The organism is Hylemonella sp. GW821-FHT12C09 (assembly GCF_058807395.1).
In genome coordinates this window covers 192,672-302,404 of record NZ_JBXAQQ010000004.1, presented here as the reverse complement: position 1 = coordinate 302,404, position 109,733 = coordinate 192,672, and the positions used below count along the sequence as shown (strand labels likewise).

Annotated in this window: 114 protein-coding genes and 1 riboswitch (2 of these 115 cut by a window edge); of the genes, 47 read left to right on the top strand and 67 right to left on the bottom strand. The window is 66.5% G+C overall.

The window, feature by feature from the left end; genetic code table 11:
- A protein-coding gene (locus AC1RRP_RS09405; RefSeq protein WP_493035452.1) for an Lrp/AsnC family transcriptional regulator crosses the window boundary here: on the top strand, positions 1-410 show its 3' portion. The gene continues 79 nt to the left of window position 1, outside the view; only the last 410 of its 489 coding nucleotides appear in the window; its start codon lies beyond the left edge, outside the window; its stop codon occupies positions 408-410.
- Positions 411-438: 28 nt separating this feature from the next.
- Here AC1RRP_RS09405 and AC1RRP_RS09400 read toward each other — a convergent pair whose 3' ends face one another.
- Both AC1RRP_RS09400 and glmU read right to left on the bottom strand, forming a co-directional pair.
- Positions 439-1,191: a sensor histidine kinase gene (locus AC1RRP_RS09400; RefSeq protein WP_493035450.1), complete on the bottom strand. Its 753-nt coding sequence runs from the start codon at positions 1,189-1,191 to the stop codon at positions 439-441.
- A gap of 10 nt (positions 1,192-1,201) precedes the next feature.
- Positions 1,202-2,611: a bifunctional UDP-N-acetylglucosamine diphosphorylase/glucosamine-1-phosphate N-acetyltransferase GlmU gene (gene glmU / locus AC1RRP_RS09395; RefSeq protein ID WP_493035448.1), complete on the bottom strand. Its 1,410-nt coding sequence runs from the start codon at positions 2,609-2,611 to the stop codon at positions 1,202-1,204.
- Between glmU and AC1RRP_RS09390 the strand changes: the two genes are divergently transcribed.
- On the top strand, positions 2,610-3,488 hold the full coding sequence (locus tag AC1RRP_RS09390; protein WP_493035446.1) for a DUF6279 family lipoprotein: 879 nt from the start codon (positions 2,610-2,612) through the stop codon (positions 3,486-3,488). The two genes, glmU and AC1RRP_RS09390, sit on opposite strands and share 2 nt — an antisense overlap.
- Positions 3,489-3,553: 65 nt before the next feature.
- Positions 3,554-4,153, top strand: a complete 600-nt coding sequence (locus AC1RRP_RS09385; protein ID WP_493035443.1) for a DUF3617 family protein — start codon at positions 3,554-3,556, stop codon at positions 4,151-4,153.
- 153 nt (positions 4,154-4,306) lie between these two features.
- Here the strand turns inward: AC1RRP_RS09385 and AC1RRP_RS09380 are convergent, their stop codons facing one another.
- Positions 4,307-5,296, bottom strand: coding sequence for an MBL fold metallo-hydrolase (locus AC1RRP_RS09380; protein ID WP_493035441.1), 990 nt, complete (start codon positions 5,294-5,296; stop codon positions 4,307-4,309).
- Positions 5,297-5,370: 74 nt separating this feature from the next.
- Positions 5,371-5,982 (bottom strand): 5-formyltetrahydrofolate cyclo-ligase, encoded by a 612-nt coding sequence (locus AC1RRP_RS09375; RefSeq protein ID WP_493035439.1) that lies wholly within the window; start codon positions 5,980-5,982, stop codon positions 5,371-5,373.
- 9 nt (positions 5,983-5,991) lie between these two features.
- Here AC1RRP_RS09375 and AC1RRP_RS09370 point away from each other — a divergent pair, with 9 nt between their 5' ends.
- The 5 genes from AC1RRP_RS09370 (at position 5,992) to AC1RRP_RS09350 (ending at position 11,512) form a co-directional block, all read left to right on the top strand.
- Complete coding sequence (locus AC1RRP_RS09370; RefSeq protein ID WP_493035437.1) at positions 5,992-7,992, top strand: lytic transglycosylase domain-containing protein; 2,001 nt, start codon at positions 5,992-5,994, stop codon at positions 7,990-7,992.
- 58 nt (positions 7,993-8,050) lie between these two features.
- Positions 8,051-9,007 carry a complex I NDUFA9 subunit family protein gene (locus AC1RRP_RS09365; RefSeq protein WP_493035433.1) on the top strand — a complete coding sequence of 319 codons (957 nt, stop codon included), beginning with the start codon at positions 8,051-8,053 and terminating at the stop codon, positions 9,005-9,007.
- A gap of 33 nt (positions 9,008-9,040) precedes the next feature.
- A complete protein-coding gene (locus tag AC1RRP_RS09360) occupies positions 9,041-9,724 on the top strand; it encodes a glutathione S-transferase family protein (protein WP_493035431.1) in 684 nt (227 codons plus the stop codon).
- Positions 9,725-9,747: 23 nt separating this feature from the next.
- On the top strand, positions 9,748-11,037 hold the full coding sequence (locus AC1RRP_RS09355) for a multifunctional CCA addition/repair protein (protein ID WP_493035429.1): 1,290 nt from the start codon (positions 9,748-9,750) through the stop codon (positions 11,035-11,037).
- Positions 11,038-11,104: 67 nt separating this feature from the next.
- Positions 11,105-11,512 carry a hypothetical protein gene (locus AC1RRP_RS09350; protein ID WP_493035427.1) on the top strand — a complete coding sequence of 136 codons (408 nt, stop codon included), beginning with the start codon at positions 11,105-11,107 and terminating at the stop codon, positions 11,510-11,512.
- 9 nt (positions 11,513-11,521) lie between these two features.
- Here AC1RRP_RS09350 and trxC read toward each other — a convergent pair whose 3' ends face one another.
- The 3 genes from trxC to AC1RRP_RS09335 are packed head-to-tail and all read right to left on the bottom strand — an operon-like array spanning position 11,522 to position 13,320.
- Positions 11,522-11,962, bottom strand: a complete 441-nt coding sequence (gene trxC, locus AC1RRP_RS09345; RefSeq protein WP_493035425.1) for a thioredoxin TrxC — start codon at positions 11,960-11,962, stop codon at positions 11,522-11,524.
- A gap of 57 nt (positions 11,963-12,019) precedes the next feature.
- A complete protein-coding gene (locus AC1RRP_RS09340; protein WP_493035423.1) occupies positions 12,020-12,214 on the bottom strand; it encodes a DUF2905 domain-containing protein in 195 nt (64 codons plus the stop codon).
- A gap of 14 nt (positions 12,215-12,228) precedes the next feature.
- Entirely contained in the window at positions 12,229-13,320 is a 1,092-nt protein-coding gene (locus AC1RRP_RS09335) for a class I SAM-dependent methyltransferase (protein WP_493035421.1), read from the bottom strand.
- A 20-nt stretch (positions 13,321-13,340) separates the two neighbouring features.
- Here AC1RRP_RS09335 and AC1RRP_RS09330 point away from each other — a divergent pair, with 20 nt between their 5' ends.
- The 14 genes from AC1RRP_RS09330 (at position 13,341) to AC1RRP_RS09265 (ending at position 25,465) form a co-directional block, all read left to right on the top strand.
- Positions 13,341-14,102, top strand: coding sequence for an SDR family oxidoreductase (locus tag AC1RRP_RS09330; RefSeq protein ID WP_493035419.1), 762 nt, complete (start codon positions 13,341-13,343; stop codon positions 14,100-14,102).
- Positions 14,102-14,467: a dihydroneopterin aldolase gene (locus AC1RRP_RS09325; RefSeq protein ID WP_493035417.1), complete on the top strand. Its 366-nt coding sequence runs from the start codon at positions 14,102-14,104 to the stop codon at positions 14,465-14,467. Before AC1RRP_RS09330 ends, AC1RRP_RS09325 begins: the two co-directional genes overlap by 1 nt.
- A 63-nt stretch (positions 14,468-14,530) precedes the next feature.
- Positions 14,531-15,457, top strand: a complete 927-nt coding sequence (gene ttcA / locus AC1RRP_RS09320; protein WP_493035415.1) for a tRNA 2-thiocytidine(32) synthetase TtcA — start codon at positions 14,531-14,533, stop codon at positions 15,455-15,457.
- A 4-nt stretch (positions 15,458-15,461) separates the two neighbouring features.
- Positions 15,462-16,070 (top strand): DUF4136 domain-containing protein, encoded by a 609-nt coding sequence (locus AC1RRP_RS09315; protein ID WP_493035413.1) that lies wholly within the window; start codon positions 15,462-15,464, stop codon positions 16,068-16,070.
- 21 nt (positions 16,071-16,091) lie between these two features.
- Complete coding sequence (locus AC1RRP_RS09310) at positions 16,092-16,499, top strand: very short patch repair endonuclease (protein ID WP_493035411.1); 408 nt, start codon at positions 16,092-16,094, stop codon at positions 16,497-16,499.
- Positions 16,500-16,502: 3 nt separating this feature from the next.
- The gene (locus AC1RRP_RS09305) at positions 16,503-17,744 is read left to right on the top strand and encodes a DNA cytosine methyltransferase (RefSeq protein ID WP_493035409.1); all 1,242 of its coding nucleotides are present in this window, start codon (positions 16,503-16,505) and stop codon (positions 17,742-17,744) included.
- A complete protein-coding gene (locus tag AC1RRP_RS09300) occupies positions 17,741-18,433 on the top strand; it encodes an Eco29kI family restriction endonuclease (RefSeq protein WP_493035408.1) in 693 nt (230 codons plus the stop codon). Before AC1RRP_RS09305 ends, AC1RRP_RS09300 begins: the two co-directional genes overlap by 4 nt.
- A gap of 16 nt (positions 18,434-18,449) precedes the next feature.
- Positions 18,450-19,094 carry a histidine phosphatase family protein gene (locus tag AC1RRP_RS09295; RefSeq protein ID WP_493035406.1) on the top strand — a complete coding sequence of 215 codons (645 nt, stop codon included), beginning with the start codon at positions 18,450-18,452 and terminating at the stop codon, positions 19,092-19,094.
- Positions 19,078-20,238, top strand: a complete 1,161-nt coding sequence (locus tag AC1RRP_RS09290; RefSeq protein ID WP_493035404.1) for a DSD1 family PLP-dependent enzyme — start codon at positions 19,078-19,080, stop codon at positions 20,236-20,238. Before AC1RRP_RS09295 ends, AC1RRP_RS09290 begins: the two co-directional genes overlap by 17 nt.
- Before the next feature lie 21 nt (positions 20,239-20,259).
- Entirely contained in the window at positions 20,260-21,732 is a 1,473-nt protein-coding gene (locus AC1RRP_RS09285; RefSeq protein WP_493035402.1) for a sensor histidine kinase, read from the top strand.
- Positions 21,729-22,352: a response regulator transcription factor gene (locus AC1RRP_RS09280; RefSeq protein ID WP_493035400.1), complete on the top strand. Its 624-nt coding sequence runs from the start codon at positions 21,729-21,731 to the stop codon at positions 22,350-22,352. Before AC1RRP_RS09285 ends, AC1RRP_RS09280 begins: the two co-directional genes overlap by 4 nt.
- A gap of 116 nt (positions 22,353-22,468) precedes the next feature.
- Positions 22,469-22,960 carry a GlcG/HbpS family heme-binding protein gene (locus tag AC1RRP_RS09275; RefSeq protein WP_493035398.1) on the top strand — a complete coding sequence of 164 codons (492 nt, stop codon included), beginning with the start codon at positions 22,469-22,471 and terminating at the stop codon, positions 22,958-22,960.
- Positions 22,961-22,988: 28 nt separating this feature from the next.
- Positions 22,989-23,702, top strand: a complete 714-nt coding sequence (locus AC1RRP_RS09270; protein WP_493035396.1) for an ankyrin repeat domain-containing protein — start codon at positions 22,989-22,991, stop codon at positions 23,700-23,702.
- 59 nt (positions 23,703-23,761) lie between these two features.
- Entirely contained in the window at positions 23,762-25,465 is a 1,704-nt protein-coding gene (locus AC1RRP_RS09265) for a lysoplasmalogenase family protein (protein WP_493035394.1), read from the top strand.
- On the opposite strand, the gene AC1RRP_RS09260 is transcribed toward AC1RRP_RS09265, so the two are convergent.
- From AC1RRP_RS09260 to ruvB, 5 genes are read right to left on the bottom strand one after another with little or no spacing between them, the layout of a single operon-like run.
- Positions 25,452-26,282: a MipA/OmpV family protein gene (locus AC1RRP_RS09260; protein ID WP_493035392.1), complete on the bottom strand. Its 831-nt coding sequence runs from the start codon at positions 26,280-26,282 to the stop codon at positions 25,452-25,454. The genes AC1RRP_RS09265 and AC1RRP_RS09260 overlap by 14 nt on opposite strands.
- Before the next feature lie 32 nt (positions 26,283-26,314).
- The gene (locus AC1RRP_RS09255) at positions 26,315-27,028 is read right to left on the bottom strand and encodes an ABC transporter ATP-binding protein (RefSeq protein ID WP_493035390.1); all 714 of its coding nucleotides are present in this window, start codon (positions 27,026-27,028) and stop codon (positions 26,315-26,317) included.
- Positions 27,029-27,030: 2 nt separating this feature from the next.
- Positions 27,031-28,266, bottom strand: coding sequence for an ABC transporter permease (locus AC1RRP_RS09250; RefSeq protein ID WP_493035388.1), 1,236 nt, complete (start codon positions 28,264-28,266; stop codon positions 27,031-27,033).
- Between the two features lie 12 nt (positions 28,267-28,278).
- Complete coding sequence (locus AC1RRP_RS09245; RefSeq protein ID WP_493035385.1) at positions 28,279-29,445, bottom strand: efflux RND transporter periplasmic adaptor subunit; 1,167 nt, start codon at positions 29,443-29,445, stop codon at positions 28,279-28,281.
- A gap of 2 nt (positions 29,446-29,447) precedes the next feature.
- Positions 29,448-30,506, bottom strand: coding sequence for a Holliday junction branch migration DNA helicase RuvB (ruvB, locus tag AC1RRP_RS09240; RefSeq protein ID WP_493035382.1), 1,059 nt, complete (start codon positions 30,504-30,506; stop codon positions 29,448-29,450).
- Positions 30,507-30,643: 137 nt separating this feature from the next.
- Between ruvB and AC1RRP_RS09235 the strand changes: the two genes are divergently transcribed.
- A complete protein-coding gene (locus tag AC1RRP_RS09235; protein ID WP_493035381.1) occupies positions 30,644-31,741 on the top strand; it encodes a carbonic anhydrase in 1,098 nt (365 codons plus the stop codon).
- 2 nt (positions 31,742-31,743) lie between these two features.
- Here the strand turns inward: AC1RRP_RS09235 and ruvA are convergent, their stop codons facing one another.
- Positions 31,744-32,319 (bottom strand): Holliday junction branch migration protein RuvA, encoded by a 576-nt coding sequence (gene ruvA, locus AC1RRP_RS09230; protein WP_493035379.1) that lies wholly within the window; start codon positions 32,317-32,319, stop codon positions 31,744-31,746.
- Positions 32,320-32,371: 52 nt separating this feature from the next.
- Between ruvA and AC1RRP_RS09225 the strand changes: the two genes are divergently transcribed.
- Together AC1RRP_RS09225 and ybeY are read left to right on the top strand one after the other, a co-directional pair.
- Entirely contained in the window at positions 32,372-33,313 is a 942-nt protein-coding gene (locus AC1RRP_RS09225) for a PhoH family protein (RefSeq protein ID WP_493035377.1), read from the top strand.
- Positions 33,310-33,801 (top strand): rRNA maturation RNase YbeY, encoded by a 492-nt coding sequence (ybeY, locus tag AC1RRP_RS09220; protein ID WP_493035375.1) that lies wholly within the window; start codon positions 33,310-33,312, stop codon positions 33,799-33,801. The genes AC1RRP_RS09225 and ybeY overlap by 4 nt, the downstream gene beginning before the upstream one ends.
- Before the next feature lie 19 nt (positions 33,802-33,820).
- On the opposite strand, the gene AC1RRP_RS09215 is transcribed toward ybeY, so the two are convergent.
- The 12 genes from AC1RRP_RS09215 to AC1RRP_RS09160 form a co-directional block, all read right to left on the bottom strand.
- Positions 33,821-34,393: an HNH endonuclease gene (locus AC1RRP_RS09215; protein ID WP_493035373.1), complete on the bottom strand. Its 573-nt coding sequence runs from the start codon at positions 34,391-34,393 to the stop codon at positions 33,821-33,823.
- Positions 34,394-34,514: 121 nt separating this feature from the next.
- A complete protein-coding gene (locus AC1RRP_RS09210; protein ID WP_493035371.1) occupies positions 34,515-34,850 on the bottom strand; it encodes a helix-turn-helix domain-containing protein in 336 nt (111 codons plus the stop codon).
- The gene (locus AC1RRP_RS09205) at positions 34,831-35,205 is read right to left on the bottom strand and encodes a type II toxin-antitoxin system RelE/ParE family toxin (protein ID WP_493035369.1); all 375 of its coding nucleotides are present in this window, start codon (positions 35,203-35,205) and stop codon (positions 34,831-34,833) included. The genes AC1RRP_RS09210 and AC1RRP_RS09205 overlap by 20 nt, the downstream gene beginning before the upstream one ends.
- A gap of 46 nt (positions 35,206-35,251) precedes the next feature.
- Positions 35,252-35,692 (bottom strand): D-aminoacyl-tRNA deacylase, encoded by a 441-nt coding sequence (gene dtd / locus AC1RRP_RS09200; RefSeq protein ID WP_493035367.1) that lies wholly within the window; start codon positions 35,690-35,692, stop codon positions 35,252-35,254.
- A gap of 33 nt (positions 35,693-35,725) precedes the next feature.
- Positions 35,726-36,709: a sulfurtransferase gene (locus tag AC1RRP_RS09195; RefSeq protein WP_493035365.1), complete on the bottom strand. Its 984-nt coding sequence runs from the start codon at positions 36,707-36,709 to the stop codon at positions 35,726-35,728.
- A gap of 12 nt (positions 36,710-36,721) precedes the next feature.
- Positions 36,722-37,381, bottom strand: a complete 660-nt coding sequence (locus tag AC1RRP_RS09190; RefSeq protein WP_493035363.1) for a DUF6969 family protein — start codon at positions 37,379-37,381, stop codon at positions 36,722-36,724.
- A gap of 11 nt (positions 37,382-37,392) precedes the next feature.
- Positions 37,393-37,704, bottom strand: coding sequence for a hypothetical protein (locus AC1RRP_RS09185; protein WP_493035361.1), 312 nt, complete (start codon positions 37,702-37,704; stop codon positions 37,393-37,395).
- A gap of 25 nt (positions 37,705-37,729) precedes the next feature.
- Positions 37,730-38,290 carry a YeeE/YedE thiosulfate transporter family protein gene (locus tag AC1RRP_RS09180; protein WP_493035359.1) on the bottom strand — a complete coding sequence of 187 codons (561 nt, stop codon included), beginning with the start codon at positions 38,288-38,290 and terminating at the stop codon, positions 37,730-37,732.
- The gene (locus AC1RRP_RS09175) at positions 38,287-38,823 is read right to left on the bottom strand and encodes a YeeE/YedE thiosulfate transporter family protein (RefSeq protein WP_493035357.1); all 537 of its coding nucleotides are present in this window, start codon (positions 38,821-38,823) and stop codon (positions 38,287-38,289) included. The genes AC1RRP_RS09180 and AC1RRP_RS09175 overlap by 4 nt, the downstream gene beginning before the upstream one ends.
- A 119-nt stretch (positions 38,824-38,942) precedes the next feature.
- Entirely contained in the window at positions 38,943-40,076 is a 1,134-nt protein-coding gene (locus AC1RRP_RS09170; protein ID WP_493035355.1) for a methyl-accepting chemotaxis protein, read from the bottom strand.
- A 109-nt stretch (positions 40,077-40,185) separates the two neighbouring features.
- A complete protein-coding gene (locus AC1RRP_RS09165) occupies positions 40,186-40,656 on the bottom strand; it encodes a thioredoxin fold domain-containing protein (protein ID WP_493035353.1) in 471 nt (156 codons plus the stop codon).
- Positions 40,653-41,621, bottom strand: coding sequence for an MBL fold metallo-hydrolase (locus AC1RRP_RS09160; protein ID WP_493035351.1), 969 nt, complete (start codon positions 41,619-41,621; stop codon positions 40,653-40,655). The genes AC1RRP_RS09165 and AC1RRP_RS09160 overlap by 4 nt, the downstream gene beginning before the upstream one ends.
- 116 nt (positions 41,622-41,737) lie before the next feature.
- Here AC1RRP_RS09160 and AC1RRP_RS09155 point away from each other — a divergent pair, with 116 nt between their 5' ends.
- The 4 genes from AC1RRP_RS09155 (at position 41,738) to AC1RRP_RS09140 (ending at position 45,100) form a co-directional block, all read left to right on the top strand.
- A complete protein-coding gene (locus AC1RRP_RS09155) occupies positions 41,738-42,844 on the top strand; it encodes a YeeE/YedE family protein (protein ID WP_493035349.1) in 1,107 nt (368 codons plus the stop codon).
- A 108-nt stretch (positions 42,845-42,952) separates the two neighbouring features.
- The gene (locus AC1RRP_RS09150; RefSeq protein WP_493035347.1) at positions 42,953-43,279 is read left to right on the top strand and encodes a c-type cytochrome; all 327 of its coding nucleotides are present in this window, start codon (positions 42,953-42,955) and stop codon (positions 43,277-43,279) included.
- Between the two features lie 16 nt (positions 43,280-43,295).
- Positions 43,296-44,579 carry an NAD(P)/FAD-dependent oxidoreductase gene (locus AC1RRP_RS09145; protein ID WP_493035345.1) on the top strand — a complete coding sequence of 428 codons (1,284 nt, stop codon included), beginning with the start codon at positions 43,296-43,298 and terminating at the stop codon, positions 44,577-44,579.
- 83 nt (positions 44,580-44,662) lie between these two features.
- Positions 44,663-45,100: a DsrE family protein gene (locus AC1RRP_RS09140; protein ID WP_493035343.1), complete on the top strand. Its 438-nt coding sequence runs from the start codon at positions 44,663-44,665 to the stop codon at positions 45,098-45,100.
- 39 nt (positions 45,101-45,139) lie between these two features.
- Here AC1RRP_RS09140 and AC1RRP_RS09135 read toward each other — a convergent pair whose 3' ends face one another.
- On the bottom strand, positions 45,140-45,523 hold the full coding sequence (locus tag AC1RRP_RS09135; protein WP_493035341.1) for an ArsR/SmtB family transcription factor: 384 nt from the start codon (positions 45,521-45,523) through the stop codon (positions 45,140-45,142).
- 72 nt (positions 45,524-45,595) lie between these two features.
- Entirely contained in the window at positions 45,596-47,227 is a 1,632-nt protein-coding gene (locus AC1RRP_RS09130; protein ID WP_493035339.1) for an ABC transporter permease, read from the bottom strand.
- 63 nt (positions 47,228-47,290) lie between these two features.
- On the opposite strand from AC1RRP_RS09130, the gene AC1RRP_RS09125 reads away from it, so the two are divergent.
- Positions 47,291-48,427, top strand: a complete 1,137-nt coding sequence (locus AC1RRP_RS09125; RefSeq protein WP_493035337.1) for an ABC transporter ATP-binding protein — start codon at positions 47,291-47,293, stop codon at positions 48,425-48,427.
- 4 nt (positions 48,428-48,431) lie between these two features.
- Here the strand turns inward: AC1RRP_RS09125 and AC1RRP_RS09120 are convergent, their stop codons facing one another.
- The 6 genes from AC1RRP_RS09120 to AC1RRP_RS09095 are packed head-to-tail and all read right to left on the bottom strand — an operon-like array spanning position 48,432 to position 52,987.
- The gene (locus tag AC1RRP_RS09120) at positions 48,432-49,211 is read right to left on the bottom strand and encodes a lysophospholipid acyltransferase family protein (protein ID WP_493035335.1); all 780 of its coding nucleotides are present in this window, start codon (positions 49,209-49,211) and stop codon (positions 48,432-48,434) included.
- On the bottom strand, positions 49,183-50,478 hold the full coding sequence (locus AC1RRP_RS09115) for a dihydroorotase (protein ID WP_493035333.1): 1,296 nt from the start codon (positions 50,476-50,478) through the stop codon (positions 49,183-49,185). The genes AC1RRP_RS09120 and AC1RRP_RS09115 overlap by 29 nt, the downstream gene beginning before the upstream one ends.
- A gap of 1 nt (position 50,479) precedes the next feature.
- The gene (locus tag AC1RRP_RS09110) at positions 50,480-51,442 is read right to left on the bottom strand and encodes an aspartate carbamoyltransferase catalytic subunit (RefSeq protein ID WP_493035331.1); all 963 of its coding nucleotides are present in this window, start codon (positions 51,440-51,442) and stop codon (positions 50,480-50,482) included.
- Between the two features lie 29 nt (positions 51,443-51,471).
- The gene (gene pyrR / locus AC1RRP_RS09105; RefSeq protein WP_493035329.1) at positions 51,472-51,969 is read right to left on the bottom strand and encodes a bifunctional pyr operon transcriptional regulator/uracil phosphoribosyltransferase PyrR; all 498 of its coding nucleotides are present in this window, start codon (positions 51,967-51,969) and stop codon (positions 51,472-51,474) included.
- Positions 51,966-52,391 (bottom strand): Holliday junction resolvase RuvX, encoded by a 426-nt coding sequence (ruvX, locus tag AC1RRP_RS09100; RefSeq protein ID WP_493035327.1) that lies wholly within the window; start codon positions 52,389-52,391, stop codon positions 51,966-51,968. Before ruvX ends, pyrR begins: the two co-directional genes overlap by 4 nt.
- Complete coding sequence (locus AC1RRP_RS09095) at positions 52,388-52,987, bottom strand: YqgE/AlgH family protein (protein ID WP_493035325.1); 600 nt, start codon at positions 52,985-52,987, stop codon at positions 52,388-52,390. Before AC1RRP_RS09095 ends, ruvX begins: the two co-directional genes overlap by 4 nt.
- 19 nt (positions 52,988-53,006) lie before the next feature.
- On the opposite strand from AC1RRP_RS09095, the gene AC1RRP_RS09090 reads away from it, so the two are divergent.
- A complete protein-coding gene (locus AC1RRP_RS09090) occupies positions 53,007-54,488 on the top strand; it encodes a cryptochrome/photolyase family protein (RefSeq protein WP_493035323.1) in 1,482 nt (493 codons plus the stop codon).
- Between the two features lie 34 nt (positions 54,489-54,522).
- Here AC1RRP_RS09090 and AC1RRP_RS09085 read toward each other — a convergent pair whose 3' ends face one another.
- The 6 genes from AC1RRP_RS09085 to AC1RRP_RS09060 all read right to left on the bottom strand — a co-directional run bounded on the left by AC1RRP_RS09085 (position 54,523) and on the right by AC1RRP_RS09060 (position 64,323).
- Entirely contained in the window at positions 54,523-60,480 is a 5,958-nt protein-coding gene (locus tag AC1RRP_RS09085; RefSeq protein WP_493035321.1) for a hybrid sensor histidine kinase/response regulator, read from the bottom strand.
- Positions 60,481-60,513: 33 nt separating this feature from the next.
- Positions 60,514-62,772, bottom strand: coding sequence for a methyl-accepting chemotaxis protein (locus AC1RRP_RS09080; protein ID WP_493035320.1), 2,259 nt, complete (start codon positions 62,770-62,772; stop codon positions 60,514-60,516).
- Between the two features lie 33 nt (positions 62,773-62,805).
- Positions 62,806-63,333 (bottom strand): chemotaxis protein CheW, encoded by a 528-nt coding sequence (locus AC1RRP_RS09075; RefSeq protein WP_057674733.1) that lies wholly within the window; start codon positions 63,331-63,333, stop codon positions 62,806-62,808.
- 10 nt (positions 63,334-63,343) lie between these two features.
- Entirely contained in the window at positions 63,344-63,709 is a 366-nt protein-coding gene (locus AC1RRP_RS09070) for a response regulator (RefSeq protein ID WP_057674732.1), read from the bottom strand.
- Entirely contained in the window at positions 63,709-64,107 is a 399-nt protein-coding gene (locus AC1RRP_RS09065) for a response regulator (protein ID WP_057674731.1), read from the bottom strand. Before AC1RRP_RS09065 ends, AC1RRP_RS09070 begins: the two co-directional genes overlap by 1 nt.
- A gap of 63 nt (positions 64,108-64,170) precedes the next feature.
- On the bottom strand, positions 64,171-64,323 hold the full coding sequence (locus AC1RRP_RS09060; protein ID WP_047193774.1) for a rubredoxin: 153 nt from the start codon (positions 64,321-64,323) through the stop codon (positions 64,171-64,173).
- Positions 64,324-64,458: 135 nt separating this feature from the next.
- Between AC1RRP_RS09060 and thiD the strand changes: the two genes are divergently transcribed.
- Together thiD and hemL are read left to right on the top strand one after the other, a co-directional pair.
- Positions 64,459-65,379: a bifunctional hydroxymethylpyrimidine kinase/phosphomethylpyrimidine kinase gene (thiD, locus tag AC1RRP_RS09055; protein WP_493035317.1), complete on the top strand. Its 921-nt coding sequence runs from the start codon at positions 64,459-64,461 to the stop codon at positions 65,377-65,379.
- Positions 65,363-66,673 carry a glutamate-1-semialdehyde 2,1-aminomutase gene (hemL, locus tag AC1RRP_RS09050; protein WP_493035314.1) on the top strand — a complete coding sequence of 437 codons (1,311 nt, stop codon included), beginning with the start codon at positions 65,363-65,365 and terminating at the stop codon, positions 66,671-66,673. The genes thiD and hemL overlap by 17 nt, the downstream gene beginning before the upstream one ends.
- A 62-nt stretch (positions 66,674-66,735) precedes the next feature.
- Here the strand turns inward: hemL and purH are convergent, their stop codons facing one another.
- Genes purH through dusB form a run of 3 tightly spaced genes read right to left on the bottom strand, consistent with a single transcriptional unit; the run spans position 66,736 to position 69,660 of the window.
- Positions 66,736-68,331 carry a bifunctional phosphoribosylaminoimidazolecarboxamide formyltransferase/IMP cyclohydrolase gene (purH, locus tag AC1RRP_RS09045; protein WP_493035312.1) on the bottom strand — a complete coding sequence of 532 codons (1,596 nt, stop codon included), beginning with the start codon at positions 68,329-68,331 and terminating at the stop codon, positions 66,736-66,738.
- Between the two features lie 43 nt (positions 68,332-68,374).
- Positions 68,375-68,611, bottom strand: a complete 237-nt coding sequence (locus AC1RRP_RS09040; RefSeq protein WP_493035310.1) for a Fis family transcriptional regulator — start codon at positions 68,609-68,611, stop codon at positions 68,375-68,377.
- A complete protein-coding gene (gene dusB, locus AC1RRP_RS09035) occupies positions 68,608-69,660 on the bottom strand; it encodes a tRNA dihydrouridine synthase DusB (RefSeq protein ID WP_493035530.1) in 1,053 nt (350 codons plus the stop codon). The genes AC1RRP_RS09040 and dusB overlap by 4 nt, the downstream gene beginning before the upstream one ends.
- Before the next feature lie 143 nt (positions 69,661-69,803).
- On the opposite strand from dusB, the gene AC1RRP_RS09030 reads away from it, so the two are divergent.
- A complete protein-coding gene (locus tag AC1RRP_RS09030) occupies positions 69,804-70,286 on the top strand; it encodes a YqaA family protein (RefSeq protein WP_493035308.1) in 483 nt (160 codons plus the stop codon).
- Here AC1RRP_RS09030 and AC1RRP_RS09025 read toward each other — a convergent pair.
- From AC1RRP_RS09025 to AC1RRP_RS09015, 3 genes are all read right to left on the bottom strand, one after another.
- Positions 70,276-71,769, bottom strand: a complete 1,494-nt coding sequence (locus tag AC1RRP_RS09025; RefSeq protein ID WP_493035306.1) for a tripartite tricarboxylate transporter permease — start codon at positions 71,767-71,769, stop codon at positions 70,276-70,278. The genes AC1RRP_RS09030 and AC1RRP_RS09025 overlap by 11 nt on opposite strands.
- Before the next feature lie 27 nt (positions 71,770-71,796).
- The gene (locus AC1RRP_RS09020) at positions 71,797-72,261 is read right to left on the bottom strand and encodes a tripartite tricarboxylate transporter TctB family protein (protein ID WP_493035304.1); all 465 of its coding nucleotides are present in this window, start codon (positions 72,259-72,261) and stop codon (positions 71,797-71,799) included.
- Positions 72,262-72,322: 61 nt separating this feature from the next.
- Complete coding sequence (locus tag AC1RRP_RS09015) at positions 72,323-73,297, bottom strand: Bug family tripartite tricarboxylate transporter substrate binding protein (protein ID WP_493035302.1); 975 nt, start codon at positions 73,295-73,297, stop codon at positions 72,323-72,325.
- 141 nt (positions 73,298-73,438) lie between these two features.
- Here AC1RRP_RS09015 and AC1RRP_RS09010 point away from each other — a divergent pair, with 141 nt between their 5' ends.
- On the top strand, positions 73,439-74,161 hold the full coding sequence (locus AC1RRP_RS09010) for a response regulator transcription factor (RefSeq protein WP_493035300.1): 723 nt from the start codon (positions 73,439-73,441) through the stop codon (positions 74,159-74,161).
- A 1-nt stretch (position 74,162) separates the two neighbouring features.
- Positions 74,163-75,539, top strand: a complete 1,377-nt coding sequence (locus AC1RRP_RS09005; RefSeq protein WP_493035298.1) for a sensor histidine kinase — start codon at positions 74,163-74,165, stop codon at positions 75,537-75,539.
- 9 nt (positions 75,540-75,548) lie between these two features.
- Here the strand turns inward: AC1RRP_RS09005 and ychF are convergent, their stop codons facing one another.
- The 3 genes from ychF to AC1RRP_RS08990 form a co-directional block, all read right to left on the bottom strand.
- Positions 75,549-76,640 (bottom strand): redox-regulated ATPase YchF, encoded by a 1,092-nt coding sequence (ychF, locus tag AC1RRP_RS09000; RefSeq protein ID WP_493035296.1) that lies wholly within the window; start codon positions 76,638-76,640, stop codon positions 75,549-75,551.
- Positions 76,641-76,874: 234 nt separating this feature from the next.
- Positions 76,875-78,902, bottom strand: a complete 2,028-nt coding sequence (locus tag AC1RRP_RS08995) for a 4-oxalomesaconate tautomerase (protein ID WP_493035294.1) — start codon at positions 78,900-78,902, stop codon at positions 76,875-76,877.
- Positions 78,903-78,931: 29 nt separating this feature from the next.
- The gene (locus AC1RRP_RS08990) at positions 78,932-79,855 is read right to left on the bottom strand and encodes a tripartite tricarboxylate transporter substrate binding protein (protein ID WP_493035292.1); all 924 of its coding nucleotides are present in this window, start codon (positions 79,853-79,855) and stop codon (positions 78,932-78,934) included.
- Positions 79,856-80,010: 155 nt separating this feature from the next.
- Between AC1RRP_RS08990 and AC1RRP_RS08985 the strand changes: the two genes are divergently transcribed.
- A complete protein-coding gene (locus tag AC1RRP_RS08985; protein WP_493035290.1) occupies positions 80,011-80,946 on the top strand; it encodes a LysR family transcriptional regulator in 936 nt (311 codons plus the stop codon).
- On the opposite strand, the gene AC1RRP_RS08980 is transcribed toward AC1RRP_RS08985, so the two are convergent.
- Positions 80,931-81,845, bottom strand: a complete 915-nt coding sequence (locus AC1RRP_RS08980; RefSeq protein ID WP_493035288.1) for an MOSC domain-containing protein — start codon at positions 81,843-81,845, stop codon at positions 80,931-80,933. The genes AC1RRP_RS08985 and AC1RRP_RS08980 overlap by 16 nt on opposite strands.
- A 63-nt stretch (positions 81,846-81,908) precedes the next feature.
- On the opposite strand from AC1RRP_RS08980, the gene AC1RRP_RS08975 reads away from it, so the two are divergent.
- The 3 genes from AC1RRP_RS08975 to AC1RRP_RS08965 are packed head-to-tail and all read left to right on the top strand — an operon-like array spanning position 81,909 to position 85,576.
- Positions 81,909-83,030, top strand: coding sequence for an FAD-dependent monooxygenase (locus AC1RRP_RS08975; RefSeq protein WP_493035285.1), 1,122 nt, complete (start codon positions 81,909-81,911; stop codon positions 83,028-83,030).
- A gap of 14 nt (positions 83,031-83,044) precedes the next feature.
- The gene (locus AC1RRP_RS08970) at positions 83,045-83,758 is read left to right on the top strand and encodes a DsbC family protein (protein ID WP_493035528.1); all 714 of its coding nucleotides are present in this window, start codon (positions 83,045-83,047) and stop codon (positions 83,756-83,758) included.
- 30 nt (positions 83,759-83,788) lie between these two features.
- Complete coding sequence (locus AC1RRP_RS08965; protein ID WP_493035526.1) at positions 83,789-85,576, top strand: M61 family metallopeptidase; 1,788 nt, start codon at positions 83,789-83,791, stop codon at positions 85,574-85,576.
- Positions 85,577-85,583: 7 nt separating this feature from the next.
- On the opposite strand, the gene AC1RRP_RS08960 is transcribed toward AC1RRP_RS08965, so the two are convergent.
- Together AC1RRP_RS08960 and tyrS are read right to left on the bottom strand one after the other, a co-directional pair.
- The gene (locus tag AC1RRP_RS08960) at positions 85,584-86,063 is read right to left on the bottom strand and encodes a hypothetical protein (protein WP_493035283.1); all 480 of its coding nucleotides are present in this window, start codon (positions 86,061-86,063) and stop codon (positions 85,584-85,586) included.
- Between the two features lie 131 nt (positions 86,064-86,194).
- Positions 86,195-87,445: a tyrosine--tRNA ligase gene (gene tyrS, locus AC1RRP_RS08955; protein WP_493035281.1), complete on the bottom strand. Its 1,251-nt coding sequence runs from the start codon at positions 87,443-87,445 to the stop codon at positions 86,195-86,197.
- A gap of 120 nt (positions 87,446-87,565) precedes the next feature.
- On the opposite strand from tyrS, the gene AC1RRP_RS08950 reads away from it, so the two are divergent.
- Entirely contained in the window at positions 87,566-88,966 is a 1,401-nt protein-coding gene (locus AC1RRP_RS08950; RefSeq protein ID WP_493035279.1) for a peptidoglycan DD-metalloendopeptidase family protein, read from the top strand.
- A gap of 7 nt (positions 88,967-88,973) precedes the next feature.
- Entirely contained in the window at positions 88,974-90,080 is a 1,107-nt protein-coding gene (locus AC1RRP_RS08945; protein ID WP_493035277.1) for an anhydro-N-acetylmuramic acid kinase, read from the top strand.
- 14 nt (positions 90,081-90,094) lie between these two features.
- Here the strand turns inward: AC1RRP_RS08945 and erpA are convergent, their stop codons facing one another.
- The 7 genes from erpA to AC1RRP_RS08910 form a co-directional block, all read right to left on the bottom strand.
- Complete coding sequence (gene erpA, locus AC1RRP_RS08940; RefSeq protein WP_057674712.1) at positions 90,095-90,460, bottom strand: iron-sulfur cluster insertion protein ErpA; 366 nt, start codon at positions 90,458-90,460, stop codon at positions 90,095-90,097.
- 63 nt (positions 90,461-90,523) lie between these two features.
- On the bottom strand, positions 90,524-90,919 hold the full coding sequence (locus AC1RRP_RS08935; RefSeq protein WP_493035275.1) for a bactofilin family protein: 396 nt from the start codon (positions 90,917-90,919) through the stop codon (positions 90,524-90,526).
- 24 nt (positions 90,920-90,943) lie between these two features.
- On the bottom strand, positions 90,944-91,672 hold the full coding sequence (locus AC1RRP_RS08930) for a DUF6776 family protein (protein ID WP_493035273.1): 729 nt from the start codon (positions 91,670-91,672) through the stop codon (positions 90,944-90,946).
- 104 nt (positions 91,673-91,776) lie between these two features.
- Complete coding sequence (rpsI, locus tag AC1RRP_RS08925; protein ID WP_493035271.1) at positions 91,777-92,169, bottom strand: 30S ribosomal protein S9; 393 nt, start codon at positions 92,167-92,169, stop codon at positions 91,777-91,779.
- An 11-nt stretch (positions 92,170-92,180) separates the two neighbouring features.
- Complete coding sequence (rplM, locus tag AC1RRP_RS08920) at positions 92,181-92,612, bottom strand: 50S ribosomal protein L13 (protein WP_493035269.1); 432 nt, start codon at positions 92,610-92,612, stop codon at positions 92,181-92,183.
- 165 nt (positions 92,613-92,777) lie between these two features.
- Complete coding sequence (locus AC1RRP_RS08915; RefSeq protein WP_493035267.1) at positions 92,778-94,346, bottom strand: serine/threonine protein kinase; 1,569 nt, start codon at positions 94,344-94,346, stop codon at positions 92,778-92,780.
- Positions 94,347-94,432: 86 nt separating this feature from the next.
- Positions 94,433-96,139 (bottom strand): serine/threonine protein kinase, encoded by a 1,707-nt coding sequence (locus AC1RRP_RS08910; protein WP_493035265.1) that lies wholly within the window; start codon positions 96,137-96,139, stop codon positions 94,433-94,435.
- Positions 96,140-96,208: 69 nt separating this feature from the next.
- On the opposite strand from AC1RRP_RS08910, the gene AC1RRP_RS08905 reads away from it, so the two are divergent.
- Positions 96,209-97,102 (top strand): 23S rRNA (adenine(2030)-N(6))-methyltransferase RlmJ, encoded by an 894-nt coding sequence (locus tag AC1RRP_RS08905; RefSeq protein WP_493035263.1) that lies wholly within the window; start codon positions 96,209-96,211, stop codon positions 97,100-97,102.
- 19 nt (positions 97,103-97,121) lie between these two features.
- Positions 97,122-98,021, top strand: coding sequence for a DMT family transporter (locus AC1RRP_RS08900; RefSeq protein ID WP_493035261.1), 900 nt, complete (start codon positions 97,122-97,124; stop codon positions 98,019-98,021).
- 3 nt (positions 98,022-98,024) lie between these two features.
- Here the strand turns inward: AC1RRP_RS08900 and metF are convergent, their stop codons facing one another.
- The 5 genes from metF to AC1RRP_RS08875 all read right to left on the bottom strand — a co-directional run bounded on the left by metF (position 98,025) and on the right by AC1RRP_RS08875 (position 102,799).
- A complete protein-coding gene (gene metF, locus AC1RRP_RS08895) occupies positions 98,025-98,861 on the bottom strand; it encodes a methylenetetrahydrofolate reductase [NAD(P)H] (RefSeq protein WP_493035259.1) in 837 nt (278 codons plus the stop codon).
- A gap of 10 nt (positions 98,862-98,871) precedes the next feature.
- Entirely contained in the window at positions 98,872-99,630 is a 759-nt protein-coding gene (locus AC1RRP_RS08890) for a TlyA family RNA methyltransferase (protein WP_493035257.1), read from the bottom strand.
- Entirely contained in the window at positions 99,630-101,060 is a 1,431-nt protein-coding gene (ahcY, locus tag AC1RRP_RS08885; protein ID WP_493035255.1) for an adenosylhomocysteinase, read from the bottom strand. The genes AC1RRP_RS08890 and ahcY overlap by 1 nt, the downstream gene beginning before the upstream one ends.
- Before the next feature lie 73 nt (positions 101,061-101,133).
- Positions 101,134-101,238: riboswitch (S-adenosyl-L-homocysteine riboswitch) on the bottom strand.
- A 43-nt stretch (positions 101,239-101,281) separates the two neighbouring features.
- The gene (locus tag AC1RRP_RS08880) at positions 101,282-102,316 is read right to left on the bottom strand and encodes an NAD(P)H-dependent flavin oxidoreductase (RefSeq protein WP_493035253.1); all 1,035 of its coding nucleotides are present in this window, start codon (positions 102,314-102,316) and stop codon (positions 101,282-101,284) included.
- Between the two features lie 18 nt (positions 102,317-102,334).
- A complete protein-coding gene (locus tag AC1RRP_RS08875) occupies positions 102,335-102,799 on the bottom strand; it encodes a hypothetical protein (RefSeq protein ID WP_493035251.1) in 465 nt (154 codons plus the stop codon).
- A gap of 230 nt (positions 102,800-103,029) precedes the next feature.
- Between AC1RRP_RS08875 and AC1RRP_RS08870 the strand changes: the two genes are divergently transcribed.
- Positions 103,030-104,661, top strand: coding sequence for a peptide chain release factor 3 (locus tag AC1RRP_RS08870; protein ID WP_493035249.1), 1,632 nt, complete (start codon positions 103,030-103,032; stop codon positions 104,659-104,661).
- Positions 104,662-104,670: 9 nt separating this feature from the next.
- Here AC1RRP_RS08870 and AC1RRP_RS08865 read toward each other — a convergent pair whose 3' ends face one another.
- The 4 genes from AC1RRP_RS08865 to AC1RRP_RS08850 form a co-directional block, all read right to left on the bottom strand.
- On the bottom strand, positions 104,671-105,867 hold the full coding sequence (locus AC1RRP_RS08865) for a hypothetical protein (protein ID WP_493035247.1): 1,197 nt from the start codon (positions 105,865-105,867) through the stop codon (positions 104,671-104,673).
- A 19-nt stretch (positions 105,868-105,886) separates the two neighbouring features.
- Entirely contained in the window at positions 105,887-106,336 is a 450-nt protein-coding gene (locus AC1RRP_RS08860) for a putative toxin-antitoxin system toxin component, PIN family (protein ID WP_493035245.1), read from the bottom strand.
- Positions 106,333-106,638: an AbrB/MazE/SpoVT family DNA-binding domain-containing protein gene (locus tag AC1RRP_RS08855; RefSeq protein ID WP_493035243.1), complete on the bottom strand. Its 306-nt coding sequence runs from the start codon at positions 106,636-106,638 to the stop codon at positions 106,333-106,335. Before AC1RRP_RS08855 ends, AC1RRP_RS08860 begins: the two co-directional genes overlap by 4 nt.
- Before the next feature lie 71 nt (positions 106,639-106,709).
- Complete coding sequence (locus tag AC1RRP_RS08850; protein ID WP_493035242.1) at positions 106,710-107,600, bottom strand: alpha/beta hydrolase; 891 nt, start codon at positions 107,598-107,600, stop codon at positions 106,710-106,712.
- A 46-nt stretch (positions 107,601-107,646) separates the two neighbouring features.
- Between AC1RRP_RS08850 and AC1RRP_RS08845 the strand changes: the two genes are divergently transcribed.
- Both AC1RRP_RS08845 and AC1RRP_RS08840 read left to right on the top strand, forming a co-directional pair.
- Positions 107,647-108,483 carry an HAD-IIB family hydrolase gene (locus AC1RRP_RS08845; protein WP_493035240.1) on the top strand — a complete coding sequence of 279 codons (837 nt, stop codon included), beginning with the start codon at positions 107,647-107,649 and terminating at the stop codon, positions 108,481-108,483.
- A gap of 160 nt (positions 108,484-108,643) precedes the next feature.
- Positions 108,644-109,733 carry the 5' portion of a diguanylate cyclase domain-containing protein gene (locus AC1RRP_RS08840; protein ID WP_493035238.1) on the top strand. It continues 728 nt past the right edge of the window, so only the first 1,090 of its 1,818 coding nucleotides appear in the window; it begins with the start codon at positions 108,644-108,646; its stop codon lies beyond the right edge, outside the window.

Sequence of the window (109,733 nt, the reverse complement as noted above, 5' to 3'; positions counted from 1 at the left end):
CCCTGGCCGCGCTGGCCCACATCTCACCGCCCACCTGCCTGCGACGCGTCAAGCGCCTGGTCGATGGCGGCCTGATCGAGAAGCAGGTCGCCCTCCTGAGCACGGACAAGCTCGCGCCCCTGCTGGGCCACGGCCTGCAGGCCATCGTGGAGATCACGCTGGAGCGCCAGGGTGAAGAGGCGCAGGCCGCCTTCGAGCTGCGCGTGGCCGCCGACGAGGCCGTGCAGCAGTGCTACCGCGTTTCACCCGGACCGGACTTCGTGCTGGTGGTGCACGCGCGCGACATGCCGGACTACCTGGCGCTGGCGCAGCGCCTGTTCACCAGCGACGCCAATGTACGCAACGTGAAAGCCTTCTTCAGTGTGAAGCGCAGCAAGTTCGGCACGCGCTTGCCGCTGCCAGTGAAGTAAGGACTGCACCCAGCCTGCGCGACTCAGCTCAGACGGGCTCGCCCACGGCGCACGGCAGCGTGACGCTGAGGGTACAGCCTGCGTCGAGGGCGCCCTCGGCACCGATGCTGCCGCCGTGGCGCTCGACGATCTTGCGCGCAAGTGCCAGCCCCAGGCCCAGGCCTTCGAACTGGCTGGCGCTGTGCAAACGCTGGAAGACATGGAACAGCTTGAACCGGCGCACCGGGTCGAAGCCCACGCCGTTGTCGCGCACGTGGATCGTGGCCAGCCCCTCGGGCGTCACCTCGGCGTCGACCTCGATCACCGCTGTGGCGCGCGGCCGCGTGAACTTGAGCGCGTTGGACAGCAGGTGCACAAACAACTGGCGCAGCAGCGCACCGTCGCCGATGAGGGCGGGCAACCCCTCCTGCACCCGCCACTCGATACGGCGGCCGGCACACAACTCGGCCAGCTGGGCCTGCGCCTCGGCCAACAGGGTGCCGACCTCCCACTCCCGCACCTGCAGTTCGACCCGGTCCAGCTGCGACCAGTTCATCAGGCCGTCGATCTGCTGGCCCAGCGTGCGGGCCGCGCCGTGCACCGTCTCCAGGTAGCTCAGCGCTTCGCCGGACAGCACGGGCTCGGCCTCCTCGCGCAACAGGCTCGCATAGGACATGATGTGGCGCAGGCTGGCGCGCAGGTCGTGCGAGACCGCGTAGGCAAAGTCGCCGAGCGCGGCGCGCGCGTCGTGCAGCTCGACCTGCAGCCGCGCGATTTCCTGCTCGGGCGTGGGTTCGCTCATGGGCGCTGCGTCACTTCTTCTTCTCGGGCCGCTGCCAGTTGCTCAGGCTGATCTGCTTGGCGCGCGCCACGGTCAGCATACCGGGCGCCGTGTCCTTGGTGATGGTGGAGCCGCCGCCCACCGTGCCACCGGCACCGATGGTGACGGGCGCGATCAGCACGCAGTTGCTGCCGATGTGCACGTCGGCCTCGATCACCGTGGTGTGCTTGTTGGCGCCGTCGTAGTTGGCCGTGATGCTGCCCGCGCCGTAGTTCACGCGCTCCCCCACCTTCGAGTCGCCGATATAGGCCAGGTGGTTGGCCTTGGCGCCCTTGGCCAGCGTGGCGGCCTTGATCTCGACAAAGTTGCCGATGTGCACCTCGTCACCCAGCTTGGCGCCAGGGCGCAGCCGGGCATAGGGGCCGACCAGGGCGCCGGCACCGACCTCGACCCGGTCCTTCTCGGCGAAGCCGCCTTCGATGTGGGTGTAGGGGTGGATCACCGCGCCGGCGGCGATGCGCGCATGGCTGATCGTGCAGTGCGCGCCGATACGCACGCCCTCGCCCAGCTCCACGCGGCCCGCGAAGATGCAGTTGATGTCGATCTCCACGTCCTGCCCGCACAGCAGTTCGCCACGCACATCCAGGCGCGCCGGGTCGGCCAGGCGCACACCCTGCTCCATCAATGTCCTGGCCACGCGCTGCTGGTGGGCGCGCTCCAGCTCGGCCAACTGCACCGGGCTGTTGATGCCGGCGACCTGCAGCGCGTCGCTGATCTTGTGCGCCACCACGGGCACGCCCTGTGCCACCGCGAACTTCACGACGTCGGTCAGGTAGTACTCGCCCTGGGCGTTCTTGTTGTCGAGCTGCGCCAGCCAGGGCTTGAGCAGCCGGGCCGGCACGGCCATGATGCCGCTGTAGATCTCCTGGATGGTGCGCTGGGCCTCGGAAGCATCCTTGTGCTCCACGATGGCCTGCACTTCGCCGTTCGCGGCGCGCACGATGCGGCCATACCCCGTGGGGTCGTCGAAGGCGATGGTCAGCAGGGCCAGCTTGTCGCCGCCGCAGGCGTCGATCAGCGCGCGCAGGGTGGCGCCTTCCGTCAACGGCACGTCGCCCGACAGCACCACCACGATGCCGTCGTCCGGCAGCGCCGGCACCGCCTGCTGCACCGCATGGCCGGTGCCCAGCTGCGGCTCCTGGCGCACGAACTGCAGCAAACCGCCGCCCGGGTGCACCACCCCGGCCTCGACCTCGGCGGCGCCATGGCCCGTGATCACCACCACGCGGCGGGCATTCAACCCTGCCGCCGTGTCCACCACATGCTGCAACAATGCACGACCGGCCAAACGGTGCAACACTTTGGGCAGCCTGCTTTTCATGCGCGTGCCCTTGCCCGCGGCCATGATGGCCACATCCACTGCCTGTCCGTTCTGCTTCATGCGCTTGTCCACCGTGATGTTGAGTTTCCTGCCCCGCATTATCGGTGCGCTGCTGCTGCTTGTGCTGGCCGGCTGCAGCGCCGTGCAAACCGGCTACAACAACGCCCCCACCCTGCTCTATTGGTGGCTGGACGGTTACATCGACTTCAACGAGGCCCAGGCCAGGCCGCTACGCGACAGCCTGGACAGCCTCCATGCCTGGCACCGCCGCCAGGAACTGCCCGCCTATGCCGCGCTGCTCCAGCGCCTGCAGCAACAGGCCAGCGGGCCGGTCACACCCGAGCAGGTCTGCACGCAACTGGCCCAGGTCCGCGTGCACCTGCAGCGCCTGGGGGAACAAAGCGCCGAAGGCCTGGCCCGGCTGGCGCCCACCCTGCAGACCGCACAGTTGCGCCACCTGGACCGGCAATTCGAGAAACACAACCGCAAGTGGCGCGAGGAATGGCTGGACGGCAGCCCCGCCGAGTTGCTGGCGCGGCGCCTGGAGCGCACCGTGGACCGCTACGAGGACTTCTACGGCCGCCTGAGCGAGGCCCAGACGACCTTGCTGGGCCAGCGCATCCAGGCTTCCAGTTTCGACGCGCGTCTGGCCTGGGCCGAGCGCCTGCGCCGCCAGCAGGACACGCTGCGCGTGCTGCAGGAACACCGGCAGGGCGAGCGCCCGGCCCACATCAAGGCCGAGATGCTGGCCCTGGTGCAACGCAGCCTGGAGCCGCCCGAGCCCGCCGCACGCGAGCAGTTCGAACGCATGCTGCAGGAGGGCTGCCAGACCATCGCCGCCCTGCACAACAGCGCCAGCGAGGCACAGCGGCGCCGGCTGGTCGAGCGGCTGCGGGGCTATGAAGCCGACCTGCAGGCCCTGATCGCACCGGGCTGAAACGCTGGCCACGCCGGGATCGCTCTGCGAGAATGGTCCGTACCCATCCAGACTGGAGGTTCGCCATGCACCGTTTCGTCCCTGGCCTTCTGCGTGTTGTCCTGCTGGTCGGCCTGGCGCTGGCCGGCACGGTCCACGCGGCCGGCCCCCTGTCCGAGCTCAAGCTGTTCAAATCGACACCGATGGGGCAGGGCCTGTGGCGCATGGAACTGGTCTCCAGCGACGACCCGCAGATGGCCCGCGGCGCAGCCGCCATGGGCCAGACCGGCCTATGCATGGACGTGGCCAGGCAGATGTCCAGGAACACCCCCGCCGAAGACCCCCGGTGCACGCCCCAGGTCCTGCGCAACACCGACAGCCAGGCCGAGATCGAGATCAGCTGCAAGGACGGCGGGAGTTCACGCATGCTCATGACGCGCGAGAGCGAGAAGAGCTACCTGATGGACACCACCGTCAGCAAGGACGGCAAGCAGCGCAACTTCAAGGTCCGCTACACCCATGCCGGCGCCTGCAAGGGTGAGGCCATGATGCAGTTCGACAAGAACAGCCCCATGTGCAAGCAGATGGACCCGGCCCGGATGCTGGCCCGCTGCGCCAGCCTGCCCGAGTCCTCACGTGCGCAGTGCGAGCAACAGATGAAGGGCCTGGCAGCGTCCTGCCAGTGAGAAGCAGCGCAGAACTTGTGAAGAAATCGTAGCGAGCGGCCCTAGCGCAAGGCGGACGGAGCGCAGCCACCGGAACGTACTTCACGTACGTGAGGATGGCGAGCACCGCCCAACGCAGCGATCGGGCCGCGCAGTAGATTTATTCGCAAGTTCTCAGTTCTGTAGCGCGGCCCACATGGCCTGGTCGCGCTCGGCGGTCCAGATGCGCGGGTTCTTGATGCCGCTGGCCTCGTCATAGGCGCGGCTCACGTCGAAGGGCAGGCAGTGCTCGTAGATGAAGACGTGGCCGAACACCGGGTCCATGCGCTTGCGCGCGTGCGCCATGGCCGCTTTCAGGTCCATGCCCTGCGCCACGGCCTCCTTGCCGGCCTGGTAGAGCGTCTCGACCCAGCGCTTGGTGTAGTCCAGCGCCTTGTTGACGTTGGCGTTGCCTTTCATGGCTTCGCCGCGGCCGGGCACGATGTATTCGGCTTTCAGCGCACGCAGGGCTTCCAGCGTGGCCGGCCATTCGGCCAGTTGCGCATCGCCGGTGTAGACGCCGGCCTCGTACTCGACCAGGTCACCCGAATACAGCACCTTCTCCTCTTCCACCCAGGCAATGGTGTCGCCGCGCGTGTGGCCGGGGCCGGGGCTCCAGATCTGCACCACCACGCCGCCCAGGTTGATGGACAGCTTGCCCGGCACCTCGCCCTTGACCGGGTTGCCGCCGCCGATGACCATGGTGGGCCAGGTCAAGCCCGGCACGGTCTCGGCGTTGCGGAACAGGCGCGGGAAACGCTCCATCTCGCTTTTCATGTCCTGCGCCCCGCGCTCTTTGATCAGCTCCAGCGTGCCCTGGCTGGCAATGATCTCGGTGGCGCCCTCGGCGGCGTAGGCATAGGCGCCCAGCACGCGCACCGCGTGGTAGTGGGTGAGCAGCACGTACTTGATGGGCAGGTCGCTGACGGTACGGATCTTGGCGATCAGGTCGCGCGCCATGGCCGGGGTGGCGGTGGCGTCGCTGACCATGATGAAGCGCTCGCCGATGATGACGCCGGAGTTCGGGTCGCCCTCGGTGGTGTAGGCCCAGCAGTGGGGGCTAAGCTGCTCGAAGGTGGTCTTCTTGTCGGTCAGGTCGGCTTGCGAGGCAAAGGCTTTGCTCATGGGAACTCCGGGGGACACGCCGCGAGGCGAAAGGGCCGATTTTACTGAGGTGCAATCGATTACGGATACCGGAATCAAGCCATCCCGGCCACCGGCCACACCACGCCGTTGTCGTTGAGGATGGCCTCCAGCGGCACGTCGTGCGGCTCGGGCTCGAAATCGTCCAGATAACCCTGGGTGTAGCCCAGTCCCACGGTGTAGGGCTTGGGGCTCAGGGTGGCCAGGGTGCGGTCGTAGAAACCGCCGCCGTAGCCCAGGCGGTAACCACCCGGCCCGTAACCCACACAGGGCACGAAGAGCAGGGTGGGCACGATGATCTCCGTGTCCCTGGGCTTGGGGATGCCATAGGCATCCTCTTCCATCGGGCAACCGGGGTACCAGGCGTGGAAGGTCAGGGTCTTGTGCACCTTGTCGATCACAGGCAGGCCGATGCGTCGCGGCTGCGCGTTGTCGAGCAGCTCGCCATCCTCTTTCCAGCGGTGCAGGGCCGGCAAGGGATCGAATTCGCCCTTGATGGGCCAGTAGGCGCCAATCACGAGATCGCTGCGCCCCACGAGCCAGATGCGCATGACCTGTTGCAAAAGCGCCGCACGCTGTAGGCGATCGGACAGGTTCAAACGTTCAGTAATGAGCCGCTGGCGCAGGTTTTTCTTCTCTTGCGCCCTTTTTGCCTCGGATGTGTCCATAATTTCCACATGCAGTTTCAAGTCATTCTGACAGCTATCGCCCTGACGGTGGGTCTGGCCCTGCCCGCGGCAGCCGCGCCGACCAAGGCCAAGCCCCGGGCCAAGCCCGATCAGGACGCGCTGATCACCGACATGGCTGAAGCCTACAAGAAACCCGACAGCAAGCGTCTGACCGCCCTCTTGCCCCAGGTCCAGGGCCATGTGCTGGAGCCCTGGGCGGCCTACTGGGAGCTCAGCGCCCGCCTGGAAGACGCCAGGCCGGCCGAAGTCGAGAGTTTCCTGAGCCGTTATGCCGGCACCTACCAGGAAGACCGCCTGCGCAACGACTGGCTGCTGCAACTGGGCAAGCGTCGCGACTGGACCCGCTTCACGGCCGAGTTGCCACGCTACCGCATGGGCGACGACCCGGAAGTCCGCTGCCACGCCCTGCACGCCGCTTACGCCACCAGCAACGAGGACGTGGCCGCCCAGGTGCAGGAGCTCTGGCTGGCCCAGCGCGACCCGGATGAGGGCTGCGCCGCCGCCGCCGAGCGCCTGATCAAGGACGAGAAACTCGACCCGATGGTGGCCTGGCGCCGCGCGCGCCTGGGCTTCGAATTCGACAAGCCGCGCATCGCCCAGCAGGCCATCAGCCTGCTCAACCCGGACTGGGCGAGCGGCCTCAACACCCTCTACACCAACCCCAAGCGCTACCTGGACGAGAAACTCACGGCCCTGCGCCCCAAGACCCGCGAATGGGTCACCCTGGCCCTGATCCGTCTGGCCTCCAGCGACCCGCAGGCCGCCGCCGAAGAGGTGAGCAAGCTGCGCTGGCGCGCCCAGCTCACGCAGGAGGAGCGCAGCTGGGTCTGGGGCGTGATCGGCAAGCGTGCCGCGCGCACCCTCTCGGACAAGGCCCTGGGTTACTACGCCAACGGGCAGGACATGCACATGCACGGCGACCACCTTGTGTGGAAGGTGCGTGCCGCCCTGCGCGCCAACGACTGGCAGCAGGTCCACGACAGCATCGCCGCTTTAAGCGAATCGCAGATGCGCGACCCGACCTGGATCTACTGGCGCGCCCGCGCCCTGCTCGCGCTGCAGGCGACCAACGCCGAACTGCGCGCGCGCACCCTGCTGCAGTCCATCGCCTCGCCGCGTGGTTTCTACGAGCAGCTGGCCATGGAAGAGCTGAGCCAGCGCATCAGCGCACCGGCCGCGCCGGCGCCGCTGACTGAAGAGGAGTTGCAGGCAGCACGTGACAACGAAGGCCTCAAGCGCGCGCTGCACGCCATCCAGATCGGGCTGCGCACCGAGGGCGTACGCGAGTGGAACTACAGCACCAACCTGCACCAGCGCGGCGGCATGAGCGACCGCGAGCTGCTGGCCGCCGCCGCCGTGGCCTGCGAGCTGCACGTCTGGGACCGCTGCATCAACGCCAGCGAACGCACCCGCACGGTGATCGACGTCTCGCAGCGTTTCCCCACCCCCTTCCGCCAGGAAGTGCAGCAACGCGCCAGTTCCACCGGCCTGGAGCCAGCCTTCGTCTACGGCCTGATCCGCCAGGAAAGCCGTTTCATCCCCGACGCCAAGTCCGGCGTGGGCGCAGCCGGCCTCATGCAGGTCATGCCGGCCACGGCGCGCTGGACGGCGCGACGCATCGGCATGCACAACTTCAAGCCCAAGCAGATCACCGAACGCGACACCAATATCGCCATCGGTACGGGTTACCTCAAGCTGGTGCTGGATGCCTTCGACGGCTCCATGCCCCTGGCCGCCGCGGCCTACAACGCCGGCCCCAGCCGCTCCAAGCTCTGGCGCGGCCAGACCGGCGACCCGGTGCTCGAAGCGGCCATCTGGACCGAGAACATTCCCTTCGGCGAGACGCGCGACTACGTCAAGAAGGTGCTGTCCAACACGGTGAACTACGCCGCCGTGCTGACGGGCGAGCCCCAATCGCTCAAGGCCCGCCTGGGTTTTGTCGGCCCGCTGGGCGTGGACAAGCCCGAACCTGCTGAGGAGTTGCCATGAACGCGCACGGCCGCTCCGAAGCGTTCATTCCGCAGCGCTTGGCGCGGAGGGTTCTCCAATGAAACGCGTGCTCCTGCTGGGCGGTACGGGTTTCGTCGGCCGCCATGTCTGCGAACATCTGGCGCGCCTGGGCTGGTCCATGACGGTGCCCACGCGCCGCGCCGCCAACGCCAGCGCAGTGCAGCACCTGCCGCGCCTCACGGTGCTCGAAGCCGACGTGCACGACGAGGCTACGCTGCGCCAGCTGCTCGTCGGCCACGACGCGGTCATCAATCTGGTGGCCATCCTGCACGGCGATGAAGCCGCCTTCCAGCGCACCCATGTCGACCTGCCGGACAAGCTGGCACGCGCCTGCCTCACCACCGGCGTGAAACGCCTGGTGCATGTCGGCGCGCTGGGCGCCGAGCCGGCCGCAACCGACACCGCCCCCTCGCGTTACCTGCGCAGCAAATCACGCGGCGAGGCCGTGCTGCAGAAAGCGGCGGCCCAGGGTCTGCAGCTCACCGTGCTGCGCCCCAGCGTGATCTTCGGCGCCGATGACCGCTTCCTCAACCTCTTCGCCGCGCTGCAACGCGTCTTCCCCGTGATGCCGCTGGCCGGTGCCGGCGCCCGTTTCCAGCCGGTCTGGGTCGAGGACGTGGCCCGGGCCATGGTGCATTGCCTGCAGGACACGCGCACCATCGGACTGACCTACGAACTCGGCGGCCCCGCCGTCCACACGCTCAAGGCGCTGGTGCAACTCGCCGGCCGCGCCGCCGGAGTGCCCCGCCCTGTCGTCCCCCTGCCCATGGCCATCGGCCGGCTGCAGGCGCTGATGATGGAGCTGGCCCCGGGCCAGCCCCTGATGAGCCGCGACAACCTCGACTCGATGAAAGTCGACAACGTGCTCACTGGCCGTGTGCCCGGTTTCGCTGCCCTGGGCATCACGCCCACCGGCCCGACCGCCGTGGCACCGGCCTACCTCGGCGACGGCGACCCGCTGCTGGCGCTGCGCAGCCGCTTCCGGCGCCGCTAGCGCTAACATGGCCCTCCAGACAAGGAGGGGGCCATGCGCAAGCTCTACATCGGCAACAAGAACTATTCGTCCTGGTCCATGCGGCCCTGGGTGCTGCTGCGCCAGGCCGGCATTCCGTTTGAAGAAGTGCTGGTGCATTTCGACAGCTTCGACGCCAGCTCGCAGTTCAAGCAGGCCCTGTCCCAACTCAACCCCGCAGGCAAGGTGCCGGTGCTGCAGGACGACGCGCTGCTCATCTGGGACACCCTGGCCATCGCTGAATACCTGGCCGAGCAGTTCCCCGAGAAACGACTCTGGCCAGCCGACCAGGTGGCCCGTGCCCGCGCGCGCAGCGTCTGCGCCGAGATGCACTCGGGCTTTTCAGCCCTGCGCAGCCACTGCCCGCAGAACATCGAGGCATCGCTCCCCGAAATCGGTGCGCTGATCTGGCGCGACCAGACGGCCGTACGCGCCGACGTGGCGCGCCTGGTGGCCATGTGGAGCGAACTGCTGGCCCAGCATGGCGGGCCGCTGCTGTTCGGTGACTTCAGCATCGCGGATGCCTACTTTGCGCCGGTCTGCATGCGCCTGAAGACCTACGGCCTGCCCGTGCCGCCGGCCATCGCCGCCTACGTGGAGCGTGTCGCCGCCCTGCCCGGCGTGGCCGCGTGGATCGCCGACGCCCAGGCCGAGGCCGACTTCCGCGCCTTCGAAGAGCCGTACCGGCTCAAGCGCTGAAGCAAGACGCTAGACTGCAGCCCATGCAGATCTACATGGTGGGCGGCGCGGTGCGCGATGCCCTGCTCGGCTTGCCAGTCCAGGACCACGACTGGGTGGTGGTGGGAACCACGCCCGAGGAGATGGTCGCCCGGGGTTTTGTGCCCGTGGGCAAGGACTTTCCGGTCTTCCTGCACCCGGTGACCAAGGAAGAGCACGCGCTGGCGCGCACCGAGCGCAAGACCGCGCGCGGCTACAAGGGTTTTGCCATCCATACCTCGCCCGACGTGACGCTGGAGGAAGACCTGGCGCGACGCGACCTGACCGTCAACGCCATTGCCGTGCACAGCAGCCAGTGCCGGCCCGATGGGTCTTTCGAGACCACGCACCTCACCGACCCCTACCATGGGCAACGCGATATCGAGCACCGGGTGTTCCGCCACGTGACGCCGGCCTTCCGCGAGGACCCGGTGCGCATCCTGCGCGTGGCGCGTCTGTCGGCGCGCTTCACCGACTTCACCGTGGCACCCGAAACCATGGCGCTGATGCGCCAGATGGTGGAGGACGGCGAGGTCGACCATCTGGTGGCCGAGCGCGTCTGGCAGGAACTCAGCCGCGGCCTGATGGAAGCAAAGCCCTCGCGCATGTTCGACGTGCTGCGCGCCTGCGGTGCCCTGAAGCGCTTGCTGCCCGAGGTGGACCGGCTCTGGGGCGTGCCCCAACCCGAGCAACACCACCCCGAGATCGACACCGGCGTGCACCTGATGATGGTGCTGGACATGGCGACCCAGCTGAACGCGCCCCTGACCGTGCGTTTCGCCTGCCTGGGCCATGACCTGGGCAAGGGCACCACGCCCGCCGACCTGCTGCCGCGCCACATCGGCCACGAGGAGCGCAGCGTCCGGCTGCTGAAAGGCCTGTGCGAGCGCCTGCGCGTGCCCGTCGACTGCCGCGAGCTGGCCGATGTGGTGGCGCGCGAGCACGGCAACATCCACCGCAGCGGCACGCTGGGCGCGACCGCCCTGCTGCGCCTGCTGGAGCGCTGTGACGCCATCCGCAAGCCCCAGCGTTTTGCCGAGGTGCTGCTGGCCTGCGCGTGCGACGCCCGCGGCCGCCTGGGCCTGGAGCAGTCCCCTTACCCGCAGGCGGCACGCCTGCAGGGTGTGCTGGAAACCGTGCTGGCCCTGCCCACGCACGAGATTGCCGGACACGCCCTGGCCCAGGGTCACAGCGGCAAAAAGGTGGGCGAGATCATTCACGCAGCCCGTGCCCAGGCCTTGGCAAGGCACCTGGGCCTGCCGCACGAAGAGCAGGGCGCCCCCCCGGCCGAATAACCCAGCGGCCCGCTCAGGTGCTGCACACGGTCCGCCGCGCAAGCGATCCAGGCCGCATGATGGATGCATGGCCGCTCCGCCCCGCAACCTCTTCAACCCCCCACTGGCCGAGGGTGTGCGCCGTTTCGGCTTTCGCAAGTGGTACGAACGCGAACTGCTGTCCAGCCATGCCCACCTGCTGCTGACCCTGCTGTGCAGCATCGCGCTGATCGGCATGCTGGAAGTCTTCAAGGGCGGCACGCTGGAGGAAAAACTGATGGACGTGCTGCTTTTCGTCGCCAGCGGCGCCATCGGCCTGTGGGCCCTGCGGCGTTACCTCTACCTGCTCATGCACGCCGAGGAAGTGGCCAACCAGGCCAACTGTCCGGACTGCGGCACCTACGCCCGTTTCGAAGTGCTCAGCGAGGACAGGCGCAGCAACCACACCGAAGTACGCTGCCGCGCCTGTACACGCGCGTGGACCATCGAGACCTGAAGAAGCTGTCTACCGCAGATGAGACTTGACCCAGGCGGCAATTTGCGCCGGTGAGGTCATGGCCCCTGGCTGACGCGCCACCTCGCGCCCGCCCACGAACAGCGCCAGCGTGGGAATGCTGCGGATGTTGAAGCGCGCCGCGAGGTTCTGTTCGTCTTCGGTGTTGACCTTGGCCAGACGAACCTGGGGCTCCAGCTGGGCTGCGGCCTGCTCGAAGGCCGGCGCCATCATGCGGCAGGGGCCGCACCAGGGTGCCCAGAAGTCCACCAGCACCGGCACCTCGCTGCGGCCGATGTGCCGTTCGAAGGCGGCTTCGTCCAGCGCCACCGGGTGGCCGGCAAACAGGGGCTGATGGCAGCCACCGCAGTCGGGCGCCTTGCCCAGGTCTTCGACCTTGACGCGGTTGGTGGTGTGGCAGTGCGGACAGACGATATGACGCGTTTCGCTCATGGGGAGCCCCTTTCGTATTGCTCAGATAGGGGCAGGGGTACCCAATTCAAGTCGGACTCAAATGAGTTTGGCAATGCCCGCGGCCACCAGGCTCAGGAGGATGGTGGTGGTCAAGGGCAAACTGAACTCGCGACCAAAGAGCGTGAAGTTCAGGTCGCCCGGCAGGCGGCCGAAACCGATCTTCTTGAACCAGGGCGTGACAGCGTTGACCAGCAAGAGGATGAAAAAGATGACGAGCAGCCAGCGGAACATGGTTCACCAATCTGTCAAAGCGTGTGGGTGCGGTCGCCAGCGGAAAAGCCCGAGGCCAGCCAGGGCTCGCCGGTGCTCAGGCCGATGACCTTGAACAGCTCGCCCATCTCGTGTTCCATGACCAGCTTGTGCGCCTGGGCACGCGCCGGCAGCTCGGCCTGCTCCATCAGTTGGGCCAGCCCGCAGTTGAGCAGGAAACGCGCCTGCGAGCCGTAGCCCAGAACCGACAGGCCGGCCTCCTGCGCGACCAGCGCGATGCCCGTGAAATTGACGTGGGCCGTGATGTCCTTGAGGCCCACCTCGACGAGCGGGTCGGCGTCGGCCCGGTGACCGCGATGGCACATCACCGTGCCCATGTGGCGTTGCGGGTGGTAGTACTCGGCCTCGGGAAAACCGTAGTCGAGAAAGAAGGCCGCGCCGCGCTGCAGCCGCTCGGCCAGGGTGCGCACGAAGGCCTCGGCCTGCGGATGGATCTCGGTCAGGTAGTCGTAGTGGCCCTCGATCTCCACGGGCGGGCGCAAGTCCGTCGGCCGGTCGGCCCAGACAAAACGTTCGCCAGCCAGCGCCACGCCGCGTTCGTACCAGGCACCGCCCCCGCGCGCGAGCAACTGCACGGGCATGGCGTCGAGCACCTCGTTGCCCACCACCACGCCCTGCATCGTGGCCGGCAGTTCGCTGACCCACTGCACACGGTCGCCGAAGGACTGCAGCGTCTGCTGCTGGCGCGCCCGCAATGCCCCCGAGAGATCCACGATGGTGTAGCGGCGCACCTGCTCGCCCAGGGCTTGCAGCAGCTGCAGGGCCAGCGCGCCGGAACCGGCGCCGAACTCCCAGACCTCGTCGGTCTGCGTGTGCTGCAAGGCCTGACCCACCTGCACCGCCAGCGCGCGGCCAAACAGGGGCGAGAGCTCGGGCGCGGTCACGAAATCGCTGCCCGAACCCGGCATGAGCCCGAGCTTGCGCAGATCGTTCGCGTAGTAGCCCAGGCCCGGCGTGTAGAGGGCCTGGCTCATGAAGTCGTCAAAGCCGATCCAGCCCCCGGCCGCCTGGATGGCTTGCACCATGCGGGATGTCAGGGTGGTCGTTAAACTGTCGGCTGTCGTCATTTCCCCGCAATTGTCCCCCAATGTCCTCCCCTACCCGCACGGTCCTGGTCACCGGCTCGGCCAAACGCCTGGGCCGCGAGATCGCGCTCGCGCTGGCGAGTGCCGGCTGGCAGGTGGCCGTGCACTACCGCGGCTCGGAGGATGAGGCCATGCAGACGGTGGCCGACTGTGAGCAGCTAGGCGTCTCGGCCGCCGCCTTCGACGCCGATCTGGCCGATGAGGCCGCCGTGCGCGCGCTGCTGCCGCGCGTGGTCGCGCATTTCGGCCAGGTCGACGCGGTGGTCAACAGCGCCGCGCTGTTCGAGCACGACAGCGCCGAAAGCTTCGGCTACGCCGCACTGGAACGCCACCTGCGGACCAACACGGGCGCCCCCATCCTGCTGGCGCAGGCCCTGCACGCTCATGTGCTGGAGCGTGCCGGCGACGGCGTGGTGGTCAACCTGCTGGACCAGAAGCTCTGGAACCAGAACCCTGACTTCCTGAGCTACACGCTCTCCAAGGCCGCGCTGGAAGCCGCCAACACCATGCTGGCCCTGGCGCTGGCCCCGGACGTGCGCGTGGTGGGCGTGGCGCCCGGCCTCACGCTGACCAGCGAGTACCTGACGCCCGAGAAGTTCGAAGCCCTGCACAAGCTCTCGCCGCTGGGACGCTCGTCCACGCCCGAAAACGTGGCGGGCGCGGTGAAATTCGCGCTTGAAAACGCCTCCATCACCGGCACCACCCTGCTGGTGGACGGTGGCCAGCACCTCTTGCGCTTTTCGCGCGACTTTTCGATGATGTGATGACCAAAGGCACCCAGATCCTCACGCTGACCGGTTTGCGCTTCGACGCCAACCTGGGCATCCTCGACCACGAGAAGACCGCGCCGCAGCCCATCCAGGTCGACGCCGAGCTCAACCTCGGCCCGCAGCCGCTGCGGCCGCATGACGACGACATCAACCACGTGCTGGACTACCGCAAGGTGCGCCAGATCATCATCGACGAATGCCGCTCCGAGCACATGAACCTGCTCGAAAGCATGATCGGCAAGCTGGCCGACCGCCTGCTGCAGTTGCCCGGCGTGATCGGCGTGCGCGTGAAGATCGTCAAGCTGGAAATTTTCGACGACTGCGAAGTCGCCATCCGCGCCGAAACCGGCATCTGGTGACGGAACCAAACAAGTGAAATGGGGTTCCCACCCCATGCCGGGCGCATGCCCATGGAGTGAATGATGAGTGCCGTCTGGATAGACAATGAACCGGCCGTCAGCAATGACAAGGCCCTGAAGATCGAGCGCGAAACCCACAAGCTCGAGAAGCGCCTGTGCCGCAACGTCGGCCAGGCCATCATGGACTACAACATGATCGAGGAAGGCGACCGCGTCATGGTCTGCATGTCCGGCGGCAAGGACAGCTACGGCATGCTGGACATCCTCATGAAGCTCAAGGCCCGCGCGCCCATAGCCTTCACACTGGTGGCCGTCAACCTGGACCAGAAGCAGCCCGGCTTCCCCGACCACATCCTGCCCGAATACCTGAAAAACCTGGGCATCGAGTTCCACATCGAGACGCAGGACACCTACTCCATCGTCAAGGACAAGGTCCCCGAGGGCAAGACCATGTGCAGCCTGTGCAGCCGGCTGCGCCGCGGCATCCTGTACAGCGTGGCGCGCCAGCTCAGGTGCAACAAGCTCGCCCTGGGCCATCACCGCGACGACATGCTGCAGACCTTCTTCCTCAACATGTTCTTCGGTGGCAAGTTGAAGGGCATGCCCCCGAAGCTGACCAGCGACAACGGCGAGTTCATCGTGATCCGTCCCATGGCCTATGTGGTCGAGAAGGACCTGATCCGCTGGGCCGAGCACAAGCAGTTCCCCATCATCCCCTGCACGCTCTGCGGTAGCCAGGAGAACCTGCAGCGCAAGCAGATCGGCAACCTGCTGCGCGAGTGGGACAAGAAATTCCCCGGCCGCCTGGAGACCATGTTCACCGCGCTGCAGAACGTGGTGCCCTCGCACCTGATGGACGCGAAACTGCACGACTTCAAGCACCTCCAGGCCACCGGCGTGCCCGACGAAAACGGCGACCTGGCCTTCGACGAGGAAGAACTTCCCGCCGCGCCCGCCCTGCCCGGTGGCGTGCAGGTCGTCACCTTGTAACACCATGAAGCGCCTGCTGGCCCTCCTCACCCTGGCGTTGCTGCTGGGCGGCTGCTCCGGCATGCGACTGGTCGAATCGCGGGTGCGCTCGACGGCGGTGGTCACCACCGAGCGGCCGATCGAGGCCGGCGCACGCTACCGCTTCGAACGGTTGCCCTCGCAGACCGATCCGGTCGAAACCGATTCGGTGGAGGCCATCGCCGAGGCCGAGCTGGCCGAAGTGGGCCTGGTGCGCGACGAGGCGGCGGCGCGCTACAGCGTGCAGCTCACGACCCGCATGGAAGCCTATGTGGTCGACGACTGGGGCCGTCCCTACAACGGGCCGCGCGTGGGCGGCTCCATCATGATCGGCCGCGGCAACGTGGGCATAGGCATGGGCAATGTGGTGGGCATGGGCATGCGATTCCCGCCGCCCAGCCAGTACCGCCACGAAGCCACCCTGCTGTTGCGCGACCTGGGCAGCAACCAGGTGGTCTACGAAACCAGCGCGCAGCACGAAGGCCCCTGGAACGACCGCTACAACATCCTGCGCGCGGTGCTGGCCGCCGCCCTGAAGGATTTCCCCCACCCGCCGGCCGGTTCGCGCCGCGTGAAGGTCGAGATTCCACGCTGATGCAAGCGACATAACCAGGCCATGGACACCTTAACTTCCGCCAAGCGGAGCGAACGCATGTCGCGCGTGCGCTCGAAAAACACCAAGCCGGAAATGATGGTTCGCCAGCTCACGCATAGCCTTGGCTTTCGTTTTCGCCTTCATGGGGCCGGATTGCCGGGACACCCCGACCTCGTTTTCCCGAGCAGGCGCAAGGTTATCTTCGTTCATGGCTGCTTCTGGCACCGTCATAATCACTGTGCCTTGGCTCGACTGCCCAAAAGCCGCCTTGATTTCTGGTTGCCCAAGCTGGAACGCAACCGACGTCGAGACACACTCAACCGACGAGCCCTGACGCGACAGAACTGGGCCAGCTTGGTGATCTGGGAGTGTGAGTTGGTCGATCCCGTCAAGGTCATGCTAAAAACACTCGTGTTCTTGGAGGACTGACATATGGCCCTGACTTCAATGGAGCTTTTCGCTGGCGCGGGCGGTTTGGCGATGGGCGTTTCCTTGGCCGGGTTCCGCTCACAAGCCGTGGTCGAATGGGACCAATGGGCTTGCGACACCATCCGTCAAAACCAGGAACGCGGTTATCCCTTGGTTCAGGGATGGCCGGTGATCGAAGGCGATGTGCGCGCTTGGTCGAATGAACTTGACACATCGACACTGGAAGGGAAGCTAGATTTACTCGCAGGCGGCCCCCCTTGCCAGCCATTCTCCATGGGTGGCAAGCACAAGGCCAACCAAGACAGTCGCGACATGTTTCCCGCCACCGTGGACGTGATTCGCCGATTGCGCCCGCGCGCGTTCGTCGTGGAAAACGTCAAGGGATTGACGCGCTCATCCTTCCACAACTATTACCAATACATTCTTCTTCAGCTTGAATTCCCGGAGATTTCCCGCCGGGTTGATGAAAGCTGGCTGGACCACAGCCAGCGCCTCCAGCAGTTCAAGACCGCCAAGCGCCGCGCGAACACTGGCTTGAGCTACAACGTCGTGCCCACGCTCGTGAACGCGGCGAACTATGGCGTCCCACAAAAGCGCGAGCGTGTTTTCATCGTCGGATTCAGGCGCGATTTGCCGGTTCAGTGGTCATTCCCGCGAGAGACGCACTCCTTAGATGCACTACTAAGCGATCAATGGGTATCCGGCGACTATTGGGATCGGCATGAAATTTCAAGACGCGCGCGCCCTGCCCCGCCCCCAGCCCGCGCCAACCTGATTGCTCGCCTGAAAGGATTGGGCCTCCCTCCCACTCGCGAGCCTTGGCGTACCGTGCGCGACGCACTGGCGGGCCTGCCAAACCCCGAAATCACCGAGGGCGACGTGCTCAACCATCAATTTCAGGCTGGCGCGCGCGCCTACCCTGGACACACAGGAAGTCCACTTGACCTACCCGCCAAGACGCTCAAGGCAGGTGATCACGGCGTCCCTGGTGGCGAAAACATGCTGGTCACGCCCAAGGGTAAAACCCGTTACTTCACGGTACGAGAATCCGCGCGCCTGCAAACCTTTCCCGATGGATATTTCCTGCATGGTTCCTGGACGGAAGCCATGCGCCAACTGGGCAATGCAGTGCCCGTCGCACTAGGCCGCGTCGTCGCGTCCAGCGTCGCGCAGCATCTGCTGGAACACGACTTGCGCGCCACGCAATCCGCCCTCGCAAGTCCTCTTCTTGAGCACATGGCATGAACGACCCCATTCCCTACAACCCACTGGACAAGCAGAACCTGGGCGCCAGTGTCGCGGAAGCATTACTGGGTCGAAAGCCACATCCCTTGGGCGAGCTGTCCGTATTCCGTGGCGCGGGCATCTATGCCATCTACTACGAAGGACATTTCGAACCCTATCGCGCACTCAGCGCTCGCAACATCGAATCACCCGAAAACCCGATTGCCCCCATTTACGTAGGCAAGGCCATCCCCGCCGGTGGACGCAAGGGTGGCATTCAGACCAATAACGCAAAAACCAAGGCACTCTGGTCCCGCTTAAGCGAACACGCGGAAAGCATCGCCGCCACGAGCAATCTGCGCATCGAGGAATTCAAGTGTCGCCACCTGGTGGTCGATGACATCTGGATTCCATTGGGTGAATCCCTGCTCATCGCTAAGTTCACGCCTATCTGGAACGCGCTTATCGACGGCTTCGGGAATCACGACCCTGGCAAAGGTCGCTATAACGGCATGCGCCCGAAATGGGACGTGCTGCATCCAGGACGCGACTGGGCCGACAAATGCCGACCCCGACCGGAAACCCCCGAGCAAATCGCGCGTGAGGTCATCAACCACTTGGAAAACGTGCTGCCTCCGCGCACGCCCCACTTTCTGGTCGAGGAACGGCGCGCTCGCTACAAAGTCGATCCCAAGGGCTCATCAGACTGAATCCAACGCGGCGCCCATGGATCAATCCACCCGCATCCTCGCGATCCGCCACGGCGAAACCGCCTGGAACGTCGACACGCGCATCCAGGGTCACCTGGACATCCCGCTCAACGACACGGGCCGCTGGCAGGCCCAGCGCGTGGCGCGCGCCCTGGCCGCCCGCGACACCATCCACGCCGTCTACAGCAGCGACCTGCAGCGCGCCCACGACACCGCCAACGCCATTGCCAACGCCACCGGTGCGCCGCTGGCCACCCACACCGGCCTGCGCGAACGCGGCTTCGGCATCTTCGAAGGCAAGACCTACGTCGAGATCGAACAGACCTGGCCCGAAGAATCCGAACACTGGCGCAAACGCACGCCACATTGGGCCCCCGCCGGCGGCGAATCGTTGCTGCAGGTGCGCGAGCGCATCACCCGCACCCTGCACGAACTGGCCGCACGCCACCCGGGCCAGCAGATCGTGCTGGTGGCGCACGGCGGCGTGATGGACCAGCTCTACCGCGCGGCCACCGGCCAGGACCTGCAGGCCCCGCGCACCTGGCAACTCGGCAACACCGCCGTCAACCGCCTGCTCTGGACACCCGAAGGCCTGTCCCTGGTGGGCTGGGCCGACACCTCGCACCTGGAAGACAACTCGCTCGATGAAATCAGCACCTGAACATCTGCACGCCCGCCGCCAGGCCCTGATCGGCCAGAGCGTGGCAGCCATCGACACCCCCGCCCTGGTGGTGGACCTCGACGCCATGGAGCGCAACCTGCAACGCATGGCGGACTACGCCCAGGCACACGGCGTGAAGCTGCGCCCGCACGCCAAGATGCACAAGAGCGCGGCCCTGAGCCTGCGCCAGATGCAGGCCGGTGCCGTGGGCATGTGCGTGCAGAAAACCTCCGAAGCCGAGGCCCTGGCCGCGGCTGGTGTGCACAACCTCTACATCAGCAACGAGGTCATCGCTGTCCCGAAGCTGCAGCGCGTGGCGACCCTGGCGCGCACGCTGCAGTCACGCGGCGGCCGCCTGGCCATCGCGGTCGACAGCCAGCTGGGTATCGAGCAGCTGGCGCAGGCCCTGGGCAGCGGCGAGAACCTGATCGACGTGTTGGTCGAGCTCGACGTCGGGCAGAAACGCTGCGGCGTGGCCGAACCGGCCGACGTGCTGCCGCTGGCGCAGGCCATCACGCGCCACCCCGCCCTGCGCCTGGCCGGCCTGCAGGCCTACAACGGCCGCGCCCAGCACCTGCGCACGGTGGCGGAGCGCCGCGCTGCGCTGGACGAGGTCATCGCCCGCGTGCGCGAAACGCGCCGCATCGTCGAAGCCGCCGGCCTCAAGCTCCCCCTGGTCACAGGCGCGGGCAGCGGCACCTTCGGCCTGGAAGCCAGCAGCGGGGTCTTCGGCGAGCTGCAGGCCGGCTCCTACCTCTTCATGGACGCCGACTACGCGCGCAACGAGGCCGACCCGGCCCAGCCCGCTTTTGAGCACGCGCTCTTCGTCAAGAGCCAGGTCATGAGCGTGAGCCCTGGTCATGTGGTGGTGGACGCAGGCCACAAGAGCCACGCCATCGAATCGGGCCTGCCCCGCGTGCACGGCGAAGCGCTGGAAGCCACGGGCTGCAGCGACGAACACACCACGCTGCGCGCCACGGGCTCCGCCCCGCTGCCGGCCCTGGGCAGCATCCTGTGGCTGATCCCCGGCCACTGCGACCCCACGGTCAACCTGCACGACTGGATGATCGGCGTGCGCGGCGGCCTCTTGACCGGCGTGGTGGAAGAGCTGATCCGGGTCGATGCCAGGGGCTGCCTGGACTGATCCCGGGCACCAGGTCTCACCATGCCCGCCGCCGCCCTGCGTCATCGAATCCTCTGGCTGCTCGGCGGCGCGGCCCTCGCGGCCGCCGGTGCCGTAGTCCTGGCGCGCCTGGAGCTGGCCCGCCAGTTCGAAGCCTTCGAGACCAACGCCCGCATCGTGCACCGCCTGCTGAGCCAGCGCGTGGTGCAGCACGACGCCATCATGGACACGCTGGCCTTGCTGCAGGCACCCGCTGATGGCCCCCGCGCAGGTTCGCCGGAGCAGCGCCTGCCGGCCTTGTATCCGCAGATCCTCTCGGTGCAGCGACGCAACCCGGGGCAGGCCTGGGCCGATGCGAAGCTCGTCAACACCGAAGCCGAGTCGCGCCGGCTCAAGCGTCCGGCGCTCGGCGCAGTGGACTTCAGCACCGGCCAGTACCAGTTGCTGATGGCCGCCACGCCGAGCAGCTTTGCCCTCACCCTGGACCTGCGCGCACTCGCGCCCTGGAACGACTGGCCCATGGAACGCGAACGCAGCCCCGTGCGCGTCGCACTCGAACATGGCGGGCAGCAGATGGTGCTGCAGCCGGGTGTCAACGCCGATCAGGCCTCGGGCTGGTTCTTCGAATTCCGCAAACAGCTGGCGGCCGAGAGCCAGCCCTTTGAAGTCGTGGCCCAGTTGCGTGTGGGCTGGGCCGAGCTGCCCTGGGCCCGCATGCTGTTGTGGACGCTGGCCGTGGCCGCCGTGCTGACCCTGCTGCGCCAGTTCCTGCAGCAGCGCGCCGAACAGCAACGCAGCCAGGCCCTGCTGCGCCTGGGCCAGGTGGCCCGGCTCAACACCTTGGGTGAACTCGCCGCCGGCATGGCGCATGAACTCAACCAGCCGCTCACGGCCGTGCTGGCCAACACACAGGCCGCGCAACGCCTGCTGGCCGAAGACCCGCCCGAGCTGACCACGGCCCGCGGCGCCATGGAACAGGCCAGCGCCCAGGCCCGCCGCGCCGCCGAGGTGCTGGGCCGCCTGCGCCGCAGCGTGGAACGCCCCGACCCCGGCGCGCACGTGCAAGCGCTGAGCCTGAACGAGGCGGTGCACCGCGCGCTCTACCTGCTGGAGCCCGAATGCCAGCGCCGTGGTGTCACACCCGAAGTGCAGTCGCATGCCCAAGTGCAGGTACTCGCCGAACCGGTGGCGCTGGAGCAGATCGTGCACAACCTGCTGATGAACGCGCTGCAGGCCCTGGAGCAGGTGCCCACCGGTCAACGCCGCCTCACGCTGGGCCTGCAGCAGCAGAATGGCCAGGGTGAGCTGGCCGTGGCCGACAGCGGGCCGGGCATCGCCCCCGAGGTGCTGCCGCACATCTTCGAACCCTTCTACACCACGCGCAAGGATGGGCTGGGCCTGGGGCTCAGCCTGTGCGAAAGTCTGGCCAGCGGTATGGCCGGCCGGCTCAGCGTAGGTACGGTGGCACCGCGCGGCACGCGCTTTTGCCTGCAACTGCCCTTGGCCCCCACATGAACGCCCCCCAGTCCCCGCTGATCCACCTGATCGACGATGATGCGGCCGTGCGCGAGAGCCTGGCCCTGCTGATTTCCACCGTGGGCCTGCGTGTGCAGACCTGGGACCGGCCCGATGCCTTCCTCGCCGACTTTGACCGCCAGGGCATAGGCGCCATCGTGCTGGACGTGCGCATGCCCGGCATCAGCGGCCTGAGCGTGCTGGATACCTTGATCGCCCAGGGCGTGGACCAACCCATCCTCATGCTCACGGGCCACGGCACCGTGGAAATGTGCCGCCGCGCCTTCAAGGCCGGGGCCGCCGAGTTCCTGGAGAAACCTGTCAACGACGAACAGCTGCTCGAAGCGCTACAGCAAGCGGTGCGTCAGCACGTGAAGTCGCGCGAGCGGCACCAGGCCGACCGCCTGGCACGCGAGCGTTATGCCCAGCTGTCCGAGCGCGAGCGCGAGGTGCTGGGCTTGATCGTCGCGGGCCTGACCAACAAGGAGATCGGCCGCGCGCTGGACCTCTCGCCACGCACAGTCGAAACCCACCGCGCCCATCTCTTCGCCAAGCTGCAGGCCGAATCCCTGGCCCAGCTGATCCTCGCCTACGCGGCCCTGGTCGAAGCCTCTCCGTAGTTCTACGGAGCCCCGCGCGTAGCCGACCGCATGGCGGTGCGCGCCTCGTTTTCCTACAGTGAGTCCCATGGTTCGGCGGTCGCCGGGCCAGCAACCGAAATCTCACAGGAGCAAGCATGTCCACCTTCACCAAGTCCTCGGTCCTCGTCCTGGGCCTCGTCGCCGGCCTCGCCAGCGCGCAATCCGTGCGCACCGAAAAGAACATGTCCCTGGAGCTGGCCAACCAGATCGCCAGCGCTACCGTGGCCGCCTGCACCGCCGCCGGCTACAACGTGGCCGCCACCGTGGTGGACCGCGCCGGCACCGTGCGCGCCGTGCAACGTGCTGACAACGCCGGCCCGCACACCCTGGAAGCCAGCCGCCTGAAGGCCTACACCTCGGCCTCGGCCAAGAACACCACGCTGGCCATGATGGAGGGCGCGCAGAAGAACCCGGCCGCGGCCAATCTGGTCCACATCCCCGGTTACCTGCTGCTCGGCGGCGGCGTGCCCGTGAAGGTGGGCAATGAAGTCATCGGCGCCGTGGGCGTGGGCGGTGCACCCGGCGGTCATCTGGACGAACAATGCGCCGTGGCCGCCATCGCCAAGGTGCAGGACCAGCTGAAGTAAGCACACGGCACCGCAGAGGAGAACTCCCATGACCACCCTACGTCACGTTCTAGGTATCTCCCTGCTGGCCCTGGCAGGCCTGGCGACTGTCGCCAGCCTGCCGGCGCAGGCCCAGGTGCCCCCCTCACCGGCCGAAGCCGCGGCCTACACCGGCCTGCACGCGGCTGCCTGGGCCGGCGACCTGCCGCGACTGCAACAGCTCATCAGCGCCACGGACAAGGCCAGGCTCAACGCACGCGACCCTTATGGCCGTACGCCCCTGCATGTCGCCACCTATGCGCGCCAGCGCGGCGCCATCCAGGCCCTGGCCCTGGCCGGCGCCGACCTGAACCTGCTGGAGAGCGACCGTTACGACACCGTCACCATCGCCTCCGTGGCGGATGACGAAGAGACACTACGGCTCTTGCTGCAGCTCGGCGCCAAGGCCGGCCAGACCACGAGTCGTTACGACGGCACGGCCCTGATCGCCGCGGCCCACCTGGGCCACGATGGCGTGGTCCGCCAGCTGATCGCCGCCGGCGCGCCGCTGGACCATGTGAACAACCTGCACTGGACCGCCGTGATCGAATCCATCGTGCTCGGCGACGGTGGTGCGCGCCACCAGGCCACGCTCAAGGCCTTGATCGACGCTGGCGCCAAGCTGCAGCTCAAGGACCGCATGGGACAGACGCCGTTGGCGCTGGCTCGAGCACGAGGTTACGGGGCCATGGAAAAGATGCTGCTGGCGGCAGGGGGAAAGTAAACCCGGCATCAGGGTTGTTGCGAGGGTGGTCCAGGACAAAACCTGATCAGAATGGCGGCATGAGCCCCAGCCAGATCATCGTCCTCGCCACCCCCGTCTTCCTGCTGCTGATCGCCATCGAATACGCCTGGGGCATCGCCAAGGGCCGCAATACCTACCGCCTCAACGACGCTGTCAACAGCATCGGCCTGGGCATGCTGAGCCAGATCAGCGCCGTGCTCACACGCCTGCTGCGCGTGGGCATCTACACCGCGGTCTACGGCTGGGTGGCGCTCTGGCACAACGAGAGCTTCTGGATGAGCTGGGCCGGCTGGCTGCTGGCCCTGGTCTTCTACGACTTCTGCTACTACTGGCTGCACCGCGCCGGCCACGAGGTGGCGGTGTTCTGGGCCGCGCACGTGGTGCACCACCAGAGCCAGGACTACAACCTCTCCACCGCGCTGCGCCAGACGTCCAGCGGCGCGCTGTTGGGCTGGGTCTTCTACCTGCCCATGGCCCTGGCCGGTGTGCCGCCCCTGGTCTTCGGCATCGTGGCGCTGATCGACCTGCTCTACCAGTTCTGGGTGCACACCGAACACGTGGGCAAGCTGGGCTGGTTCGACCGCTGGTTCTGCAGCCCCTCCAACCACCGCGTGCACCACGCCGTGAACGACTCTTATGTGGACCGCAACTACGGCGGCATCCTCATCGTCTGGGACCGGCTCTTCGGCAGCTTCAAGGAAGAAGACGAGCGCTGCGTCTACGGCACGCGCAGCCCACTGGACAGCTGGGACCCGCTCTGGGCCAATGCCGAGGTCTACTGGGACCTGCTGCGCACGAGCTGGCACGCACGGTCATGGGCCGACAAGCTGCGGGTCTGGTTCAAGCCCCCGGGCTGGCGCCCGGTCGATGTGGCTGAACGTTTTCCCAAGCCCGCCTTCGACATCAAGCGCCTGCAGCGTTACGACCCGCCGGCCAGCCGCGCGGTGTTGTGGTTCGGCGGCCTGCATTTCCTGGCGCTGCTCGGGGGTGTGGTGCTCTTCCTCTGGCACGCCGACCGCCTGGCCCTGTCCGAGTCTGTCGTCTGGCTGGCCGCCTTGAGCACCGTGCTCTGGTGCACCGGCGCCGTGTTGCAGGGGCGTCTCTCCATGACCGAGGTGCTGCTCATCGAAGCGGCCGCCCTGTCCACCGCCTGCGCGGCCACCGGCCTGCTGGAACTGCACCGCGTCTTCAAGCCCCTGACGATGCTGATTGCTATTATTTTGGTAGCGCACATCGCCGGCTTGCGTCCAGGGGCCCTGCTGCTGCTCGCCCTGGCCGGCTCGCTGGCGGGTGATGTCTTCCTGATGTTCCCGGCTTATTTCATCCCGGGCCTGGTCAGCTTCCTCTGCGCCCACCTGGCCTATATCGCCCTGTTCAAACGCGGCCAGGCCTGGTTCCCGAGCCGGCGCGCGCTGCTCATCCCCCTGGGTGTCGCTGCGCTCATGTACGCCGTGCTGTGGACTGGCGGCCTGCCGGTGGGACTGCGCGGTCCGGTGGCGGCCTATGTGCTGGTGATCGCACTGATGGCGGCCCAGGCCATCGGCCGTGCCACGGTCCGGGGTGACAAGCCGGCCGTCTGGGTTGCCGTGGGCGCGGGCTTCTTCATGCTGAGCGACACGCTGCTGGCGCTCAACAAGTTCGTGTCGCCGCTGCCGCTCTCGCAACTCTGGGTGCTGTCCACCTACTACATCGCGCAAGTGCTGATCGTGCGCGGCATGCTGTCCACGCTCAGTCCTCGCTGACCTCGACCAGCTTGTCCGACTTCGAGAACACCCAGGCCACCAGGAAGCCGGCCGAGGCGTCCTCGCGGCGCTGCACCAGCGGGCTGCCTTCGAACACGGCCCCGCGCAGGTCGTCGTACTTGATGAAGGCCCCCATCCACATGTCGCCGTATTTGCGACCCAGGGAGACGATGTACTGCGAGCCCGAGGCGCCGCCCGAGGCGCTGTAGGTCGGCCGCTGGGTCGTGGCGTACTGCGGGGCCACGTCGTAGAAATAGCCGTGGTAACCACGGTCGCCGTAGATCCAGCCGCCCTGCAGGCCCAGGTTCCAGCCGCCGGCCAGCACGTTGCGCAGGTCCAGGTTGAGCTTGGGGTGGAAGATCCAGCCCACGTGTTCGAAGCGGCCGAAGTTGACGGCGAACACCGAGCGCAGGGGCAGGCGCAGGTCCAGGTTGTTGTGCTTGCGCTGGTCGTAGTAGAGGTGGACCTGCACCTCGGGGCCGATCTCCAGCGTGGGGTCCAGGTCGGGCATGTTCTGGCGCGCGCTGCTGTCCTTGCTGCTCACCGGCACCGAGCCGTTGACGCTGATGTCCATTTCCACGCGCTCGCTGCGAAACAGCAGACCGCGCACACGGTCGCGGTCCACCTGCAGGAACTTGCCGCGGTACTGCACATAGGGCGTGGGCAGCACATAGGTGCGCCGCTCGGCCGCGCCGCGGTAGAGCGGAAAGTCGATCGCGGCCACCCCCGCGCCGAGTTCCCACTCGGGTTTGAGTTCGGCCCGGGCGGACAGGCCCGGCAAGACGAGCAGCAGGCCCAGCAAGGTGCGAAAGATCATCGGCTTGTCATGCGTTCAGTTGTTAGAGGAGCTCATCCGTGCGCCACCACCTCGTCGCGCGCGATGCGCCCGTCCACCAGCTCCACGGTGCGGTCGCAGCGCGCAGCCAGGCGCGGGTCGTGGGTGACCACGATGAAGGAGGTGCCGCGTTCGGCGTGGATGCTGCGCAGCAGGGCAAAGACCTCGTCGGAGGAGGCCGTATCCAGGTTGCCGGTGGGCTCGTCGGCCAGCACGAGGGCCGGGTTCATGACCAGGGCGCGCGCAATGGCCACGCGCTGCTGCATGCCGCCCGAGAGTTCGGAGGGCCGTTTGTCCATGGCGCGGCTCAGGCCCACAGCAGCCAGCAGTTCGCGCGCGTGCTGCTCGTGCTTCGCGCTGACCCGACCTTCGGTCATGAGCACGGGCAGCGTGACGTTCTCCACCGCGCTGAAGGCCGGCAGCAGGTGATGGAACTGGAACACGAAACCCAGGGTGCTGCGCCGGCGCAGCGTGAGGCCGCCGTCGTCCAGTGCCTGCACCTCCTCGCCCTGCAGCAGGTAACGGCCCACGCTCATGCGCTCGAGCAGTCCGATGATGTTGAGCAGCGTGCTCTTGCCCGAACCCGAGGGCCCGATCAGGGCCATGAACTCCCCGCGCCGCACGTTCAGGTCCAGGCCATGCAGCACCTCGGTCTCGTTGGGCTGGCCCAGGTTGTAGCTCTTGCGGACGTTGTCCAGCTCGATGAGCAGATCGGCGCTGTTGCTCATCGTCAGATCCGGATAGCTTGCGCCGGGTCCATGGCGGCTGCGCGCCGCGCCGGGGCGATCGCGGCCAGCACGCCGCAGACGGTGGCGATGCCCGCCACTTTCAGCGCAGTGGCCAGCGGCAGGGTGATGGAGAACAGCGGCAGGCCGTCCGAGCCGCGCACGAAATGCGTGAAGGCCCAGATCAGCGCGACCGCCAGCACGATGCCCAGGGCCGAACCCAGCGCGCCCACCACCGCGCCCTGCACCAGGAAGACACGCAGCACCTGGCCGCGCGTGGCACCCATGGCCCGCAGGATGCCGATCTCGCGGCGCTTCTGCACCACCGACACCACCAGCACGCTGGCAATGCCCAGCACCACCACGATCATCACCACGCCGCGGATCAGCGAGGTGCTGACCGATTGCGCGTTGAGCGCCGAGACCAGCTGGGCATTGTTCTCCTGCCAGCTCTCGACCTTGTAGGGATAACGCTGGCGCAGCTGCGCGGCGAGTTCACTCGCGGTCCACACGTCCTTGAGCGTCATGTCCAGCACGGTGGCGCCCCCGGGCAGGCCCAGCAGGCTTTGCGCCGCGCGCAGCGGCACGATGACGGTTCGGCGGTTGAGGTCGCGCACGCCCAGGTCCACGAGCGCGGTCACGCGCAGGGCGTCGCTCACGTTGCGGCCGCCCACCGTGGTCTGCAGCGTCACCCGGTCGCCCACCCGCACACCCAGGTCGGCTGCGAGATCGCGCCCGAGGATGGCCTCGCCCGGGTCCAGCCGCGCCGTGCCGCTGACGACCTTGCTGCGCAGGCCGACGATGCGGTCATAACGGTCCAGCTCCACACCCATGAGGGCGATGGCCTGCGTGGCCTCGCCGCGCAGCGCCAGGCCCGAGCCCGAAACCATGGGCGAGACGGCGGCAATGTCGTCGCGCTGCTCCAGCAGCGGCAGCAGGGCCTGCCAGTTGGCCACCGAGCGCAGGCGCTGCACACGCGGCTGCGTTTCGGTCAGGGCCGGGGTGCCGTCGGCCAGGCGGGCGGGTGTCACTGCATCGTCCAGCGCGCGCAGGGTGATGTGGGCCTGCGCGCCCAGCGTCTTGGTCAGGGTGCTGCCCTGCAGGCCGGAGATCAGCGCGGAGATGTAGGCCACCACGGCCACGCCGGCGGCGACACCGACGATGATGAGCAGGGTCTGCATGCGGCCCTCGCGCAGGAAGCGCAAGGCGACGCGGAGTTCGAAGCCGAGCCAGGACACCATGCGTCCCCGGGCTCAGCGCCCCATGGCGTTGGTCAGGGCCGAACCGGCGCCGCCCGCCCCATCGGCGCCCCGTGCGGCGGACAATCCAGACGGTAACCAGGGAACCACCAGCACGGTGACGCGCTGGCCGGACTTGAGCGCGGTACCGGTCAGCACCACATCACCGACGCGCAGGCCCTCCAGCACTTCCACCGCGGCCAGCGTGCGCAGGCCCAGGCGCAACTGGCGCTCCTGCACCTGGCCATCCACGGCCACCCAGACGCTGGCGCTGTCGGCATTGACCTTGCGCAGCACGCTCAGCGGCAGGGCCAGGGCCTGTTCGCGACGGGCCGTCTCGACTTCCACCGACAAAGTCATGTCCTCGCGCAGGAAAGCCGGGGGCTCTTGCGTTACGGTGAACTTGACCTCGATGGCACCACGCTGCGCATCGACCACCGGCGCAATGCTGAGCACCTTGGCCGCAAAGCGCTGGCTGGCAAACGCGTCGGCCACCACGGTGGCGCTCTGCCCCACCTGCAGTTGGTCGAGAAAACGCTCGTCCACCTGGGCCACGAGTTGCGTGGGCCCGGCCAGGGCCAGATTCAGCAGGGCCTTGCCCGGCTGCACGATCTGGCCCGGCTCGACCATGCGCGCGAGCACGCGCGCGTCGGCCGGCGCATCGATGCGGGTCTGCTCCAGGCGCGCACGCGCCGCGGTCACGGCAGCGCGCGCCGCGCCCTGCTGGGCCAAGGCCACGTCGACCGCACGCCGCGCTTCATCGAGTTGCGCGGCGCTGTAGAAGTTCTGCTTGACCAGCTGCTCGGCACGGGCCAAGGTGGCGCGTGCCGCCTGCAGCGTGGCCTCGGCCTGGCGCTCGGACGCCACGGCCTGGGCCTCGGCGGCCTTGAGCTCGTCGGTCTCCAGGCGCACCAGCACCTCGCCGCGTTTCACCTGCGCGCCTTCGCGTACCAGCACCCGCTCCACCCGGCCGGTGACCGTGCTGCCAACCTCGACGCGCGAGAGCGTGGCCACGCGGGCCGAGAACTGCAGGGTGCGCAGCAAGGGGCCGGGCGCCATGAGCAGCCCCTCGGCACGCGGCGCACGCCAGGCCAGCGCTGCCATCCAGGCCAGCGCCAGCACCAGCACGACGGCCAGCACGAGCCAGCGCGCCTTGCCGGAGAGTTTGAGGAACTTGAGCATGGTCAGGCTTCGAAGAGGCTGCCGTCGGTCTTGGGCGGCGCCACGCCCAGGTGCCGGTAGGCCGCCAGGGTGGCGATGCGCCCGCGCGGGGTGCGCTGCAGGAAACCCTGCTGGATCAGGTAGGGCTCGATCACGTCCTCGATGGTGCCGGCTTCCTCGCCGATGCTCGCCGCGATGTTGTCCAGGCCCACGGGGCCGCCATCGAAACGGTGGATCACGGCTTCCAGCAGCTTGCGGTCCATCAGGTCGAAACCCTGCGGGTCCACGTCCAGCATGGCCAGGGCCTTGTTCGCCATTTCCACGGTGATGCGCCCCGTGCCCTTGACCTCGGCGTAGTCGCGCACGCGGCGCAGCAGGCGGTTGGCGATGCGCGGCGTGCCGCGCGAACGGCGCGCGATCTCGAAGCCGCCCTCCGCGTCCATCGGCGCATTGAGCAGACCGGCGCTGCGCGTGACGATGCGGCCCAGCTCCTCGGCGGAATAGAACTCCAGCCGCGCCACGATGCCGAAGCGGTCGCGCAGCGGGTTGGTCAGCATGCCCGCGCGCGTGGTGGCACCCACCAGGGTGAAAGGCTGCAGGTCCAGCTTGATGCTGCGCGCGGCCGGGCCTTCGCCGATCATGATGTCGATCTGGTAATCCTCTAGCGCGGGGTAGAGGATTTCCTCGACCACGGGCGAGAGGCGGTGGATCTCGTCGATGAAGAGCACGTCGTTCTTCTCGAGGTTGGTCAGCAGTGCGGCCAGGTCCTTGGGCTTTTCGAGCACCGGGCCGCTGGTCTGGCGCAGGTTGACGCCGAGTTCGTGCGCGATGATGTGCGAGAGCGTGGTCTTGCCCAGGCCGGGCGGGCCGAAGAGCAGCACGTGGTCCAGCGCCTCTTCGCGCTTGCGCGCCGCGCCGATGAAGATCTCCAGCTGCTCACGCACCTTGACCTGGCCCACGTACTCGTCGAGCAGCTTGGGCCGCAGGGCGCGCTCGATGGCCTCTTCACCGGGCGAGACGGGCGCGGCCGAGACCACGCGCGGGCCGGAGGGCATTTCAAAGTCGTCGGTCTGGATGCTCACGGCCGGAATGGGGAAAGCTGAGGGAACCAAGTCAACGCTATGCCAGTCCGGCACGGCTGTTCCGACTATAGCCGACTCAAGTAATCCTCCCGCTTTGCCGATAGGATGGAAAGACGATAGCCCTGAGACTGCCCACCATGAAGCCCACCGCCCTCCCCCTTTCCTTGCTGGCCGGCCTGCTGGCAGCCGCGCTGCTGCCGCATGCCCGGGCGGCCGAGCCGGCGGTGGCTGCGCCCCCGGCGCAGGCGGCTTCAGCCCCGGCGCGCGTGGAAGGCACACGCACGGACATCGAGTCCCAGCTGCGCGACGCCATGAGCCGGGGCGACCCCAAGACCAAGCGCCTGAACCTCATCGTCGACGGCAAGAGCAGCAGCGCCGGCCTGGCCGCCACGCCCGGCGCCGCGCCGCCCCTCAACCCCGTGGACAGCAAACCGCCCGCCGTGGCCGGCCCGCGCCCGCGCGAACCGGGCCTGGTGATCCGCCAGCAGCGTCCCGCGACGCCGGCCGCAGCACCCGCGCCGCACAAGGACGTCCACTGGAGCTACGAAGGCGAAGGCGCCCCGACGAACTGGGGCAGGCTCAAGCCCGACTACGCCACCTGCGCCAGCGGCCAGCGCCAGTCGCCCATCCACATCGAGGACAGCGAAACGCTGCGGGGCCCGGCCGAGGCCATCGAATTCCGCTACGCGCCCAGCAAGGGCACGGTGCTCAACAACGGCCACACCGTCGAGGTCAAGGTCTATGGCGAGAACAGCCTGACGGTGCGCGGCAACACCTACCAGCTGGTGCAGTTCCACTTCCACCACCCGGCGGAGGAGCGCATCAACGGCCAGGGGTATCCCATGGTGGCGCACTTCGTGCACCGCAACGAACAGGGCCAGCTGGCCGTGCTGGCCGTGCTGCTGGAGCCAGGCGAGGCCAACCCCCTCATTCAGAAGGTCTGGACGCACATGCCGCTGGACGTGAACGACAGCGTGCGCCTGCCGCCGGACCTGATCCACGTGGGCGAAATCCTGCCGCGCGACCAGCGTTATTACCAGTACATGGGCTCGCTGACCACGCCGCCCTGCACCGAAGGCGTGCTCTGGCTCATCCTCAAGCAGCCGGTCAGCATCAGCCGCGAGCAGCTGCGCCTGTTCGGCCAGCTGTACGCCAACAACGCGCGCCCGGTGCAGCCGCGCCACGACCGGCCCGTGCGCGACGCGGTGCTGATCGCCCCGGGCGGACGGCCTTAGGCCTACTTCGCCAGCGCCTTCAGGGCCAGCTTGATGCCCTCGCTCACGCCCACGTCCTTGGGCAGGGCCTTGAGCGCGGCGGCCGCTTCCTTGTCGCTGTAGCCCAGGGCCAGCAGCGCCTGCAGGATGTCGGCCTGCGCGTCGCTGCCCGGCTGCGCGCCGGGCTGGGCGAGGTCGGCCCCCAGCTTGCCCTTGAGTTCCAGCAACAGGCGCTCGGCGGTCTTCTTGCCGATGCCCGGCACCTTGACCAGGCGCCCGGCCTCCTGCAGGCTGACGGCCTGGGCCAGTTCGCCCACGCTCATGCCCGAGAGCACGGCCAGCGCGGTGCGCGGGCCCACGCCGGAGATCTTGATGAGCTCACGAAAGGCCTCGCGCTCGACAGCCGTGCCGAAGCCATAGAGCAGCTGCGCGTCCTCGCGCACCACGAAATGGGTGAGCAGGGCCACCTTCTCGCCCAGCTGCGGCAGGTTGTAGAAGGTGCTCATGGAGACCTGGACTTCGTAACCCACGCCATGGCAGTCCACCAGGACCTGGGGAGGGTTCTTTTCGAGAAGGGTGCCGGAGAGCCTGCCGATCATGGTGTTCCTGGTGAAGTGCCTATCATTGAGGGATCTTTCAAGGAATTATCAGTTGATTCTGCGCCACCTCTTCTCCCCGCCCAACAACGCGCGCCTGGCGCGCCTGTGCGGCCCCGCCGACGAACACCTGCGCATCATCGAGACGGCGCTGAACGTCAAGATCGCCCACCGCCACGAGCAGTTCAAGGTGGAAGGCCCCAAAAAACAGGCCCAGCACGGCATGGAAGTGCTGCAGGCCTTGTACGAGATGGCGACCAAGCCCATCGACGACGCCATCGTGCAGCTGCTGCTGGCCAGTGACAGCGCCATGCCGCTGACCGAAGACGGCGAAGCGCTGCAGACGCGCCGCCACGAGTTGCGCGCCCGCACCCCCAACCAGGCGCATTACCTGGAGAGCATCGCCGGCAACGACATCACCTTCGGCATCGGCCCGGCCGGCACCGGCAAGACCTATCTCGCCGTGGCCTGCGCGGTGGATGCGCTGGAACGCAGCGCGGTGCAGCGCATCGTGCTCACACGCCCGGCCGTGGAAGCCGGCGAGCGCCTGGGTTTCCTGCCCGGCGACCTGACGCAGAAGATCGATCCCTATCTGCGTCCGCTCTACGACGCGCTCTACGACCTCATGGGCTACGAGAAGGTGCAGAAGGCCTTCGAGCGCAACGCGCTGGAAATCGCCCCGCTGGCCTTCATGCGCGGGCGCACGCTGAACAACGCCTTTGTCATCCTGGACGAGGCGCAGAACACCACACCCGAGCAGATGAAGATGTTCCTCACACGCATCGGCTTCGGCGCGCGCGCCGTGGTCACCGGCGACGTGAGCCAGATCGACCTGCCCAAGACCCAGCTCAGTGGCCTGATCGACGCCGAACGCGTGCTCAAGCGCGTCAAGGGCATCGCCATGTGCCGCTTCACGAGCGCCGACGTGGTGCGCCACCCGCTGGTGGCGCGCATCGTGGACGCCTACGACAAACGCAAACCCGGAGACAGCGCATGAGTCCGGCCAAGTCCGTTCGCGTTGAGCCCGTCGAAACGCTCCTCCCTGCGCTCGACCTCTCCTTACAGTTCGGCGCCGCCGTGCCCGACAGCCACAAGAAGCTGCTGAGCAAGGCCCGCGTCACACGCTGGATGGGCATGGCCCTGCTGCGCAACGCCGAGATCACCGTGCGCGTGGTCGGTACCGCCGAAGGCCGCAAGCTGAACCGCGAATACCGCGGCAAGGGCTACGCCACCAATGTGCTGACCTTCGACTACACGCAGCAGCCCGTGGTCAGCGCCGACCTGGTGCTCTGCGCGCCCGTGGTGGCCAAGGAAGCGAAGGAACAGGGCAAGGCCCTGGAAGAACACTACGCCCACCTGCTGGTGCACGGCACCCTGCATGCGCAGGGTTATGAGCACGAGACGAATGAGGTGGATGCGCTGGAGATGGAGGCGCTGGAGGTGTTGCTGATGGAGGCGATGGGGTACGGGAATCCATATGAGTGAAAAGGTTCACCACTCAAATTTAGCCTAGCTCGTTCCGCTGAGGATCGTGGGCAGGCTCCACTTGGCCAACACCTGCTGGACGCCTACGACTGCTTTCTCTTTTTCTTGCGTTGTACTCAGATAAATATGCAGACTTCTGAGCGACCGTAAGTCGCGCCCAGATCGGTCTTCTGAATGGATTCATGCGCATATCCACTTTTGGAAGCACCTCGTCAAAACCAAGATCCCAGAGCGCTGCGAGCTGTTCCTCAGCAGATCGAAGGACGCCGACACTTGTGAAATGCACAATCTGATGGCAACCATCGCAAAGAGAAACGAGTCCTGAGTCATCACGGCCCAGCATCACATCTTTACTGTACGTAAGGTGATGCACCAAAGCGGCTTTTCCTTCGCATCTGCGACAGCGATGGCCATCCCTATTTAGGACTCTCCCCTTAATGTCCTTCCAGAGCTTTGTCTTCCTGTAGTCCTCGTATTCCAGCGTCAGCGGATCGACTTTGTCGCGCCATCCACGCTTCTGCTTCAGCAGTTCGCGCTCGGCAAACTTAGCACGAACGTTATCTAACACCTTCCACAGGTCTTCAGGTGCCATGATGAAATCTCAATTTCTAACCCTACGCCTAGCATGAGACACATGCTGCACATCGTGCAAGGGATGATTGGTTCACCTTCTTACCTCAATCACAAATAACCGTATCTGCATCGCCCAACGCTCAGGCCATCGCCAGCACCAGATGCCCGACCTCCGCCTTGGTCGGCCGCACGCTGATCTCGATGTCGTAACCCAGGCGAGTCAGGCAGTCCATCAGCTTGCGCTCGGACAGGTTGGTGAAATCGCCGCGCATCATGCCCGAGACCTTGGGTTGGGTGATGCCCATGCGCTCGGCGGCCTGTTGCTGGGTCAGGCCCTGCGTGCGCATGGCCTTGCGGATTTCAAGCACCAAGCCGGTCTTGATCTTGAGTTTGTCTGCGTCGCGCAGACCCAGGTCGGCATACGCATTGCCCGAGCCACGCTGCACCGCCACGCCCTCAACGACTCGTTTTTTCATCTCGAAACTCCTTGGCGCGTGCCTCGGCCACTTTCAGCCGCGCACGCACGATGTCCATCTCTTCCTTCGGGGTGCTGCTGCCGCGCTTGCTTTTCTTCTGGAAGCAATGCAGCACAAACACCGCTTCGGCAAACTTCACGGTGTAGACGGCGCGGTAGGTGCCGCCTGCATCGTCTTCCACCACCTCCAGCACACCGGCGCCACCAAAGCCCTTGAGCACCTTGGCCGCGTCGTGCTGGTCTCCCGCCTGTGCCAGCGACAGGGCAAAACCGAAGAAACGCCGCACGCCTGTGGGCAGAACCATCAGGTCCTTGTGGCTGCTCCCTATCCACTCCAGCGGTTTTTCGTCTGGCATGACGTGAATATACCTGAAATAGTATAACCCTCAAGCCGATCCGGCACTAAGCCATACGCATCGGTACCGTCACCGGCCCATCATTGACCAGGTGCACCTGCATGTCGGCCGCGAACTGCCCGGTCTGCACGACGGGGTGTGAAGCCCGGGCCTGCACCACGAAGTAGTCATACAGCCGCCGCCCCTCGTCCGGTGGCGCCGCATTGCCGAAGCTGGGGCGGTTGCCGCCCGCGGTGTCGGCGGCCAGGGTGAACTGGCTCACGACCAGGAGACTACCCCCCACATCCTGCACGCTCTTGTTCATCTTGCCGGCTTCATCGCTGAAGATGCGCAGCTTGAGGATCTTGGCCAGCAGCCTGTCGGCTATGGCCTCGGTGTCGCCGCGTTCGGCACACACCAGAACGAGCAGGCCCGCGTCGATCTGGCCGATGGTGTGACCATCGACCTCGACGCGGGCCTGTTTGACGCGTTGGAGCAGGGCAAGCATGCGGCGTTTATACCGCGGGCGGCCCTGCGCGATTTACCTGGGGCGGGCGACCGACTCGACCGGGCGCTTGGCCATGGTCCACTCGTGCATGGAGCCGTCGTAGAGCTTGACTTGCTTGTTGCCCATCAGCTCGGACATCACGAACCAGGTGCCCGAGGCCTGGTGGCCGGTGTTGCAGTAGGCGATGGTCGGGGCCTGCGGGTCGGCACCGCTCATCTTGAAGATGTCGCGGTAGGTGTCGGCCCCCATGATGCGGGCGGCGTCGCCACCCTGGCTGGACATCAGCGTGGTGGGCACGTTGCGGGCGCCCTGCAGATGGCCGAAGGCACTCACGGAGCTGGGCTTGCTCAGGCCCAGGAAGGTGGCCGGGTCACGCGCGTCGACCAGCTGGGTCTTGGCGGCCAGGGCCTTCTCCACGTCGTCGGCCGTGGCGGCCAGCTCGGCGCTGCGGTCGGCCTTGGCCACCCAGTTGCCTTCGGCCGGCTTGACGGCGGCGGTGCTGACCTCACGGCCTTCGGCGATCCAGCCGGCGGTGCCGCCACTGAGCACGGCGATGTTGTCTTCGCCATAGACCTTGAACTGCCAGTACAGGCGGGCGGCATCGTTGAAGTCGATCGGTTCCATGCCGGCCGAGACCAGCACGACCGGGCGGCCGGCCAACACACCCCAGCTGCGCACGAGTTTCTCGAAGTCGGCGCGCTCGGGCAGCATGCCGCTGAGCTTGAGGCCGTTGATGGTGCGCGAGACACGCACGGTCTTGTTGTCCACGGGCACGGCGCCGTCGATGTGGCCACCCAGATCCACCAGCGTCTTCTTGCCGGTTTTCTTGTCGGTCTCGAACTCGGGCGTGAACGTGAAGGTCTTCTGGTTGCCGCGCACGTCGAGGATGGTCACGTCGGCGCGGTTTTTCGCCAGCCACTCGCCATCGACCACGGGGCCGGGCACGTTCAGGGCCAGGGCCCACTGGGACAGGCCCAGCAGGGCAGCGCCTGCAAGGTAACGGATTGGGGTCTTCATCTGCATCTCCTTTTAAGAATCATGGGACATGGGGCCGGCTGCAAGCAGGGCGTCCTGCGGCCAGTCCACGGGGTAGGAACTCCAGACGGCGACGCGCCGGTCGGCCCAGGCTTGCGCCGGGCTCTGGTCATGGCGCGTGCAATGCCGCTCCAACGCCGCATCACGCTGCAGCAGCATCTGGCGCAGCGGCGCGGCGTAGCAGCGCACCATGTCGCCCAACCACAGGCCGACGCCGGCCAGCGGGCCGCGCAGGCGCAGCTCGAAGTGGGCCAGCTCGCGCACCAGCGAGCTCGCAGCCGCCCAGCGCTCGCCGGTGACCCACTGGTTGGTGGCGAACCAGCACAGGGGCAGGCCGCGTGCGTCCAGCGCCAGGCCGGCGAAATGGGTCAGCCTGCTATGCGGGCTGCGGCGGAACAGGTGGATGTGGCCATGCTCCTGCGGATGGCGCGCGCTGTCTTTCTCAGTGCGGTCATGCGCATGGAAATAGAACTGCCAGCGACCGCTGCTGTCGATGGCGTCGTGGCGCGGGTAATGCGCCCAGATCTCGAAGCGCGCGCTGCGCCCGATGAAGGGAAACAGCATGGAGCGCCCCTGGCGCGCGAGACGCAGCTGCCGCGCGAGCGCACCGTGCGCGGCGCGCGCGGTGAGGTCATGCGAGGCGGCTGCAGCCACGACGGCTCCGCTCAGCGGCTCTTCTTGCCGGTCTCGGGCGCGCTGTCGTCACCACTGCGGCGGCGGCTCTTGCCGGCACAGGGGTTGCCCGCGCACGGGTTGTCGGCACGGCTGCGGCGCTTGGAGCCGGCGCAGGGATTGCCACTGCAGGGGTTGTCGGCGCGGCTGCGGCGTTTGCTGCCGGCACAGGGGTTGCCCGCGCATGGATTGGCGGCACGCGCCGGGGTGTCGGCCGACTGCGCCACGGCGGCAACCGGCACGGCCCCCAGGGCGAGGGCCAGGGCCGAGACCAACGGGGCCAGGGTGTTGCGGGGATGTTTCATGGAAAGTTCTCCTGAAGAAATTCGTTCAGACCTGGCCGGCCGCACGCGCGCGGCGTTCGAACCAGCCGCCGAGGACGAACACGCCGATGGCCGCGCCCACCATGGCGGCCAGCACGAGCCACTCGGGCACACCCAGCGCTTCGGGCAGACGGTCCCCCTTGGTGAACTCACCGGCGGTTGTGAGCGCATCGAACTGCGGGAAGAAACCGGCAAAGATGAAGGTGCCGATGAACAGGCCGACGAAGAACACCAGCGCGTCCAGACGGCCCGTCATCAGGCCCACGGCCGAGGTGCCGGGGCAATAGCCACCCACGGCAAAACCGGCGCCGATCAGCGCGCCGCCGGCGGCGATGGCCCACAGATAGGGGATGGGCACGTAGATGCCTGCGGCTTCCACCAGGCCGGCCAGCTCCAGCACGTAGAGGCCGACCGCCGTGAAGACGATGGCGCCAAACATGACCTTGAAGACCGACCAGTCGGTCAGACGAAACTGGGCAGTGAGCTTGCAGCCGCTGCCGAAACCGGCGCGCTCCAGCACGAAACCGAAACCGAAGCCCAGCAGGATGGCAATGAAGGTCTCGATCATTTGACACCTCCACCGCTCAGACGCGCGGCGATCAGGCCGGCGGCAAAAAAGGCGCCGAGGAAAACGAAACCGGCCACGCTGAGCACGGCCGCGCCCGACAGGCCGACACCGCTGGTGCAACCGGCGGCGATGCGCGCACCGATGCCGGCCAGGATGCCACCGGCCAGCGCCTTGAGCAGGCGGCCGGTACGGCCGGCATTGGCAGCGCCCTCGATGCGCCAGGCCAGACGGCCAGCCAGCCAGGCCGAGACCAGTGCGCCGAGGAAGACCCCCAGCACCTGCCAGCTGATCCACGAGGACAGCACGGCGCCGTCTTCGACCAGGGGGCCAAGATAGTCGTTCGCCAGCGTCCACTGCGGCGCGGCGATGTCGCCCAGCCAGGCCGTCAGGCGGGTGGTGAAACCGGTGGCGCCCAGGCCATGGCCGGTCAGGATGAAGGTCAGCAGCAGCACCACACCCAGCGCGAGCGCGGCCAGCCAGGCCGGCCAGTAGGGCTTGCTGCCCGGCAGTTCACATGCATTGGAAATTTCCACCGGCTCTCCTCGATCTTCAAACGAATGGACGCAAATATACCCTAGGGGGCATAAACAAAGCGAGAAGTATAGAAGGATTCGGCCAAAAAGCCAGCCGGGCACGCCCTGCCCGAACGGGCTCAGAGCCGGAAGGTCTGCACCGCCTGTTCGAGCCGCTGGGCCTGGTCCTTGAGGCTGGCGGCCGCGGCGGCCGACTGCTCGACCAGCGCGGCATTCTGCTGCGTCATCTGGTCGAGCTGGTTCACGGCTTCGTTGACCGAGACGATGCCGGTAGACTGACCGGCCGCATCGGTGGTGATCTCGTGGATCACGCCGCTGACGCGTTGCACGGCTTCGACGATCTCCTGCATGGTGCTGCCGGCCTCTTGCACCAGGCGGGACCCGGATTCGACCTTGTCGACCGAGTCGCCGATGAGCGTCTTGATTTCACGGGCCGCTTCGGCGCTGCGGCTGGCCAGATGGCGCACCTCGGCGGCCACGACCGCGAAGCCGCGCCCCTGCTCGCCGGCACGGGCCGCTTCCACCGCGGCATTGAGCGCCAGGATATTGGTCTGGAAGGCGATGCTGTCGATGACGCCGATGATGTCGTGGATGCGCTGCGAGCTGTCGTGGATGTCCTCCATGGTCTGCACCACCTGGCCCACCACGGCGCCACCGCGCTCCGCAACCTCGGCCGCGCTGCCGGCCAGCTGGTTGGCTTGGCTGGCCGCCTCCGCGGTATGGCGCACGGTGCGGGTCAACTCGTCCAGGCTGGAAGCGATACGCTGCAGATTGCCGGCCGCCTGTTCGGTGCGGTTGCTCAGGTCCTCGTTGCCCGCCGCGATCTCGCTCGACGCCACGGCCACCCCCTGGGTGGAGTGGCGGATGTCACCCAACGTCTCGCGCAGCACGCCGGTGAGGCGCTGCACCGAATCCAGCAGGCTGCCAGTCGGGGCCTGCTGGTCGGCCTGGGTCAGGTTGCCGCCGGCCAACTGGGCCAGGGTGTGCTGCGCATCGGTGGGCTCACCACCCAGCACGGCCCGCGCGGTACGCCGGATCCAGACCGTGAAGCCGACGCAGACTGCCACGCACAGCAAGGTCAGCAGGCCTGTGAGCCAGGCGCCGACCTGCAGGTAACCCACCATGGTCTGGGCATGCACGAGCTGCGACTGCTGCTGCAGCCAGGCCGCACCGATCACCACGGTGGAGCCGGCACCGCCCACCATGACCGTGGGAACAATCATGGAGAGTGTCAGTTTCTGGGTGTAATTCATGTCTGTTCTCGTGAGCCCTGAACCATGCCGGCAGCGGCCATGCAAGGGGCGGCCGATGGCCGCAGTGTCAACCGTATCCCCATCCCGGGGCCATCGGCAATCCTGAGGCTTATTTGAGACTGCCGCGCGCCTGCGCCAGGCGCTGGTCGAGGTAGGCGCCGTAGAAGTCGGGGATGTAGCCGCCCACCAGGCGCTCGGCCACCTCGGCACCATCTCGCCCGAAGAACAGCACGGTGGGGGCGATGCGGATCTTCCATAACCGCACCAGGTCGTCGTGTGTCACGGCCTTGCCGCTGAAATCCAGCACCCGGGTGCGGCTGCGCATGTCCACCTGCGCCACGTGCAGGCCTTCCTGCTCGTGCATCGGCGCCAGGTAGTTGTTGCGCGCAATCTTGCAGAAGGGGCAGCCCTCCAGGCTCACCATGACCACCAGCGGCTCCCGCCGGGCCAGCGCAGAGGCCAGCTCATCCTTGAGGTTGTGCGCCGCCGGCAACTCGGCCGCCTGCGCCGTGCCCAGGGCCAGCGGCAGTGCGGCCGCCGCCAGCAGCAGGTCGCGCCGTGCGAAACCCGGGCGCTTCATTTGTCGCCCTCCTGCTCCAGCAGCAGGTAGGTGTTGTAGGCGTTCATGCGGTTGGCCACGCGGAACAGGGGCAGGTGCTCGAACTCGCTCCAGTCGGTGTTCTTGTAGGCCTCCTCGAAGGGCTCCAGGTTGGCCGCAGCCTTGCCCATGCTGGCACGCAGATAACGCAGGTAGTCACGCGTGAGCTGCATGTCCTTGCGCGCCTCGTGCGAGAGCGGGCCGTGCCCGGGTACGATGACGCCGGCATCGAAGGTCAGCAGCTTTTCCAGCGCGAGGATCCAGTGCCGGCTGTCGGCCTTGCCTACATAGGGAATGCGGCTGCGGAACACCAGGTCCCCGGCGAACAGCACCTTCTCGCCGGGCAGGTAGACAACCAGGTCTTCCGGGGTGTGCGAAGGACCGACGATCCTGATCTGGAACTCCACACCGCCGATTGTCAGCGTCTTGTCGCCCGCCAGCCACTCGTCGGCCTCGACCAGTCGGGTCTCGTCGTTGACCCAGGGGGCCAGCTCGACACGCGACGCCTCCAGCCGCAGGCGGGCGGTTTCGGAATTCATGTACTCCCTGGCCGCGCCATGGGCGATGATGCGCGCACCCTGGGCCTTGAAGGCCTGCAGGCCATAGATGTGGTCAGCGTGGTAGTGGGTGACGATCACATGCGTGACGGGCCGGGGGGTGACTTTGCGGATCTCGGCCAGCAGCCGCTCGGCCAGAGCCGGCGAGCCCAGCGCGTCGATCACGACCACGCCGGCCGGCGTCACCACGAAAGCCGCGTTGGAAATGAAGTTCTGGTTGTCGGGTGAGCCCAGGGCCGAGACGCCTTCGACATACCAGGCCGAGGGCGACACCTGCTGCGCCACCATGGCCGGCCCCTCGGCCCGGACCCCGGTTGCCAGCGACAAGGCCAGCGCGGCCGCCATCAGCCTCGCCGCCCGGCGGGCCGCATCCATTGCACACGTACGCATTCGAACTCCAAAACGGGGCTGCAGGCCCTGCCCTTGCTTTGAGATGGGTCAAGCCGCTAGGATGCAATTATGTTTAGCATCCAATATAAGCATTTACTAAATTATGATGCAGCTTCATGAACCTGGCAACCCTTCTTGAGCAGCATGGCGAAAGCCTGGCGCTCGCCATCGGCGGCGGCGTGATCGGCGTGCTGTTCGGCTTTTTCGCCCAGCGCTCCAAGTTCTGCCTGCGCGCCGCCACCATCGAGTTCTGGCACCGCAAGTTCGGCGAAAAGCTCTCGGTCTGGCTGCTGGCCTTCTCCACGGCGGTGGTGCTGGTGCAGGGGCTGATCGTGCTGCACGCGCTGGACACCAGCACGGCACGCCAGATCGCCGCGCGCGGCAGCCTGTCGGGCGCGCTGATCGGCGGCCTGCTGTTCGGTGCCGGCATGATCATGACGCGCGGCTGCGCCAGCCGCCTGCTGGTGCTGTCGGCCAACGGCAACCTGCGCGCGCTGCTCTCGGGCCTGATTTTCGCCGTCACGGCCCAGGCCGCGCTGTCGGGCGCACTCGCGCCGCTGCGTCTGCAGATCAGCGGCTGGTGGACGGTGGAAGGCGGGCCGCCCCGCGACCTGCTGGCCCTCACCGGCATCGGCCACTGGGGCGGCCTGGCCTTCGGCCTGCTGTGGTTTGCCGCCGCGCTCTACTTCGCCATCCGTAGCGGCTGGGGCCTGTGGAAATGGGTGGGCGGCATCGGCACCGGCCTGGCCGTGGCCGCGGGCTGGTGGTACACCTACCTGATCTCGTCCAACAGCTTCGGCGTGGTGCAGGTGCAGGGCCTGACCTTCAGCGGGCCCTCGGCCGAATGGTTGATGCGCGTGCTGTCCGCGCCAGCGCCGCACATCGGCTTCGACTTCGGCCTGCTGCCCGGCGTGTTTGCCGGCTCCTTCATCGGCGCCCTGGTGGGCCGGGAGTTCAAGCTCGAAGGTTTCAAGGATGGCTACAGCATGCGCCGTTACATCGCAGGTGCCATCCTGATGGGCTTCGGCTCCATGCTGGCCGGCGGCTGCGCCGTCGGCGCGGGCATGACAGGCGGCTCGGTGTTCGCCCTCACCGCCTGGCTGGCGCTGATCGGCATGTGGGCCGGTGCCGGCCTCACCGACCGGTTGATGGACAGCCAGAGCACCACGCACCAGACCAGCGAACGGGTGACCGGCACGCAGGCCAATATGAAGGCGCCCTGAAATCTGCATGCGGCTCGTGGGTCTCTGAGGGTAAACACCCGGGATAATCAAGCCGGCGACTCGCTAAATTAGTCGTCATTGATATTTCTTCAGTCAGAGGAGCACTTCATGCGATTCACTCCATTCCTGGCGGCCCTGCTGCTGCTGGGCAGCTACGCCGGCAGCGCCACCGCTGCCACACCGCAGGACACCGTCAAGCTGCACCAGCGGGCGCTGGCCGCCACCTGCGCCAACTGCCACGGCACCGAGGGCCGCACCACCGAAGGTTCGGCCATCCCCTCGCTGGCCGGTATGCCGCGTGAATACATGGTGGCGCAGATGAAAGCCTTCCGCGAAGGCACGCGTCCGGCCACCGTGATGCACCAGCTGAGCAAGGGACTGACCGACCAGCAGATCGAGACCGTCTCCACCTATTTCTCGACCCTCAAGCGCTGAGCAGGAGACCAGAACCATGAAACGACGCAGTTTTGTACAAGCTTCGCTGGCCCTCGGCACCGTGGGTTCCCTCTCCATGGTGGGTTGCGCCAGCACCGCCCCCCTGCCCGCCAAGGCCAAGGTGGTGGTGATCGGCGGCGGCTACGGTGGCGCCACCGCCGCCAAATACGTGCGCATGCTCTCCAACTACCAGATCGACGTGGTGCTGGTGGAGCCCAACGACAGCTTCATCTCCTGCCCGATCTCCAACCTGGTGATCGGCGGCTCCAAGACCATGGGCGACATCACCACGCCCTATGACAACCTCAAGAGCAAGCATGGCGTGATCCACGCGCGCGACCGTGTCACGGACATCGACCGCAGCAAGAAGACGGTGACCCTGGCCGGCGGCGCCACCCTCGGCTACGACAAGCTGATCGTCTCGCCCGGCGTCGACATGATGTGGGGCAGCATCGCCGGCCTGAAGGACGCCAGCGCCGCGGGCCAGATCCTGCAGGCCTGGAAGGCCGGCCCCGAGACCGCCGCCCTGCGCCGCCAGCTCGAAGCCATGCCCGATGGCGGCGTCTACGCCATCACGGTCCCGCTGGCGCCCTACCGCTGCCCGCCCGGCCCCTACGAGCGCGCCAGCCAGGTGGCCAGCTACTTCAAGAAGGCCAAGCCGAAATCCAAGGTGCTGATCCTGGACGCCAACCCGGACGTCACCTCCAAGGGCCCGCTGTTCAAGAAGTTCTGGGCCGAGAACTATGCCGGCATGCTGGAGTTCCGCGGCAACCACAAGGCCATCGCCGTGGATGCGAAAACGAAGACCGTCAAGTTCGAGACCTCCGATGACGTGAAAGCCGATGTGCTCAACGTGCTGCCGGACATGAGCGCGGGCCTGATCGCCATGCAGTCGGGCCTGGCCAACGCGAACGCCCGCTGGTGCAACGTGAACTACCAGACCTTCGAGTCCACCGCTGCCAAGGACGTCCACGTCATCGGCGACTCGGTGCTCGCCGCACCGGCCATGCCCAAGTCCGGCCACATGGCCAACTCGCACGGCAAGGTGGTGGCCGCGGCCGTGGTGGCCCAGCTCTCGGGCCTGGAGGTGAACCCGCAGCCTTTGCTGACCAACACCTGCTACAGCTTCGTCAATGACAAGCTGGTGGTGCACGTGGCCTCGGTCCACCAGTACGTTGCCGAGGAAAAGACCTTCAAGACCGTTCCCGGTTCGGGTGGCGTATCCAGCGCCCCCAACGAGCTCGAGGGTATCTACGCCATGAACTGGGCGCAGAACATCTGGGCGGATACACTGCTTTGACACTGCCGGGCCCGGTGGCACACCGGGCCCCCTCATGCCGGCGCTGGCCGGCTTTTCCTTGCCAACGAATTCAGGAGTTGCTCATGTACAAATTCATCACCCCCCTGCTGCTGGGTCTGGCCGGTCTGTTCGGCCTGCAAGGCGCCGCCCAGGCCCAGGCCGCCCCACAGGTCAAGGCCGTGTACCACATCAACACCGACGTGAACACCGTGCCGGCCATCCTGAACAACATCCGCAACCACCTGAGCGCGGACCCCAAGGCCAAGATCGTGGTGGTCACGCACGGCGCGGGCATCAACTTCCTGCTGCAGGATGCCAAGGACAGCCAGGGCCGCGAGTTCAGCGGCGCCGTCAGCGACCTGGCCGGCCAGGGTGTCGAGTTCCGCGTCTGCAACAACACGCTGACGGTGCGCAACATCAACCCGGACCGCCTGTTGATGGAAACCAAGATCGTGCCCTCGGGCGTGGCCGAGGTGGCGCGTCTGCAAGCGCAAGAAGGTTACGTCTACCTGAAGCCCTGAGCCCAGGGACTGGCCAGGGCCTTGCGCCCTGGCCGCGATTCAGTGGCTCGTTGAAGCGGCGGCGGCCGAGGGCTCGGCCATAGGGGAATCGAAATTCGCATCCATGGCGATCTGGGTGCAGACCGCACGGCACAGCGATGAAACGCGGTCGTCGATGATGCGGTAGTAGATCTGCACGCCCTCGCGACGCTTGCCCAGCACGCCGGCCTGGTACAGCGTGGTCAGGTGCTGCGACATATTGGGCTGGGTGGTGTCGATCTTGCTCAGCAGATAGCTCACATTGCGCTCGCCATCGCAGAGGTGGCTGATGATCTTGAGCCGCATGGGCGCCGACATGACACGAAAAACCTCCGCAGCCAGTTCGAAAACCTGGTCTGGTTCGGTCACGGTGGACGGGGTCGCCTGGATGGAACGCTTGCTCATGACGTGGCGAATCCTAATATAAGAACATTCTCATTTTATACAACAGCCCCCTGATGAATAGGTGGGCCCCGCCTATTTCGGATCATGACGCCCCCGCAATGTGCGGCTGAGCAACAGTACCGGGATCAAGCCCACCAGCACCAGGGCCAGCGAAGGCAGCGCGGCCTCGCCCAGGCGCTCGTCGCGCGCCAGCTGGTAGGCCACCACGGCCAGGGTGTCGCTGTCGAAGGGCCGCAGCACCAGGGTGGCGGGCAACTCCTTCATCACATCCACGAAGACCAGCAGCGTGGCCGCCACCACCGAGCGGCGCAGCAGCGGCCAGTGCACCCGGGCGAGCAGGCCCCAGCTGCCGCTGCCCAGCATGCGCGCGCTGTCGTCCAGGCTGGCCGGGATGCGCGCGTAACCGCTTTGGACCGACTGCAGGGCCACGGCGACGAAACGCACCAGATAGGCCCAGACCAGGCCCAGCGAGGTGGCCGTGACCCAGTAGGCCGCGCCGGCCTCGGGCCAGCGGGCCTGCACCCAGCCCACGGGCAGCAGCAGGCCCACGACAATCACCGCGCCCGGCACCGCATAACCCAGGCCGGCCAGCCAGACCACGGCACGCGTCAGCAGGTCGGGCAGGCGGCGCAGGGCATAGGCCAGCAGCAGGGCCAGCGCCACGGCCAGCACGGCACTGAGCAGCCCCAGGCGCACGCTGTTGCCGGCCCAGCCCAGGAAACGATCCCAGGGCAATTCCCCCCAGTCCGCCAGCAGCGGACGGAACATGAAGAGCACCGGCGCCACAAAGCCCATCAGCAGCGGCAGACCGCACACGAGCCAGGCGGCCGCCAGACGCAGGCCACGCAACGGCACCGGCCGCGCCTCGGCCCCGGCCTGGCGTGCGGTGCGCGAACTGACGAAGCGCAGGCGCTGGCGCGAGCGGTGCTCCAGCCACAGCAGCAAGGCCACCAGCGCCAGCAGCAGCGTGGCCAGCTGGGCGGCCGCGATGCGGTTGTCCATGGCCAGCCAGGCCTTGTAGATGCCGGCCGTGAAGGTCTGGATGCCGAAGTAGCTGGCCACGCCGAAATCGGCCAGCGCCTCCATCAGGGCCAGCGCCACACCGGCAGCCACGGCCGGGCGCGCCAGCGGCAGCGCCACTTCGCGGATACGGCGCGACAGCGGCGCGCCAAGCAGGCGCGCGGCTTCCATGAGATGGCTGGCACGCTCGGCCAGGGCCGTACGCGCCAGCAGGTAGACGTAGGGATACAGCGCAAAGGTCAGCACCCAGGCCGCGCCGGCGGTGTTGCGGATTTCGGGAAAGACCCGCCCCTGCAGGCCGGTGATCGCACGCAGCCAGGTCTGCAATGGGCCGCTGTACTGCAGGAAGTCGGTGTAGGCATAGGCCACCACATAGGCCGGCATGGCCAGAGGCAGCAGCAGCGCCCATTCGAAAAAGCGTCGGCCCGGGAAGTCGAACAGCGTCACCGCGGCGGCCGAAGAGAGGCCCACCGTGATCACGCCCACGGTCACCAGCACGCAAAGCCAGAAGGTGGTAGCCAGGTAGTCGGGCAAGACGGTGCGCGCCATCTCCAGCAGGATGTCCGTGGCCTGCGCACCGGGCGCACCGCCGGGCCACCAGGCCCCCAGCAGGGCCAGCACGGGCAGCATGAGCGCGGCGGTGAAGAGCAGCAGAAAGAGATGACGGAGCCGTCGCAGGGGCATGGAATGGATCCGTAGAGGGTGAGCAGGCGTAATGAGAATTGTAAGCATCTACAATGAACCATCATGTTTCTCGAAGTCGCACAACTCGTCGTCCGCTACCCAGGCGCTGTCCAGGCCGCGGTACAAGGCGTGTCGCTGGGCCTGCGTGCCGGCGACATCGGCGTGCTGATCGGTCCCTCGGGCTGCGGCAAGACCACCCTGCTGCGGGCCGTAGCCGGGCTGGAGCCGGTCAGCGGCGGCGAGATCCGTCTCTCGGGCCAGGTGGTCGGCAGCGCCAGCACGCAACTGGCGCCGGAAGAGCGCCGCATCGGCATGGTGTTCCAGGACTACGCGCTGTTCCCGCACCTGGACGTGGGCCGCAACGTGGCCTTTGGCATCGCCCACCTCCCGCGCGCCGAGCGCGCGGCCCGGGTGCAGGAAGTCCTGGCCCTGGTGGGCCTGGAAGGCAGCGAAACGCGTTACCCGCATGAGCTCTCGGGCGGCCAGCAGCAGCGCGTGGCACTTGCACGTGCGCTGGCCCCGCGCCCGCAACTGCTGTTGCTGGACGAACCCTTTTCCAACCTCGACGTCGAGCTGCGCGAACGCCTGGCTCACGAGGTGCGCAATATCCTGAAAGCGGCCCAGGCCACGGCCCTGTTCGTCACACACGACCAGTTGGAGGCCTTTGCCATCGGCGACACCATCGGCGTGATGCACCAGGGCCAGTTGCACCAGTGGGACGACGCGTACACGCTCTACCACCGCCCGGCCACGCGTTTCGTCGCCGATTTCATCGGCCACGGCGTGTTCGCGCCGGCGACCATCCGCGAAGTCGGCCAGCAGATCGTGGTGCAGACACCGCTGGGCGAGCTGACCGATGTGGCCGAATGCCCCCTGCCCTGCGCGTTTGCAGGCGGCCAGTGCGACGTGCTGCTGCGCGCCGACGACATCGTGCACGACGATGAGGCGCCGGTAAAGGCCGAGATCATGCGCAAGGCCTTCCGCGGTTCGGAGTTCCTCTACACCCTGCGCCTGGCCGGCGGCCAGACCGTGCTGGCCCATGTGCCCAGCCACCACGACCACAGGATCGGCGAGTGGATCGGCATCCGGCCCCAGGTGGACCATGTGGTGACCTTCAACCGCTCATGCGCGCTGCGCGGCGGTGCGATGTGCGAGAAACCCTGTTCCGGGCAGACGATCGCCTGCGAGGACTTGCGCTGACGTCTCAGCGCGGCGCGGGCTGCTGGCGCAATTGCACGATGGTCTCACGCAGACCGGCCGCCCAGGTCCGGCGCTCGCGCCCCTGGGCACTCTGCAACTCGCCAAAGACGATGCGCACCGTGATGCCACGCGCACGCACCGTGCGCCAGACCGAACCCACCAAGGTGTCGTCCCCCACATAACAGGGTGCCAGGCTGCGCTCGCCGCTGTGCGTGTCGATGAACTGCAGGGCCACCGGCTGCACCGGCGTGCCCGCGGCGATCGCCGCCTGTAGCAGGTTGGCGTGGAAGGGCAGCAGCTCGACGCCTTCGCCGGTAGTGCCCTCCGGAAACACGGCGAGCACATCGCCCGCGCGCAGGCTGTCGGCCATGTGGTGCACCACGCGCATGGCGTCGCGCCTCGACTCACGCTCGATGAACAAGGTGCCCACGCCGCTGGCCAGCGCACCGATCAGCGGCCAGGCCTTGACGTCGGCCTTGGAAACGAAACGGCAGAAACGTGCGGCATGCAGCGAGGTGATGTCCAGCCACGAGATATGGTTGGCCACCAGCAGCAAGGGGCCGGGCAAGGTGGCGTCGCCCTGCACATCGAGCTTGATGCCCAGGCGCGCGAGCATCTCGCGCGACCAGACTTGCACGCGTATTTCGCGTTGCTCGGGGCTGAGACGCGGGAAACGCAGCAGGACTGTCAGCAGGCCCGCAACGATGTGCGTGCAGGCCCGCAGCAGCCGCCAGAGCGCACGCCCGACAGAAACCTTAGGCTGCCTGGTATGCAATCTGCCCACCCACGATGGTGCAGCGTACGCGGGCGGGCAGCTCGTAACCGGCAAAAGGCGTGTGCTTGCCCTGGCTGTGCAGGACCTCGGGCAAGACCGTCCACTCGGTCTGCAGGTCAAACACGCAAACATCGGCCACACCCCCGACCACCAGGTGGCCGGCGCTGGCCTGCAGCGTGCCCAGGGCACTGCCCAGCACGCGCGCCGGTTCGCTCGTGAGAACGGCCAGGGCGCGTGTGAGGCCTACGCCACTTTCCTGGCCCCACTTGAGGGCCAGGCTGAGCAGCAGCTCGACGCCGGTAGCGCCGGGTTCGGCTTCGGCGAAAGGCAGCATCTTGGCGTCCTCGTCCACCGGCGTGTGGTCGGAGACCAGGGCGTCGATGGTGCCGTCGGCCAGGCCTTCGCGCAGGGCTTCGCGGTCCGCCTGCTGCCGTAGCGGAGGATTGAGTCGCATGCGGCTGTCGAAGTAGCCAATATCGTTGTCGGTCAGGTGCAGGGAGTTGATGCTCACGTCACAGGTGACCGGCAGGCCCGCGTCCTTGGCCTGGCGTACCAAGGCCAGGCCGGCGGCGCTGCTGATGCGGCACAGGTGCACGCGGGCACCGCTGGCACGCATCAGCTCGAAGATGGTGTGCAGGGCGACGGTCTCGGCCGCCACCGGCACACCGGACAGGCCCAGGCGCGTGGCCAGCGCACCGCTGGCGGCCACGCCCTGACCCAGGTAGTGGTCGTTCGGACGCAGCCAGACCGCGTAACCGAAGGTGCTGGCGTACTGGAAGGCGCGTTGCAGGATCTGGGTGTTGACCAGGGGCACGTCGGCCTGGCTGAAGGCCACACAGCCGGATTCGGTGAGTTCGGCCATCTCGGTCAGGATCTCCCCCTGCAGGCTGCGCGTGAGCGCGCCGATGGGGAAGACACGCGCCTGGTGCAGCTTCTCGGCGCGGAACTTGAGCATCTCGACCAGGCCCGGCTCGTCGAGCACGGGGTCGGTGTCGGGCGGGCAGGCCAGGCCGGTGACACCACCGGCCACCGCGGCGGTCATTTCGGATTCGAGCATGCCCTCGTGCTCATGGCCAGGCTCGCGCAGGCGCACGGCCAGGTCCAGCAGGCCCGGGGCGACAACGCAACCCGCCGCCTCGACCACGCGGTTGGGCGCGAAGTCGACCGGCACCTTGCCGATGGCCACGATGCGTCCGGCGGCGATGGCCACGTCGGCGATCTCGTCGCGATTGCTGGCGGGGTCGATGACGCGGCCGCCCTTGATCAACAGTTTCATCTTATGCCTCGTTCCCTGCAACGATGCTCATGACCGCCATGCGCACCGCGATACCGAAGGTGACCTGCGGCAGGATCACGCTCTGCTTGCCGTCCACCACGTTGGAATCGATCTCGACGCCGCGATTGATCGGGCCCGGGTGCATGACGATGGCGTCAGGCTTGGCCAGCTGCAGCTTCTCGGGCGTCAGGCCAAAGCTCTTGAAGTATTCCTGGCTGGAGGGCAGCAAGGCCCCGCTCATGCGCTCGTTCTGCAGGCGCAGCATGATGATGACGTCGGCGCCCTTGATACCTTCTTCCAGCGTGTGGCAGACGCGCACGCCCATGGGCGCCATGGTGGATGGCACCAGGGTCTTGGGGCCGACGACGCGCACTTCGGCGCAGCCCAGGGTGGTGAGCGCATGGATGTCGGAGCGCGCCACGCGCGAGTGCAGCACGTCACCGACGATGGCCACGGTGAGGTTGCTGAAATCCTTCTTGTAGTGCCGGATGGTGTACATGTCCAGCAGGCCCTGGGTGGGGTGTGCGTGGCGGCCGTCGCCGGCGTTGATCACATGCACGTGCGGCGCCACATGCTGGGCAATCAGGTAGGGCGCGCCCGACTCGCTGTGGCGCACGACGAAGAGGTCGGCCGCCATGGCGCTCAGGTTGGCGATGGTGTCGAGCAGGCTCTCGCCCTTGGACGCCGAGGAGCGCGCGATGTCCAGGTTGATCACGTCGGCCGAGAGCCGCGTGGCCGCGATCTCGAAGGTGGTGCGCGTGCGCGTCGAGTTCTCGAAGAACAGGTTGAACACGCTTTTGCCGCGCAGCAGCGGCACCTTCTTCACTTCGCGGTCGCTGACGCTGACGAAGTTGGCGGCCGTGTCGAGGATGTGCGTGAGGATCTCGCGCGGCAGCCCTTCGGTGGACAGCAGATGGATCAGCTCGCCGTGCTTGTTGAGTTGGGGGTTGCGTTTGTAGAGCATGGTGTGGGCCTTGTGTTCGGTCGCCGCGCTCAGGCGGCCTCCACCCGGAAGCGGAAGCGGTCGTCCGCATCGCGCGCCAGTTCCAGCAGCTGGTTGGGCGGCAAGGCGACACGTGCCGCGGCAAAGTCAGCCTGGATGGGCAGCTCGCGGCCACCGCGGTCGACCAGCACAGCCAGCTGGATCGAGGCCGGGCGGCCGTAGTCGAACAGCTCGTTGATGACGGCGCGGATGGTGCGCCCGGTGTAGAGCACATCGTCAAGGATGACGATGTGCGCGGCGTTGACGTCGAAAGGCAGGACGGTCTGGCCGCCGCTGGCCAGGCCGCGCTGCGCGAAATCATCGCGGTGCATGGCGGAGGAGATCGTGCCGTGCTCGCCCTCGAGCTTGAGTTCACGCTGCAGGCGCTCGGCCAGCCAGGCCCCACCCGAGGTCACACCGACCAGTCGGGTTTCTGCGTTGCAGAGGCCACGCACGCCGCGTTGCAGTTCGCCGTAGAGGGCTTCGGCATCCAGGGTGAGTACGCTCATTCCAGGTTCCTCAAGAATTGTTCCAGGATCACGCAGGCCGCACCCGCATCGGCGTCGGCCGCGCCATCGGCCAGGGCCTCGGTGGTGCTGTAGCGTTCGTCGACTTCGTAGACCGGCAGGCCGAAACGCCCGCGCAGCTGGCGTGCAAACTTCTGCGCCCGCGCCGTATTTTCATGCGGCGCGCCATCAGGGTGGAAAGGCACACCGACGACCAGGGCGTCGGGCTGCCATTCCTTGATGCGTTCGGCAACGCGCTCGAAACGCGTCTCCCCCTCGGCCCGGATGGTGGGCTGGGGCTGGGCCTGGCGCAGCATGCGGTTGCCCACGGCCACGCCGGTGCGCTTGAGACCGAAATCCAGAGCGAGAAAGCTTTGCTGTGCAGCGGGTACGGACGTCACGACAGGCGCATGCAGGGCGCTCATGCATGCCCCGCGTCGGGTGAGAGCATCCAGGACTGCAGGCCCAGCAGTAAGAGGGCCTTGTCGTAGCGCTGTGCAACCGGCGTCTCGAAGATCACGATCGGGTCGGCAGGCACTGTGAGCCAGCTGTTTTCGCCGATCTCCGATTCGAGCTGGCCCTGGCCCCAGGCCGAATAACCCAGGGAGACCAGCACGCGACTGGGACCGGCACCGGTGGACAAGGCTTCGAGCACATCGCGCGAGGTGGTCATCTCCAGCCCGCCCGGGATCATCATGGTGGAGGCGTAGACCGGCTCGGGCTTCTCGGCCACCGGCTCCTGCAGGGCCTCGTGCAGCACAAACCCGCGCTCGGTCTGCACCGGGCCCCCGTGGAAGACCGGGGCATCCTTGAGGTCGGCGCGCCCCAACGGCAGTTCGACCTTGTCGAACAGGCCTTGCAGCTTGATGTCGGTCGGCTTGTTGATCATGAGACCGAGCGCACCCCGCTCGCTGTGCTCGCACAGGTAGACCACACTTTTGGCGAAAGTCTCGTCGGCCAGACCGGGCATGGCGATCAGGAAATGATTCGTGAGGTTGATGGGTGCAGAATCATTGGCCATTCTTCAATTTTAGCGTTTCATGAGCAAAGCTTTCGATTCCGGCCTGGTCTGGTTCCATCGTGATCTGCGGGTGGACGACCACGCCGCCCTCCACCGGGCGCTGCAGCAGTGCCGGCAGGTCTATTGCGCCTTCATTTTCGACCGCGACATCCTCGACCCGCTGCCGCGCGCCGACCGCCGGGTGGAGTTCATCCGCAGCAGCCTGGTCGAGCTGGATGCGGACCTGCGTGCCCTGGCCGGCCGGGAAGAAGCTGGCCTCATCGTCCAGCACGGCCACGCCCACGACGCGCTGCCCGCCCTGGCCCGGGCTTTGGGCGTGCAAGCCGTCTACGCTGCGCATGACTACGAGCCGCAGGCCCAGGCGCGCGACGCGCGCGTGCGCGGCACCCTGGCCAGCCTGGGCATCGCCCTGCACACCTGCAAGGACCATGTGATCTTCGAGGGGCGCGAGATCCTCACGGGCGGCGGCACCCCCTACACGGTCTTCACGCCCTACAAACGGACCTGGCTGGCGCGGCTGCAGGCCACCCAACTGCCGGTGTTCGACTGCGCCCCGCTGGCCGCTGGCCTGGCCCCGCGGCCTCAGCCGCTGAGCCATCCCGTGCCGACCCTGGCCGAGCTTGGCTTCGAACCCAGCAACCTGGCCCAGCTCAGGATACCCACCGGCAGCAGCGGCGCCCGCCAGCTGTACACGGATTTCCTTGAGCGCATGGACCAGTACCAGGACACGCGCGACTTCCCTGCCCTCAAGGGCCCGAGCTACCTGGGCGTGCACCTGCGTTTTGGCACGGTCTCGCTGCGCCGCCTGGTGACCACGGCGCAGCAGCGTAGCCTGGACGGCAGCCCGGGGGCTGCCACCTGGCTCAGCGAGCTGGTCTGGCGCGATTTCTATTTCCAGATCCTGGCCAATTTTCCGCATGTGGCGGCGCAGGCCTTCAAGCCAGCCTATGACGCGATCGCCTGGGAGCAGGGTGCCCACGCCCAAGCGCTCTACGCCGCCTGGTGCGAGGGCCGCACGGGGTACCCGATCGTGGATGCCGCCATGGCTCAGATCAACCAGAGCGGCTACATGCACAACCGCCTGCGCATGGTGGCTGGCAGTTTCCTCGTGAAGGACCTGGGGATCGACTGGCGCTGGGGCGAGCGCTACTTTGCCGAAAAGCTCAATGACTACGACCTGGCCGCCAACAACGGCGGCTGGCAGTGGGTGGCTTCCAGCGGCTGCGATGCCCAGCCCTGGTTCCGCATCTTCAACCCGATCAGTCAGAGCAAGAAATTCGACCCGCAGGGCCGTTTCATCCGTCGTTACCTGCCGCAGCTGGCCGCCCTGCCCGATGCGGCCCTGCATGCCCCCTGGCTGGCCAGCCCGCTCGAGCTGGCCGCCGCCGGCGTGACACTGGGCAGCGGCTACCCGCTGCCGCTGGTCGCACACGATGAAGCGCGGTCACGCACGTTAGCGCGTTACGCGGTGGTCAAGAAGCCGGGAGAAAAAGAGGACTGAACCCTGCAGGCCCGGCCTGCAGGGTGGTCTGGACTCAGGCCGGTACGGCCTGGGTGCAATAGTGCTTCACGAGGGCGAGCAGCTCGTCTTCGCCGTAAGGCTTGCCCAGGTAGTGGTCGACGCCCAGTTCCTTGGCATGCTCGCGATGCTTTTCGGCGATGCGCGAGGTGATCATGATGATGGGCAGGTCGCGCAGCTTGGCGTCGGCGCGGATGTTGCGCGCCAGATCGAAGCCGTCCATGCGCGGCATCTCGATGTCGGACAGCACCACCGCCGGACGCTCCTCGGCCAGGCGTTCGAGCGCCTGCAGGCCGTCGGCGGCCATGGCCACACGATAACCTTCGCGGCGCAGCAGGCGCTGCGTGACCCGACGCACGGTGATGGAGTCGTCCACCACCAGCACCAGCGGCAGCTCTGCACCGGTGCTCGGGAGCACCTGCTCGGTCACAGGGATGAGCGGCTTGCCGGATGCCGGCTCGCTGCTGGCCTGCTGCAACTCATAGGCCTTGTCGCCGAACACGGTTGCCAGAGCCACCGGGTTGTAGATCAGCACCACGGCACCAGAGGCCAGCACCGACATCCCCGCCAGACCCGGCATGCGAGCCAGTTGCGGACCGAGGTTCTTCACCACGACTTCCTGGTTGCCCAGCACTTCGTCGACGTGGATGGCCAGGCGCTGGCCAGCGCTGCGCAGCAGCACCACCGGCTGGGTCTTGCCCACATGTTCGCGGCTGCGCGTCGAGGCTTGCAAGAGCGCGCCGGACCAGAAGAAGGGCACGGCCTCTCCGCCAAAGTCGATGCTGCCCTTGGCATAAGCCTGCTCGAGTTCGGCGTAGGTCAGACGGCGCACGATCTCGACCAGGTTGGCAGGCACGCCCACGCTCAGCTCGCCCATGCGCAGCATGATCACCTGTGTCACGGCGGTGGTCAGGGGCAGCACCAGCTTGAAGCTGGTGCCGGCGCCGGCCGTGGTGGCGGTTTCGATGCGGCCACCCAGCGCCTGCACCTCGGAACGCACCACGTCCATGCCGATACCGCGTCCGGCCAGCTCGGTCACGCTGGCCGCGGTGGAGAAGCCCGGCATGAAGATCATGTTGGCGGCGTCGGCATCGCTGAGCGGCTGGCCCGGCGCGACCAGGCCCTGGGCCAATGCCTTCTCGCGGATGCGCGGCAGGTTGAGGCCGGCGCCGTTGTCGCTGAAAACGACCGAGACGTCATTGCCTTCCTGGTGCAGGCCGATGGTGATGGTGCCAGCCGCGGGCTTGCCGGCGGCTTCGCGCTGCTGCGGGCTTTCGATGCCGTGTGCGACAGAATTGCGCAGCATGTGCTCGAACGCTGGCGTCATGCGATCCAGCACGCCGCGGTCAATTTCCATGGAGCCGCCGGTGATATCGAGCTTGACCTGCTTGCCGGCGTCCTTGGCCGCCTGGCGCACCACGCCATAGAGGCGCTCGGAGATACCTTCGAATTCCATCATGCGCGTTCGCAGCAGGTCGCGCTGCAATTCGCGCGTCTGGCGCGCCTGGGCGATCAAGTCGTCCTCGGTGCCGCTGATGGTCTGCTGCAGGTTGCGCTGCACGGTGGCCACGTCGTTGACCGACTCGGCCATCATGCGGGTGAGCTCCTGCACGCGCGTGAAGCGGTCGAACTCCAGCGGATCGAATCCTTGCGCCGTGTCCTTGGCTTGGGCCAGACGCGACTGCATCTGCGACTCGGCCTGGAGTTCGACGTCACGCAGGTGGGTCCGCAGACGGTCCAGGTTGGCCGTCAACTCACCGAGCGAGCCGTTGAGCTGGCCCAGCCGCTGGTCCAGTCGGCTGCGGGTGATCATGACTTCCCCGGCCTGGTTGACCAGACGGTCGAGCAGTTGCGAACGAACCCGCACGGTCTGGCCGGAGGTGGATCGGGCCGAGGCCGACGGCAGTCTGGCCGGCACAGGTGCCGCCACTGCGGGGCGCGCTGCCACCACGGGGCGCTGGGCTGTCTTGGCAACTGGCTCAGGGACAGGTACGGGGGCCGGGGCGACGGAAGCCGCTGCGGGGGCTGGCGCGGCCACGGCGGGGCGGGCCAGTGCCTCGGGCACGTAGGCCTCTTCCACCGGGGCCCGGCAGAGTTCGTCGAACACCTGCTGCAGACGGTCGTAGCGCGTGAGCATGGGCTCGATCTGCGCGGCCTGGATGAACTCGCTGCCCATCTGCTCGATGGCCGATTCCATGCGGTGCGTCATCTCGCCCAGACGCATGGCACCCGCCAGGCGGGCGCTGCCCTTGAGGGTGTGCAGCACACGCAGCACGTCCAGGCGTGCGCCGGCGTGATCGGGCTGTTCCGACCACTGGCGCAGTGCCGCCGCCATCTGGGGCATCAGTTCGGCTGCCTCTTCTTCGAAGATGGGGAACAGGTCGGGATCAATCACGTCGACGGCGTCGTTCTCCTCGTCGCCGTCGTCCACCACGATCTTGGCCGCGCCGGGCAAGGCTGCTGCAGGCGGCCTGGGCGCGGCGGCCGGCACTACCGGCGCGGCGACGGCCGCCGGCATGGGCTTGGGCGCCGGGGCCGCGACAGGCGCCGCCGGCTTGAGCGGCTCGAAGTCGAAGGTCAGATCGCCCAGATCAAACTCGGGTTCCTCGTTGACCGTCAGCCCCTCGTGGCCGCGCAGGCCCTCTGATTCGAGGGCGTCAAGCTGGGCAAATTCGGTGCTGTGGATCGCATTCAGCGCTTCCACCAGGCCCGGTTCCGGAGCCTTCAGGAAACCGGCGGCGAACTGGTGCAGCAGGTGACGGATATTGTCGGCAGCAGCCACGAAGACCTGGGCATGCTCGGACTGCCCCTGGCCGTGGAGCTGCACGTGCTGCATGGCCTGCTCCAGCGCGCGGGCAATCTCGGAAAGCGCGGAAAAACCGACCGTCGCCGAACTGCCGCCCAGCGAATGGGCCAGCGCGATGGCGGTGTCAGGGACCGGGTTGTGAAGCTCCAGCGACCACTCGTTGAGTTCAGTGAGCAGACGACGCGACCACTCGTCGGCCTCGTTGAGGAAGACGTTGTACAGCGGAATGCCGATACGCAGCGTGCCGATGACCTTGACCTGCTCGTCCGCCGTCTCGACCGGCGTTGTGGCCTCCGGCAGGTCGAGTTCGAAGCCCTCGATAGCAGCCGGACGGCTGTCGGGCGCATCCGGCAGATCGTGGATGGCGCCGGTCGCCGTATCAGCCCAGTTGTTCTGCAATTCCGGCAGCTCGAGGGCGGGCAGTTCGTCCGGCCCGGCCATGCGGGTCGCTGCCCAATCCTGGGGCTCGCCCTTTCTGGGCGGTGGCAAATCCTCAGGGCCCGCCAGGCTGGTGGGGGCCCAGTCCTGGCTCGCGCCCTTGCCCGTGAGGGAGAACATGTCCTCGGGGCCCGCCATGCTGGTGGGCGCCCAGTCGATGGACAGATCGCCGCTCTTGTCAGCCACGGCCTCGGCAGCACGCGCGGCTGGGGGAGCCGCCGGAGGCACGCTGGCCAGGCTGCTGAAGTCGATGTCCCCGACATCGCCCAAGTCGGGCGCTGCTGGCGCCGCCGGCTGGCCAGGGACCTTGGCATCGCTCAGATCGAAATCGAACATCTGGGTCGATTCAAAGTCGATGGGCGGCGGTTCTACGGACAGCGCGGGCAGTTCGGGAGCAGCGACGGGCGCTGCCGCAGGGGCCTGCGCGGCCACGCCGGGCAAGGCCAATGCGACGAACTTGCCGTCCAGACGCATGGCATCGGCCGACTGACGGAAAGGCACGGCACTCCAGCCGGCATCGCTGCCGGTAGCGATGTCCTCGACCCACTGCCCCAGGCCTTGCAAGGCAGCATTGGAGATCTGCAGCAGTTCGGGACGGGCCGGCTTCTGCTCGGCCAGCCAGCTGTTCATCATCTGCTCCATCGCCCAGGCAGCTTCGCCGAACTCGTTGAAGCCGACCATGCGCGAACTGCCCTTGAGGGTGTGAAAGGCACGACGCAGCGTGGTCTGCTGGGACAGGTCGGCCGGATCCCCGAGCAGGGCCGATACGGCATCCAAGCCGTTGTGCGCCACTTCGCGCGCTTCATCCAGGAAGATGTCCCGCAGCTCGGCACCATCATCCTCGGCGGAAGCCGTTGCAGCAGCGGCAGGCAGCGCTGCGGCGACGGGCGGACGGGGGGCCACGGCCACAGGCGCGGCCACCGGCGTCGGCATCGGGGGCGGTTCAGGCGCCACCGCGGCGACCTCGCGTTCGCGTCCCATCAGCGGCTTGAACTCACCCAGCTCCTCGTCATAGACAAACAGCTTCTTGGCCAAGGCACGCTGATAGCTCAGCATGTCGATCAGGAATCCCAGGGCGCCCAGGCTGTTGCCGAATTTCTCGAACACGCCGGTCCGCGCAGCGTCCTCGTCGATGTTGTCGACCAGGAACTTCTCGACGGTATCGCGCATGCGCACGGTGGCCAGCGACGCCTGGTCCAGGCCCAGCACCGAGAACACACCGCGCATCTGTGCCAGCTGGTTGGGCACGTCGTTGAGCGGGGCCTTGTCCTTCGGATTGCGGAAGAAGGTGTCGAGCGACTTCTCGATCTCGGTCAGGCTGGTGCGCAGTTCCTCGACCACGCTGCCCATGGTCTGGCGATCGCTGACGCGGCGGTACAGTTCCTCCATCCAGGGTTCGAGCGCCTCGGGCTGGCCGCCGGCCACGACGTGATCCAGCCGGCGCGCCAGGCGATCGCTGCGCTGGCTCATGCTGGACTCGGTCGGGTCCATGTCCTCGTAGGCCGCGTCCAGATAAAGAATGGAGGTGGCCACTTCCATGGCCACCGGCGTGGTCGGCGGCTCGCCCGAGCGCACCGTGCCGTCCACGGCCTTGAGCAGGGCACGTGCCAGCTCCTTGTTCTCGGGATGCAGCTTCAGCAGCGACTCACCCACCAGGCCGAACTGTTCGGACACGACCTTGAGCCGGTTGGTGTCGCCCCCGGAGAGGGCCGACCAGGTTTCGGTGGCGGTGGCAATGCGCTTGCGCGCCTGCACCAGCACCGCCGGATCGAAACGACCATACTGCGGCGTGTCGTAATTGACAGGCTTGGTCTGCGCCAGGCCGTAGGCCTGCCTGACCGCTGTCAGAACCGGTGCCGCCTGGGCATCGGCCGGCGCCGCCTGGGCACAGAAGAACAGCAGGTCCTGCGCCAGACGGTCCGACACCTCATTCTTGCCGCGTGCCAGCGTGGTGAACTGCATCAGCACGCGCGAAGCCGCGCGCTTGACGTAGACATCCGAGGGGCACAACTTCAGCGACAGGGCCTCGAAGTAGGCCGCACAGATCTTCCAGAAGGAGCGCTGCTCCAACGTCTGCTGGCCGGCCGCCAGCCCCAGGCAGATGTCACGCAGGGCCTTGGCCGATGAGACACTGCCCGTCTTGACCACCTTGAGCACGGACGAATCCAGCTGCGCACGCACGGCCGGGTCATAACCCAGCGCTTGCGCCGGCGCGGGCGTATCGGCATCCATCCAGCGCCAGGCGTGAGCCCACAGTTCGGCCGGGTGCACGCGCTCCTCGCCGACCAGTTCCAGCACATCGCGGTACTGCGGAAACAGGGCCACCGCCGAGGCCGACTTGCCACGCAGTACGCTCTCCAGGTACTCGATCAGGGCAAAACTGGCACGCTCGACCTTGGTGGCGGCGTCTTCGCTGCAGGACTCGGGACGCTCGACGAATTTCTGCGCGAGCGCTTCCATGGCGCGCAGCACCTTGGCCGGCTCGGGCAGACCCACCATCTCCAGGGCACCGACGGCCTGGTGCAGTTGCTGGCGCGCGATGCGCAGCTGGCTGGCATCGAGCGACTCCAGATCGGAGCCGCGCGCCAGTTCGGCATCGCGCACGAAACGGCGGATGGCCTTGCTGGCGCCATCGAGCGACTTGCGCAGCTCGTCCAGCACCCAGGCCAAAGGGCCCAGGTCGTTGACTGGCTGATCGTCGTTGCCGCTAGCGGCTGCGAGGGCTTGCATGGATACGTCGCTCCTGCGGATGGCGGGCGGTGATCAGGAAATCTTGAATCGCGCGACCGACTGTCGCAGCTCTTCAGCCATGCGTGAGAGTTCACGCACCTGGGCCGCGGTCGCCCGCGTACCTTCACCCGTCTGCTCGGTCACCGCGAAGATGTGCTGAATGTTGTCGGCCACCACGCTGGCCATGGCGGCTTCCTTCGAGGTGGAGTCGGAGATCTGCTCGATCAGCTCGGCCAGCCGGCGCGACACGCGGTCAATTTCGGACAGCGCGGTACCGGCGTTATCGGACAGTCGCGCCCCCTCCACCACACCCTGCGTGGAGCGCTCCATGGCGGCCACGGCGTCCTGGGTGTCGGTCTGAATCGCCTTCACCAGCGCCGAGATCTGGCGCGTGGCGTCTGCGGAACGTTCAGCCAGTCGCTGCACTTCTTCCGCCACCACCGAGAAGCCGCGGCCAGCTTCACCGGCAGATGCGGCCTGGATGGCAGCGTTCAGGGCCAGCACGTTGGTCTGTTCGGTAATGTCCGAGATCAGCTCCGTAATTTCACCGATCTCCTGCGAAGATTCGCCCAGGCGCTTGATCCGCTTGGAGGTGTCCTGGATCTGGTCGCGGATGGAGTTCATACCACCGATGGCGTCCTGCACGGCCTTGAGACCGGACTCGGCAGCCTGCAGGGACTGGCGCGCCACCGCGGCCGATTCCTGCGCCTGGTGCGAGACCTGGTTGATGCGGGTCGACATGTCCACCACGGAGCGACCGGTTTCGCGAATCTCGTGCAGCTGTTCGTTCGAGGCGGCCAGCAGCTCGGTGGACGTCTGGTCCACCTCGGCCGTCGTCTGCGCCACCTGGGCCGCCGTGTTCTGCACGTTGCCCACCAGCAAGCGCAGCTCTTCCACCGTGTAGTTCACCGAGTCGGCGATGGCGCCCGTGATGTCCTCGGTCACCGTGGCCTCCTGCGTCAGGTCGCCCTCGGCCACCGTCTGCAGTTCGTTCATCAGTCGCAGAATGGCGGCTTGGTTGGCGTCGTTGACGCGCTTGGCCTCCTGCTCCTGCCGTTCGGCTTCCAGTCGCTGCGCTTCGGCCATCACCTGGCGGCGACGGCTGTCCATCAGCTGCACACGCGCCAGACCGGCAGCGCAGATCAGCGCGAAGAGGGCGGCACCGATCAGGGCCAGCAGGGAAGTCGGACCCAGGCCGGTACGGGTCGCCAGCTGACCCTGCAACTCTTCCAGGTCGCGGCGCATCGGCTCGGAGTCGTTGATGATGGTGATCTGGGCGCTACGCGCGGAGACCAGGCCCTGCAGATTGCCCAGAATGGCGCCAGCCTGCGTGCGGGTCAACTCGTAGAGCTTGATCAGCGCCTCGATCTGCTCACGGGTCTGCGCATCCTTGGAGGCATTCAGGCGCAACTCGGGGCTGCCGTCGAGCAGACCCTGGGCGATTTCCTTGAAGGAGTTCAAGTCCTTGCCCAGCAGGAACACGGCTTCCGGGCTCACGCCTTCAGCGGTCAGGAATTCGTTGGACGACTTGCCGATGCGCTGGGTCAGCATCACCAGCTGGCCGGCCGCGGAAATCTCGGCGGCACTGGCGTTCTGCTGCAGCTTGAGCGAGGACACCGTCTCGGCGATCTCCAGCAGGTCGGAGGACTGGCGGTTGATGGTGCGCAGGGCGGCGCCCACCTGGGTCAGGATCTTCTCCTGCGCCACGATGGCACCGGCACTCTTTTCGGCGCGCTCCATCAGCGGGATGATCTTTTCGAGCTGCGGCAGCAGGTCGGCGTCGATCGGCTCCAGGCGCAGGGCGTAGTCGCTGTCGCGCAGACCCTTGACGGACCGCACCAGGTAGCTGGAACTTTCCTTGACCTCGGCGAAGGCCTGGGGCACACCCACCAGGGCCTGCGACACCGATTTGGCCAGGCGTTGCGACTGCATCAGGGACTGGCCGGTGGCATTCAGCTGCTGCGCAACGCGGTCGGCAGCGGTCAGCGCCACGAAGGCGATCGCACCCAGCACAACCAGAGCCAGACCCAGCAGCCACCACAGCAGACGCTGCTGTTCGGCAATCGGTCGGCGCCCCAGCAGGGGCACGTTGACCATGTCCTCCTCCTGATCCAGCGCCGCCGGCGCGGGCAGGTCCTGCAACTGGGTGTCGGCCGACTTCGCGGGGGCCGACGCACGTTGCGGCTGCAGGCCGGACAGGTCGTCAGGCATGGCCAGGCTCAGACCGACGCTCTGCTCCGAGTCGGGCGTCTTTTTGGCAAAGAGATGGGTCAGTTTGTTGAGGACGGACATGATGCAACCTTCAGGATTGTTGGGGCGGCCTCGCTAGGCACTGATGCTCAAAAACTCGCTCATCTGCGACAGCTGCTGGAGATTGATCTCCTGCCAGCGGCTGCCGTCAGCGTCGACATAGCGGTTACCGAAATAGGGTGGCGCACCTTCCGGCGGCGGCTCGGAGCCCGAGAACGCCCCGACATGGCGCAAACCCGCCAGCGAATCGATCAGCAAGGAGCAATTGAGCTCCAGAGCGGCGTTGAGCGTGACGACACTGGCCTCGGACCAGTACTGCTCGGTCCGCACCGGCGCCTTGCCGGCAATGAAGGCGGCCAGATCCACCACACCATACAGGCCGCCACGCAGATTCACGACCCCAAGAAACCAGGACTGTGAGTAAGGCACCGTCTGCACTGCCGGCAGCGGGAAAATTTCACCCGACTGGGCCAGGGGCAGCAGGTAATCCAGCCCCCCCGCACGCACCGCCAGCCACGAAATGGAGAGACCTTCGGCCTTGGCCGCTTGCAATCGGCTAGCAAGTCGTGACTGCAGGTCCCTGAGAGCTTCGCGATTGGCCATGGGATGCGAATCAGCCCAGCGCCTTGATCTTGCCCAACAATTCGGCCTCGTCCACCGGCTTGGTCACGTAGTCACGTGCGCCCTGGCGCATGCCCCAGACGCGGTCGGTCTCCAGGTTCTTGCTGGTGCAGATGATGATCGGAATCTCGGCGTACTCAGGCGTGCGATTGATGGCGCGCGTGAGCTGAAAGCCGTTCTGACCCGGCATCACGACGTCCATCAGGATCAGGTCCGGCTTGTCCTCGGCCAGGCGGCGGAACGCATCGTCAGCATCCTCGGCGGTCTTGACGGCCATGCCGTTTTTCTGGAGCAGATCCGTCAGAAACATCAACTCCGTCTTGGAATCGTCCACGATCAAAACTTTGCGTATCGGCATCAATTCACTCCTTGCGAGACTATGCCAAACTGCTGCACGGCCTGCAACAGCTGGTCTTTGGTAAACGGTTTGGTCAGGTAGTCCTGCGCGCCCACCATGCGGCCACGCGCCTTGTCGAACACCCCATCCTTGGACGACAGCATGACCACCGGCACCGAGGCGAACTTGGCGTTGCGCTTGATGATGGCGCAGGTCTGGTAGCCATCGAGGCGCGGCATCAGGATGTCGCAGAAAATCAGATGCGGCTGGTAGTCGTTGACCTTGGCCAGGGCATCGAAGCCGTCTTCAGCCAGCATCACCTCATGCCCGCCCTGCTTGAGAAATATCTCGGCGCTGCGGCGGATCGTATTGCTGTCATCGATCACGAGGACCTTGAGGGGCGATTCTTGCGTGCTCACTGAACGCTACTCCTGATTACGGCCGACTGAGACGATGACAGACACCATCATTCAGACCGTGCCTCAGATCTGGACCATTTCGAAATCTTCCTTGCGCGCACCGCACTCAGGACAGGTCCAGTTCATGGGCACATCGGCCCATGCCGTCCCCGGCGCTATGCCGTGCTCCGGATCGCCGGCCGCCTCATCATAGATCCAGCCACAAATCAGACACATCCAGGTTTTCTTATCGCTCACAGCTTACGGGACCTTCGAATAGAATGCAACATTGTACAAAGCGAAAACCGCTCTCGAACGGCTTTCGCGCAACGACTTGTCGTATTCTGCCTGATGACCACAACAGGCCAGCCCATGCAAACCCCAGCCCCCGAGGAAACAGCGCACGATCCGAGCCAGCCGCCGTGCGTGCTGGTGTTCAACGCCAACGACCCCAGCGGCGCGGGCGGCCTGTCCGGCGACGTGTCCGCCATCGCCTCGGCCGGCGCCCACGCATTGCCCGTCATCACCGGCACCTACGCCCGCGACACCGCAGAGACTTTCGACCATTTCCCCTTCGATGAAGAGGTGGTGGCAGAGCAGGCACGCGGCCTGCTGGAAGACGTGACCGTGCAGGCCATCAAGGTAGGATTTGCCGGCACGCCCGAGAACCTCAGCACCATCGCCGGTATCGCCACCGACTACCCGGACATCCCGCTGATCGCCTACATGCCCAACCTGTCCTGGTGGAGCGAGGTGCAGATCGACCTCTACCTGGACGCCTTCCAGGAGCTGGTTTTGCCCCAGACGACAGTGTTGGTCGGAAACCACAGCACCCTGTGGCGCTGGCTGCTGCCGGACTGGAACGGCGAGCGCAGCCCCAGCGCGCGCGACATCGCCCGCGCTGCTGGCGAATATGGCGTGCCCTACACCCTGGTCACCGGCATCCCGGCACCCGATCAGTACATCGACAACGTGCTGACGTCGCCGCAAACCGTGCTCGCCAGCGAAAAGTTCGAGCGTTTTGAAGCGGTATTTTCCGGCGCCGGCGACACCCTCGCGGCCACGCTGACTGCCCTGATCGCCAGCGGCTGCGACCTCAGCGAAGCCTTCACCGAGGCCCTGGACTACCTGGACCACTGCCTGGATGGTGGCTTTCGCCCCGGCATGGGCAACGTGATCCCCGACCGCCTGTTCTGGGCCCAGGCCGACCTCGACGACAACGATGACGCCGACGACGGGCCGCAGGGCCCGGCCTCCCAATTGGAACTCCCCCCGCATGACATCCAGCACTGACCGTAACGAGACCTTGTTCGAGCGCGCCAAGCGCGTCATCCCTGGCGGCGTGAATTCGCCCGTGCGCGCCTTTCGCGCCGTGGGCGGCACGCCGCGCTTCGTCCAGCGCGCGCAGGGCGCCCATTTCTGGGACGCGAACGGACAGCGCCACATCGACTACATCGGCTCCTGGGGCCCCATGATCCTGGGCCATGGTCACCCGACCGTGGTTGCCGCCGTACAGAAGGCCGTGACCGAGGGCTTCTCCTTCGGCGCACCGACCGAGCGCGAGATCGAACTGGCCGAGGAAATCCTGCAGCACCTGCCATCCATGGAGATGGTGCGCCTGGTCAGCTCGGGCACGGAGGCCGGCATGAGTGCCATCCGCCTGGCGCGCGGCGCCACGGGCCGCAGCAAGATCATGAAGTTCGAGGGCTGCTACCACGGGCACGCCGACGCCCTGCTCGTCAAGGCCGGTTCGGGCTTGGCCACCTTCGGTTACCCCACCAGCGCCGGCGTGCCGGCCGAGGTGGTGCAACACACCCTGGTGCTCGAGTACAACAACATCCAGCAGCTGGAAGCAGCCTTCGCCTTGCACGGCAAGGAGCTGGCCTGCCTGATGATCGAGCCCATCGCCGGCAATATGAACTTCGTGCGCGCCTCGGTGTCCTTCATGCAGCGCTGCCGCGAGCTCTGCACGCAGTACGGCGCCCTGCTGGTGTTCGACGAGGTCATGACGGGTTTTCGTGTGGCCCTGGGCAGCGCACAGAGCGTCTACGCCCAGGCCATCCCCGGTTTCAAACCCGACATCACGGTGCTGGGCAAGGTCATCGGCGGCGGCATGCCGCTGGCGGCCTTCGGCGGGCCGCGCGCCCTGATGGAACAGATGGCTCCGCTGGGCCCGGTCTACCAGGCCGGCACGCTTTCGGGCAACCCCGTCGCCACGGCCTGTGGCCTGGCCACCCTGCGCGAGATCAGCAAGCCCGGCTTCTTCGATGCGCTGTCGCGCAAGACGCGCAGCCTGGTCGACGGGCTCAAGGCCGCCGCCGCCGCTGAAGGCGTGCCCTTCAGCGCCGACTGCCAGGGCGGCATGTTCGGCTTCTTCCTGATGCCCGAGCTGCCGCAGAACTACACCACGGTCATGAAGACCGACAGCCCGCGCTTCAACACCCTGTTCCACGGCCTGCTGAATCGCGGCGTCTACATCGCACCGGCCCTCTACGAGGCCGGTTTTGTCAGCGCCGCACACAGCGAGGAAGACATTGCACAGACCGTGGCTGCGGCGCGCGAAGTGTTCAAGCGGCTGGCGAAGTAGCTAGCGACGCCCCAAGGAAAAAGCGGCCTGGGGCCGCTTTTTTCATGCCTGTCGCGCGGGGCTCAATGGCGGAAATGACGCACGCCCGAGAACACCATGGCCACGCCGCGCTCGTCGGCCGCATCGATGACTTCCTGGTCACGCATGGAGCCACCGGGCTGGATCACGCAGGTCGCGCCGGCGTCCACGACCACGTCCAGGCCGTCACGGAAAGGGAAAAAGGCATCGCTGGCCACGGCTGTGCCTTGCAGCGTCAGATTGGCATGCTGGGCCTTGATGCTGGCGATGCGGGCCGAGTCCAGGCGGCTCATCTGTCCGGCGCCCACGCCCATGGTCATGCCGTCCTTGCAGAAGACGATGGCATTGCTCTTGACAAACTTGGCCACCTTCCAGGCGAACATCAGGTCTTCAAGCTGTTGTGCCGTCGGCGCCTTCCTGGTCACCACCTTCAAGTCGCTGCGTTGCAGCTCGTGGTTGTCGGCGGTCTGGATCAGCAGTCCGGAGCCGACGCGCTTGACGTCGTGCGAGTTCTGGCCGCGCTCCCAGGCGGTCTGGCCGTCGCGTTTCACACCGTCGAGTGAAATCTCCAGCACCCGGACGTTGGCCTTGGCCTTGAACACGGCCAGCGCCTCAGGCGTGTAGCCGGGCGCCATCAACACCTCGACAAACTGCTTGCTCACGGCCTGGGCCGCTGCGCCATCCACCACACGATTGAAGGCGATGATGCCGCCGAAGGCCGAGGTCGGATCGGTCTGGAAGGCCTTGCTGTAAGCCTCCAGCGTGTCCTTGCCCACGGCCACGCCGCAGGGGTTGGCGTGCTTGACGATGACGCAGGCCGGCACCTCGAAGCTCTTGACGCATTCCCAGGCGGCGTCTCCATCGGCGATGTTGTTGTAGCTCAGCTCCTTGCCCTGCAGCTGCCTGGCCATCACCAGGGAACCGGGTGCCGGATACAGGTCGCGGTAGAAGGCAGCCGACTGGTGCGGGTTCTCGCCGTAACGCAGATCCTGCAGCTTGACCATATTGCTGTTGGCCTGGGCCGAGAAAGGCGCGTGGGTACCGTCCTCGTTGATCGCCGACAGGTAGTTGCTGATGGCCGCGTCGTAGTTGGCAATTCGGTTGAAGGCCGCCACCGACAGGGCAAAGCGCAGCTTGTCCGAGAGCTTGCAGGATCCGGTCGCATGCGTGGCCTTGAGTTCGGCCAGCACCGCCGGATACTGCGAGGCGTCGGTCAGCACGCCCACATCCTTCCAGTTCTTGGCCGCGCTGCGCACCATGGCCGGGCCGCCGATGTCGATGTTCTCGATCGCATCTTCCAGCGTGCAGCCGGGCTTGGCCACCGTGGCTTCAAAGGGATAGAGGTTGACCACCAGCAGGTCGATGGTGTCGATGTTGTGCGCCTTGAGCGCGGCCATGTGCTCGGGCACATCGCGGCGGGCCAGCAGGCCGCCATGCACCTTGGGGTGCAGGGTCTTGACGCGGCCGTCCAGCATCTCGGGGAAGGCGGTGACTTGGGCCACCTCGGTCACGGGCAGCTTGGCATCGGCCAGCAGCTTGGCGGTGCCGCCGGTGGAGATCAGCTTGATGCCCAGCGCATGCAGGGCCTGGGCGAATTCGACGATGCCGGTCTTGTCGGAAACGGAGAGGAGTGCGTACATATTTTTCAGTTGAGGTCAGCGCTGACGATGCGCCCCACCATGTTTATTTGAGAAGTTTGTGTTCGACCAGCTTCTTGCGCAGGGTGTTGCGGTTCAGGCCCAGCCAGAGCGCGGCGCGCGACTGGTTGTGCTCGGCCTGTTGCATCACCACTTCCAGCAAGGGCTTCTCGACGATGCGCACCAGCATGTCGTACATGCCGTCGGGTTCGGTACCGCGCAAATCCTTGAAATAACCTTCCAGGCTGATGCGCACGCATTCTTCGATCTGTTTTTTGCTCATGCGGCAAGCTCCATCTGTTCCTCGTCCCTGTCTTCGGGGGCATCCATCCCGGCGGCCGGCATGCGGTCCATGTGGAGGCTCAATCCATCAAAAAAATCAGCAACCGCCTGGACCTGGGCCCGGCTGTCTTCCAGCGTGTTCATGCGGGCACGGAAAGCCTCGCCACCCGGCAAGGCCTTGGCGTACCAGCCGATGTGCTTGCGCGCGCTGCGCACGCCCGTGTAGTCGCCATAAAGCGCGTAATGGTCTTCCAGGTGCTCCAGCAGCAGGCGCCGCACCTCCACCACCAGCGGTGGCACCAGTTGCTCGCCCGTGGCGAGGAAGTGGGTGATCTCGCGAAAGATCCAGGGGCGCCCCTGGGCCGCACGACCGATCATCAACGCGTCGGCCCCCGTGGCGCGCAACACGGCCAGGGCCTTTTCGGGCGAGTGGATGTCGCCATTGGCCACGACCGGGATACGCAAGGCGGCCTTGACGGCGGCGATCGTGTCGTACTCTGCCGCGCCCTTGTAGCCCTGCTCACGCGTGCGGCCGTGCACCGTGACCATCTGCACGCCGGCGCTTTCGGCCGCGCGCGCGATGGTGAGCGCATTCTTTTCGGTCTGACACCAGCCAGTGCGCATCTTGAGCGTCACAGGCACGTTGCGCGGCGCGCAGGCGGCCACCACGGCCTCGATGATCTCCAGGGCCAGCGCCTCGTCCTGCATCAGGGCCGAGCCGGCCCATTTGTTGCAGACCTTCTTGGCCGGGCAACCCATGTTGATGTCGATGATCTGGGCGCCGCGATCGATGTTGTAGGCCGCGGCCTCGGCCATCATCGGTGCGTCGGTCCCGGCAATCTGTACGGCGATCGGCCCCGCCTCGCCCTCATGGTTGGCACGGCGCGAGGTCTTCAGGGTGTTCCACAAGTCCTTGCGCGACGTCACCATCTCGCTGACCGCATAACCTGCCCCCAGGGCCTTGCACAGGCGACGGAACGGCCGGTCCGTCACGCCCGCCATCGGGGCCACGAACAGGTTATTCGGCAGTTCGAAGGAACCGATGTGCATGCGGGTGTGGAAAAGCAAGGCGCCAATGAAAGATGCCACCGCCAGAACTGGCAGCAGCCGGGCCGGCTATTTTAGCTGCACAAAATTTCAGCAATTGAAATCAGGCGCCGCCGGTCGCAAGCCGCTGCCTATACTGCCCCTCTATGGAGAACTGGATCACCCAGCTGCTGACGCTATTGGCACTGCCTGAATACGGCCTGGTCACGCTGTTCCTGATCGCCTTTGTCTCGGCCACGTTGCTGCCGCTGGGTTCGGAGCCGGCCCTGTTCGGCCTGCTCAAGCTCAATCCGGAACTGTTCTGGCCGGCCATCCTGGTCGCTACGGCCGGCAACACCTTGGGGGGGGCCGTCAGCTGGGCCATGGGCTGGGAATCGCACAAGCTCATCGACAAGTACCGCCATTCCGAGACGCATCTGCGCGCGCTCGACTGGCTGGAACGCATCGGCCCCCGGGCCTGTCTGCTGAGCTGGCTGCCGGTGATCGGCGACCCGCTGTGCGCCGTAGCGGGTTGGCTGCGCCAGCCCTTCTGGCCTTGCCTGTTCTACATGGCCATCGGCAAGCTGGCGCGTTACCTCACGATGACAGTGGCGCTGCTCTGGCTCTTCCCGGGCGGCTTCAGCTTCTAGCGCGCCGATAGCGGCGGTAGAGCGGCGGCAGCACCAGCAGCACGATGGCAACGGCCATCAGCGAGCCCGACAGCGGCCGCGTGAAGAAGGTGAACCAGTCGCCCTGGCTGATCGTGAGGGCCTGCCGCATGGACTGCTCTGCCATGGGCGACAGGATCATGCCGACGATCAGCGGCGCCGCCGGAAAGTCGAAACGCCGCATGACAAACCCGATCAGGCCAAAGAAGAAGAGCAGGCCCACGTTGAAGATCGAGTTCCCGGCGCCATAGACACCCGCGGTCGAGATCACGATGATGCCGGCGTACAGCCAGGGCGGCGGGATCTTCAGCAGCTTGACCCACAGGTTTACCAAGGGCAGGTTGAGCACCAGCAGGATGACGTTGCCGATGTAAAGGCTGGCGATCAGCGTCCAGACCAGGGCACCCTGCTGGCTGAACAATTGCGGGCCGGTCTGGATGCCGTAGCCTTCAAAGGCCGACAGCATGATGGCCGCCGTGGCCGAGGTGGGAATGCCCAGCGTGAGCAGGGGCATGAGCACACCGGCGGCGGCGGCGTTGTTGGCCGCCTCGGGCCCGGCCACGCCCTCGATCGCACCGTGACCGAACTCCTCGGGATGCCTGGAGAGCTTCTTCTCGGTGTAGTAGGACAGCATGGTGGGCAGCTCCGCGCCACCTGCCGGCAACGCGCCGATGGGAAAGCCGAAGAGCGAACCGCGTAGCCAGGGTTTCCAGGAACGCGCCCAATCCTGCTTGCTCAGCCACAGGCTGCCCGACATCTTCATCACCTCTCCGCTGCGCGACTCGCGCCCCTGCCAGGCGAGGTACAGGGCCTCGCCCACGGCGAACAGCCCCACCGCCACCACCGTCACCTCCAGCCCGTCGAGCAGCTCGGCGCGACCGAAGGTGAAACGCGGCTGTCCGGTCTGCAGATCGATACCCACCAGACCACAGAGCAGACCAGCGGTCAGGCTCAGCAGGCCGCGCAGCACGGAACTGCCCAACACGGCGGACACGGCCACCAGCGACAGCACCATGAGGCTGAAGTATTCCGCCGGACCGAAGGCCAGGGCCGCCTCCACCACCCAGGGGGCGAAGAAGGTCAGCGCCAGCGTGCCGATGGTGCCAGCGACGAAGCTGCCGATAGCCGCTGTCGCCAGGGCCTGGCCGGCGCGACCTCGCCGCGCCATCTTGTTGCCCTCCAGCGCCGTCACCACCGAGCCGGATTCACCGGGGGTGTTGAGCAGGATGGAGGTGGTCGAACCACCATAAGCAGCACCGTAGTAGATACCGGCGAACATCACAAACATGCTGGTGGCCGGCACCTGGTAGGTCAGAGGCAGCAGCAGGGCGATGGTCAGCGCCGGGCTGATGCCCGGCAACACGCCCACCAGGGTGCCGATCAGGCAGCCCGCAAAGCCCCACATCAGGGTCAGGGGTTGCAGGGCGCTGCCGAAACCGGTCAGCAGGGCGTCAAAGGCTTGCATGCTCGCTCCACTCGCAGAAACAGGGAATCAGAAAGGCCAACGCAGCGCCGGCCCCAGGCCGATGCCCAGCAACTGGGCGAACACCAGCCAGAACACGGTGGCGATGGCGCCGCAGACCAGCGCCGAACGCCAACCCAGCGGCGCGTCGAAGGCACGTGCCACGCCCATGCCGCAGAGCGCGGCCGGCAGCACAAAACCCAGCGGCCCCACCAGGGCCATGAAGACAACGCCACCACCGAGCAGGCTGGCCAGCCGCCGGCTGCTGCCGGGCAGGGGCTCCTGCTCGGGCGCGTGGCTCACGTCGACCTGGCGGCCCCGCCAGGCGCTCACGCCATAGAGCAGGGCCAGCACCGCCAGCCCCCCCACCACCACGGCCGGGGCCAGCACCGGCCCGACCGTCATCTGCATCAGCGACTCGGGGATGACCGTCACCTGCCAGATGGCCGCGGCGGCGATGGCCAGCAGCAGGACAGCCAGGCGCAGAGGCGTCATGGAGAGGCCTCCATGCTTCGCACTGCGGCGCGAGCCCCCTTCGGAACGGCCGTGCGGGGACTCATGCCAGCCCCAGATCCTTCATGACCTCTTCGGTGTCACGAATGTTGGCTTCGATCTCGCGCTCGAAAGACTGCGCGGCCAGGAACACATCAGTCCACTTGCGCGTCTCCAGCTCCTTGCGCCAGGGCTCGGAGGCATTCACCTTGCTCATGAACTCCACCAGCGCCTCGCGCTGCGCGGCGTTGATGCCCGGGGGAGCGAACACGCCGCGCCAGTTGGCCGCGGTGACACGTACACCCAGCTCGGTCAGGGTCGGCACGTTGACGCCCGGGATGCGCTTGTTTCCCGACACCGCCAGCGGGATGAGGCGGCCAGCCTTGATCTGCTCCTCGAACTCGGAGTAGCCGGAAATGCCCGCGACCACCTGCCCACCGAGCAGCGCCGCATTGGCCGGCCCGCCGCCGGAGAAAGCCACATAGGCCGCGTCGCGCGGGTTGCGGCCCAGCGCCTTGATGATGAGACCCAGCAGCACGTGGTCGGTGCCGCCGGCGCTGCCACCAGCGACGGACACCGCTTTCGGGCCGGCCTTGATCGCGGCTTCCAGGTCGGCCCAGGTCTTGATCTTGCCGCCGGCCGGCACGGCCACCACGCCGGCCTCTTCGGTCAGGCGCGCGATCGGCGTCACGTTGCGCATGGTGACCGGGCTCTTGTTCGCAATGGCGGCGCCCACCATGACCGAACCGCCGACCATCAGGCTGTTGCCCTGGCCCTTGCGCTGGTTCACATAGCGGGGCAAGCCCACCATGCCGCCGGCCCCGGCCACGTTCTCGAAGGCCATATTGCCCACCAGCCCGGCGCCCTTGGCCGCACGCTCGATGGCGCGCGCCGTGCCGTCCCAACCCCCACCGGGTGCCGCCGGCACGAACATGTTCAGGGTCTCGAACAGGGGCTTGCCTTGTGCCCAGGCCGGCACCACCAGAGCGGCACCCGCAGCAGCGCCCAGGCCCAGAAACTCACGCTTGTTCATCTTCATCGCCATCTCCTGTGTAAGAATCAAATGCAGGCACCAGCCCGCCAGATGCATTCTGGTCACGGGCCGGGGCGCCGGCTTTCAAACGGCTGTCAATCCGGTTCAGTAGAAACCCTTAGTGCCTGTTCGCCATCGGTCAATCAAGTGTCAACTGGCCCTAGCCCCCACATCCTGCTGGTCGAGGACACGCCCGATCTCGCGCTCTGGCTGGGCACCGCCCTGCGCCAGACGGGTTTAGCCGTGAGCTTTGCGCGGGACGGACATGAGGCCCTGGCGCAGCTGGCGGCAGGCCATGGCTTTGACGCCGTGCTGCTGGACCTGCAGCTGCCCGGCCTGGACGGGCTGTCCGTGCTGCAGAGCCTGCGCGAGCGCGGCGACACCGTACCCGTGCTGGTGCTCACCGCCCGCGTCAGCGTGCCCGACCGCGTGCTAGGCCTGAACCTGGGCGCGGACGACTACCTGCCCAAACCTTTCGACCTGAGCGAACTCGAAGCCCGGCTGCAGGCCCTGCTGCGCCGGCCCGGTCGCACCAGGAACACCCGGCTGCGTCTGGGGCCCCTGGAGATGGACCGCAGCTCCGGCCAGGTCAGCCTGTTTGACCAGCCCCTGGCCCTGACCCCCAGGGAAGCCGCCGCCCTGCGGGTGCTGCTGGAAGACCCGCGGCGCACCGTGAGCAAGGACGATCTGCACCGCGCCGTCTTTGCCGACGACGCCGTGGAACTGGAAGCGGTCGAGGTGCTGATCCACCGCCTGCGCAGGAAGCTCGAATCCGCCCCCGTACCGCCGGGACAGGCCGGGCCACCCGTCGTCCACACCATCCGGGGCCTGGGCTACATGCTGATGCCACCGGCCGGGCCAGGCCACTGACATGGCAGCGACCGCCGCCTCGCTGCGCACCCGCCTGCTGGGCTGGATCCTGCCGCCGCTGGCCGGGCTCATTGCCATCAATGCCTGGGTGGCCTATGGCAATGCCATCGAAGCCAGCAACGAGGCCTACGACCGCGCCCTGTACCTGGCCAGCCGGGCCCTGGCCGAGGAGCTGGTCTGGCGCAACGGCGCGCTCCAGGTCAACGTGCTGCGCGCCGCCGGGTATCTGCTGGAGAACCACACGGGCGCGCGCCTGTATTACCGCATCAGCGACGTCAACGGCCAGCAGCTGGCCGGCGAGGCCACCCTGCCGGCCGCCACACCCGGACCGGCAGCCAGCGTCAAGTACTACGCCCTGGTGCAGTTCGAGGATGGGCACTTCCGGGAACGCCCCGTGCGGCTGGCCCACCTCACCCACGTGCTGGAGGACGAACAAGGCAGGTCGCACATCCTGAAAGTCAGCGTGGCCGAAACCCTGGAAACGCGCCAGCAGATGGTTCAGCTGCTCCTGCGCGAAACACTCGTCAGCCAGACGCTGCTGCTGCTGGCGGCAGCGCTGCTCGTGATTGCAGGCGTGCAGCACGGCATCCGCCCCCTGGAGAATTTCCGCCAGCGCCTGGCCGAGCGGGGTGACGACGATCTGTCCCCCATCCATCCCCCGGACCTGCCCCGCGAGCTGCGCCCGCTGGTGGAAACGCTGAACAGCTACCTGGCGCGCCTGGGCCGGCTCATCGATATCCGCAAGCGCTTTCTGGACAATGCCGCGCACCAGCTGCGCACGCCGCTCACAGTGCTCAAGACGCAGCTGGCACTGGCCGACCGGGAGAGTGCGGCACTGGCTGCGGCGCGCAAAACGACCGACGAGGCCGTGCGACTGACCGAGCAGTTGCTGGCCATGACCCGCGCCGAGCACGCTGGCGAAATGCATGCGCCTTCCGCCGGAACGTCCGTCGATCTGGTGCCCCTGGCACGGCAGGTGATCCAGGAATACCTGCCTCGTGCGCTGCAGCGTGGCGACGACCTGGGCTTCGAGACGGGTGTGGACAGCTGCGGGGTGCCCGGCACCGAAGCCCTGCTGCACGAAGCGCTGGGCAACCTGATCGACAACGCGCTGCACCACAGCCCGCCTGGCACGCGCGTCACCGTGCGTGTGGGGCTGCGCTGGGTGGAAGTGGAAGACACGGGCCCGGGCATCGCCCCCGAGCACCGGGCCCATGTGTTCGAACGCTTCTACCGGGCCGCGCCGCCTGCGCTGCGCGGCAGCGGTCTGGGCCTGGCCATCGTGCGGGAAATCGCGCAGCAATACGGCGCGCAGGTCTCGCTGCGCAGCGCCGCGGGCACGGGGACGGTGTTCCGGATGGAATGGCCCGCCAGCTGAGGCCTGGTCTCAGGCGCTGAACAGGAAGTTCATCACGTCGCCGTCCTTGACGACGTAGTCCTTGCCTTCGGCGCGCATCTTGCCCGCATCCTTGGCGCCCTGCTCGCCCTTGCAGGCGATGAAGTCCTCGAAGGCGATGGTCTGGGCGCGGATGTAGCCCTTCTCGAAATCGGTGTGGATCACGCCGGCGGCCTGCGGCCCCGTGTCGCCCACATGGATGGTCCAGGCGCGCACTTCCTTGACGCCGGCGGTGAAGTAGGTCTGCAGACCCAGCAGCTTGTAGGCCGCGCGGATCAGGCGATTGAGGCCCGGCTCCTCCTGGCCCAGTTCCTTGAGGAAGTCCAGGCGGTCGGCATCGTCCATCTCGGACAGTTCGGCCTCGATCTTGGCGCAGATGGCCACCACCGGCGCGTTCTGGGTGGCCGCGTATTCCTTCAGGCGATCCAGGTAGGGGTTGTTCTCGAAGCCATCTTCGCTCACGTTGCCCACGAACATCGCGGGCTTGGCCGTGATGAAGAAGAACTGCTTGAGCAGCGGCTGCTCTTCCTTGCTGAACTCGATGGTGCGCACCGGCTTGCCCTGGTCCAGCGCCGCCTGGCACTTTTCCAGGATGGCCACCAGCTTGATCGATTCCTTGTCGCCCGAGCGTGCCGTCTTGGTCACGCGATGCAGGGCCTTCTCGACCGCGCCCAGGTCGGCCAGACACAGCTCGGTCTGGATCACTTCGATATCGGCGATCGGGTCCACCTTGCCGGCCACGTGGATCACGTTGTCGTCGGCAAAACAGCGCACCACGTTGACGATGGCGTCGGTCTCGCGGATGTGCGCGAGGAACTTGTTGCCCAGGCCCTCGCCGGTGCTGGCGCCGGCCACGAGACCGGCGATGTCCACGAACTCGACGATGGCCGGCACCACCCGCTCGGGTTTGACGATCTCCGAGAGCTGCGCCAGGCGCGGGTCCGGCACCTCGACCACGCCCACATTGGGCTCGATGGTGCAGAAGGGGTAGTTCTCCGCCGCGATGCCGGCCTTGGTCAGGGCGTTGAAGAGGGTGGATTTGCCGACATTGGGCAGGCCGACGATGCCGCACTTGAGAGACATGGAAATTCCTTTGAAATCAACCCCTTGTGCACCATCCTGCCTCACGGGGCGGGGTGGGCTGCCCGGCCCCGTGCCGGGGGCACGCAGACGGCAGAACAGAAAACCGGGTGGGAAGACCTCGGATCCGGAGGATCTCATCCTCGTCTCTGCCCAGGGGAAACTGCTCGCGATTGTACTGATCGGTAGACCGTGGCGCCGGCGCGCCACGGCATCAGCCTGCCGCCAAGGAAGATCTCAACTCAGCTCCTGGGCCTCCAGCACCTCCTGCGCATGCCCCAGGCCCGTGGCGCGGACCAGCAGCTGCCAGCGCTCCAGCTCCGTCTTCACATGCTGGCACAGTTGCTCGGGCGTGCTGGTCTGGACCTGAGCCCCATCCTGCTCCATGCGAGCACGTACTTCGGGGTCTTCCAGCACCTGATTCAAAGCCCGGTTCAATTTCTTGACGATGGACTCCGGCGTTCCGGCGGGCGCAAACAGGGCATACCACTGCGTCAGATCAAAACCCTTGATGCCCAGCTCCGCCAGGGTCGGTACCCCGGGCCAGGCGCTCAGGCGCGACGCCGAGGCAACCGCCAGCAGCCTGAGTTTTCCGCTTTTCAGATACGGCAGGGCGCTGAACAGGCTGGGGAACATCCACTGCGACTGCCCCCGTACCATCGCACTGATGGCGGGCGCCGCGCCCGCATGCTGGATGCCCTCCTGCCCCTGCGCCTCAAAGGTACGCAGGAACATCTCGGCCGCCAGGTGAGGTAGGGTCCCTTCGCCGGCCGAAGCGTAGTTGAAACGCCCCGCCGAGGACGAACGCAGTCGCTGGATGAAGGACGGCACATCCTGGACCGGCGTTTCATTGCTGACCACCAGCACCGTGGGGGAATAGCCCACCAGCCCCACCGGGGCAAAGTCCTGGAAGGGGTCGTAACGCAAGGTTTGCAGCACCGGGTTGATGCCATGCGTCGCGATGTAACCGAACATCAGCGTGTGCCCGTCCGGCCGGGAGGCGGCGACGTACTCCGCCGCCACACTGCCGTTGGCACCGGAGCGATTCTCCACGCTCACAACATGCCCTAGCGCAGGCCCGAGCTTGCGCGTGAGGATGCGCGCCATCGTGTCATTGCCACCCCCGCCGCTGGTGGGAACGATGACCTTGACCTCCTCCTCGGGGAAGCGGTCCGCAGACTGCGCCGCGCCCGCCTCCTCGGGGTCGCGGGCGGGGAAGACATAGGCCGGCAGCGTCAACTCCCCCTGCATGATCTTGCGCGCCGTGCGCACCAGGGCGGCCCGGACGACGGCGATCTCGCCCCCCTCTGCCGTCATCTCGACATCCACGTCGATCTGACCCTGTGGATGCACGACCGCCAGAAGATGGCGACCGGCGGCACGGGCCGGCCCGCTGGCGACGGTGCCGGGCAAGGCAAAGGCCGTGCTGACGCCGATGGCGCCGGTCACGGCATGCGAGGCATGGCACTTGTGGGGCGTGAAGTACCGCGAGACGATGCTGTCGGGATGATCCCCCGGGCTGACCAGCACCGGCTTGGGAATCACGCTGTGGGTCACATCGCCCAGGCCCATGCGCGCGCCCATGAGGATGCGTAGTTTCTCGATGCGCTCCAGCAAGGCGGTGTTGGCGTCCAGCTCGGCCGGGCGCTCACGGCCCGTCACCCCCAGATCAGTCGCGCGAAGAATCATCAGCGGCATGGCCGCGTCAATGCAGGTCACCGCCAGACCGTCGACCACGTCAATACGCTGCCCGGTGGGAAAGACCTTGCCGGTGACCGCGCCCCAGGCGTCCAGGAAATTCAGGAGGATGGGCGCGGCGGTTCCGGGAACGCCATCGATCCGGGCATCGCCCTCGTAACTGACCTGCCGACCGGGTGTGCAGACGGTGGACTCGATGGTCGCGCCGGTGTTCACGTTGTAGATGCGCACGGTGGTGGTGCCGTCCTGGGCTTGGATGAGGCCCTGCTCGATCGCGAAAGGCGCCACGCCAGCGAGCATGTTCCCGCAATTGGGCCGGGTGTCGACCGACTGGTGGCCGACCCCGACCTGCGCAAACAGGTAGTCCAGGTCGCAACCGGGCCGCGTCGAGCGCGACACGATGGCCACCTTGCTGTTCAGTGTGCTGTTGCCGCCCAGGCCGTCCAGCTGCAAGGGATCGGACGCACCGATGGCGCCGATCAGGGCCTGATCACGCTCCTGGTCGCCCGGCGGCAGCCATTCGCGCAGGAAAAACGGCCCCCGGGACGTCCCTGCACGCATCAGCACGCATGGGATATTTCTCTTCAGCATGGCACTCAATCCGCTTCGAGCCTGGCCCGCTGGACCACACCCCGCCATTTGGCCAGGTCCGTCCTCACCAGCTCACCCAACTGCTCGGGGGTGCTGGGTTCGACATCCGCACCTTGGCCTTCGATGCGCTTGACGATCTCCGGGTCCGCGAGTGCTATGTTCAGGGCCTGGTTCAGCCGGACGATGACCTCCTTCGGGGTCTTGGCCGGAGCGAAAAAGCCATACCACTGATCGACATCGACCCCCTCCACCCCCAACTCTTTCAGCGTGGGGACTTGCGGCAACACCGGCGAGCGACGGGACCCGGCGATGGCCAGGGCTTGCAGCTTGCCCGACTTGACATAGGGCAGCGCCGCGAACAGGCTGGGAAACATCATTTGCGTCTGCCCGGCGATCGTGTCCATGATGGCTGGCGAAGATCCTTTGTAGGGCACGTGCAGCAGCTGGGTCTGGGTCGCGAGCTTGAACAGCTCTGCCGTGAAATGGGGCGCCGTTCCATTGCCGGCCGAGGCGAAGCTGAACGCCTCGGGCCGTTCCTTGATCATCCTGACCAAGTCCTTCACATCCCTGGGCTTCAGGGTGGGATGAAGCACCATGATCGTGGGCGAGTAACCCACGCGACCCACCGGCTCGAAATCCTTGATGGGGTCATACCGAAGTTTCTGCAGTGCGGGATTCATCGCATGGGTCGCGATGTAACCGAACATCAAGGTGTTGCCATCTGGCGCGGACTTGACGACGTGCTCCGCCGCCAGGGCGCCATTCGCACCCGCCTTGTTGTCGACGATGACCGGCCGATGGAGCAGGGTGCTCATCTTCTGCCCTATGGTGCGGGCCATCGCATCATTGCCACCACCGGGAGCCGTCGGAACGACGATCGTGATCGGACGCACGCCTTGCGCGTGGCCGGTTGCCACGCCCCACGCCATGCCCAAAGCCAGCAGCAGTTTGTATCGGATCCCCATCTCTCACCTTCTTTCGGATTGCCTTTTTTCCTCGTGAAAAAAGGATTTGAAAATTGATGGGGTGGATGGTGCAAGAAATCCCGTCTTTGTTGAAGTGCAACTTTTAATATGATTGATGCATGCAACACATCAATTTCGATCTGCACCAGCTGCAGGCCTTCATCGCCGTGGCCGAACGCGGCAGTTTCAGGGCCGCCGCCGAACACATCCACCTGTCACCGCCGGCCCTGAGCCGGCGTATCGAGAAGCTGGAATCCATCCTGGGCACGCGGCTGTTCAACCGCACGACCCGCGAGGTCGAACTCACCAGCCTGGGGCGCGTCTTCCTGGAGCGCGCCCGATCGGCCGTCGACGACCTGGAGGCAGCCATGCTGGGTATTTCCGACATCGCTGCCACCCGCAGCGGGCGCGTCACCGTGGCCTGCGTGCCCTCGGCTGCGCTGTACTTCCTGCCGCAGGTCATCAGCAGTTTTTCACGCCAATACCCGGCCATCCGCATCCGGGTCATCGATGAATCCATGAACCAGACGCTGCAAAGCGTGCTGTCCGGCGAATCGGACTTTGGCATCGGCTTCATGAGCGCCTTGATGCCGGAAATCAAGTTCGAAGACATCCACGACGATCCCTTTGTCGTCGCGATGCGGCGCGATCACGCCTTGACAGCCCGCAAGACGGTCAGCTGGTCGACCATTGCCAACGAACGCCTGATCTCGGTGGCCCGCAGCAGCGGGAACCGGCAACTGCTGGACGACGTGCTGACCCAGGCCGGCATCAAACCCGATTTCGCCTTCGAGGTCAGCCACATCGGCACACTGCTGGGCATGGTGGAGGCCGGCCTGGGGCTGGCCGCCGTGCCACGCATGGCCTTGCCCGCGAACCACAGTGCCGTGATCGGACTGCCGCTGAAAAACCCCACCATCTCGCGCAGCCTGGGCCTACTCACGCGCCAGGGCGTCACTCTGCGCCCGGCGGCGGCCATGTTTCACACCCACCTGTCCGAGGCCCTGCGTAAACGCCGGCCCGTGCCGGACGCGCCGCTTCAGTCGAAGCGATAGCTGGCGCGGACTGGCTGCCCGACGCGCAGCACATGGTCCACCCCCGCCGTGATGATGCTGTTCATGCCGAAGGTCAGAGCGCCTTTGACACGCGCGTCCTGACGGTAGGTCTGCAGGGTGTCGTTCACTTCCGGACTGCTGTGGGCGGTGTCGGGGTCAATATTGGGGATGGGGCAGCGCGGGCAGGGCTTGACCGGCGTGAGCACAGCCTCCCCTTCGCCCGTGGCGATCTGCAGCGGGCCCACGCGGTCTTCATCGTGGGCCTCCAGGCCTTCCAGCACAACGTTGGGCCGAAAACGCCGGATGTCCACGGGCGCATGCCCCCGGGCCTGCAGGCGCTCGTTGAGCCCTTCGAGCGCAGACTGGCCCAGCAACAGCACGGGGTAGCCGTCGCTGAACTGGTTGAGCGCCTCGGCCTCGCCCGTCCATTTCCTGTCGGACAGGCGCCGATGTTCGGGATCAAAACGCACCAGCCGGTACTTGGGCGCATTTGCCTTGGGCAGGCCCTGCTCGTTGAGCGCCAGGAAGTCGGTAAACCACTGGGCCGCAATGTCGCCCATGTCCCAGGCGGGGACTTCGTCGTCCCAGACACGCACACGGGCCGGCGCCTCGACCGCATCGACGCGCAGGTGCAGGGCCAGCATGCCGGGCGCGCGCAGCTGCAGCTCGGTGCCGCCGCGCTTGAAGGCCGGCTGGATCAGCGCCATGCGTGGCTCCTCGCGCTGGCTCAGGAACTCGCCCTCGCTGTCCACCACCATCCAGGCGCGGTCCAGGTCCAGGCCCGTCTCGGTGAGCAGGGCCTCGGACAGCTCGACGCCGGCGCAGGACTTGATGGGGTAGACAAAAAGACGGGCAATGCGGGCCTGCACGTCGGCCGGCGGGGTCGGGAGGTCACTCACGGATCGATTTCCTGGGTTGACTGAGAACAAGGTCAATTCTGCCCTGCCTTCTACAATCCTCCCATGCCCCAAGCCCTGGACATCTGCATACGCGGTAGCGGTATCGTCGGCCGCACCCTGGCCCTGCTGCTGGCACGCGAGCGCCTGCGCGTCGGACTGGTGGAACAGCCGGCCCCGGCAGGCAAGCCGCCGGCCACCGACGTACGCGCCTATGCGCTGAACCGCGCCTCACGCGAACTGCTGGAAAGCGTGCGCTGCTGGCCTGCCGACGAGGCATCGGCAACGCCGGTGCGGCGCATGCAGGTCTGGGGCGACCGCGGCAGTGAACTGAATTTCGATGCTGGCGAATCCGGCAGCCCGGCACTGACCTGGATCGTCGACGTGCCGGTGCTCGAAGCCCAGCTGGCCGAAGCCGTGCGTTACCAACCCCAGATCGAGGTGCTGAGTGCGCCGGCGCCGGCCCGGCTGACCGTGGTCTGCGAAGGCCGTACCAGCAGCACACGCGCCGAATTCGGCGTCGACTTCGAGGTCACGCCCTACCCACAGCATGCCCTGGCCACCCGCCTGCGCTGCGAAAGACCCCACGACCAGGTCGCCCGGCAGTGGTTTGCACAGGGCGAGATCCTGGCTTTTTTGCCCTTGGACGGCGCCCACGGGAACTCTGTGGCCGTCGTCTGGTCTGTCTCTCCTGAGCGTGCCGGACATCTGCAAGGCCTAGAAGCCGTCGATTTCTGCCACGAACTGGAGGACGCCAGTGCCCACTCACTCGGTTCTCTCACGCTGGCCAGCGAACGCCGGACCTGGCCCTTGCAGAAAGCCCAGGCCCGGCAGTGGTCGGGCCGCGCAGCGGGAGGCGCCTGGGTGCTGGCCGGTGATGCGGCGCACAACGTGCACCCGCTGGCCGGCCAGGGCCTGAACCTGGGCCTGGCCGATGTGGCGGAACTCACGCGAGTGCTGCACGGACGCGAGTACTGGCGCGGCGTAGATGACGAAAAGCTGCTGCGTCGCTACGAACGGGCACGCAAGGCCGGCATGCTGGCCCTGGATATGGGCATGGACGGGCTGCAGCTGCTGTTTGCACGCGAGGGCGAGGCATGGGGTGCACTGCGCCACTGGGGCCTGCAAGGCGTGGAGCGCAGCGGGATGCTGAAGAACTGGCTGGCGCGGCGCGCCATGAATTTTTGAAAGTCGATGTGATGATGAATATGTCCAAACACCTGCTGGCGGGCCTGCTGGCCCTGCTCTCCCTCGGCGCCTACGCCCAGGACGCCACGATCCGCAAGAACCTGGCCGAACGCCTGCCCCAGTTGCCCAAGATCGATGAAGTCAGCAAGACGCCGCTGCCCGGCATCTACGAGATCCGCGTCAACGAGAACGACATCTACTACACCGACGCCGAAGGCAACTACCTGATCCAGGGCAACATCATCGACGTGCGCCAGCGCCGCAACCTGACCGAGGAGCGCGTCGAACAGCTGACGGCCATCGATTTCAAGGACCTGCCCCTGAAGGACGCCTTCACCGTGGTGCGCGGCAATGGCAAGCGCAAAGTGGCCGTCTTCGCCGACCCGAACTGCGGTTACTGCAAGCGCTTCGAGCGCGACCTGGCCAAGATCGACAACGTCACGGTCCACACCTTTCTCTATCCCATACTGAGCCCGGATTCGACCGAGAAGTCGAAAAACATCTGGTGCGCCAAGGACAAGAACAAGAGCTGGCAGGACTGGATGTTCAACGACCAGGTGCCGGCCGCCCTCAGCTGCGACACCACGGCCCTGACCCGCAACCTGACGCTGGGTCGCAAGCACAAGATCACCGGCACCCCCACGCTGATCTTTGCCGATGGCTCGCGCGTGCCCGGCGCCCTGACCACCCAGCAGATCGAGAAGCAGCTCACGGCTGCCACACGCTGAACGCTTTTGTCATCCACATCCATGCCACGCATGCCCGGCCGCAACTCCCGACTCCCCGCCTGCGTGCACTACCAGATCCAGGCCGCAGACCTGCACAGCCACCTCTACCGCGTCACGCTCACCATCACACAGCCAAGCGCCGATCAGCGCGTGGCGCTACCGGTCTGGATTCCCGGCAGCTACCTGGTGCGCGAGTTCTCGAAAAACCTGCAGCAACTCCAGGCCCGGCAAGGCCGCCGCCTGCTCTCCGCTGACCAGCTGGACAAATGCAGTTGGCAGATCGCGTGCGACCCGGAGCAGCCGCTGGAGCTGCGCTACGAAATCTATGCCCTGGACAACTCGGTACGCACGGCCTGGCTCGATGCGGCGCGCGGCTTTTTCAACGGCACCAGCCTGTGCCTGCGCGTCGAAGGCCAGGAAGACGCACCGCATGACCTGACCTTGCTGACCGGTGCCGCGCCCGCCCACTGGACCGTGGCCACCGGTCTGCCGGGCATCAAGACCGACAAGCGCGGTTTTGGCCATTACCGCGCCGCCAACTACGACGAGCTGGCCGACTGCCCCTTCGAACTCGGCGCTTTCTGGAGCGGCGACTTCAAGGCCGGCGGTGTCAGCCACCGCTTCGTCGTGGCCGGCGCCCCGCCTAGCTTCGACGGCACCCGCCTGCTGGCCGACGCGCAGCGCATCTGCGAAACCGCCATCCGCTTCTGGCACGCCGGTGGCCAGGCCACCGGCCGCAGCGGCAAGCCGCCCTTCGCCAATTACCTGTTCATGCTCAACGCCACCGACGACGGTTATGGCGGGCTGGAACATCGCAATTCCACGGCGCTGATCTGCGCGCGCCGCGACCTGCCGCGCACCGAATCCAAACCCGGCGATGGCTACACCACCTTGCTGGGCCTGATCAGCCACGAGTATTTCCACAGCTGGAACGTCAAGCGCCTGCGCCCGGCCGAGTTCGCGCGTTATGACTACCGCGCCGAGAACTACACGGAGCTGCTCTGGTTCTTCGAAGGGTTCACCAGCTATTACGATGACCTGCTGCTGCGCCGTGCCGGCCTGCTGGATGACGCAGGCTACCTGCGCCTGCTCAACAAGAGCATCAACCAGCTGCAGCAGACGCCGGGGCGGCTGATTCAATCGGTGGCCCAGGCCAGCTTCGATGCCTGGGTCAAGTACTACCGCGTCGACGAAAACACACCCAACGCCACCGTCAGCTACTACGGCAAGGGCGCGCTGGTCGCCTTGTGCCTGGACCTGACCCTGCGCGGCGAGGGCCGGCACACCCTGGACGATGTCATGCGCGCGCTCTGGTCACGCCGCAAAGCCGGCCCCATGACCGAGAGCGATCTGCTGGCCGTGCTGCAGGACCTGAGCGGCCGCTCCTGGTCGCGCGAACTCAAACGCTGGGTACACGGTACGGCCGAGCTGCCCTTGCGCGAACTGCTCGAACAACATGGCGTGACCATCCATGAAGAGCCAGCCCAGCTGGCGCAACGCCTGGGCCTGCGCGTGAGCGAGTCGGGTTCGCTCCAGATCAAGACCGTGTTGCGTGGCGGCGCTGGCGAACACGCCGGCTTTGCGGCCGGCGACGAATGGGTGGGTGTGGAGGTGGGCAGCGGCAGGTCACTCAGCAGCTGGCGGCTCCACAAGCTCGACGACCTGCTGCTCTATGCCGGTGGGCAAAACCGGGTGAAGGCGCTGGTGGCACGCGACAAGCGCCTGCTGACGTTGAGCCTGCCTCTGCCGCGCAGCATCAGTACATGGCGGCTGTCGGTAGGAACGAAGGAGCGGGTCGGCGCCTGGCTCGCGGCCTGAGCGAGTCTCAGGTCTTCGGCAACTGGGCTTCGACTTCGGCACCAAAGCGGTCGGCTACCGCCTGGCCCTTGACATCACGCACCACGGTGTAGGCCCGCTTCATGGCCTCGACGAACTGGGGCAGGTCCCGGGTCGCTTCGACCCTGAGAGACAGCTCATCTGCCAGCGGGCCCAGCTGTTCGAGCAAGAGGCGGGTCGCCAGCGCTTTGAGTTTGCCCAGGTCTGCGCCTGATGCCGCGGCCGGCCCTCCCGCTGGCCTGGCGCCAGCCCCGCCGGGTAGGACTTCGATGAAACCGTCCGCTTCCAGCTGTTGCAGCAACTGGTCCGACTCGCCCATGCCGGCCGCCAGCCGGGTCAGTTCTTCGACGTTCTTCTTGCCATCGACCAGTATGAGCAGCATGCGCAGCTTGCCGCCCACGCCGTGACCGCGGGTCGCGATGGCTTCTGTCCCCTTGTCGGATTTCCGGTATATCGCTTGCGCTTCCATGCCGCCCAACCTTGCTTTATTGAATCAGCGGATTATTTCACCACCGTCAACGTACCCAGCCCCGTGTTTCCACCAAGGGCGGTCTATATAACTTCCACCGCATTGCAGCATACCGACGGCCAGCCGGCAAGTCAGGCCCCGGAGGACACCAGCGTGACTTTCTTGAACTTGCGCTTGCCCACCTGCAGCACATAGGTGCCGGCACCGAGCTTGAGGCCCTTGTCACTGACCACCGCAGCATCCACGCGCACCCCGCCGCCGTCGATCAGACGGCTGCCCTCGCCAGACGAGGCCACCAGGCCAGCCTGCTTGAGCAGCGCGGCAATGCCGACGGGACCGCCCTCCAGCGTGAGCGTCTGCTCCTCGATCTCGTCGGGAATGCCGCCCTTGCTGCGGTTGATGAAATCCTGCTCGGCCGCATCGGCGGCGGCGGCCGAGTGGAAACGCGCCGTGATCTCCTTGGCCAACTGAACCTTGGCATCCTTGGGGTTGCGCCCACCGGTCACTTCCTGCTTCAGCTTTTCGATCTCGGCCATGGAACGGAAACTCAGCAGCGTATACCAGCGCCACATCAGCTCGTCGCTGATCGAGAGTACCTTGGCGAACATGCTGTTGGCATCCTCGGTGATGCCGATGTAGTTGTTCTTGGACTTGGACATCTTGTCCACGCCGTCCAGGCCTTCGAGCAGCGGCATGGTCAGGATGCACTGCGGTTCCTGGCCGTATTCGGCCTGCAGGTGCCGGCCCATGAGCAAGTTGAACTTCTGGTCGGTGCCACCCAGTTCGAGATCGCTTTTCAGGGCCACCGAGTCGTAGCCCTGCATCAGCGGGTAGAGGAACTCGTGCACCGAGATCGGCGTGCCGGCCTTGAAGCGGTCGTGGAAATCGTTGCGCTCCATCATGCGCGCCACGGTGTACTTGGCCGCCAGCTGGATCATGCCCATGGAGCCCAGGGGCAGGCTCCATTCGCTGTTGTAGCGAATCTCCGTTTTCGCCGGGTCCAGCACCAGGCTGGCCTGGCGGTAGTAGGTCTCGGCATTGGCCTTGATCTGCTCGGGCGTGAGCGGCGGGCGTGTGCTGTTGCGCCCCGAGGGGTCGCCGATCAGGCTGGTGAAGTCGCCGATCAGGAAGATGACCTGGTGCCCCAGGTCCTGCAACTGGCGCATCTTGTTGAGCACCACGGTGTGGCCGATGTGGATGTCCGGCGCGGTCGGGTCCAGGCCCAGCTTGATGCGCAGCGGCGTGCCCGTGGCCTCGGAACGGGACAGCTTCTGCACCCAGTCGGATTCGGGGATCAACTCCTCGCAGCCGCGCCGGGTCACGGCGAGCGCCTCGCGGACCCGGTCGGTGAGGGGAAAAGTCGACACAGAAGCTTGATTCATAAAGATTTTTCGCTGTGGCCCGGAGATGGGCCGATATACTTGGGTCTACCCCTGAGGCCACGATTTTAAGTGGCGCCGGATGGCCATCCGGCCGGGCCTGCCCACCTTGGGGCCGCATCCTTGAAGACCACGCTGCTCACCACCCTCTCCGCCACCCTGGCCGCCTTGCGTCAGGCGGTTGATCACCGCCCGCGCGGGTTCGCGACCGCCCTGTTGTCCCTCGCCCTGCTCGGCGGCGGCGCCTACGCCCTGGCCGCCGCCGTGGTCACGCTGGCACCCGATGTGGCGCAACTGCCCGTGCGCGAAGTCCGCGAAACGGTCACCCCCCTGCCGCTGGAGGAACAGGCCTCGGCGCTCGAACTTCACCGCTACAGCCTCTATCGCTCAGATGCCTCGCGCGCCAACGACACCGCCGACACGCTGCTGCGCCGCCTCGGCATGGACGATCCGCAGGCCGCTGACTTCCTGCGCCGCGACCCCCTGGTTCATCGCCACCTGCTCGGCCGCACCGGCCGCCAGCTCAGTGCCGAAGCCAGCGAACGCAACACCCTGATCAAGCTGGTGGCGCGCTGGAGCCCGGACGACGACGGCAGCTTCAAGCGCCTGGTGATCGAGAAATCCGGCACCACCTTCAAGTCCAGGCTTGAGAACGCCACCCTGACGGCCTCCATCCGCATCGCCGGCGCCACCATCGACAGCTCGCTGTTCGCTTCGGCCGACGAGGCCGGCATCCCCGACGCCGTGGCGATCCAGATCGCCGAGATCTTCTCCGGTGACATCGACTTCCATCGCGAACTGCGCAAAGGCGACCGCTACTCGGTCGTCTACGAAGTGCTGGAAGGCGACGGTGAGCCCCTGCGCGCCGGGCGCGTCCTCAGCGCCGAATTCGTCAACGGTGGCAAGGCCTACCAGGCCATGTGGTTCCAGGAACCCACCGCGACCAACCCCACCCCGGTGGAAGAGGGCCGCCCCACGCGCACCCAGGGTCGTAGCGGCTACTATTCGCTGGAAGGCCAGAGCCTCAAGCGCGCCTACCTGGCCTCACCGCTGGCCTTCTCGCGCGTGACCAGCGGCTTCAAGATGCGCTTCCACCCCATCCTGCAAAAATGGACGGCCCATCTGGGCGTGGACTACGCCGCGCCCACGGGCACCCCGGTGCGCAGCGTCGGCGACGGTGTGGTCGAGTTTTCAGGTGTCCAGGGCGGCTTCGGCAATGTGGTCTTTGTCCGCCACCGCAACAACCACGTCACGGTCTACGCCCACCTGAGCCGCATTGCCGTGCGTCGCGGCCAGCGCGTCGAGCAGGGACAGAACATTGGTGCGGTCGGCGCCACCGGCTGGGCCACCGGACCGCATCTGCACTACGAATTTCGCATCAACGGCAGGCACCAGAACCCGCTGGCGATCGCGCGCAACAGCGAGTCCATTCCCGTGTCAGCCGCCGCCCGCCCGGTCTTCAACCGTCTGGCCGCCGTGACACGCCAGCAATTGGCGGCCGCACAGCTGCTGGCGGCGCGCTGAATCCGGCATGCCCGAGCACTACATCGGCCTGATGTCCGGCACCTCGCTGGACGGCGTGGATGGTGTGCTCGCCGACTGCAGTGGCACCAGCACCGTTGTCCTGCAGCATGCCTGGCACCCTTTCCCGGCTGAACTGGCGGCCGAGCTGCTGGCCCTGAACGGGCAGGGCGACAACGAGCTGCACCGCGCGGCCCTGGCCGCCAACGCCCTGAGCCACGTCTACGCCCAGGTCGTCTCCGACCTGCTCAGGGCGGCCGACCTGCCAGCCACGGCCATCTGTGCCATCGGCGCGCACGGGCAGACCGTAAGGCATCGCCCGGGTGCCTTTGACGGCATCGGCTACACCCTGCAGCTCAACAACCCGGCCCTTTTGGCCGAACTCAGCGGCATCACGGTCGTCGCCGATTTCCGCAGCCGCGATGTCGCCGCCGGCGGCCAGGGCGCGCCCCTGGTGCCAGCCTTCCATCAGGCCCTGTTCGGCCGAGCTGGCCAGACCGTTGCGGTGCTCAATATCGGCGGCATCTCCAACCTGTCGGTGCTTCGCGACGATGCGGTGCTGGGCTGGGACTGCGGACCTGGCAACGCCCTGATGGACGCATGGTGCCGCCAGCACACCGGCCAGGCTTTTGACGAGCAGGGGCGCTGGGCGGCCAGCGGGCAGGTGGACGCCGGGCTGCTGAAAGCAATGCTGCAGGAGCCCTACTTCGCCCTGCCCGCCCCCAAGAGCAGCGGACGCGATCTGTTCAACCCGGCCTGGCTGGCTGGCAAGCTGACCGGCTTCGAAACCTTGCCCGCCGAGGATGTGCAAGCCACGCTGACCGAACTGACCGCCCGCGTCTGCGCCGCCGACGTGCTGCGCCATGCGGCCGGCAGTCGCCGCCTGATCGTCTGTGGCGGGGGCGCCCTCAACACCCATCTGATGCTGCGCCTGCAGACACATCTGTCAGCGCTGGAGGTGACGTCATCGGAGCAACAGGGCCTGCCACCGCTGCAGGTGGAAGCTGCCGCCTTTGCCTGGCTGGCACGCAAGGCCGTGCACCGGGAAACCGGCAGCCTGAAAAGCGTCACGGGCGCCCGAGGCGCCCGTGTGCTGGGTGCGATCTACCCGGCCTGAGCCGGGAAGCGCGCTTAGACGGAGAAGGACGAACCGCAGCCGCAGGTGGTGCTGGCGTTCGGGTTCTTGATCACGAACTGGGCGCCTTGCAGGTCTTCCTTGTAGTCGATCTCGGCGCCCAGCAGGTACTGGTAACTCATGGCATCTATCAGCAGGGACACGCCATTCTTGGTCATGGTGGTGTCGTCCTCGTTGGCCACTTCGTCGAAGGTGAAGCCATACTGGAAGCCGGAACAACCGCCGCCCTGCACGAAGACGCGCAGCTTGAGGTCGGGGTTGCCCTCTTCGGCGATCAGGTCGGCCACCTTGGCGGCCGCGCTGTCGGTGAAGAGGATGGGGGCGGGCATCTCGGTCTGGATGGATTCGGCAACGGCGCTCATGGATGACTCCAGGGGAAAATAAACTGCATTAATAGTACACCCGATCGCTCGGGAATTCCTGCTTCAGTTATTTGCCGCCAGTTTCAGTGTGGGCTTTTCCTCCATCATGGCCGGCGTAGGGCGCAGCAGGCCGGCGATGATGGCGCCCTGGTGCATTTCCAGGGCGGTGTAGTAGACATCCCCCTCGATCCGCGCCTTGGGCTGCAATTCCAGCATGCGGCGGGCATACACCGGCCCCTTGACCGAGCCATTGACGATGACGTGGTCGGCGTGCACCTCGCCCGTGACCGAGGCGGTTTCGGAGATCACGAGGATGCTGTTCTTGTCCTCACTGGACCGCACGTCACCCACCACCGTGCCATCGACACGCAGGCCGTCGGTGAAGTGGATATGGCCTTCGATGTGGTTGCCATCAGCGATCAGGCTGCGGATGGCGGGCTGCTTTTTCTTGTTGAACATCTGGTTTTCCCCATCAGACTTGAATTACAACTTGATCGACTGCACAGCCTTGACCAGGGTGCCGTCCATGACTTTGACGCTGACCCCCTTGACCAGGGTCTGAGGCGGCAGATCGAACACCCCCTCGGCGCGCGCGTACTGACGCAGCTTAATCGTTTGCGGCCCCCCGGGCAAGGTTGCCGCCCAGGGACGCCCCGCCTGCAAACCGGAGAAGCTGATCTCCAGCCGGCCCGAGAATTCCGGGGCATTCTTCAGCGGCTGGATCACCAGCACCTGCCACTTGACCTGGCGCCCGTCCTGCACCTCGGCCTGCAGGCCACGGATAGCCAGGGCTTCCGTGCCGACGGTGGGGATCAACTTTTCGAAGAAGCCAAGATCGTCGCGCAGGCGCTGGTTGTCGACTTCCAGTTGCTTGTTCAGGGTCGAGAGTCGCTCCTGGGCCGACTTCTCCGCGGTCATCAGCGTGGTCGAGGTATTGGCCAGGGACAGCGCCTTGTTGCGCTCCTCCTTCATGACCTCCAGCTCCTGCTGCAGATCAGACACCTGACGCTCGAGCCGGGCCAGGTACTCGATGCGCCCATCATCGATGCCGGCAATCTCCTTGCCGAACTCGAAGGCCCACAGGCCGATGGCCGCGCAAAAACCCAGCACAACAGCCGCGCCGATCCAGCGGAAAGGCCAGGGCAAGGCACTGCGCACGGACATGCGCGGTGCACTGACCGTCAGGCGGCGGAGTAGCAGTCGCAATCGCATAAGCCGATGAGTCTAGCAGCCACAAAGACAAGGGCCGCCAGAATTTCCATCCTGGCGGCCCCGGTTTTGCAACAGATTGTTGCCCTTGCGGACAACAGGCAGGCTTAGCGCTTGCTGAACTGCTTGCGACGGCGTGCAGAGTGCAGACCGACCTTCTTACGTTCCACTTCGCGGGCATCGCGCGTCACGAAGCCGGCTTGCGACAAGGTGGGCTTGAGCGAAGCGTCGTAGTCGATCAGGGCACGCGTGATGCCGTGGCGGGTTGCGCCGGCCTGGCCGGACTCACCACCGCCGTGCACATTGACCTGCACGTCGAAGGTCTCGGCGTGGTTGGTCAGCATGAGCGGCTGCTTGGCAATCATGATCGAGGTTTCGCGGCCGAAATATTCCTGGATATCCTTGCCGTTGACCGTGATCTTGCCGGTGCCTTTTTTCAGAAACACGCGGGCGACGCTGGATTTGCGACGGCCGGTGCCATTGTTCCATTCACCAATCATCTCAAGGCTCCTTAGATTGCCAACACTTGGGGTTGCTGGGCAGTGTGGGGGTGCTCTGCACCACCGTACACCTTGAGCTTCTTGATCATGGCGTAGCCGAGCGGACCCTTGGGCAGCATGCCCTTGACGGCCTTCTCGAGTGCGCGGCCGGGATGCTTGGCCTGCATGTCGCGGAAGTTGGTAGCGTAGATGCCGCCCGGAAAACCGGAGTGGCGGTAGTAAATCTTGTCGAGTTCCTTGGTACCGGTCACGCGCAGCTTGGCTGCGTTGATGATGACGATGAAGTCACCGGTATCGACGTGAGGCGTGTAAATGGCCTTGTGTTTGCCGCGCAAACGGAGAGCAACTTCGCTGGCTACTCGTCCGAGGACCTTGTCGGTCGCGTCAATCACAAACCACTCGTGCTTCACGTCAGCGGGTTTGGCGCTGAACGTATTGGTCATGAGTTTTTCTCTAAAAAAGAGGGTTTGGGCAGCCCTTTTCCACGGTCGGTTTTCCTCTGTTGGGAATCTCTTAGGTGGGTTGGAAGCCTTCGCCGCGGGGCCACAAAAGCGCTGCGAAGCCCACCATTATACGAGTTTTGGCCCCTCTGAGGGCGCCCGCTTGGCTCAGGGCGCGGGCGTGGGCTGGTTGGCTGAGTTGCGGCGGCTTTCGACGCAGACCGGGTGGTTGAAGTTCTCTTTCTTCAGGCACTCCCGAAACAGGCACACAGGATAAGCGAAGAAGTTAGCATCCACACACAAGGGCTTGGGGGGACGTGGTTTGGCCGGTCGCGCAACGGCCCGCGGCGCCGAGGCCGGACTGGCGGGTCTGACCGCAGGGGCCGGCGGTGTACGCGTCTCGCCAGCCTGTGCGGGAGCATCCGCCTGGGCCGCGACAGGCCAGGGGTCCGTGGGATCGGACGCCGCCGGTTCAGGCACCGCTGCGCGGCTCATGGCCGGTGCTGGCATCGGGGCCGGCTCCGGAGCCGCCACCAGTGGCAAATCACTGGACAGGCCCCAGTAGATCCCCAAGACCGCCAACAGAGCGACCGCCCCCACCAGAGCCCAAGCCCGTCCGTGCCAGCGCCGGGCAGGCATGCGCGCCGTCACAGGCACCGTCGCAGGGGCGGTTACAGGTACGGTCTGGGTCGGAGGCTGGGTTTTCAGGTTCGCGCCCGAGTGGTCCTGCGGATCGGGCAGCAGATCGACACCGAGGGCGGAGCGCCAGTCGAACTTGCCCAGCCCTGCCGGTGCCTGCAGGCCCATTTCCTGCACGAATTCATGCACACTCTGCGGCCGCTCGGCCGGCTGTATCGCCAGCGCATGGCTGATGGCCTGCACAAAAGCGCCCGAGTACCCGTTCCCGAAATGCGCCTTCACCGTCGCGGCCACGCTGCCCACCGTAGGCATGCTGTCGCGCACCACACGCGCCGTGGCGGGCAGCGGCGGGTCGTTGCGCAGGCAGCTGTAGACCACGGCCGCCAGGGCGTAGAGATCGGTCCAGGGGCCCTGTTTCAGATCGTCGGCCTGGGCGTACTGCTCGATCGGCGCGTAATTGACCTTGAGAATGGCCGTGTGCTTGCGCGACTGGTCGGTGATGGCGCGCCGCGCAGCGCCCAGGTCCAGCAAGACCGGCGGCCCCATGTCCTGCAGGAAGATGTTGTCGGGCGAAACGTCGCGGTGCAGTGTGTTGTGCTCGTGCAGCACCTGCAAGGCCTGCAGGATGGACCACAGCATGGTGCGCAGCCAGTCCTCGGGCGGAGGGGATGCCATCTGGACACGGGCCTGCTTGAGTGTCACGCCCCGGTACAAGGGCATGGCCATGTAGGCGGTGTTGTTGGCCTCCCAGAAGCGGTAGACCTTGACCAGCGAGGGGTGGTCGAACTGCGCCAGCAGGCGTGCCTCGGCCACGAAGGACTGCAGGCCGTGCTGGTAGGTGGCCTGGTCGGCCGAGGAACGGATCGACAGCAGCTGGCCATTCTGGCGCGCCACCAGCGCCGATGGCATGTACTCCTTGATGGCCACTGTGCGGTGCAGCGAATGGTCGTAGGCCCGGTAGACCAGACCGAAGCCCCCCACGCCCAGCAGGTCCTGCAGCTCGAACTCGGCCAGGCGCGTGCCGGGCGGCAGAGCGTCCAGGTGCACCACCGGCTGCGACGCAGCTGGTGGTGGGGTATCAAGCGGGGTGTCGGCCATAAGAAATCATTCTTGCATGGAATGCCGGCCTCACGGCCACGGCCCGGGCTTGCTGCGGCCGGTGCGGTCACCAGCGGTCAGGCATGTCACGGGCCCGGGTTGGCGCCGTCCGGATAACGCTGCCGGTTCTCGATGCACACCGCCAAGGGCTTGTTCTCGGCCTTCTGGCATTCGAGGTGGATGCACATGGGGCGGGTAAAGAAATTGGCATCCGCACACAAGACCTTGTTCGTACCCTGGGCCGATTCCTGGGCAGGGGGCGTGCTTGCCGCCTTGGGCGGCGCTTCCGGCGCAGCAGGCCGCGGACGGGCGACGGGCTGGCGCTCGTCCTCCCTGGGCGCAGCCTTGACCGCCGGACGCGGCCTGGGAGCCGGTGGTGTCGTGATCGAGGTGGCAGGCACCTTGGGGGCCGGGGTCGCCACTGGCGCAGGCACGGCCGGCGGCTGCGGCGGGACGGCGCCCGCGGCAAAGGCCCCGGCATCAGCCGCGGCGCCGGACGGTACCTGCGTCTCCGTCGATGCGGGCGGGGCCGCCGGCGCGACGACGGACTCTGGAGACGACGTCCTTGGCCGATCACGCAAGGGCCCACCCTCACCCGCCAGCCAGCTCCAGAGGAGTGCGCCCCCCAGCAGCAGCGCCACCCCCAGGCCCACGGGCTTGGCCCACCGCGCGAAGCGGCCACGGCGTTCACCCTTCTTCGAGGCCTTGGCTGACGAGGCCGTGTGTCGCACGGTCTGCGGCTGGGTATGCCAGAACTGGCGGGAGTTGTATTCCTCTTCGTCGGCGCGCAGCGAGGGCCCGAGTTCCGCCCGCCAGTCGAACTTGCTCAACCGGGGTGAGGCCTTGAGCTTCATCTCGGTCACAAAGGCCGCCAGGTTCTGCGGCCGGTCGGCGGGTTGCACGGCCAGGGCGTGCTGGATGGTGCGCACGAATTCGTCCGAGTAGGCGAGCCCGAAATGCTCCTTCACCGTCGCCACGACGCTGCGCACGGAGGGCAGGCTGTCGCGCACCACGCGCGCCGTGGCGGGCAGCGGTGGGTCGTTGCGCAGGCAGCTGTAGACCACGGCCGCCAGGGCGTAGAGGTCGGTCCAGGGGCCCTGCTTCAGGTCCTCGGCCTCGGCGTATTGCTCGATCGGTGCGTAGTTGACCTTGAGGATGGCGGTGAGCCGGTGCGACTTGTCGCTGATGGCGCGCCGCGCGGCGCCCAGGTCCAGCAAGACCGGCGGTCCCATGTCCTGCAGGAAGATGTTGTCGGGGGAGATGTCGCGATGCAGCGCATCGTTGCGGTGCAGCACGTGCAAGCCCTGCAACACGGACCAGAGCACAGCGCGCAACCAGGCTTCGGGCGGTGGCGCTGCCATCTGGCTGCGTGCCTGCTTGAGTGTCATCCCCCGGTACAGGGGCATGACCATATAGGCCGTGTTGTTGGCTTCCCAGAAACGGTAGACCTTGACCAGCGAGGGGTGGTCGAACTGCGCCAGCAGGCGCGCTTCGGCGATGAAGGACTGCAGGCCGGACTGGTAAGTGGCCTGGTCGGCCGATGAACGCACCGATACCGTGGTGCCATCCAGCCGGGCGGCCAGCGCCGCAGGCATGTATTCCTTGATGGCCACGGAACGCTGCAGGGAGGTGTCATAGGCACGGTAGACCAGACCGAAGCCGCCGACGCCCAACAGGCCCTGGACCTCGAACTCGGCCAGGCGCGTGCCCGGCGGCAGGGCGTCCACGTGCGACACCGGCTGTGCCGGCCTCGGCGCCGCAGGCTGGGCAGGATCAACGAGAATATCGGCCATAACGGATGATTCTTGCACGGAACGCAGGCGTCCCGGACACGGCCGCTCCGTCATTAACATCCTATTACCATGTTCAGCTACCGCCACGCCTTCCATGCCGGCAACCACGCCGATGTGCTCAAGCACACCGTGCTCATTGCTCTGCTGCGCCACCTCACGCAAAAAGAGGCCGCGCTCACCGTGCTCGACACCCACGCCGGCGCCGGGCTCTACCGGCTCGACAGCGAGTTTGCCGACACGAGTGGCGAGGCCGCCGAAGGCATCCAGCGCCTGCTGGCCTCTGGCAGCGATGAACCGCTGGCTCCGGCCCTGCAGGACTATCTGGACCTGATCGCCAGCTTCAACAGCAAGAACAACTGGCGCGTCTACCCCGGCTCGCCCTTCATCATCCAGCGCCTGCTGCGCGAGCACGACCTGCTCAAGCTCTACGAGCTGCACCCGACCGATGCCAAGACCCTGGACGCCAATGTGGCGCAGCTCCATGCCGGGCGCCAGGTGGTGGTGCTGCGCGAAGACGGCTTCGGCTGCGTCAACAAGTTCCTGCCCCCGCCCTCGCGCCGCGCGCTGCTGCTGTGCGACCCCAGCTACGAGATCAAGAACGACTACCCACGCGTGGTGGCCATGGTGACCGAGGCACTCAAGCGCTTTGCCACCGGCACCTATGCTGTGTGGTACCCCATCATTCCGCGGCCCGAGGCGCACGACCTGCCGCGCAAGCTCAAGACCCTGGCCACCAAAGCCGGCAAGCCCTGGCTGCACGCCACGTTGACGGTCAAGTCGAGCAAGCTGAGCGTGGCCGCCGCCCAGGGCGAGGCCAAGCGCCCCGGCCTGCCGGCCAGCGGCATGTTCGTGATCAACCCGCCGCACACGCTCAAGGGCTTGCTGCAGCCCGCACTGCCGCAGCTCGTGAAGCGGCTTGGCCAGGACCGCAACGCCGGCTTCACGCTGGACAGCGGCGGCTGAGCCGGCACACGCCATCGGCATGCACGCCGCCGCCCGCCACCGCCTCGCCCTGGCGCTGCTCTTCATCACACCAGCGCTCTGGGCCGTCAATGCCCTGGTCGCACGCAAGGCCACCGGTGTGATCGAACCGCACCTGCTCGCCATGTTGCGCTGGCTCTTGGCCAGCGGACTCTTCGCCCTGGGCACCCATGCCGAGATCTGGGCGCACCGGCGCCAGGTGCTGGTCGACTGGACCCATTACCTCGTCCTTGGTGCGCTCGGCATGTGGATCTGCGGCGCCTGGGTCTACATCGGCGGCCACACCACCAGCGCCGCCAACATCGGCCTCATCTACGCGATCTCGCCGGTGCTGATCGTGCTGGCCTCGGCCTTGTGGCTGGGTGAACGATTCCGCCTGCGCCAGGCTCTGGGTCTGGGGCTGGCCCTGACGGGCGTCCTGCACGTGGTGCTGAAGGGGCAATGGGACACGCTGACTGCGGTGCAGTTCGTCCCGGGGGATGGCTGGATCCTGGGGGCCACGCTGTCCTGGACCCTGTATTCCCTGCTGCTCAGGAAATGGCACAGCCCCCTGGGTCTGGGGGCGCAGCTGGCCTTGATCAGCCTGGCCGGCGCCCTGATCAACCTGCCCTTTGCCTTGTGGGAAGTCCTCTCCAGTCCATTACCGGCCGTGACGACTGAAGGCGGCGTGCTGGCGCTGACCGCCGCCATCATCCCGGGCTTCGGCGCCTACCTGGCCCATTCCTTCATGCAACGCGAACTCGGCGCGGCACGGGTCAGCGTGGTGCTGTACCTGAGCCCCATCTACACCGCCCTCATGGCCTGGGGGGTGCTGGGTGAAGGGCTGAGCGCCTTTCACCTCTGGGGCATGGCCCTGGTGCTGCCCGGCATCTACCTGGTGACGCGCAAGCCGGCGCCCTGAGGATCAAAGCCCCAGACGCTTGCAGATCTCCAGCGTGGCCACGCTCTGGTTCATGCTGTAGAAGTGCAGGGCCGGCGCGCCACCGGCGCGCAGCTGTTCGCACAGTTCCGTGACCACGTCCAGGCCGAACGCCTTGATCGATGCCGTGTCGTCACCAAAACTCTGCAGGCGCAGGCGGATCCAGCGCGGGATCTCGGCGCCGCAGGCGTCACTGAAACGCATCAGCTGGGTGGAGCTGGTGATGGGCATGATGCCCGGCACCACGGGGACGGTCACGCCCAGGGCATCGGCCTCTTCAACGAAGCGGAAATAGGCATCGGCGTTGTAGAAATACTGCGTGATGGCCGAGTCGGCGCCGGCCTTCACCTTGGTCACAAAGGCCTGCAGATCCGCCGCCGGCGATTTGGCCTGCGGGTGGATTTCCGGATAAGCCGCCACCTCGACGTGGAAGTGGTCGCCGGTCTCGGCGCGGATGAAAGCCACCAGGTCGCTGGCGTACTGGAACTCGCCGCCGGCACCGTAGCCGCTGGGCAGGTCACCACGCAGCGTGACCAGGCGCTTCACGCCCATGGCCTTCAGGGTGGCCAGGTTCTCGCGCATGGTGGCCTGGGTGGCACCGATGCAGGAGATGTGCGAGGCCGCGTCCATGCCCTCGGCGAGGATCTCGCGCACCGCGGCAAACGTGCCTTCCTGGGTGGAGCCACCGGCCCCGTAGGTGACCGAGCAGAACTCGGGCTTCAAGGCCTTGAGCTGCTGACGCACGGCGCGCAGCTTCTCGACACCTTCGGGCGTCTTGGGCGGAAAGAACTCAATGCTCAGGGGCAGCTGTTGCAGGCTCATCGGGGCCTCTTCACTTGATGGCGTGGATGAAAAATTCGCGGTTGCCGTCGCCGCCCTCGATGGGCGAGTCGAACCAGTCCTGCACCGCCAGGTCCAGGGCGGAGCAGGCATCGCGCAGGCGTTGCTCGATCAGCGGGTACAAGGCGGTGTCGCGCACGATGCCGCCCTTGCCCACCTGGCCCGGCTGCAGCTCGAACTGCGGCTTGACCAGCATCAGCAGGTGGCCGCCGGACTTGAGCAGCGGCACGACGGCCGGCAGCACCAGGGTCTGCGAGATGAAGGACAGGTCGCCCACCAGCAGGTCGAAACCGGCCTCGAGCACCTCGTCATCGGCCAGGGCCTCGGCGATCGCCTCCGGGTCACGCGCATTGACCTTCTCGATGCAAAGCACGCGGGGATCGTCGCGCAGGCTGGCGTGCAGTTGCGCCTGGCCGACGTCCAGCCCCACCACCCGTGCGGCACCGGCCTGCAGCAGGCAGTCCGTGAAGCCGCCGGTGGACTGGCCGACATCCAGACAGGTGCGCCCCTGCACCGACAGACCGACGCGCTTGAGCGCGGCCTCCAGCTTGAGGCCGCCGCGCGAGACATAGCGCGCTTCGGCGTCGTCGAGCAGGCGCAGCTGCGCATCGTCGGGCACCTCGTCGCCGTTCTTGACGACGCGTTTCCACGCCTCGCCCTGCAGCCACTCGACGCCACCCGCGATCAGGCGCTGGGCCTGGGAGCGGGTGCTGGCGAGCTGGCGCTGGACCAGCAGTTGGTCAACACGCATCAATAACGATACGTATCCGGCTTGTACGGGCCTTGCTTCGGCACGCCGATGTAGGCGGCCTGCTCGTCGCTCAGCTCGGTCAGCATGGCGCCGACCTTCTTCAGGTGCAGACGTGCCACCTTCTCGTCCAGGTGCTTGGGCAGCACGTAGACCTTGCCGGCCTCGTAGTAGTCGCTGTGCGTGAACAGCTCGATCTGGGCAATGGTCTGGTTGGCGAAGGAGGAGCTCATCACGAAGCTCGGGTGGCCCGTGCCGCAGCCCAGGTTCACCAGGCGGCCCTTGGCCAGCAGGATGATGCGCTTGCCGTCCGGGAAGATCACATGGTCCACCTGGGGCTTGATCTCTTCCCATTTGCATTTGGCTTCGATCGCAGCCACGTCGATCTCGTTGTCGAAGTGACCGATGTTGCAGACGATGGCCTGGTCCTTCATCTGGGCCATGTGCTCATAGGTGATGACGCTCTTGTTGCCCGTGGAGGTCACGAAAATGTCGGCCTTGTCGGCGGCGTATTCCATGGTCACGACCTTGTAGCCTTCCATGGCAGCCTGCAGGGCGTTGATGGGGTCGATCTCGGTCACCCAGACCTGGGCGCTCAGGGCGCGCAGGGCCTGGGCCGAGCCCTTGCCCACGTCGCCGTAGCCGGCCACACAGGCCACCTTGCCGGCGATCATGACGTCGGTGGCGCGCTTGATACCGTCCACCAGCGACTCGCGGCAGCCATACAGATTGTCGAACTTGCTCTTGGTCACCGAGTCGTTCACGTTGATGGCACGGAACATCAGGCTGCCCTTGGCGGACATTTCCTTGAGGCGGTGCACGCCGGTGGTGGTCTCTTCGGTCACGCCGATGATCTTGGCGCCCTTGCGGCTGTACCAGGTCGGGTCCACGGCCAGCTTGGCCTTGATGGCGGCGAACAGCTCGCGCTCTTCCTCGCTCTTGGGGTTGGCGATCAGCGCGGCATCCTTCTCGGCGTTCTTGCCCAGGTGCATCAGCAGCGTGGCGTCACCACCGTCGTCCAGGATCATGTTCGGGCCTTCGCCTTCCGAGCCCTTGGGGCCGAAGTCGAAGATGCGGTGGGTGTAGTCCCAGTAGTCCTTCAGGGTCTCGCCCTTGTAGGCGAACACGGGCGTGCCCTTGGCCACCAGGGCGGCAGCGGCGTGGTCTTGCGTGGAGTAGATGTTGCACGAGGCCCAGCGCACTTCGGCGCCCAGGGCTTCCAGCGTTTCCACCAGCACGGCGGTCTGGATGGTCATGTGCAGGGAGCCGGTGATGCGCGCGCCCTTCAGGGGCTTCTTGGCCGCGAATTCTTCGCGGATGGCCATCAGGCCAGGCATCTCGGTTTCGGCGATCCTGATTTCCTTGCGGCCCCAGTCGGCAAGCGACATGTCGGCAACAACGTAATCCTGGGCGGGTTTGAGAACAGCACTCATGGTGGACTCCAATTCAAAGCGAGGTTGAACGCCACCGGATGCGCAGAGAGAGCGGACTCACCTCCCCGCAAACGGTGGGTGAGCGCAGTTGGAAGGCAGGGCATGCCGCCCTGGGTTCCGAGCCTAACCCGTCGGCCTGGTGAAACAGGCGGGACGAGCCGCAACGCTCCTCGGAAAGGCGTGATTATACGGAGCCTGGCGCTTTTGTGCAGCCCCGTCGGTCAGGACCCGGCCAGCTCGCGCGTGAGCTGTGCCGCCGGCACGGGACGGCACCCACTGGTGTTTTGCCCAGCCCAGAGGGGAGAAAAGTCCCCGCTGCCCGCAGCTTCCGCCCTGGCACGCAGTGGGGCCACCGCCGCCGTGGCCAGCGGGAAAGCCGGCGCCAGGGCGTTCATCGGGCCCTGCTCGCGCATCAACCGGGTCAGGATGCCACGCGCCGGACGTCCGGTGTACAGATTAGTGAGGGCCGTATGGGTGGCCGCAGGGCTCTGCAGGGCAGCCCGGTGCACGGCGCTGGTGGTGGCCTCGGGGCACAGCAGGTAGGCCGTGCCCACCTGCACGCCAGCGGCGCCCAGCGCCAGGGCGGCCCGCACACCCGCTGCGTCGCTGATGCCACCGGCGGCCACCACCGGTACCTGCACCGCACGCACGACCTGCGGCAGCAGCGCGAAGGTGCCGAGCTGGGTGCTCAGGTCATCGCTCAGGAACATGCCGCGGTGGCCGCCGGCCTCCAGCCCCTGGGCGATGATCACGTCCACGCCGCGGGCTTCCAGCCAGCGCGCCTCGTCCACCGTGGTCGCCGAAGAGATGACTTTGGCGCCCCAGCTGCGCAGGCGCGCCAGCAGAGCTTCATCGGGCAGGCCGAAATGGAAACTCACCACCGGCGGCTTGAATTCGGCCAGCAGTTCAGCCGTAGCAGCATCAAAAGGCAGGCGACCGGGCCCCGCGGACAGGGTGGCCGGGTCGACATCGAACTCACGGTAGTAATGGGCCAGGTTTTGTCGCCACAGCGCCTCGCGCGTCGGGTCGGGCGCAGGCGGGCGATGGCAGAAGAAATTGACGTTGTAGGGCTTGTCGGTCTGGGCGCGAATCTTGTCCAGCTCGGCCCGCATCGCATCCGGCCCCAGCATGGCGCAGGGCAAGGAACCCAGCCCCCCGGCATTGGACACCGCAATGGCCAGCGCACTGCCCTGCACACCGGCCATGGGCGCCTGGACCAGGGGGAGTTCGATCCCCAACAGCTCTTGCAGACCCATGCTCGTCTGGCCCCGGCTTCAGCGTGCCTTGCCCATGGCTTCGGCGATGCGCTTCTGATCGATGTACTTGCCCAGATCGGCCATATTGGCAGCGACGTTCGGGTTGGAGAACAGCTCGCGCGCGGCCACCTGGCCCAACACCTGAAAGCTCGAACCGATGGTCTGCGGGCCTTCGTACTGGACAGCCTGCTGAACTTCGGTGCGGCAGGAATCGGCCAGCAGTTTCTCGAAGATCTTGGCCGTGTTGCGGGTCATCTCGGCGCGCTGCGCTGGCGTGACGGACGAGATGTCGGCCACCTCGGGATGCAGCGCCACGGCGGCAAAGATCCATTTCACCAGGGTCCGCTTTTCCGCGTCGCCGGTGGAGCGCACCAGGCACTTGGACAGGTCATCCGAATAAGGGCCGGCGTTGGCGGGCACGCTGCCGAGCACGCTGGCCACGGCCAGCGCGGCGATCCACATCTTTTTGCCAGGATTCATCATGACAGCAGGTCCTTCTCCAGTGTTCAGCGCCAGTGCGCCGGTGCGCCCGGCAAACCGGTGCCGGCGTCATCGAATGCACTATAGCGCCGGCAAGCGCCCCGCCGTGGGCTGCCCGGGTAAAATTGCTGCCATTGCAGGCCCCGACCTGCCGGCTAGCCGGCACGATCGCTCCGCCATCCTGTCTGTCGCCGAGCGCCCCTTGCCCGGCACCACCACTGTCTGGAACCTCCGTGTCCTACGCCCCCGAAACCCGGCGCCGCCGCACCTTTGCCATCATCTCGCACCCCGACGCGGGTAAAACGACGCTGACCGAGAAACTGCTGCTGTTCTCGGGCGCGATCCAGATTGCCGGCTCGGTGAAGGCGCGCAAGGCCTCGCGCCACGCCACCTCGGACTGGATGGAGATCGAGAAACAGCGCGGCATCTCGGTGGCCAGCTCGGTGATGCAGATGCAGTACCGCGAGCACGTGATCAACCTGCTCGACACGCCCGGCCACAAGGATTTCTCCGAAGACACCTACCGCGTGCTGACCGCCGTGGACTCGGCGCTCATGGTGATCGACGCGGCCAACGGCGTGGAAGCCCAGACGCGGCGCCTGATCGAGGTCTGCCGTCAGCGCGACACCCCCATCATCACCTTCGTCAACAAGATGGACCGCGAGGTACGCGACCCGCTGGACATCCTGGACGAGGTGGAGCGCGAACTGGGCATGCCCTGCGTGCCCATGACCTGGCCGGTGGGCCAGGGCAAGAGCTTCGGCGGCATCATCAACCTGCGCACCCAGGCCATGACGGTCTTCGAATCGGGCAGCGAGCGCCGCCCGCAGGATTTCGACACCGTTCCGCTGAGCGATCGTGACAAGCTGATCCAGCGCTTTGGCTCCGAGTTCGAAGCTGCCGAGGAAAGCATGGAGCTCGCCACCGGCGCCTCTCCCGCCTTCGACCGCGCAGCCTTCCTGGCCGGCAAGCAGACCCCGGTGTTCTTCGGCTCGGGCGTCAACAACTTCGGCGTGATGGAAGTGCTGGACGCGCTGGTGGACCTGGCCCCCTCGCCGGGCCCGCGCACCAGCTCGCTGGTGGTGAACAAGCAGACCGTGGTCAAGGAGATGCAGCCCGACGACGACGCCTTCTCGGGCGTAGTGTTCAAGGTGCAGGCGAACATGGACGCCAACCACCGCGACCGCATCGCCTTCGTGCGCGTCTGCTCGGGCAAGTACGCGCCGGGCATGAAACTCAAGGTGCAACGCTCGGCCAAGGAACTGCGCCCCACCAGCGTGGTGACCTTCATGAGCCAGCGCCGTGAAGCGGTGGAAGAAGCCTATGCCGGCGACATCGTGGGTTTCACCACCCACGGCGGCGTGCAGCTCGGTGACACCATCACCGATGGCTCCATCGCCCTGCAGTACACCGGCCTGCCCTTCTTCGCGCCCGAACTCTTCATGACCGTGGTGCTCAAGAACCCGCTGCGCACCAAGCAGCTGCAGCAGGGCCTGGCCCAGCTGGGTGAAGAAGGCGCCATCCAGGTCTTCCGGCCCGAGATGGGCGGCAATATGCTGCTGGGCGCCGTGGGCCAGCTGCAGTTCGAGGTGGTGCAGCACCGCCTGAAGGGCGAGTACGATGCCGACGTGCGCCTGGAGGGCTGCCAGTACACGGGTGCCCGCTGGATCACGGCCGACACGCCGGCCGAACTCAAGGCTTTTGTGGATGCCTACCCTACACGCATGGCGCGCGACGCGGCCGACACCCTGGCCTATCTCTGCACCTCACCCTACGACGTGCGGCTGGCGCAGGAGCGCTTTCCGAAGATCCATTTCCATCCGCTGCGGGAGCATGCGGGCTTGGCGTTGCACAGCGCGGGGTAACAGCGCCGCTCACTTTGTCAACGCTTGCACGGCAACGTTCCAGCCATCAAAGTTGGTCTTGCCCACTCGCTTGCTCGGTTGATGATTCCAACACCCCATATTCAGGAGCCTCTCCATGGGCTCTCCTGAAGCCGTCGCAAGCAATTCGCATACTGCGGGCCATAGCTCCTTCACGGCCGCCAAGTCAGGCGCGCGCCCTTCATGCAGCAAGTTGTTCCGCTGACGTCGGGCAGTCCCCAGACTTGCGTAGCCCTTTTCTGAAAGCACCTGCAATTGCCAAAGCAATTCATGCTTCACCGAAATCGACCAAGTTCTGTTGTCCTGTTTAAGACTCTGCAATCTCGTTTGCATGCCCTTGGGATGTTTACTCACGTCCGCCAAAAATTTCTTCTCCCAAAGAAATGAGGTCAGTTGCTCCACGATGATCCACAAGCTGCCCAGCGCATCGCTAAGATTTTTGTGCTGCAGAGCTGTGTATCCATGCAAGAGAAAAAACGGGGAGAAGCTCTGAACGCGGTCAAGCGTCTTAGCGCCGTATGCAAGCGCATCGTGCAAATGCGTCACACGGACAACTCGCGGATGCAAAAGCGCAATCCGCTCACTGATCGATGCATTCATGTGCCTGAATCGTCCATGCTGCGTTGGTTCATACAGGAACAACCGTCGATCCTCTCCAAGACAACCCACCAAAGCGTCGTTATGCGCAACGGATTCCGTATGAATGCCTCCGATTAGCAACGCGCACAACATTCGGTTCATCAGTTCGACTGCGCAATGCTGCTCAACCAAGTCTCCCCGCATTGGTACCGCGACTATGCCATCACGGGAGACCAACGCCACAGCGCCAGACATCATCAGTGTCGCGACTGGCTCAGCAAGCTTGTCTCCTTCATACGTGTTCGCATTGATCTGTTCCAACGACAAAGAGAAATCTTCGTCGTCCTTTAACACCCAGGTGTAAGGCGTCAACAGAAATTGCCACGCTGGATCGTACGAAGGGACACTTGAGACTGGCGGCTCGTATCCCGGTGGAGCTTGATTTTTATGAATCCAGTCGCCTCCAAACCATACATGGTCCTCACTTGGTTTAGGAATGACTTTCTCTGACAGAGTTTTGGGAATGGATCGGTAACCCAATTTGAATGGATCCACGCCATCGTCAAAGGCGTGTATCTGCCCCGTCTCGGTATCTTGGAAGTTCTGCATATTTCCCCCGATATTCCTGTCAGACTGATAGTTCGATGTGTTGCTGCCGACAAAATACCTCCAGGCTCAGAATGGGGCAACCTCCGACCCCGGCAAAGGCATCCGCCACCGCCAGCAGATCCCGATCCCCACTGACCAGCACGCGCGCCTTGCCCACCAGTGCCAGCTGCACAAAGGGTTCGTCGAGCGGGTCACGACAAGCCGGCACCGCCGGCGGCGGGTTCGGGATGCGCACCGTCTGCACATAGGGCAGGTAGTCGGCCAGCAGCTCCTCCTGCTCGGCCGCGCTCAGGCGGAACTTGGGATAAGCCAGCACGCGCACCAGTTCCTGCACCGTGACCGCGCTGGCCAGCGGACGCAGCGTGCCGCTCTGCCAGGCCACGCGCACCGCGCCCGGCAGGCCGCCGCCGAAAACCAGCGCCGACAGCACGACGTTGGTGTCCAGCACCATGCGCAGGGGCGCGCTCATTTCCTGGCCGTCTTGCGGGCCGCGGGTTTCTTCCTCCCCGCAACATAAGTCTTGGCCGGCTCGGCCGCCATGGGTGCCGCAGCCGGCGTACGCGCCCAGCGCACGGCATCGGCCACATCGGCCTCACCCAGCCCCAGCTCAACCAGCTTGGCGCGCACAGCGTCTCCGCGCTGGATGCGCACCGGCGTCAGGATGATCTGGCCCTCGCGCACCTGCACGTCCAGGTACTCGGTGGCGCCCACGGCATCGGTCACGCTCTTGGGCAGCGTGAGCTGGTTCTTGGCGGTGATCTTGGCAAGCATCGGGGTACTCAAAAGTAAGGATTCCTTACTTTAGCCACCCGCCCGGTGTTTGTCCAGCAACCGTGGTCAGGTCAGGGCAGGGCAAACCAGTCCGCCACCGCGCGCTGAAAGCGGGCATGTCCCTTCTGCAAGTGCAGCATGTGCCCGCCGTCGGGGATGACCGTGTACTGCTTGTCCGGATGGGGCAGCGCGGTGAAGAAGGGCAGCAGACCGGCCAAGTCGGCCACGTCGTCGTACTGGCCGTGGATCATCATCGTCGGCACCGTGATCTGCCTCGCGTCGATCAGCGGCTGGCGCGTGAGCAGGTCCACCTGCGGACCTGTCGGTGATTTCGTTTCCACCAGGGCGGCAGCCTTGGCGAAGGCGTCGATGACCACGGGGTCGCTGACCGCGTCCGGTGTCATGGAGTTGAAGCGCAGCTTCCAGCCCGGTTCGGAAATGCGGATATAGGGTGCACGCTGGAAGGTCGCCAGGCGTTCGCGCCGCGCCAGCAGGTCCGGGCTCTGCGCATGCATCTGCGCATAGGCGGCATAGCGTTTCACCTTGTGCGGCTGCGCCATCACAAACTGGCCGCCGTACTGCGTGCCCCAGGACCAGGCCAGAAAGTGCACCTGCGGCACGCCACGCAGTTTGCAGATGAAGTCCACCACGGCGTTCAGATCGCCGGCCGCCTGCTCCGTCGTGATGTGGCCCTCGGGTTTGGTGGAGCTGCCGAAGCCGCGCATGTCGGGTGCGAAGACGTCGAAGCCCCGGCGCGCCAGGAAGTCCATGAGGCTGTATCCGGGATGGCCCGGCACCTTGAGATCGAAACTCTCGCGGCCCGCCGTGGCCGAGCCGTGCGCCAGCACCAGCACGGGCTTGCCCTGGGGACTGCCCTGGTATTTCTCCCAGATGAAGAGCCGCAGCCCTTCCTGCACCACCCAGTGCTGGGTACCCTGCACGGGCAAGTCATCGTCTTTCATCCACGGGCCTCAGGTAAAGTGGCTGCGATTGTCTCCCATTCACCGCATGCAGCCCCTTGACCACTGGCCCCTCGCCGAACGCCGCCGTATCCACGGCGTGCTCACCGACATCGACGACACGCTGACCACCGAAGGCGCCATCACGGTGGATGCGCTGCAGGCGCTGGCGGACCTGCGCGCCGCCGGCCTGCACGTGGTGCCTGTCACGGGCCGACCCGTGGGCTGGAGCGTGCCTTTTGCCCAGACCTGGCCGGTGGGCGCCATCGTGGCCGAAAACGGCGCCGTGGCGCTGGTGGACGGCGGCACGCGCAAGATCTACCAGCAGGACAGCGCCACACGCATCGCCAATTACGCCCGCCTGCAGCAGGTGGCGCAACGCGTGCTGCGCGAGGTGCCGGGAAGCACGCTGGCGCAGGACTCAGCAGGACGCGAGACCGACATCGCCATCGACCACAGCGAGTTCACGCAGCTGCCGCCCGACAAGATTGAGCAGGTGGCGCAGCTCATGCGCAGCGAAGGGCTGCAGGCCACGGTCAGCAGCATCCACATCAACGGCTGGATCGGCACGCATGACAAGCTCGCCGGCGCGCGCTGGATCGTGCGTGAGCTGCTGGGCCGCGACCTCGATGCAGACATCGAGCACTGGGTCTACGTGGGCGACTCCACCAACGACCAGCTGATGTTCCAGCATTTTCCGCACAGCGTGGGCGTGGCCAACATCCGGCGTTTCGAGGCCCAGCTCAGCCACACGCCGCGTTACATCACGCGCCAGGAACGGGGCCGCGGTTTTGCCGAAGTCGCGCAGGCCCTGCTGCAGCATCGGCGCGGCCTGAAGCCGCGCCGGAAGCCAGGCGGGGCGCCGCCATCAATCTACGTATACTGAGACGCGGGAACAGGAGGAGCCCTACTTCCTCCCTCACGGCCGGGGAGGTCGTCGCGTTGCTGTCAGCCGTCTTCAACTTCTGTCCAGGCCTGAACGAGCGACCTTGCTCCCTTGCCGCCATGCTGAACGCACGCAGGTGCCGGCGTCGCTAGCCCATGCCATGAACCCGGCCGCACCTGCACCCGTGCTCACGCCGCGCCAGGCCCTGCTGGCCATCGTCTTGTACGGACTGGCGGCCCTTCTGTCCATCCGGCTCTCGCACCAACCAGGGCAGATCGCCGCGCCCTGGTTTGCCAACCCCATTGGCACCGTGGCCCTGCTGGCGCTGCCATCCCGACGCTGGCTGCCGATGCTGCTGGCCCTGGGCCTGGTCAACCTGCTGGTCAATCTGGGCACCCTCCCCGGTGTATGGCACTGGACGCTGCAGACCGGCCTGGAGGCTGCGGCCTTCGTGCCGGGCAATGCGGCCGAGATGCTGCTGGCGGCCGTACTGTTGCGCCAGCTGGGCATGAACCCCGACGCCCTGCGCCAGCCCGGACACTTCGGCCGCATCCTCGTGTTGGGCGCGCTGCTGCCCACCTTCTGCAGCGCCTTTGCCGGGGCGGCCCTGGTCGCTGCGCCGGCACGCCCCTTTGCCGAGGCCTGGACCCAGTGGTTTGCCGGCAGCCTGATCGGCACCGTGGCCGTGCTGCCGCTGGCCCTGGCGGTCTGGCTGCACGGCACGGCCGCCTTGCGCCGCTCACTGCGCCAGCCCCGCACGCTGGCGTATCTGTCGCTCAGCGCAGCCATCACCCTGCTGGCCATGACCACCCTGCCGCGGCCCTTCGTGGTGATGAGCATCGGCCTGGTCCTGGTGGCCACGCAGACCAGCTTCACCGTCACCACCCTGGCCACCCTGGTCAATGCCATCCTCCTGGCGCTGCTGCACACGACGGGCGTACTGCTCCCGCCACCCGCCGTCGCCTGGTGGGAACCCGGTCTCTACCAGCTTTCGGTCATCGCCAGCCTGCTGCCCGGCCTGCTGCTGTCGAGCTCGATGGAAGGCCAGACCCAGGCCATGCGGCATCTGCTCGGCAGCGAGCAGCGCTTTCGCTCGCTCTACACGCGCACACCGGCCCTGATGCACTCGATCGACCCGCAAGGTCACATCCTGTCCGTCAGCGAACTCTGGCTTCAGACCCTGGGTTACGAAGAACGTGAGGTGCTGGGCCATCACTCAACCGAGTTCATGACGCCGGAGACGGCGCGTT

Excerpts from the sequence above, each read along its gene's own strand:
- AC1RRP_RS09025 (WP_493035306.1), bottom strand. The coding sequence starts at position 71,769 with ATGCAAGCCTTTGACGCCCTGCTGACCGGTTTCGGCAGCGCCCTGCAA.
- AC1RRP_RS09085 (WP_493035321.1), bottom strand. The coding sequence starts at position 60,480 with ATGCAAGCCCTCGCAGCCGCTAGCGGCAACGACGATCAGCCAGTCAAC.
- AC1RRP_RS08915 (WP_493035267.1), bottom strand. The coding sequence starts at position 94,346 with ATGGCCGACACCCCGCTTGATACCCCACCACCAGCTGCGTCGCAGCCG.
- AC1RRP_RS09340 (WP_493035423.1), bottom strand. The coding sequence starts at position 12,214 with ATGTTCCGCTGGCTGCTCGTCATCTTTTTCATCCTCTTGCTGGTCAAC.
- hemL (WP_493035314.1), top strand. The coding sequence starts at position 65,363 with ATGACATCCAGCACTGACCGTAACGAGACCTTGTTCGAGCGCGCCAAG.
- AC1RRP_RS09235 (WP_493035381.1), top strand. The coding sequence starts at position 30,644 with ATGAAGCCCACCGCCCTCCCCCTTTCCTTGCTGGCCGGCCTGCTGGCA.
- AC1RRP_RS09135 (WP_493035341.1), bottom strand. The coding sequence starts at position 45,523 with ATGAGCAAGCGTTCCATCCAGGCGACCCCGTCCACCGTGACCGAACCA.
- AC1RRP_RS09210 (WP_493035371.1), bottom strand. The coding sequence starts at position 34,850 with ATGAAAAAACGAGTCGTTGAGGGCGTGGCGGTGCAGCGTGGCTCGGGC.
- AC1RRP_RS08905 (WP_493035263.1), top strand. The coding sequence starts at position 96,209 with ATGTTCAGCTACCGCCACGCCTTCCATGCCGGCAACCACGCCGATGTG.
- AC1RRP_RS09390 (WP_493035446.1), top strand. The coding sequence starts at position 2,610 with ATGCGCTTGTCCACCGTGATGTTGAGTTTCCTGCCCCGCATTATCGGT.
- AC1RRP_RS08865 (WP_493035247.1), bottom strand. The coding sequence starts at position 105,867 with ATGCAGAACTTCCAAGATACCGAGACGGGGCAGATACACGCCTTTGAC.
- AC1RRP_RS09260 (WP_493035392.1), bottom strand. The coding sequence starts at position 26,282 with ATGATCTTTCGCACCTTGCTGGGCCTGCTGCTCGTCTTGCCGGGCCTG.
- AC1RRP_RS09060 (WP_047193774.1), bottom strand. The coding sequence starts at position 64,323 with ATGTGTCTGATTTGTGGCTGGATCTATGATGAGGCGGCCGGCGATCCG.
- AC1RRP_RS09330 (WP_493035419.1), top strand. The coding sequence starts at position 13,341 with ATGTCCTCCCCTACCCGCACGGTCCTGGTCACCGGCTCGGCCAAACGC.
- AC1RRP_RS09250 (WP_493035388.1), bottom strand. The coding sequence starts at position 28,266 with ATGGTGTCCTGGCTCGGCTTCGAACTCCGCGTCGCCTTGCGCTTCCTG.
- AC1RRP_RS09185 (WP_493035361.1), bottom strand. The coding sequence starts at position 37,704 with ATGAAACATCCCCGCAACACCCTGGCCCCGTTGGTCTCGGCCCTGGCC.
- AC1RRP_RS09245 (WP_493035385.1), bottom strand. The coding sequence starts at position 29,445 with ATGCTCAAGTTCCTCAAACTCTCCGGCAAGGCGCGCTGGCTCGTGCTG.
- AC1RRP_RS08875 (WP_493035251.1), bottom strand. The coding sequence starts at position 102,799 with ATGATGAATCCTGGCAAAAAGATGTGGATCGCCGCGCTGGCCGTGGCC.
- AC1RRP_RS09215 (WP_493035373.1), bottom strand. The coding sequence starts at position 34,393 with ATGGCACCTGAAGACCTGTGGAAGGTGTTAGATAACGTTCGTGCTAAG.
- AC1RRP_RS09130 (WP_493035339.1), bottom strand. The coding sequence starts at position 47,227 with ATGCCCCTGCGACGGCTCCGTCATCTCTTTCTGCTGCTCTTCACCGCC.
- AC1RRP_RS09080 (WP_493035320.1), bottom strand. The coding sequence starts at position 62,772 with ATGTCCGTCCTCAACAAACTGACCCATCTCTTTGCCAAAAAGACGCCC.
- AC1RRP_RS08880 (WP_493035253.1), bottom strand. The coding sequence starts at position 102,316 with ATGGGTCTGCAAGAGCTGTTGGGGATCGAACTCCCCCTGGTCCAGGCG.
- AC1RRP_RS09275 (WP_493035398.1), top strand. The coding sequence starts at position 22,469 with ATGTCCACCTTCACCAAGTCCTCGGTCCTCGTCCTGGGCCTCGTCGCC.
- AC1RRP_RS09015 (WP_493035302.1), bottom strand. The coding sequence starts at position 73,297 with ATGAAGATGAACAAGCGTGAGTTTCTGGGCCTGGGCGCTGCTGCGGGT.
- AC1RRP_RS09145 (WP_493035345.1), top strand. The coding sequence starts at position 43,296 with ATGAAACGACGCAGTTTTGTACAAGCTTCGCTGGCCCTCGGCACCGTG.
- AC1RRP_RS09310 (WP_493035411.1), top strand. The coding sequence starts at position 16,092 with ATGGACACCTTAACTTCCGCCAAGCGGAGCGAACGCATGTCGCGCGTG.
- AC1RRP_RS09290 (WP_493035404.1), top strand. The coding sequence starts at position 19,078 with ATGAAATCAGCACCTGAACATCTGCACGCCCGCCGCCAGGCCCTGATC.
- AC1RRP_RS08890 (WP_493035257.1), bottom strand. The coding sequence starts at position 99,630 with ATGCGTGTTGACCAACTGCTGGTCCAGCGCCAGCTCGCCAGCACCCGC.
- AC1RRP_RS09370 (WP_493035437.1), top strand. The coding sequence starts at position 5,992 with ATGCAGTTTCAAGTCATTCTGACAGCTATCGCCCTGACGGTGGGTCTG.
- AC1RRP_RS09160 (WP_493035351.1), bottom strand. The coding sequence starts at position 41,621 with ATGCGTACGTGTGCAATGGATGCGGCCCGCCGGGCGGCGAGGCTGATG.
- AC1RRP_RS09005 (WP_493035298.1), top strand. The coding sequence starts at position 74,163 with ATGGCAGCGACCGCCGCCTCGCTGCGCACCCGCCTGCTGGGCTGGATC.
- AC1RRP_RS08860 (WP_493035245.1), bottom strand. The coding sequence starts at position 106,336 with ATGAGCGCGCCCCTGCGCATGGTGCTGGACACCAACGTCGTGCTGTCG.
- AC1RRP_RS09400 (WP_493035450.1), bottom strand. The coding sequence starts at position 1,191 with ATGAGCGAACCCACGCCCGAGCAGGAAATCGCGCGGCTGCAGGTCGAG.
- AC1RRP_RS08975 (WP_493035285.1), top strand. The coding sequence starts at position 81,909 with ATGCCCCAAGCCCTGGACATCTGCATACGCGGTAGCGGTATCGTCGGC.
- AC1RRP_RS09170 (WP_493035355.1), bottom strand. The coding sequence starts at position 40,076 with ATGAATTACACCCAGAAACTGACACTCTCCATGATTGTTCCCACGGTC.
- AC1RRP_RS09295 (WP_493035406.1), top strand. The coding sequence starts at position 18,450 with ATGGATCAATCCACCCGCATCCTCGCGATCCGCCACGGCGAAACCGCC.
- AC1RRP_RS08845 (WP_493035240.1), top strand. The coding sequence starts at position 107,647 with ATGCAGCCCCTTGACCACTGGCCCCTCGCCGAACGCCGCCGTATCCAC.
- AC1RRP_RS09030 (WP_493035308.1), top strand. The coding sequence starts at position 69,804 with ATGGAGAACTGGATCACCCAGCTGCTGACGCTATTGGCACTGCCTGAA.
- AC1RRP_RS09040 (WP_493035310.1), bottom strand. The coding sequence starts at position 68,611 with ATGAGCAAAAAACAGATCGAAGAATGCGTGCGCATCAGCCTGGAAGGT.
- AC1RRP_RS09115 (WP_493035333.1), bottom strand. The coding sequence starts at position 50,478 with ATGAAACTGTTGATCAAGGGCGGCCGCGTCATCGACCCCGCCAGCAAT.
- AC1RRP_RS09375 (WP_493035439.1), bottom strand. The coding sequence starts at position 5,982 with ATGGACACATCCGAGGCAAAAAGGGCGCAAGAGAAGAAAAACCTGCGC.
- AC1RRP_RS09385 (WP_493035443.1), top strand. The coding sequence starts at position 3,554 with ATGCACCGTTTCGTCCCTGGCCTTCTGCGTGTTGTCCTGCTGGTCGGC.
- ruvX (WP_493035327.1), bottom strand. The coding sequence starts at position 52,391 with ATGAGCGCCCTGCATGCGCCTGTCGTGACGTCCGTACCCGCTGCACAG.
- rpsI (WP_493035271.1), bottom strand. The coding sequence starts at position 92,169 with ATGATTGGTGAATGGAACAATGGCACCGGCCGTCGCAAATCCAGCGTC.
- AC1RRP_RS08990 (WP_493035292.1), bottom strand. The coding sequence starts at position 79,855 with ATGGCGTGGGGCGTGGCAACCGGCCACGCGCAAGGCGTGCGTCCGATC.
- AC1RRP_RS09355 (WP_493035429.1), top strand. The coding sequence starts at position 9,748 with ATGCAGATCTACATGGTGGGCGGCGCGGTGCGCGATGCCCTGCTCGGC.
- AC1RRP_RS09075 (WP_057674733.1), bottom strand. The coding sequence starts at position 63,333 with ATGGCCAATCGCGAAGCTCTCAGGGACCTGCAGTCACGACTTGCTAGC.
- AC1RRP_RS09285 (WP_493035402.1), top strand. The coding sequence starts at position 20,260 with ATGCCCGCCGCCGCCCTGCGTCATCGAATCCTCTGGCTGCTCGGCGGC.
- AC1RRP_RS09070 (WP_057674732.1), bottom strand. The coding sequence starts at position 63,709 with ATGCCGATACGCAAAGTTTTGATCGTGGACGATTCCAAGACGGAGTTG.
- AC1RRP_RS08970 (WP_493035528.1), top strand. The coding sequence starts at position 83,045 with ATGAATATGTCCAAACACCTGCTGGCGGGCCTGCTGGCCCTGCTCTCC.
- thiD (WP_493035317.1), top strand. The coding sequence starts at position 64,459 with ATGCAAACCCCAGCCCCCGAGGAAACAGCGCACGATCCGAGCCAGCCG.
- AC1RRP_RS09205 (WP_493035369.1), bottom strand. The coding sequence starts at position 35,205 with ATGCCAGACGAAAAACCGCTGGAGTGGATAGGGAGCAGCCACAAGGAC.
- AC1RRP_RS09380 (WP_493035441.1), bottom strand. The coding sequence starts at position 5,296 with ATGAGCAAAGCCTTTGCCTCGCAAGCCGACCTGACCGACAAGAAGACC.
- AC1RRP_RS09280 (WP_493035400.1), top strand. The coding sequence starts at position 21,729 with ATGAACGCCCCCCAGTCCCCGCTGATCCACCTGATCGACGATGATGCG.
- ahcY (WP_493035255.1), bottom strand. The coding sequence starts at position 101,060 with ATGAGTGCTGTTCTCAAACCCGCCCAGGATTACGTTGTTGCCGACATG.
- AC1RRP_RS08945 (WP_493035277.1), top strand. The coding sequence starts at position 88,974 with ATGCCCGAGCACTACATCGGCCTGATGTCCGGCACCTCGCTGGACGGC.
- tyrS (WP_493035281.1), bottom strand. The coding sequence starts at position 87,445 with ATGAATCAAGCTTCTGTGTCGACTTTTCCCCTCACCGACCGGGTCCGC.
- AC1RRP_RS08985 (WP_493035290.1), top strand. The coding sequence starts at position 80,011 with ATGCAACACATCAATTTCGATCTGCACCAGCTGCAGGCCTTCATCGCC.
- AC1RRP_RS09315 (WP_493035413.1), top strand. The coding sequence starts at position 15,462 with ATGAAGCGCCTGCTGGCCCTCCTCACCCTGGCGTTGCTGCTGGGCGGC.
- ychF (WP_493035296.1), bottom strand. The coding sequence starts at position 76,640 with ATGTCTCTCAAGTGCGGCATCGTCGGCCTGCCCAATGTCGGCAAATCC.
- pyrR (WP_493035329.1), bottom strand. The coding sequence starts at position 51,969 with ATGAGCGTACTCACCCTGGATGCCGAAGCCCTCTACGGCGAACTGCAA.
- AC1RRP_RS08910 (WP_493035265.1), bottom strand. The coding sequence starts at position 96,139 with ATGGCCGATATTCTCGTTGATCCTGCCCAGCCTGCGGCGCCGAGGCCG.
- AC1RRP_RS09150 (WP_493035347.1), top strand. The coding sequence starts at position 42,953 with ATGCGATTCACTCCATTCCTGGCGGCCCTGCTGCTGCTGGGCAGCTAC.
- ybeY (WP_493035375.1), top strand. The coding sequence starts at position 33,310 with ATGAGTCCGGCCAAGTCCGTTCGCGTTGAGCCCGTCGAAACGCTCCTC.
- AC1RRP_RS09255 (WP_493035390.1), bottom strand. The coding sequence starts at position 27,028 with ATGAGCAACAGCGCCGATCTGCTCATCGAGCTGGACAACGTCCGCAAG.
- dusB (WP_493035530.1), bottom strand. The coding sequence starts at position 69,660 with ATGCACATCGGTTCCTTCGAACTGCCGAATAACCTGTTCGTGGCCCCG.
- trxC (WP_493035425.1), bottom strand. The coding sequence starts at position 11,962 with ATGAGCGAAACGCGTCATATCGTCTGTCCGCACTGCCACACCACCAAC.
- AC1RRP_RS09365 (WP_493035433.1), top strand. The coding sequence starts at position 8,051 with ATGAAACGCGTGCTCCTGCTGGGCGGTACGGGTTTCGTCGGCCGCCAT.
- AC1RRP_RS09095 (WP_493035325.1), bottom strand. The coding sequence starts at position 52,987 with ATGGCCAATGATTCTGCACCCATCAACCTCACGAATCATTTCCTGATC.
- AC1RRP_RS08965 (WP_493035526.1), top strand. The coding sequence starts at position 83,789 with ATGCCCGGCCGCAACTCCCGACTCCCCGCCTGCGTGCACTACCAGATC.
- AC1RRP_RS09110 (WP_493035331.1), bottom strand. The coding sequence starts at position 51,442 with ATGCTCTACAAACGCAACCCCCAACTCAACAAGCACGGCGAGCTGATC.
- AC1RRP_RS08850 (WP_493035242.1), bottom strand. The coding sequence starts at position 107,600 with ATGAAAGACGATGACTTGCCCGTGCAGGGTACCCAGCACTGGGTGGTG.
- AC1RRP_RS09165 (WP_493035353.1), bottom strand. The coding sequence starts at position 40,656 with ATGAAGCGCCCGGGTTTCGCACGGCGCGACCTGCTGCTGGCGGCGGCC.
- AC1RRP_RS09325 (WP_493035417.1), top strand. The coding sequence starts at position 14,102 with ATGACCAAAGGCACCCAGATCCTCACGCTGACCGGTTTGCGCTTCGAC.
- purH (WP_493035312.1), bottom strand. The coding sequence starts at position 68,331 with ATGTACGCACTCCTCTCCGTTTCCGACAAGACCGGCATCGTCGAATTC.
- AC1RRP_RS09020 (WP_493035304.1), bottom strand. The coding sequence starts at position 72,261 with ATGACGCCTCTGCGCCTGGCTGTCCTGCTGCTGGCCATCGCCGCCGCG.
- AC1RRP_RS08930 (WP_493035273.1), bottom strand. The coding sequence starts at position 91,672 with ATGCGATTGCGACTGCTACTCCGCCGCCTGACGGTCAGTGCACCGCGC.
- ruvA (WP_493035379.1), bottom strand. The coding sequence starts at position 32,319 with ATGATCGGCAGGCTCTCCGGCACCCTTCTCGAAAAGAACCCTCCCCAG.
- rplM (WP_493035269.1), bottom strand. The coding sequence starts at position 92,612 with ATGACCAATACGTTCAGCGCCAAACCCGCTGACGTGAAGCACGAGTGG.
- AC1RRP_RS08900 (WP_493035261.1), top strand. The coding sequence starts at position 97,122 with ATGCACGCCGCCGCCCGCCACCGCCTCGCCCTGGCGCTGCTCTTCATC.
- AC1RRP_RS09265 (WP_493035394.1), top strand. The coding sequence starts at position 23,762 with ATGAGCCCCAGCCAGATCATCGTCCTCGCCACCCCCGTCTTCCTGCTG.
- metF (WP_493035259.1), bottom strand. The coding sequence starts at position 98,861 with ATGAGCCTGCAACAGCTGCCCCTGAGCATTGAGTTCTTTCCGCCCAAG.
- erpA (WP_057674712.1), bottom strand. The coding sequence starts at position 90,460 with ATGAGCGCCGTTGCCGAATCCATCCAGACCGAGATGCCCGCCCCCATC.
- AC1RRP_RS08855 (WP_493035243.1), bottom strand. The coding sequence starts at position 106,638 with ATGCTTGCCAAGATCACCGCCAAGAACCAGCTCACGCTGCCCAAGAGC.
- AC1RRP_RS09335 (WP_493035421.1), bottom strand. The coding sequence starts at position 13,320 with ATGACGACAGCCGACAGTTTAACGACCACCCTGACATCCCGCATGGTG.
- AC1RRP_RS09155 (WP_493035349.1), top strand. The coding sequence starts at position 41,738 with ATGAACCTGGCAACCCTTCTTGAGCAGCATGGCGAAAGCCTGGCGCTC.
- AC1RRP_RS09090 (WP_493035323.1), top strand. The coding sequence starts at position 53,007 with ATGAGCAAAGCTTTCGATTCCGGCCTGGTCTGGTTCCATCGTGATCTG.
- AC1RRP_RS09125 (WP_493035337.1), top strand. The coding sequence starts at position 47,291 with ATGTTTCTCGAAGTCGCACAACTCGTCGTCCGCTACCCAGGCGCTGTC.
- ttcA (WP_493035415.1), top strand. The coding sequence starts at position 14,531 with ATGAGTGCCGTCTGGATAGACAATGAACCGGCCGTCAGCAATGACAAG.
- AC1RRP_RS09360 (WP_493035431.1), top strand. The coding sequence starts at position 9,041 with ATGCGCAAGCTCTACATCGGCAACAAGAACTATTCGTCCTGGTCCATG.
- AC1RRP_RS08935 (WP_493035275.1), bottom strand. The coding sequence starts at position 90,919 with ATGTTCAACAAGAAAAAGCAGCCCGCCATCCGCAGCCTGATCGCTGAT.
- glmU (WP_493035448.1), bottom strand. The coding sequence starts at position 2,611 with ATGAAGCAGAACGGACAGGCAGTGGATGTGGCCATCATGGCCGCGGGC.
- AC1RRP_RS09300 (WP_493035408.1), top strand. The coding sequence starts at position 17,741 with ATGAACGACCCCATTCCCTACAACCCACTGGACAAGCAGAACCTGGGC.
- AC1RRP_RS09305 (WP_493035409.1), top strand. The coding sequence starts at position 16,503 with ATGGCCCTGACTTCAATGGAGCTTTTCGCTGGCGCGGGCGGTTTGGCG.
- AC1RRP_RS09140 (WP_493035343.1), top strand. The coding sequence starts at position 44,663 with ATGTACAAATTCATCACCCCCCTGCTGCTGGGTCTGGCCGGTCTGTTC.
- dtd (WP_493035367.1), bottom strand. The coding sequence starts at position 35,692 with ATGCTTGCCCTGCTCCAACGCGTCAAACAGGCCCGCGTCGAGGTCGAT.
- AC1RRP_RS09180 (WP_493035359.1), bottom strand. The coding sequence starts at position 38,290 with ATGATCGAGACCTTCATTGCCATCCTGCTGGGCTTCGGTTTCGGTTTC.
- AC1RRP_RS09350 (WP_493035427.1), top strand. The coding sequence starts at position 11,105 with ATGGCCGCTCCGCCCCGCAACCTCTTCAACCCCCCACTGGCCGAGGGT.
- AC1RRP_RS09195 (WP_493035365.1), bottom strand. The coding sequence starts at position 36,709 with ATGAAGACCCCAATCCGTTACCTTGCAGGCGCTGCCCTGCTGGGCCTG.
- AC1RRP_RS09270 (WP_493035396.1), top strand. The coding sequence starts at position 22,989 with ATGACCACCCTACGTCACGTTCTAGGTATCTCCCTGCTGGCCCTGGCA.
- AC1RRP_RS08960 (WP_493035283.1), bottom strand. The coding sequence starts at position 86,063 with ATGGAAGCGCAAGCGATATACCGGAAATCCGACAAGGGGACAGAAGCC.